The following is a 115343-nucleotide window of genomic DNA, read 5'->3' as shown; positions in this document are numbered from 1 at the left end:
CGTGGCACAAGGCGCGCCATCACAAGCGCCGGCTGATTCAACCGGCGTTCGTCGCAACGCTCGCCTCACGCGTCAAGGCCGGCGGCTATATCCACCTCGCGACGGACTGGGAGAACTACGCCGAGCAAATGCTCGAAGTGCTGTCGGCCGATCCGTCGCTCAAGAACACGGCCTCCGACTACGCGCCACGCCCCGACTACCGTCCGGTGACCAAGTTCGAACGCCGCGGTCTCAAGCTCGGTCATGGCGTGTGGGATCTGCTGTTCAAGAAGGTATAAGACCCCGCAGCTCCCGTTCACGGGCGTTCAGGTAACGCCCGTCGAGCAGACATACCCCGCTACCCATCACACACACAGCCAATCGCACCTGAGCCACGCTTGGCCGCATACACTCGGCTGAAAACGCGACCGGTCGACGCTTACCACTCGACCACGCCCGCATACGCCGTCGCGAGAATGACGCCGCCGAACGCGATCCGATACCAGGCGAACGCGCGGAAATCGTGCGACGACACGAAGCGCATGAGCCACCTTACGCAGATCAGTCCGCTGACAAAAGCCGCAATCAGTCCGATGGCGAGCACGGCCGCGGAGTCACCCGTGAGTCCTGCACGCGCCTTGAGCAATTCGTAGAGCGTTGCCGCGAACAGCAGCGGGATCGCAACGTAGAACGAGAACTCGGTTGCGACCTTGCGATCAAGGCCAAACAGCATGCCGCCGATGATCGTCGCACCAGAGCGCGATGTCCCGGGAATCAACGCGAAGCACTGTGCAACGCCCACCTTGATCGCATCGACCGCGCTCATCTGATTGAGCGAAATCACGCGCGCGCCCGACCCCACAAGATTGTCGGCCTCCCTCTGCCGCGCCACGCGGCGGTTGCGATGCTCAACCAGCAGGATCACGAGCCCGCCGACAAACAACGCAATCGCGACAGGCACTGGCGCAAACAGATGCGCCTTGATGGCCTTGCCGAACAGCAAGCCAAGCAGCCCCGCCGGTATGCAAGCGAGCACGACATTGGCGACGAACCGGCGCGCCTCGGTGTGTGACGGCAAGTCGAGCACCGTACCGATCAGCTTGCGGCGGAACTCCCAGCACACGGCGAGAATGGCGCCGAGCTGGATCACGATATCGAAAAGATTGGCCGCGTCGCCCTGCATGCCGAGCAGATTACCCACGACGATCAGATGCCCGGTGCTCGACACCGGAATAAATTCGGTCAGTCCTTCGACAACGCCGAGGATCAATGCGGTGGCCTGCTCGGGCAGCAACATGAAGTCGTCCTGTGAAGTTGAGACAAGGTTTGTGGATCGCCGGGAAGGCTTACGCACCGAACAATGCAGGGAGATGGCTTAAGCCTTGCTGAGTCGCAAGCAGGCCGCGTCGAAGCAACACGTCGCATCAAGCAACACGTCGCCTCAGGCAACAGCCAAGCTTCGCGGTCTGAGCGTCTGCACAACGCCTGCCCCGATCAATCAGCGTGGCTCGCCTGCGTGCTTCAATCACACCTGCAAGCTTCGCACGCGCAGAAAACCTACTGCGTACGCTGCACGATCTCGACCTTGATGCCGTTCTTGAGCACCGTGATCGTGCCGGGCTCGAACTGCGCCCCTGCGAACGTCAGCTGATCCGGCTTGAACGTATAGATCGGATAGTTATTGAGCAACTGCTGCGCGGCCACGGCGAGCGCGGCATCGATCTGCTGTTTGTACTGCTCGGCCGACGCGTCAAACTCACTGCGTTCAACCTGAGGATCCTTGAGCTGCACCGACAGGGTCGGCGCGTCGTAAGCCAGTTGCGTGTTCAACGTCAACGAACCGTTGACCGGCTGATTCAGGAACGGGCTCGTCAGCGCAACGTTGGCGCTGACCGCGACACGATTCGCGTCGGGCTCGAACCCGATGGCCGGGTTGGTCAGCGCGAGGTCGAACACCTGCGCGAGCGCGCGGTGATACGGAAACTTGCGCGCCACGGCGCCGTACACCTGATCACGCGAAAACGTGTAGTGGTCGGGGATGAACGGAAACATCGGCGAGGCGACGGCCAGGCGAAGCCCGGCGCCAGGCACAACGCCTGCGGCAAGCACCGCGGCCGCGCCGGTCAGCGTGCCAAGCAGGAAACGGCGGCGAGCCAGCGCGTGGTCATCATCGCTTAACTGGATTCTTCGTGGCGTCAAACTACACTCCAGACATCAGTACAGGGGAGCAGCCTACAGCAAGCGGCCTGCGGGTACGACCGGGCCGTCAAGCAATAGTTGCACCCACTGTTCCGACTGGCCATGCGCGATTTGCTACAATCTCGCCCGATCCTTCTGCGATTTCACTTCAGCCATCATCATGAACACCGAACAAGCGCGCTTCAACATGATCGAACAGCAAATCCGGCCGTGGGACGTGCTGGACCAGGATGTGCTGAACCTGTTGTCGATCGTCAAGCGCGAAAATTTCGTGCCTGCCGCCTACAAGAACCTCGCGTTCGCCGACCTCGAGATTCCGCTGCCCGCTGGCCAGAAGATGCTCCAGCCGCGCCTCGAGGCCCGCATTCTGCAGGAACTCGGCATCAAGAAGCACGAATCCGTGCTTGAAATCGGTGCCGGCTCGGGCTACATGTCCGCGCTGCTCGCACACCGCGGCCGCCACGTGCTTGCCGTCGATATCAAGCCGGAACTCGTCGCGCTGTCGCGTGAGAACGTTTCGCAAAATGGCGTGACGAACGTGGAAGTCGTCGAGGGCGATGCCGCACGCGGCTGGTCCAACGGCGCGCCGTTCGACGTGATCGTCGTTTCTGGCGGTCTGCCGGTGCTGCCGCAGGATCTGCTGGGCCAACTGAAGGTCGGTGGCCGCCTCGCTGCGTTCGTCGGCGTGCTGCCCGTTCAGAAGGCGCAGATCATCACGCGCGTCGGCGAAACCGAGTACAAGATCGACGACGTGTTCGAAACGTATGTCGAGCCGCTGATCAACGCGGTCCAGCCGCCGCAATTCAAGTTCTGACCATGCAACAGATTTCGCCGCAAGGGCTCGCCGAATGGCTGGCCGAAGCTGAAAGCAGTGCCGCACGCAAAGAGCCCGTGTTGCTCGACGTGCGCGAACCGTGGGAACTCGAACTCGCGAAGATCACCGGTTCGGTCACGATCCCGCTGCGCGAGATTCCGGCGCGCACCGGCGAGCTCGACGAAGACGCACCGATCGTCTGCATCTGCCACCACGGCGGACGCAGCGCGCAGGCCGCGATGTTCCTCGAGTCGCGCGGTTTCAAGAACGTCTACAACCTGCAAACGGGTGTCGACGGCTGGGCGCGTCAGATCGACCCGGAGATGAAGACGTATTGAGAATGGCCGGTGCACGCGGCGACGCGCGCACCGCGTTTCTCACGAATCGCTAAACAGATTCGCAAGAAGGCTTCATGCAATAAAAAAGGCGCTTCGTCGAAACGAAGCGCCTTTTTTGTTTCCCACGAGCGGACGACCCGGTCGCCTTGTCACCCGAATGCACGCGAGCCGGCGAACACTGCAGAGTGGTAACCGCAGCGCCGCCGTCACCGTATCTGCGCCAGCGCCATCCGGCATGCAGACGTCAGACACCGACGTCCGCACGCCCCGCCATCAAGCCGTTTCCTTGAGCGCCTCAGCCACCGTGCCGAACAGATGATCGATCTGCTGTTCGTCGACGATCAGCGGCGGCGAGAACGCCAGGATGTCGCCCGTGCAGCGCACGAGCACGCCCTTCTGGAAGCACTTGAGGAACACATCGAAACCGCGCGCGCCCGGCTTGCCGTCGCGTGGCTTCAGCTCGATGCCGCCGACCAGGCCCAGGTTGCGGATATCGAGCACGTGCGGCGCATCGCGCAGCGCGTGAATGGCCTTCTCGAAGTGCGGCGCCATCTTTGCCGCGCGCTCGAACAGCTTTTCGTTCTCATACACATCCATGGTCGCGACGGCCGCGGCAGCGGCAAGCGGATGGCCCGAATACGTATAGCCGTGGAAAAACTCGATGCCAGCGGCAGCGCCGTCGACGATCGCGTCGTGAATGCTTTGCTTGACCGCGACCGCACCCATCGGCACCGTGGCATTGTTCGTGCCCTTGGCCATCGTGATCAGGTCGGGCGTCACGCCGAAGAATTGCGAAGCGAACGGCGCACCGAGACGGCCCCAGCCCGTGATAACTTCGTCGAAAATCAGCAGGATGCCGTGCTTGTCGCAGATCTCGCGCAGACGCTGCAGATAACCTTGCGGCGGCACCAGCACACCCGCCGAGCCCGCGAGCGGCTCGACGATGACCGCGGCAATCGTCGACGCATCATGCAGGGCGACACGACGCTCAAGATCGTCCGCCAGATGCGCGCCCCAGGCCGGCTGGCCCTTCGAGAATGCCTGCTCCTTCAGATTGAAGGTCTGCGGCAGATGATCGACCGACGGCAGCAGCTGGCCCGAGTACGCCTTGCGGTTCGGCCCGAGGCCGCCCACCGAAATGCCGCCAAAGCCCACGCCGTGATATCCACGCTCGCGCCCGATGAACCGCGTGCGCTGGCCTTCGCCACGCGCACGGTGATACGCCAGCGCGATCTTGAGCGCCGAGTCCACCGCCTCTGAACCCGAGTTTGCAAAGAAGATCTTCTTGAGATCGCCCGGCGTGTGCGCCGCGATCCGCGTCGCAGCCTCGAACGCTTTCGGGTGCCCCATCTGGAATGTCGGCGCGAATTCCATCTGCTCGACCTGCGCCTTGACCGCCTCCACGATCTCCGTACGGCAATGGCCCGCATTCACGCACCAGAGGCCCGCCGTGCCGTCGAGAATCTCGCGGCCGTCATCCGTGCGGTAGTACATGCCTTTGGCCGAGACAAGCAGGCGCGGTGCCTCCTTGAACTGGCGGTTGTTGGTGAACGGCATCCAGAAGGCCGACAAGTCGACCGCACTACCCGCTTCGCGCATATTCATAGGGAGTCTCCTTCGATAGTCACCGTGAGTCTATTCACTGTCGACCAATACAGACAGCAGCATTTGTCGTGTTCAGCACAAAACTGTAGTGGCGTCCGTTGCATAACTGTACTGAAAGACTCGAAAGAATTCTGCGCACCACGTGCGCGCATCGTCCCTGCGACGGTGAGTTCCGCGTCGCACCATCACCGTGCAAGTACCGCACCAAGTCCGGCCCGACAGGCCACGCACGCCTCGTAGCGACTCATACCAACTTGCATACAACCCGCGCCGCTACTGCGTGACACGCGAATGGCACACCCCTTGCATTAACCGCCGCGCAAGACATCTGCATCAACGTGCGCCCGCTTCACCCAGTAACACCACCGCACACGCCACTCACCTGGACTACAAGAAGGGACGATGATGAACAGACGCAATCTTCTCAAGCTCGGCTCGCTCGCCGGTGCTGCTGCCCTCGCCGGCAAGACCCCGCTCGCGTTTGCGGCCGACAAGGAGCCGATCAAGGTCGGTGTGCTCCACTCGCTGTCGGGCACCATGGCCATCTCCGAGACGTCGCTGAAGGACACGGCACTCATGACGTTCGCCCAGATCAACGCTGCGGGCGGCGTGATGGGCCGCCCGATCGAGCCGGTCGTCGTCGACCCGGCTTCGAACTGGCCGCTGTTCGCCGAAAAGTCGCGCCAATTGCTCACGCAGGACAAGGTCGCCTGCGTGTTCGGCTGCTGGACGTCGGTGTCGCGCAAGTCGGTGCTGCCGGTGTTCGAAGAACTCAACGGCCTGCTGTTCTACCCCGTGCAGTACGAAGGCGAGGAAATGTCGCGCAACGTGTTCTACACGGGTGCAGCACCGAACCAGCAAGCCATCCCGGCGACGGAATACCTGATGAGCGCGGAAGGCGGTGGCGCCAAGCGCTTCTTCCTGCTCGGCACGGACTATGTCTATCCGCGCACGACGAACAAGATCCTGCGCGCGTTCCTGGTCTCGAAGGGCGTCAAGGAAGCCGATATTCAAGAGGTCTACACGCCGTTCGGTCATAGCGACTATCAAACCATCGTTGCCAACATCAAGACGTTCTCGCAAGGCGGCAAGACCTGCGTGATCTCGACGGTCAATGGCGACTCGAACGTGCCCTTCTACAAGGAACTCGGCAACGCGGGCCTCAAGGCCACCGACGTTCCGGTCGTCGCCTTCTCGGTTGGCGAAGAGGAACTGCGCGGCATCGACACGAAGCCGCTCGTGGGCAACCTCGCGGCATGGAACTACTTCATGTCGCTCAAGAACCCCGAGAACACGAAGTTCAAGGCGATGTTTGCCGAATGGGTCAAGAAGAACAACCTGCCCGGCGGCGACAAGCGCGTGACGAACGATCCGATGGAAGCCACCTTCGTCGGCATCCATATGTGGAAGCAGGCTGTCGAGAAGGCGCAAAGCACCGACGTCGACAAGGTTCGCACCGCGATGATCGGCCAGACGTTCGATGCACCGAGCGGCTTCAAGCTCGAGATGGACGGCAATCACCACCTGCACAAGCCCGTGATGATCGGCGAAGTGCGTGCGGACGGTCAGTTCAATGTCGTGTGGCGTACCAAGACGGCCGTGCGTGCACAGCCGTGGAGCCAGTACATCCCGGGCGACGAGAAGAAGCCTGATACGGTCGCTTCGGCCACGCCGGCTCACGTCAGCGTCGCATAACGAACGCTTCGATGGAGGATCGGGCGCGGGCCTTCAAAGGACCGCGCGCGTGGCGCAGCCTCGACTCGCGCGGGGCTGCGCGAAGCGTTCCTCGAAGCCCGTCATGACCGGAGCATTGCGCGTATCCCGTCGCCATGCTCAGGCGATACCCGGACGACGGACGATTGAAGCTTGGGAGCCGCATTCCTGAGCTGCATTTCCGAGCTGCATTTCTTAGCTGCACTACCCGCCGCACTACCGAGCGCTGACACCATGCCTCGTTTAACTTCTTCCCTGCTGAACGCACTCTCCGCGCTTGTGTTACTCACAGGCATGGCGCTGAGTCCGCTCGCCTCTGCCCTGAGCGCCGATGACGTCAAGCCGCTTGGCGGCGATGACTTCGACGCGAAGTCCGCGGCGATCGACAAACTCATTTCGAACAACGACGCGCCTTCGCTCGCCGTGCTCAAAGCACTGTCCGAAGACAGCGTGGCCGCGACCGACGCGGGCGACGTCGTCATCATGGATGGCGACGCATACAAGGACCCGGTTACGGGTCAACCCGTCAAAGCCGACAACCCCCAGCCCGTCACGCTGAACAACCTGCTGCGTGCGCGCGTCGCAGGCTCTTTGTCAGCGCTGCAGCTGAACTCACCCGACATCGAAGTTCGTCGACAAGCCATCAACGCGCTGCTCAAGGAACCGAACGAATCGTTCAAGCCGCTGATCGATGCCGCGCGCGCCAAGGAGACGGATGCCGGACTCAAGCACAAGCTCGACACGCTATGGGCGATGACAGCGCTGCACAATCCTGACGCCGCCAAACGCCTTGAAGCCGTGCAGCTCGTGGCCGCCCGTCACGATCTGGAAATGAACGAGCTGCTGTTACCGATCGTTGCGAAGAAACCCGACGGCACCTTCGCCGAACCCGATGCGCAAGTGCGCGCCGCCGCGCAGGCCGGGCTCGATGCGCTGGCGACGATCCGCATGCGCGGCCAATTGATCGGCACGGTATTCGCCGGTGTGAGCCTCGGCAGCGTGCTGTTGCTTGCCGCCCTCGGCCTCGCAATCACCTATGGCCTGATCGGCGTGATCAATATGGCGCACGGCGAATTCCTGATGATCGGCGCTTATGCAACATATGCAACGCAGACCGTTATCGCACGCTACTCGCCGTCCATGATCGACTGGTATCCGCTCTTTGCGGTGCCTGCTGCCTTTATCGCCGCCGGTGTCGTCGGCATCGCGCTCGAGCGCCTGGTGTTGCGACATCTCTACGGTCGCCCGCTTGAGACCTTGCTGACAACGTTCGGCGTCAGCCTGATCCTGATTCAAGCCGTGCGCATGCTGTTCGGTGCGCAAAACGTTCAGGTTTCGAACCCGTCGTGGATGAGCGGCGGCGTGACGATCATGCAGGACGTGATCCTGCCGTACAACCGCATCGTGATCCTGTTGTTCTCCGTCGCCGTGATTGCCATCGCATGGGCCGTGCTCAACAAGACCCGTCTGGGCCTGTTCGTGCGCGCCGTGACGCAGAACCGGCGCATGGCAGCGTGCGTCGGCGTGAAGACCGCACTGGTCGACAGCTATGCGTTCGCCTTCGGTGCAGGCATCGCCGGCCTCGGCGGCTGTGCCCTCGCGCAGATCGGCAATGTCGGCCCCGACCTGGGGCAGAACTACATCATCGACTCGTTTATGGCGGTGGTGCTCGGAGGCGTCGGTCAGCTGGCCGGCACCGTGATTGGTGCATTCGGTCTCGGCGTGATCAGCAAGCTCATCGAACCGTTCTGGGGCGCGGTGCTCGCGAAAATCGCGGTGCTCGTGCTGATCGTGCTGTTCATTCAAAAGCGGCCGCAGGGGATGTTTGCCCTGAAGGGCCGCAGTGCGGAGGTCTGATATGACAACGGTGACACAAGGCGCGGGCAACACCGCGGCGCCTGCATCGGCGTCAACCGTGACGCCGTCCGCCGGTGCCGATGCGCAGCGCCAGCCGATGATTCCCGCCAGTGGTGCTCATGGTGCGACCCCGGGCATGCCGTTTCGCCTCGCGCTGCCCGAACGGCAACCCCTGCTCGGCAAAGCCGGCTGGAGTTTGCTGATCGCGATCGTGCTCGTCGTGGGCATTGGCGTGCCGCTGCTTTCTCTGGTCGTGCCTGAGACCAGTCCGACGCATCTCTCAGCGTATTCGCTCACGCTGATCGGAAAGCTCATGTGCTACGCGATCGGGGCGATGGCGCTCGACCTCGTCTGGGGCTATTGCGGCATTCTGAGCCTCGGTCATAGCCTGTTCTTCGCGCTCGGTGGCTACGCGATGGGCATGTATCTGATGCGAGAGATCGGCCACGAGGGCAAGTACGGGAGCGACTTGCCCGACTTCATGGTGTTCCTCGACTGGCACAAGCTGCCCTGGTACTGGGAAGGCACGCAGCATTTCTGGTGGGCGCTCGCGCTCGTGATCTTCGTACCGGCCATCATCGCGTGGGTGTTTGGGTTCTTCGCGTTCCGTTCGCGCGTCAAAGGCGTGTATCTGTCGATCATTACGCAGGCCATGACATTCGCGGCGATGCTGCTGTTCTTCCGTAACGAGACGGGCTTCGGCGGCAACAACGGCTTCACGGACTTCAAGCGCATCCTGGGCGCACCGATCACGCATCCGGGCACGCGTACGACGTTGTTCCTGCTGACGTTCGCAGTGCTCGTGCTGACCTTTATCGCGGGGCGTGCGATCGTATCGTCGAAGCTCGGACGTGTGGTCACGGCGATCCGCGACGGCGAATCGCGCCTGATGTTCCTCGGCTACAGCCCGCTTGCGTACAAACTGGCGATCTGGACGTTCTCCGCAGTGTTGTGCGGCATTGCCGGCGCACTCTACGTGCCGCAAGTCGGCATCATCAATCCATCGGAAATGTCGCCGGGCAATTCGATTGAAATGGCGATCTGGGTCGCTGTCGGCGGTCGCGGCACCCTGATCGGGCCGATCATCGGCGCGTTCGCGGTCAACGGCGCAAAGAGCTTCTTTACGGCGAACTTCCCTGAGTACTGGCTGTTCTTCCTGGGCCTGATCTTTGTGCTCGTGCCACTGCTGCTGCCGCGCGGCATCATGGGCATTCCCGCGTTGCTCGCGCGCAAGCGAGGTGAACAATGACACTCAAACCGCGCGAAGACTCATTTGACGCGACGCTCGACGACGCACTGCAGGGCAGCACCGCAGCGACGCTGACTGGCCTCGGCCACGTCGTCGATCCGACAAAGATCGACACCTCGCACGGTCCGATCCTCTATCTCGAGGATGTGACCGTAAGCTTCGACGGCTTTCGTGCGCTGAACAAGCTCACGTTGTCGATCGACACCGGTGAATTGCGTTGCGTGATCGGACCCAACGGCGCCGGCAAGACGACCATGATGGACGTCATCACGGGCAAGACGAAGCTCGATACGGGTTCCGCCTTTCTCGGGCAGACCACCGACCTCACTCGACTCAGCGAACCCGAGATCGCGATGAGCGGCATCGGTCGCAAGTTTCAGAAGCCGACCGTGTTCGAGCAGCATCCTGTGTGGGAGAACCTCGAACTTGCGATGCGTCTGCCGCATGAAGACAGTCGCGGCTGGCTGTCGTCGCTGCGCGCGCGTCTGACTGGCGATGCACGTGAACGCATCGAGAACACGCTATCGCTACTGCATCTCGAATCCGAAGCCTATCGTCTTGCGGGCGAACTTTCGCATGGACAGAAGCAGCGTCTCGAGATCGGCATGCTGTTGATGCAGCGGCCTCAGTTGCTCTTGCTCGACGAGCCCGCTGCCGGCATGACGGATGACGAAACCATGCAGCTTGCCGACCTGCTCAATCGCTTGCGTGGGTCGTGTTCGATGATGGTTGTCGAGCACGATATGGAGTTCGTCGCAGCGCTCGCGGGTGAGACCGGTCGAGTCACCGTCATGGCCGAAGGAAGTGTGCTCGCCGAAGGTACGCTCGACGCAGTCAAGCGCAACGAAACGGTGATCGAGTCGTACCTCGGACGATAAGCCACGCTCGACATGAGGGTGCGTGCCCAGCGGACACTTGACGTGCCACTTGCTTATCGCACGCAGTACGATCCCGACAAGAAGGAATGTAAGACATGCTACAGATCGATGCGTTGAACCAGTACTACGGCGGCAGTCACATTCTGCGCAACGTGACGATGACCGCGCCCGACGGCAAGCTCACCGTGCTGCTCGGCCGCAACGGCGTCGGCAAGACCACGCTGTTGCGCTGCCTGATGGGCGTCGTGCCGACGAAGACCGGTCAGGTCAAATGGCGCGAGCAGGCACTGGGTGGTCTGCCGCCTTACGCACGTGTTTCGAAAGGCCTGGCCTACGTGCCACAGGGACGCGATATCTTCCCGCGCCTGACTGTCGAAGAGAACCTGATCGTCGGGGCTGCGAGCCTGCCCAAGCGCGTAAAGAGCGTGCCGGAGCGGATCTATGAGTTGTTCCCTGTGCTCAAGGACATGCGTGCGCGGCGAGGTGGTGACCTGTCGGGTGGTCAGCAACAGCAGCTGGCCATCGGCCGCGCGTTGATGAGCGATCCGCAGTTGCTGATTCTCGATGAGCCGACTGAAGGCATTCAACCTTCGATCATCCGAGACATTGGCCACACCTTGCGCCGCCTCGTCGACGAAGACGGGCTCACGGTGTTGCTCGTCGAGCAGTACTACGATTTCGCACGCGAGCTCGCCGACCAATACTGGGTCATGAGCCGCGGCGAAATCGTCGCGGGGGGTGCGGGTAGTGAGATGGACAGTGCCGGCGTGCGAGAATTGATCGCCGTGTGATGCCAAAAAGCTGAATCGGTGGTGCACTCAGTGAGGATTATTCCGACACGAACGCACCGTCATCCTGACATCTTGCTCCAACATCCTACGCGCGCAGAGCCGCGTTCTCACGCCGCCCGCGCTCCTGTCTCACATACAACCGTGCCTTAAATTTCTACGATCAGGGTCCATTTCGCGACTCTGAATTTCCATGCGCGTAACGCATTCCTTCTGAGTTTTGGGTCGCGAAGATCATTCCCTTGACGGAATATTTCGGATGACCCTAAGATGGCAACTGACGTCGAACACACAGAGGCATTTGAGCAGTGGTGGAATTCGCTCGACCACGATGCGCAAGATTCCGTCCGTTTGGTCGCGAAGCTGCTCAGAGAGTTAGGCACAAAGCTCGGCGACCCGTACTCATCGCAGATCCGCTCATCAAGGCACGGTCGAATGCGGGAACTACGCATCAAACATCGAGGGCATCCCTTCAGAGTGCTGTATGCCTTCGATCCGCGTCGCGTTGCGGTCTTGCTCTTCGGGGGAGACAAGACATCGAAAGGCGATCGATGGTATGAGAAAGCCGTTCCGGCCGCGGATAGGCTCTACGATGAACATCTCGCTGCTCTTGAAGACAAGAAAAGCGAGCGCGTAAAGTTACACAAGAGGTGATGGGAATGACTCGTAAATTTAGCGACCTCGAAGCGAAGATGAGCCCCGAGCGTTTGGCGGCGACTGACGCGCTGGCTAAGGAAATCATCGCCGAGATGAACCTAGCCAACATGCGCCAGAGTCGTGGGTTGTCTCAATCAGACATCGCTGACGCGCTCGACGTGCACCAGCCAGCCATTGCCAAGATCGAGCAGCGGTCCGACATGCATGTGTCGACGCTTCGGAATTACATCGAAGCAATGGGCGGAAAGCTTCTGCTTTATGCGCTTTTGCCGGACGGGATCACGAAGATCACCTTTGACAACCTAGCAGCGGCGGGCCGCGAGAAGGCTCGCGTCACCAATCCAAAGCCTGCCAAGCAGCGGACAAAGACCGTAACCCAATCCAAACGGTCGCCGTCGACTCGGTCGACATCCCTATGCGAGGTCGATCGACCATCAAGAGCAATCGCACACCCGAAGGCCAAAGAATAGGGCGTTTGACGATCATCTTGGACAGCTCGGCAACACGATGGCTGATGTCTCGCAAGCAGACTAGGGAGAAGAAGATGGGGCAAAAATATAGCGAGCTTCGCGCGGTGATTCCGGCCGAGCGGCGCGCCGCTGCCGAGGCAAAGGCCAAACAAATCGTAGCCGAAATACGACGCGATGAAGCAAACCATCGCATAGGAATACCTCACGTCGAATGTGACTCGACGACATTCGCGGAACAGAATCGCCCCTCACTCGCCGACTCACGTTGGCACGGGCGACTGGCTCTTGGCTTTGAGCGGCACGAGACCCGCACCACGCTCGTACACCGCAAGCACGAGGGTCCGCTGCGCGTGCAAAAGCCGCTCTATCCCGAAGGCGAGTCGGTCTGTCATACGGTGATCGTGCATCCGCCCGGCGGGGTCGCGGGGGGTGACGCACTGTCGATCGATATCGATGTAGGCGCAGGCGCGCATGCCCTGCTGACCACCCCCGGCGCAACGAAGTGGTACAAGGCAAACCAGCGACGTGCGAGTCAGGCGATCTCCATCACGCTCGGCGCCGGTGCGAAACTCGACTGGCTGCCTCAGAACAATCTGATCTTCAATCAGGCCGATGTCGCACTCGACTTCACGCTGACCGTCGCCGATGGCGCCACGGCGCTCGGCTGGGACGTCACCCAGCTCGGGCGTCAGGCGGCGGGAGAGCACTGGACTGACGCGGCCCTTCGCGCCGAATCCCGCATCGTAGGCGCCGATGGGCGTCTGCTTTGGTTCGAGCGTGCCGTGTTCGATTCGGCTTCGCCGCTCCGTGATGCGGCCCAGGCCCTCGCCGGTTATCCGGCATTTGGCACGATGTGGGCCGTGGGACCCGCCTGCACACCAGAGCTTGCCGAAACGATCGCGCCCTCACTGCCGTTCGACGATGCCGTCAAAGCCGGTGCAACATGCCTGCCGGGTAACGTAATGCTCATTCGCGTCGTCGCACATTCGATGGAAGTGCTCCAATCGACACTCATCGATTGCTGGCTCAAGCTGCGCCCCATCGTGCATGGTGTTGCCGCTCAGCCGCTGCGGATCTGGTCAACGTAGTTCGGGCGAGCGCCAGGGTCGCTCGCCCGACTGCACCACGAGCGCAACGCCTTTGGATCCTATGCCGCACTGCACGATCAATACCCGTGCAAAAACCTCAATAACATCTGCACCACAATATTGTTCTGCCCCATTCGGGTGATACGATCCCCGTTCTCCTACTTCTGCGTTGTGGTCCCGGACGATGAACCTCACGCCTCGCGAAAAAGACAAGCTGTTGATCTTCACGGCCGCCCTGCTCGCCGAACGGCGCAAGGCCCGCGGCCTCAAGCTCAATCATCCTGAAGCCGTGGCCTTTATCAGTGCCGCGCTGATGGAAGCTGCACGCGACGGCAGGACCGTCGCCGACGTCATGCATTACGGCACCACACTGCTCTCACGCGACGACGTGATGGAAGGCGTGCCCGAAATGATTCCCGACGTGCAAGTCGAGGCAACGTTCCCCGACGGCACCAAGCTCGTGACGGTCCATCACCCGATTCCCTGACGGAGCCTTCGATGATTCCCGGCGAACTGATCACCGACGACGGTGAGCATGAACTCAACGCAGGCCGCGAAACCACAACGGTAACCGTCGCGAATACAGGCGATCGCCCGGTTCAGGTCGGCTCGCATTTCCACTTTTACGAAGTGAACGCGGCGCTCGAGTTCGATCGCGAGAAAGCGCGTGGCTTTCGCCTGAACATCGCATCGGGCACCGCAGTGCGGTTCGAGCCCGGCCAGGAGCGCACCGTCGAACTCGTCGCGCTGGCGGGCGATCGTGTCGTCTACGGATTCCGCGGTCTTGTCATGGGCAAGCTCGACTAGCAGCGCGTCCCAACCCCTCCTAGGACATCCTGACCATGTCACTCAAGCTCGGCCGCCGCGCCTACGCGGAAATGTTCGGACCGACCACCGGCGACCGCCTGCGTCTCGCCGACACCGAGTTGCTGATCGAAATCGAACGCGACTTCACGATCTACGGCGAGGAGGTCAAGTTCGGCGGCGGCAAGGTGATCCGCGACGGCATGGGTCAGTCCCAGCGCACGGCAGGCGACGTGGTCGACACCGTAATCACGAATGCCGTGATCATTGATCACTGGGGCGTCGTCAAGGCTGACATTGGCCTCAAGAACGGACGCATCGCTGCGATCGGCAAGGCAGGCAACCCCGATATTCAGCCAGGCGTCACGATCCCGATCGGCGCCGCGACCGAAGTCATTGCGGGCGAAGGCAAGATCGTCACGGCAGGCGGCATCGATTCGCATATCCACTTCATCAGCCCGCAGCAGATTGACGAAGCACTCGCATCCGGTGTGACGACCATGCTTGGCGGCGGCACGGGCCCTGCAACGGGCACCAATGCGACGACCGTGACGCCGGGTCCGTGGCATCTCGAACGCATGCTTCAGGCCATTGACGGCTGGCCGATGAATATCGGACTGCTCGGCAAAGGCAACGTGAGCCAGCCGCAACCGCTCGTCGAACAGATTGCGGCGGGAGCGATCGGCCTCAAGCTTCACGAAGACTGGGGCACGACGCCCGCAGCGATCGATTGCTGCCTGTCGGTCGCCGACGACACCGACACGCAGGTCGCGATTCACACGGACACGCTCAACGAAGCAGGCTTTGTCGAAGCGACGATTGCCGCCTTCAAAGGCCGCACGATCCACACATATCACACCGAAGGCGCCGGCGGCGGACACGCGCCCGACATCATCAAGGTCGCGGGCGAATCGAACGTGTTGCCCTCGTCGACCAACCCGACGCGACCGTACACGGTCAACACGCTCGACGAACACCTCGACATGTTGATGGTCTGTCATCACCTCGATGCGTCGATCGCCGAAGACATCGCATTTGCCGAATCGCGTATTCGTCGCGAGACGATTGCGGCAGAAGACATCCTTCACGATCTCGGCGCGCTGTCGATGATCTCGTCGGACTCGCAGGCCATGGGCCGCGTCGGCGAAGTCATCATGCGCACGTGGCAGACCGCACACAAGATGAAGGTGCAGCGTGGCAGCCTCGAGGGCGATCCGTCGCGCCACGACAATGCACGCGTCAAGCGTTACGTGGCGAAGTACACGATCAATCCGGCCATCACGCATGGCATCGCGCATGAAGTCGGTTCGATCGAACCCGGCAAGTGGGCCGACCTCGTGTTCTGGGATCCGGCGTTCTTTGGCGTGAAGCCTGCGATGATCCTCAAGGGCGGCATGATCGCGATGGCGCAGATGGGCGATCCGAACGCATCAATCCCGACGCCGCAGCCCGTGCACTACCGAGAAATGTTCGCGACGCGCGGCGGCGCGCTTGGCCGGACGTCACTGACCTTTGTGTCGCAGATGGCATTCGATGCCCGAGTAGCCGATCGTTACGGTCTGGCCAAGCGTGTCGTGCCGGTCAAGAACTGCCGCAACGTGACCAAATCGGACATGATCCACAACGCGTGGCAGCCGAACATCACGGTCGACGCCGAGACCTATCAGGTCATCGCCGATGGCCAGTTGCTCACCTGCGAGCCGGCCGAGTCGCTGCCGCTCGCGCAGCGGTATTTCCTGTTTTGATGACGCCGGAGCATTTGACGTAAAAGGCGTACGATGCAGTCACCCTGAAACGGATGCTTGTGGGCTGAGCACGCTCAAGCCGCAGTCCCCAAGCGATTCCTGCACGCCTCCCGAGTGGTGACTATGCGAACCTTGAACAGACTTATTCCTCCCGGCACGCGCATCGCGAAGCCGCTGCTCGCGCGCGCCGAGGCGCTGACGCTGGCTTTTGACGAACGGCGCAAGAGCCGGTTTGCCACGAAGCTCAATTCGGGCGAAGAGGTCGGCGTCGTGCTGCCGCGCGGGACCATCCTCGCAGATGGCGATGTGCTCGTCGCCGAAGACGGCACGATGGTGGTCATCAAGGCCGCGGCGGAACCCGTGCTGCTGATCACAGGCGCATCGCCCCTCGCTCTGATGCGTGCGGCTTATCACCTTGGAAACCGGCACACCCCGGTTGAAATCGGCGATGGGTATCTGCAAATCGAGCGCGATCCGGTCCTCGCCGACATGCTGCGTCGTCTGGGCATGCGTGTTGACGCCGTTGAAGCACCGTTCGCACCCGAGGCCGGCGCGTATGGCGGCGGTCATAAGCATGGCCACGACGAGACGTTTGCTGAAGACTACGCGCTCGCACAACAAGTCTATGCAGAGCGTCATGGTCATTCGCACGCCCATGACCATAGCCACGAGCACGATCATGGGCACTCGCACGACCATGACCGCAACCATTCGCACGACCACGCGCATGCTCATGGGCACGATCACAAGCATGAGCACAGCCACGCGCATGGGCATGACCACGCTCATGACCACAAGCACGAGCACAAGCAAGCACAGGGACACGGCGACGACCATGATCATGTACATAGCCACGATCATGATCACTCGCATTCGCACGCGCACAAACACGAGCATCCGCACGACCATGACCATGAACACGGGCACAAACATGCCCACGGCCACGATCATGGCCACAGCCATGAGCATGGCGATCACAAGCACAAGCACTCGCACGATTGAAGCATGAGCACCGACACCGCAGAACTCATTGGCCTGTTGCATCTCGCATCGCCGGCGTTGCCGATCGGTGCGTTCAGCTATTCGCAAGGCCTTGAGGCGGCGGTGGAAAGCGGGCTGATCACAGACGGTCCGAGTGCGGCGGCATGGATTTCAAGTGGGATCGAACACGTCCTGGCTCACGGTGAACTCCCTTTCCTGGCTCACCAATTCCGGCGCTGGCAAACGTTCGATCCGGATGCTGCGCACGCACTGAGCGTTGCGAACGAACAGTTCCTGACGAGCCGCGAATCCTTTGAACTGCGGCAAGAAACAGAGCAGATGGGATGGTCGCTCGCGCAATTGTGTGCGTCGCTCGAATGGAGCGATGCCGAGCGCCGCACGCATCTTTCAACGATGAAGCCCGTTGCGCAGCCGACCGTTTTCGCGCTTGCCGCGCAGGCGCACAGCGCTACGTTGGAGGGCACGCTGACCGCTTATGCATTCGCCTGGGCCGAAAATCAGGTTGCCGCTGCGCTTAAAGCGGTGCCGCTCGGACAACTCGCCGGTCAACGTGCGCTCATCGCACAGCGCGAGCCGATCAAGCGTGCTGTCGCTCGAGCGATGTCGACCGATGAAGACAGCGTCGTGACCTTCGCCCCCATGCTTGGCATTTTGTCGGCACGGCATGAAAGCCAGTACTCAAGACTCTTTCGCTCATAAAGCAAACCATCATGAACGCACCCTCCGCTGCCCGTACCAAGAAACTTCCGCCGCTGCGCGTGGGCATCGGTGGCCCCGTCGGTTCCGGCAAGACGACGCTTGTCGAGATGCTCTGCAAGGTCATGCGCGACAAGTACGACCTCGTGGTCATCACCAACGATATCTACACGAAGGAAGACCAACGTCTGCTGACCGTGGCGGGCGCATTGCCGCCTGAGCGCATCATGGGTGTCGAAACCGGCGGCTGCCCGCATACGGCGATTCGCGAAGACGCGTCGATCAACCTCGAAGCCGTCGACCGCATGCTGACGCGCTTCCCGGACGCCGACATCGTCTTTATCGAATCCGGTGGCGACAACCTTGCCGCAACGTTCAGCCCCGAACTCTCCGACCTCACGATCTACGTGATCGATGTTGCCGGCGGCGAAAAGATCCCACGCAAGGGCGGCCCCGGCATCACGAAATCGGACTTGCTGCTGATCAACAAAACCGACCTTGCCCCGCTCGTCGGCGCCTCACTCGACATCATGGCCGCCGACGCCACGAAAATGCGCGGCGAACGCCCGTTCACGATGACCAACCTCAAGTCACTCGAGGGCATAAACGACGTCGTTGCGTTTATCGAGAAGAAGGGGCTGCTCGTCAGCTAACCTGCCTGCTGAGCACGACGAAGCTGACACCGCGTAGGAATTTACGCGTTCTTCCGTCGGCTCATGTAACCGAGTCTGTCGCCGGAAGGCGCAACTCCCCTTCAAAGCCCCTTGTGGCACGACTCTCGCGCGGGCCGCCCCGCCCGCTCAGGATAGCGGCTTCTCAACGCGAACCTCACTAGACTTCGCTTCGTAGTCGGGAGTGCTGAGACATCGGTGCGTTGGACGAAGAGTCCACCCGGCTTACCACCGACGAGAACACACAAAAAAAGAGCGGGCGCCGTCCGCCGACGGTCGCCCGCATGAAGTACTGCGACAACCACCCTCAGCTACATCCACCACTTCAACCTTTAAGACCCGTCGCGGCCAAGAACCCCTGCGTCACGCGGCGCTGGAAAATCAGGTACGCCATCGCGACCGGTATTCCGCCGAGCAACGCGGCGGCCATATCTGACGCATAGCGCACGCCGTATGCGTCCTGCACCTGCGTCAGCCCCACCGGCACGGTCATCATGTTCGGTGTCGTCACGATGATGAATGGCCACAGGAAGTTGTTCCATGCGCCGATAAACACCACGATGGCGACCGCATAAACGATGTTCTTCGACAGCGGCAGAAACACGCGAAACAGCACCGACCACTCGCTTGCACCATCGAGCACGGCGGCTTCCTTGAAGTCCTTCGGAATCTGATCGAAAAACTGCTTGAACACGAAGATCGCCACCGGCGAGACAACTTGCGGCAACACGATGCCCGCAAGCGTGTTCGTCAGCCCGAAGCTGTGCATCTCGCGAAACAGCGGAATCAGCAGCGCCTCGAACGGGAACATGAAGCCCACCATCGCGAGCCAGAACAAGGTGTTGCCGCCGACAAAACGCAATTGCGAAAACGCATAAGCCGCAGTCAGGCTGATCACGATCGTGATCAACGTCACGGCGATCGCCGTCACCGCGCTGTTGACGAACCACATCGGAAGATTGCCCACCGACAGGACGTGAGCGAAGGCGCCGAACACCACGGGATGCGGCAGCCACTGCAGCGGTGTGATCACTGTTTGTTCTTCGGGCCGCAGCGCAGTGCTCGCCGCCCACAACAGGGGCAGCACCCAGACCACGGCAAGCGCCAGCGTCGACAGTGTCGCGAGCACCGCCGCAAATGTCACACGTGTATTCATTGCGCTGCCCTCCTGATACGCCACCACGTCAAGCCGGTCTGTAACAACGCAAGCGCAAGCACAACGAGCAGGAACGCACAGGCAATCGCGGACGCGTAGCCCGCGTTCTGGTTTGTGAAGCCCTGCTCATACATGTACTGCAACGTGACACGCGTCGTATTGAACGGTCCGCCTCCCGTCAGAATGTAGGGCTGCGAGAAGATCTTGAACGAGGCAATCAACTGAAGCATGAACACAAGGCCAGTCGTTGGCTTGAGCTGAGGCCACGTGATGTAGCGGAATTGCTCCCAGCGGTTCGCGCCGTCGAGCCGTGCTGCTTCGTAGAGTTCGCCGGGAATGTTCTTGAGACCCGCAACGAACAGCAGCATGTTGAATCCCACCGTCCACCAGATCGTTGCAATCGCGACCGACGGCATCGCCCAGTTGACGTCATTGAGCCACGCACGCTGGCCGCCGAGCAGCGCATTGATCAGCCCGTACACCGGGTGATAGAGCCACCCGAAAATCAGCGTCATGACTGCAACGGGCAACACGTACGGCAAAAAGAAAATCGCCTGGACAATCGCACGCGTACGCGTGAGCCGGTTCACGAGCACCGCCATAAGCAGGCCAAGCGCCGTCAACGGAATGACCGTCAACAATGCGAAGTAGCCGGTCTGGATCAACGCCGACCAGAAGTCGTCGTCGGCGATGAGCTGTGCGTAGTTTGCGAGCCCGACATAGCCCTTCGTATCCGTGAGCCCGCTGTCGGTGAAGCTGAGCCGCACGGTCTGCAACGCCGGCCACAGGAAGAACAACAGATACGCGACAACGAATGGCGCGAGCATGAGCCACGCCATGCGCATCTGTCCGCGCGCGTCCACGCCGCCTTGGCGCGACCGCTTCGCCACCTGCGAAGTGCTCGGCCCAGGCGGCGTCGCCTTTGACGACGCCATCACAGGAGCTTGGTTGGGCATCTTAAGGCGCCGGACGCTTGAGCAACTTGTTCGCGTCGGAGTCGAACATCTTCATCGCCTTGTCGACCGGCAGCTGACCGTTGATCGCCGCCGGGAAATACTTGGCAGCCGCCGCTTCAAGCGGACCTGCCGCACCGCTCCACCAGCCGTCGGGGTCGTACGCAACGTGCTCGGCCGTCGTCTGTGCATAGTCCGAGTTCGGCTTGAGTTGCTTGAACTGATCCGACAGCGTCACGGGCTTGTACGCGGGAATATGGCCACCGCCGCCCCACACGATCGCGTGTTGCTCGACATAGGCCACGAACTGCAGCGCGGCCTTCACGTGATCGGCGGGAATCGGCTTGCCCTTGTTGTCGGGAATCGCGAACGCGTGCGAGTCGGCCCACACGGTTTGATTGCCGTTATAAAGCGCCGGCAGCGAAATCACGCCGTAGTCGAAACCGAGCTTCTTCGCGTTCGCATCGTCGACGAGCGTCGGCACTTCCCACACGCCGTTGATCATGAAGCCTGCCTTGCCCGCAATGAACTCCGACGTCGATGCACCGTAGTCGAGGCCCTTGGTGCCCAGACCTTGCGAGTACCAATCGACCATCGTCTGCAGCGCTTGCTGACCCGCCTTGCCGTACACCAGCGTGTTGTTGTCGACGATCTTGCCGCCCTGCTGATAGATCATCGTTTCCCACAGACGCCAGGCCGCGTTATACGAATCCTGCGACGTTTCCATCGTCACGCCCGGCACACCGGTCTTGTCCTTGACGGCCTTGAACGCGGCAGTCAGGTCAGCGAGGCTCGTGATCGGCTTGAGGTTGCCGTCCGGACCGGCGAGGCCTGCCTTTTTGATCAGGTCCTTGTTGTAGTACAGGACGAGCGCGTGCGTATCGAGCGGCACGGCGTAGAGCTTGTCCTGGTAGTGCGCCTTCGCCCAGAGGCGGTCGAAGAAGTCTGAGCCCTTGAGCGTCGAAGCATCGAACTCGGCTTGCGAGATCGGACGCAACACGCCGGTCTGCGCGAGACCCGACACACGCGACAAGTGGATGGTCACGAGATCGGGACCTTCGCCGACCGCCGATGCCGTCTTGACCTTCGTATAGAACGGCTCACCCCACTTGAGCGTCGTGGTCGTGACCTTGACGTCCTTCTGGCTGTCGTTGAAGCCGTCGACAAGTTGCTTCATCCGCGCACCGTCGCCGCCCGACAGCAGCGTCCAGAGCTGAATATCGGTTGTCGCGTGCGCGGCGCCCGCAAACATTGCGCATGCTGCGGACAGCGCAGCGGCGGCCGCGCGGACCGTACGTGATGCCTTCACCTTCATGTTGTCTCCTTCGATCCTTGGCAGGGTTCGAGTGTTATGAGTTGTATTGATGACGGGTGATGCAGACTGCTTTGTGTTGATGCTGCTATGAGAACGTCGATGCGAACGTACGGAAGGACGACCCCGAGGAAGACCCCGAGAACGTCCATGCGAACGTTCTCAGGGAAATCATTTGTGCTCCCTCGCAAGCCAGCGATCGCTATAGCCGAGCGGATTGGCCGCGAAGTCGCGTCGGGCGGCAACGGCCTCACCGACCGTGGCGCGCGCAAGGCCGGCAAGCTCGGCCTTCGGTTCGCGGTTCTCGGTCAGGAGCCCGTTCTTCTCGAGGAACGTGTCGGTCAGCTGCGTGTAGCAGAACCCCGACAGCGCGCTGCATTGATGAACGGCTTCGAGCAGCTTCGAATAACGCTCGAGCAGTTCGTCGCCCGAACGTGCAATTGAATAGCCCCAGCCCGAGCCTTCGGTGATGCACGCGATGCCGCCAAATTCGGTCAGCAGGACCGGACGTCCCGTCGCGTCGAAACCGTCCGTCAGCAGACGGCGGCGCGAAGGCCGCACCTCGGCGAGCGTGGCATCAATTGCCTCGCGCGTCGCATAGCGTTGCGCGATGACGGCCGGGTCATGGTGATAGTCGTGAATATTGACGAGATCGCCGCACGGCATTTCCCAGCCGTCGTTGCCGACCACCGGACGCGAGCCGTCCATGGCATGCGTGAGTTCGTACAGTGCCTTGACGAGTGCAACTTGCCGCGGCGAGTGCGGCAGATCCGGCACGCCCCAGGATTCGTTGATCGGTACCCAGGCCACGATGCACGGATGCGAGATATCGCGATCGATCTGCTGCTGCCATTCGTCGACGACCGTCGAGACCGTTTCGTCGCTGAAGCCGTACGCCGACGGCATCTCGCCCCATACCGCAAGACCGAGCACATCGCACCAGTAGAGCCAGCGCGGATCTTCAGCCTTCTGGTGCTTGCGCGCGCCATTGAAGCCCAGTTGTTTGGTCAGCTCGACATCGCGACGCAGGCGGTCGGAATCGGCCGTCATCAGGCCGTCGGGCCAATACCCCTGATCGAGCACCATGCGAAGCGGATACGGACGATTGTTGAGCATGAAGCGCTCGCCATCGACCCACACGCTGCGCAACGCGGTATAGCTTTGCACGCGATCGACGACCTGGCCCGACGCATCGCGAAGCTCCAGCTCCGCATCGATCAGCTGCGGATGCTCGGGGCTCCACATCCAGTCGTCGCGACCGTCGTCGATGCCATAGTCCGCAGCGATCGCATATACACGGCCGAATGCGTTGCCGTCGATGCGTGACGTGTCGTCGACGATCGTGCGGCCGTGAATCGTCATCTTCACGCGCACACTTCCACCCACCGGCGCGTCGACCAGCCGCAGATCCGCACGAATCTCCCAGCGTGCGACATCGGCCTGCCAGCGAATCTTTTCGATGCGGCTTGCCGACACGCGCTCGAGCCACACCGTGCGCCAGATGCCTGTTGTACGCGGGTACCAGATCGAGTGGGGATCGCGCTTCCAGTCCTGCTTGCCGCGCGGCTTGTTCATATCGAACGGATCGTCGTCAGCACGCACGATCACCGTAAAGCGCGTGGACTTGACGAAGCGCGTGATGTCGAACGAAAACGGCACATGACCGCCGCGATGCGAGCCCACCTCGACGCCGTCGATATAGACGCGCGCCGCGTGATCGACCGCGCCGAAATGAAGGATCAGGCGTTCTTGCGCTGCCAACGCACCGGTCGCACCAGCCGCGTTACCCGCATCGCTAGCCACCTCATTGAGATCGATCTCGCGCCGATACCAGACACGTCGATGGAAATCCGTATCGCCGATGCCCGACAGCGCCGCTTCGGGGGCGTAAGGCACCTGAATGACGCGATCGAACGTCACGCCCGACGGCTCGTCGATCTTCGCTTCGTTGTCGAACGCAAACTGCCAGGCGCCGTCGAGATTCGTCCATGCGGCACGCCGCAACTGCGGACGCGGGTAGTCCATCGCTGTGTCTCCGGTACTTTGTCGTTATTCAGGTCAGCAGCCGCGATCGATTCGATATCGATTCGGAATCGCCATGCTCGGTGCTCATCCAGGCAATCCATTGCGCGCTACGTGACATCGTCCGGCGATACTAACAATAATAGTTGCGATAAACCAATATTCTTGTGGTAGTTCCAGCAAATGGGATGACACGCCGGTTTTACCGATATGTGATGTCTTATTGCGCTGACTCCATGCCGGTGAGCCCCTTAAATCAGGCGAATCGGGGTTTTCGGCGACATCACCATGATCCCGGTATAATCGCCGCCGCGCCATGCGAGCCGGGCAAAACCGGATAGTGGACGCACATTACATCAAGCAAAGTTGTGACAAATCGCGGCGGCGCGTGGTCGACGATGCAAACGCATACGTGCGCACCGCCGCTCAAACCGCGATCATTCGCCGCCAGGCATCACAGGCATCGTCAAGGGGAAACGCATGGCTCCGGTATCGGGAAGCCGAGTATTGGTCGTGGAAGGCGAAGCCGCACTGCCGGTCGTCAAGGCATTGGCATCCGAAACACGCCAGATGATCCTGAGCCTGCTCACGCATAACGTCATGAACGTCTCCGAACTCGCGGAGATCATGAGCCAGCCCCATTCGACGATCAGTTTCAACCTGAACCAATTGCAGGCCGCCGGATTGGTGACGTTCGAGTTCGAGCCCGGCACGCGTGGCTCGCAGAAGCTCTGCGCGAAGGCGTATGACGAAGTCCATATCCGGCTGCCGGGCGCCGCGGTGGAATCCGAGGCCGATCAGGTCGTCGTGGTAACGATGCCGATCGGCAGCTATCGCTATCTCGAAGCCTCACCGACGTGCGGCATCGCTTCGGAGACGAAGATCATCGGCATGCTCGATGACCCCCGTTCGTTCTTCGAGCCCGAGCACGTCTATGCGCAGATCCTCTGGTTTCGCGAAGGCTATGTCGAGTATGCGTTTCCGAACAACCTGCCCTACGGCGCGATTGCGCGTTCGCTCGAGCTGTCGATGGAAATCTGCTCGGAAGCGCCTCAGTACGATCCGAACTGGCCGTCGGACATCACGCTATGGATCAACGATCGTGAAGTCGGCACGTGGACATCGCCGGGCGATCTCGGCGGCACATCGGGCTTGCTCACGCCGGCATGGTGGCATACGGATCAGACGACGTATGGAATGCTCAAGCGCTGGCGCGTCACCACCGAGGGCGCCATGATCGACGGTGTCGAACTGTCGGATACGACCGTCGATTCGCTCGCGCTGACGTCAGCCAATCACGTCAAGGTGAAGCTCGGCATCAAGCCCGATGCGCGTCATCGCGGCGGGCTCAATCTGTTCGGGCGCAAGTTCGGTAACTACCCGCAGGACATCGTCATGCGGATTCACTACGAGTTTCCGCACGACGCCCCAAAGGTGACGATCCGCTAGGTGACCATACGCCAGGTCACGATACGTTGAGCACGCTGAGCGTGCCGAGCGTCTAGCGCAGAAACGTATCCAGCACGGCAACGGTTCGCTGCGTCGCCCCACGATGGCGTGCGGCAAATGCGCTTGCGGCGCCGCTCATCGACACCTGTCGCGCTTCGTCCGAAAACAGACCACGCAGCGCGTCGGCAAGGGCCGCCTGATCCTGAACCTGGATCGCCGCGCCGGCCGCGAGCGCATCGGCGCTCGCCTGCGTGAAATTGAACATGTGCGGGCCAAACAGCACCGGTGTCCCCACGGCACACGCCTCGATCAGATTCTGCCCGCCGAGCGGCAGCAGACTGCCACCGATAAAGGCCGCATCGGCGGCCGCATAGTACGCGGGCAATTCGCCCATCGAATCGCCGAGCAGGACTTGCACGCGACGGCCATCTCGCGAGGCCGCGTCGAGCGAGTCGGCGCCCGCTGTCCACTGCGAGCGGCGCACGTAACTCAAGCCTTCGCGCTCAAGCAGATTGGCCACCTCGTCAAAACGCTGCGGATGCCGTGGCACGAGTACGAGCAAAGCGTCGTCGATCGCGTTCCCGCTGGCGTTTCCGCCTGGAACGCCGCTCGCAATCCGCTTCGCAGCCTCGATCAGCAATGCCTCTTCGCCGTCGCGCGTGCTCGCGGCCACCCACACGTGGGTTCGCCCAAATGCCTTGCGCCAGAAATGCCCGCGCTCGATCAGCGCATCGGGCGCCGTCATGTCGAACTTGAGATTGCCGAGCACGGCGACCTCTCGTGCGCCAAGCGCATGAAGCCGCTCGGCGTCGGACGGACTTTGCGCAAGCACGCGGGTAAAGCCGCCGAACACTTCGCGCGTCGCCCTTCCAAAGCGATCCGCGCGCTTATAGGAGCGCTGCGACATCCGCGCATTGGCGAGCACCAGCGGAATCGTATGGCGACGGCACTCATCGATCAGCGTCGGCCAGACCTCGGTTTCCATCACAATGCCAAGCGCGGGCCGCCACGCGCGCAGGAAGCGACGCACGAACCACGGGAAGTCGTACGGCAAATAGCATCGCATCACGCGGTTGCCGAACAGCGCTTCGCTGGTCGCCCGGCCGCCGGGTGTCATATGCGTGATGAGAAAACGCACTTCGGGATGGGCCGCGAGCAAGGCCTCGACCAAAGGCTGTGCCGCACGCGTCTCGCCGACCGAAACAGCGTGCAGCCAGATCAGGCGTTTGCGATCGTCAGCGGGACGGCCTTCGACCGCGCCAAAGCGCTCGCCGATATGCTCGCGATAACCGCGCTCCTTGCGCGAGCGCACATACAAGCGAATCACCGCAACGGGCGCGATCAGTAGCCATAGCGCGCGATAGATCAGTCTGAGCATCCGGGCAGGCGTGAGGTCGGGTTAGGTTCGGCAAGCGGCCGCGCCCGGCCTGCCGGCCAAAGCGCACGAAGCCCGGATCATCTCACGGCAGGAGGCACAGGGGAAAGACTGGTCTTTGCGGAGCGCGATCTGCTGCAATAACCGCCTGAGAGCCGCTCGGGCATCGTGAGAAATCACCGAAGAGCCGCCCCAGAGTCCGTCCGAGAGCGGTTTAAGAGCCGTCTCAATGGCCGCTCGACGGGCGGCCCCATCGCTCAGACGAGTGCGTGCCCCATGACCCGTTCGAGCACGGCCAGCGGCGCGCAGTCGGGCTCGACCATATCGGCCGCGGCGAGGAAAAACGTCTGTTCCATCATGAACTGGCCTGCCATCACGGCATGCGAGGTCTGGTCCGAGAAGCAGATCCACGTGCTGCCCGACGGAAACGGGATGGTCTGCTGGAACGCTTCGCGCTGGTAGGCAAGGTCGGCCTTCATCGCATCGTGCAGGTTCAGCATCAGGTGATCGTATTCGGTGCGGCGCGACTTCGTGATGCCGAGCGTGTCGAGCAGCCAGGCCGAGCCCGGCAACGCAGGCTTGATCTGCGGCACAAAGCGGCGCGCAACCGCCTCGAAGGGCTCGCCGACGCGCCAGACGCGCGGCGTACCGGCCGGGTTCACGTTGATAAACACGCGCAGAATCCGCTCGCCCCGATTCGGGCGCGACGGGAACGCATCGACATGCAGCCGGCTATCGTCCTTGCGCCACGACGTCGCGCGGGTTTCGACCTGATGCAGACGCAGGCTCGTCGGCGCGCTGCGCAGCTTGCCTTTGTACTCGGGCAGCAAGGCGTCGATGAGTTCATGCGCCTTGCGCTGAAATCGGCTGACCATCGCGTGCACGGCCGCCTGGGTCGCATCGTCGCCCTGCACGCCGACGATCGCCCCGCCGCCCGGCGCGAGACTGATGTTCTTGCGTTTCGGATCGGCAATGGCCGGATCGAACAGACGGCGCTCGGCCGGCGACACCTCGAACGCGAGCGACGGGAAAAACAGCACTTTGCCGCGCTCGAGGTCGGCACGCAGCGTCTCGCGCGGCACTTCGAGGTCCCGGGCGAGCCAGTCGTTGCCGCGCACTTCAATAATCTGTGAATCGCTCATGAATACCTGACCGAAGCGGTGTCGGAACCCCGACGAAAACGGGACGGAATCCGGACGGAAGCGGGTCGCAAGCGGTACCGGACCGCGGCGCGGTCTACAGCAGCCCGAACAGCACGAGTGCCTGCAGCACCTGATCGAGCGGCGGCGACACGCGACCGCCGAGATTGACGACGTGAGGCGACCAGAACCCGCCGGTGCGCCACGAAGTTTCGAAATTGTACAACTCGACCGTCGGCACCTTCAGCGCCGCGGCAATATGGATCACGCCGGTATCGACGCCGACCACGGCCGCCGCACCGCCGAGCAGACCCGTGACCGCCGGCAGCGAAAGCCGGGGCGGCACGAAGGCCGCCGCGCCAAATTCGCGTGCGATCCGTTCGCTCGTCTCGCGCTCGCTGTCACTGCCCCACGGCAGTACGAGCGATGCCCCGTGGCGCACGAGTGACTGTCCGAGCTTGATCCAGTGCGCTTCGGGCCATTGCTTGTCGGCGCGCGACGTGGCGTGCGCAAACACGACATACGGCAGCGGCAAATTGAGGTCGTAGCCTGCCAGCGCCGCCGCGGCTGCGCTTTGATCCAGGCCAAAGTCGATGTCCGCCGACAACGGCGCCGGCGCCGGATACCCGAGCGCAGCGGCCGCCAGCTGGCGTGAACGGTCGACCACATGCGTACGCGGCTCGATCGGCACCCGCCGGTCATAGAAAAACCGCACCGGCCACTCGAAACCCGCGCCGTCGGTCCGGTTTGCAAGACCGGTCACGGGCCCATGCGCCCAGCTTGCCGTCCACGCGGTCTTGATCAAGCCCTGGAAGTCGATGACCGTGTCGTACTGTTCCTCGACAAGGTCTCGCCTGAAACGCCGGATATCGGCCCATGTCTCCGCGCGCGTCAACGTCTTGCGCCAGCGCCGAAGCGAATAGGGAATCGCCCGCCGCACGCCACGCACGATGCGCACGAGATCGATAAAACCGTCTTCGACGAGCCAGTCGATCTGCGCATCGGGCTCATGCGCGAGGATATCGGCGACCACCGGCGTCGTATGCACGACATCGCCCAGCGAAGACACCTTGACGATCAGGATCTTGCGCGGACGGCCTGCGGGCTGCACGGGGCTGGCGGAGAAGTCGGACATGGCCACAAATGAAAAAGCGCCCGCAGTAACACACTGCGGGCGCGTCAATCTAGCGAAACTCCGTCAGAACGGCAACTGGGCGTCGGCCTTGGCGGCAAGGAACACGCGCCGGAAGTCGCTCTGAATACGGTCGAGCGCCGCATCGCTGTCGGCCTCGAAGCGGAACACCACAACCGGCGTCGTATTGGACGAACGCGCAAGACCGAAGCCGTCCGGATACTCGACGCGCAGGCCGTCGATCGTCACGACGTCGTCCGCACCTTCAAACTTCGCGGTCTTCTGAAGCTGGCCGATCAGTTCGAAGTTCTCGCCTTCGGCCAGCTTGAGCTGGAGCTCGGGCGTCGACACGGAATTCGGCAGATCGTTGAGCAGCTTGCTCGGGTCGGCCACGCGCGACAGGATCTCGAGCAGGCGTGCGCCCGTATACAGGCCATCGTCAAAGCCATACCAGCGGTCCTTGAAAAACACGTGGCCGCTCATTTCACCGGCCAGCGGCGCGCCCGTCTCACGCAGCTTGGCCTTCACGAGCGAGTGCCCGGTCTTCCACATCAGCGGCTCGCCGCCCTTCGCGCGCACCCAGGTGGCGAGGTTACGCGTGCACTTGACGTCATAAATGATCTGCGCGCCCGCGTTGCGCGAAAGCACTTCCTCGGCAAACAGCATGAGCTGGCGGTCCGGATAAATGATCTGGCCGTCCTTCGTCACAACGCCGAGCCGGTCGCCATCGCCGTCGAACGCAAAACCGATTTCGGCATCCGTTTCCTTGAGGGCGCGAATCACGTCCTGCAGGTTTTCGGGGTGGGCAGGGTCCGGATGGTGGTTCGGGAAATGGCCGTCGATGTCGCAGAACAGTTCGACGATGTCGCAGCCCAGCGCGCGGAACAGCTTGGGGGCGAGTTCGCCCGCCACGCCGTTGCCGCAATCGACCACGATCTTGAGCGGACGTGCCGGCTTGACGTCCGAGACGATGCGCTCGAGATAGGCGTCGCCGATGTCATAGGTCTGATACGAGCCCGAGCCGCTAGCGAAATCCTGGGCCACGATGCGCTTGTACAGCGCCTGAATCTGCTCACCGTAGATCGCCGCGCCGCGCAGCACCATCTTGAAGCCGTTGTAGTCGGGCGGGTTGTGGCTGCCGGTGATCACGATGCACGAGTCGACACGCCGGTTGTCGAGGCCCGTCAACGGCACGCTGGCCGCGAAATACCCGACCGGTGTCGGCACCATGCCGATATCGACAACGTCCACGCCCGCAGCCTGCAGGCCTTCGGCCAGCGCCTTCGACAATTCAGGACCCGACAGGCGTCCGTCGCGCGCGATGACAACGGCGTCACCGCCTTGAGCGCGCACTTCGCTGCCGTATGCACGGCCCAGCGAGCGCGCCACATCGGCATCGAGCGTCTTGCCGACCACACCACGAATGTCGTAAGCCTTGAAAATGGATTGAGAGATCATTGTCGTTAAGCCTGAAAAGTACGAAAGCGCACGGAGACGGATGGAGGTTGAAAGGGGGTGGGGGCAGCGGTTGGCAGAGACTCGGGCCGCTTATAATCGCAGCTTTTGTGCCTGCCCGGGGATACCCGCCCCGTAGGCAGATCCGCGGTTCTCGGGCAATCAAAGGTGCGGCCATTGTAATGCCTAAGGTAGGGCGAAAGATCAGCGAAGACGTCTCGCGCGCCATCGGCAACCTCATCTGGCTGGGTTGCGAACGGCTCACGCAGATCGGCGTCGCGATCGTCATCAGCGGCATGCTGGCCCGGTATTTCGGACCCGACGTATTCGGGAAATGGCAATACGCGAACACGTTGCTGCTCGTGCTCGTGCCCGTCACATGGGTGTGCGGCAACGAGATTCTCGTGCCGACGATCGTGCACGAACCACCCGAACGGCTCGGCACGATACTCGGCAGCGCGTTTGCGCTGCGCTTCGGCATTTCGCTTGCGATGATGCTGCTCACGTGGGTCGTGCTCGGCGCAGGCGCCGGCATGGGGCGCATCGACGCCACCGTGGCGGCCATGCTCGGCGGACTCGCGATGACCATGCTGTTTCGCGAGCCGTTCGGCGTGATCGGCTCCTGGCTGCAAAGCCGCACGCATAGCAAACCGGCCCTGCTCGCAGCGATCGCGGCCGCCATCGCCAAGATGCTGCTCGTCTGGCTGTGCGTGCGCGCGGCGATCGCCGCCGGCTGGTACGGCTGGCTCTGGGCGCTCGAGGCGGCCGCCATCGCCGCCGCGCTCGTCGTCTATTACGCGAAGCAGCATGGCGGGCGCCTCGGCTGGCACATCGAATCGGCGCTGTTTCGCCGTTTCGTCTCGGCGGGTTCGATCTTCTGGATCGGACTCATCTGCATGTATCTGTTCCTCAAACTCGATCGGCTCATGCTCGAGCGCGTCGTCAGTTACGCGGATCTCGGCCGCTATTCAGCGGCACAGCAACTCAATGAAAACTGGATCACGCTCGCGTTGATGCTGTCGCAGACGCTGGGGCCGGCCTTCGTCTATCGCGTGCACGACACGGCGAAGCTGCTGCGCAATATGGTCCGGCTGCTGGCGATGACCGCCGCACTGATGATCGGCGGCGCCATCGTGCTCGACGCGCTCGGCGGCTTCATCATCCGGCTCGTGTTCGGGCCGGGTTTCGAGGGCGCCATCGACATCTTCCGGTGGGCCGTCTGGCTCTCGCTGCCTGCGGGCATCGAAGCCATCGCGAACCTCGTCGTGCTCAAGTACCAGGCGCGCTACGTCCTGCTCGTGAAGTGGCTGCTTGCGCTCGCGGCCGCGTTCGTCGTGAATCTCGTTGCGATCCCGCGTTTCGGTGGCCACGGAGCACTGATGGGCCTTGCGGCCGGCTATCTTGTCGCCATCGCTGTCGATCTGTACTACATCCGTTTCCGCCTTATTCGATCATGACCGACGTCGCCGCCCGAACGTTCGATTCGTCCGATTCGTCCGACGCGCTCAACTCGTCTGACTCATTCGATGCATCCGGCTCGCTCGACGATGTCGCGGTGCTGATTCCGGCCTATAACTGCCAGGCCGATCTCGAACGCACGCTCGCCTCGTTTGACGAGCCGGCGCCGCTCAATGTGCTGATCGTCGACGATGGGAGCACCCCGCCCGTGGTCGTCCCCGACATGCCCGGGCTGCGCATCGATGTGCTGAGGCTAACGCCTAACGGCGGTATCGAACGCGCGTTGGCGGCAGGCGTCGAGGTTTTGGCGGCGCGCGGCGTGCGCTATATCGCGCGGATCGACGCGGGCGACTTGGCGTTTCCGAAACGCGTCGTGCGGCAGCGTGCCTGGCTCGAAGCCCATCCGCGTGTCGGGGCGCTTGGCATGCGCGCCGAAGTCATCACACCCGACGGACGCCCGTTGTTCCGCCTCGATGTGCCGACCGATCCGGCGCAGATCCGGCGCGTGCGCTTTTTGCGTTCGTGCTTCGTGCATCCGGCGATGATGCTGCGCACGCAAGCCGTCGTCGAAGCGGGCAACTATCGCGTCAAATATCGCGCGGCCGAAGATCTCGATCTGTTTTTGCGGATCATGCAGCGCTACGACTGCGCGAATCTGCCCGAGGTCGGGCTGTACTACGAGATCAACCCGGGCAGCATCAGCGCGACCAAGCGCCGCACGCAAATCCGTTCGACGCTCGCGCTGCAGCTCGCGTATTTCGAACCCGGCAACCCGTATTACTGGGCCGGGCTCGCTAAAAACCTGCTGCATCTGCTGACACCGCGTTCGTGGCTCGGGGCGCTCAAGCAGCGCGTGTATGGCAAGGCGTCCGGCAATGAAAGCACAACACGACACGACGCGTAACGACACTCCATGACTACCGATCTCCCGCTCCACGTCTGTATGGTGTCGAACACCGCGTGGTCGATCTACAACTATCGCCACGGCGTGCTTCACGCCTTGCGTGCACGCGGCGTCGCCATCACGGTGATCGCGCCGAAGGACCGCACCTTCGCGCTGCTTGAACAGATGGGCGTGCGATGCATCGATCTCGTCGTTGCTTCGAAAGGCACCAACCCGCTTGAAGATCTCAAGTTACTTGCGACACTGCGCGCGCACTACCGGTCGTTGAAGCCCGATGTCGTGTTCCATTACACGATCAAGCCGAATATCTACGGGTCGGTCGCAGCCGCACTCGCGGGTGTGAAATCGATCGCGGTGACCACGGGTCTCGGCTACGTGTTTATTCAGGAGAGCATGGCCGCACGCGTCGCCCGCCGGCTTTACCGCTTTGCGTTCCGGTTCCCGCGCGAAGTGTGGTTTCTGAACCGTGACGACCTTGACGCATTCCGCGGCGAATCACTGCTTGTGCATCCGGAACGCGCACAGTTGCTCAACGGCGAAGGCATCGATCTCACGATGTATGCGCCCGATGTTCCCGCAGCGTCCAAACCGACGATCGACTTTATCCTGATCGGCCGCCTGCTGTGGGACAAGGGCGTTGGCGAGTACGTCGAAGCCGCCCGGGCCCTGCGGGCGCGTTACCCGCATGCGCGCTTCAAACTGCTGGGCCCGGTCGGCGTCGCCAACCCGAGCGCGATCTCGCAAGCCGATATCGATGGATGGCAGCGCGAAGGCATCGTCGAATACCTCGGTGAAGCCCATGACGTGCGTCCGCATATCGCACAGGGCGACTGCGTCGTGCTGCCGTCGTATCGCGAGGGCGTGCCGCGCACGCTGCTCGAAGCCTCGTCGATGGCGCGGCCGATCGTCGCGACGGATGTGCCGGGCTGCCGCGAAGTCGTCGACGACGGCGCAACGGGCCTGTTGTGCAAGGCGCGCGACGCCGCGGACCTGACCGCCCGGCTCGCTGCCATGATCGACATGGGACCCGACGCCCGCCACGCGATGGGCGCGCGCGGACGCGAAAAAATGATCACGGAGTTCGATGAGCGTCATGTTGTCGACCGATACTTCACGACGCTGGCGCGCCTCACCGGGCGCGAATGGACTGCAGCCTGAGGACACATCGAGGGCGAGCCGACTTCTCGTTGGGACGCCACGGTGTGCGAAGGAACACCGTCATGACATCGGTCTGCTGGTAAATTAGCGAGCCAGCGGGCCCGACGACGCACACACGCGTCACCGACCGATGACGACGCTCTCACGACAGAACCACGGGGATAAGGGTATGACAGGCAAGAACAAGACGATTCTGGTGACCGGGGGTGCCGGCTATATCGGCTCGCATACCTGTGTCGAACTGCTTGGCGCAGGCTACGACGTGGTGATCGTCGATAACTTCGTCAACAGCAAACCCGAGTCCGTGCGCCGTATCGAGCGCATTTCGGGGCGCACCGTCAGTCTGCATGCGGTCGATGCGTGTGATCCGGCCGCCATGGCGAAGGTTTTCGACGCGCATCCGATCGACGCGGCGATCCATTTCGCCGCACTCAAGTCCGTCGGCGAATCCGTGGCGAAGCCGCTCGAGTACTACCGTAACAACCTCGACAGCCTGCTCGTCGTGCTCGACACGATGCGCGCACGCGGTGTCAAACATTTCGTGTTCAGCTCGTCAGCGACGGTGTACGGCAACCCGCATACCGTGCCGATCGACGAAAGCTTCCCGTTGTCGGCGACCAACCCGTACGGCCAGTCGAAGCTGATCGCCGAGCAGATTCTGCGCGACGTGCAGCTCGCCCTGCCGGACTGGAAGATCGCGACCCTGCGCTACTTCAACCCCGTCGGCGCGCACGAGAGCGGCCTGATCGGCGAAGACCCGAACGGCATCCCGAACAACCTGATGCCGTACGTCGCGCAGGTCGCGGTCGGCAAGCTGCCCAAGCTCCGCGTGTTCGGGGGCGACTACGATACCCACGACGGCACCGGCGTACGCGACTATATCCACGTCGTCGATCTGGCCCGTGGTCACCTGGCGGCGCTCGACGCCCTGTTCGAACAGGACCGCAGCGTCACGGTCAATCTCGGTACCGGCAAGGGCTACAGCGTACTCGACGCGATCCGTGCGTTCGAGGCCGCGAGCGGCCGACAAATCGCTTACGAAATCGTGGGTCGCCGGCCGGGCGATATCGCATCGTGCTACGCCAATCCGGCCGCCGCGGAGCGCGAACTCGGCTGGCGCGCCGAGTTCGGCATCGAGCGCATGTGCGCCGACCAGTGGCGCTGGCAGTCGAGCAACCCCGACGGATACCCCGCGGACGCCTGAGACGCCTGAAATTGCGCGCCGGATGGCGGTGCGGGCGCCCCGCTATAATCCGCCATCCTCCAAAAAAGCGCTGTCATGCTGAGCTTTGCCATTGCATTTATTGCCTCGCTGCTCGTCACGCTGCTGATCGTCCACTACGATCACCTGCACGAGCATCTGTCGTCCGACACCGATCTGGGGGGCGTACAGAAATTCCACGTCAACCCGGTGCCGCGGATCGGCGGCGTCGGCATCCTCGCCGGCCTCATCGTTTCGGCAGCGGAGCTGATGATCAGCTATCCGCATGTATCAGCCGGCATCTTTCTCGTCACCCTGTGCGGCATGCCTGCCTTTATCTCAGGCATGGTCGAGGACATCACCAAGCGCGTGACGCCGCTGATCCGGCTGATCTGCACAATGGCGGCGGCACTGGCGACGTATTTCGTCGTCGGCGCCGCGGTCACGCGGATCAGCGTGCCGTGGCTCGATGCGGCACTCGCCATCCCAGTCATTTCGTGCGTGATCACCGTCTTTGCGGTCGCCGCGCTTGCCAATGCGGTCAATATCATCGACGGCTTCAACGGGCTGGCCTCGATGGTCGCCATGATGATGTTCGGGTCGCTTGCGTACGTCGCATTCGAGGTCAGCGACCCGGTCGTGCTGTCGGGCTCGATGATCATGATGGGCGCGATCCTCGGTTTCTTTATCTGGAACTTCCCGGCCGGGCTGATTTTCCTCGGTGACGGCGGCGCCTATTTTGTCGGCTTTATGCTCGGCGAACTCGCGATCATGCTGGTCATGCGCAACCCCGGCGTCTCGGCGTGGTACCCCGTGCTGCTGTTCATGTACCCGATCTTCGAGACCTGCTTCTCGATCTATCGAAAGAAGTTCATCCGTGGCATTTCGCCCGGCGTGCCCGACGGCGTGCACCTTCATATGCTCGTTTACAAGCGCCTGATGCGCTGGGTCGTCGGCTCACGTGCGGCACGCGAACTGACGCGTCGCAACTCGCTGACGTCGCCGTATTTGTGGCTGCTCTGCCTGATCGCCGTCGTGCCGGCGACGCTGTTCTGGCGGCATACGCTGCACCTGTTTATTTTTGTCGTTGTATTTATCGTCGCGTACGTCTGGCTCTATATGAGCATCGTGCGGTTCCGCGTGCCACGCTGGATGGTCGTGCGCCGCGGCCGTCGCCGCCCTTAACACCGACTTCCGCGCGTGTACTACGTCCACGCTCGTTGCATTGGCTCGTTCCGTTGCGCCGCCGCAATTTCTGCTCAGATCCGCCTGACGACGTTCGCATTCGCGCTAACGATATTAGGATCAACACTAAAAGTGATTGCGCTGCAAAGATGAATTAAGGCTGGCATAGTCTGCAACCAAGGTCCGAACGCTTAGCGGATGGCACGCTGTCCGCAAAGCTGGCGGGTTGCATATACATCACGTTGTGTCGCCGTCCGCTCGGCGCATGGCGGCCAACGACAAAAGACCTAAAACATCGATGCGACAAGCAACGCGATCCCTCATCCTGGCCGGCGTGCTCAGCGCATGCGCGGGTCTGCTTCCCTCGCTTGCCCATGCCGACTCCGGCGAGTTCGGCGTCATCGTGATGGGCGGCATTGCCGATCACCACACCAGCACCTTCGATGCAGCGCTCGTCTGGGACCCGAATCTGCATTGGTGGCACATGGGGGACTGGAGCTTCTCGCTGCTCGGTGAGCTGCATGCCGCGATGATTCGCAATACCGAAGGCTCCGATCCGCGCACCCTTGGCGCATTCGGCATCACGCCGGTGTTCCGCATCGGCAAGGACACCGGTTTTTTCAGGCCGTTTTTCGAAGCGGGCGTGGGCGTACGGGTGCTCACGGGCGTGCACCTGAACGATGCCTATGACATCAGCACCGCGTTCCAGTTTGCCGATATGGCCGGTGCCGGCATGAAGTTCGGCGACCGCGGCCAGTACGAAGTCGGCTACCGCTTCCAGCATTTATCGAACGCGAGCATCAAGCGACCGAACCCCGGCATCAACTTCCATCAGATCTACGTCGGTTATATGTTCTGAGTGGGCTGCGTCGTCGCTCAAATACTCTGCACTCGCGAGCTCGCGTAGAAGAGACACACCGTTCCAGTCGGCGATGTCGATGCTGAATTTCTACGCGAACCGCGCGGGACGCAATTTGCCCAAAGCGCGACGCGACGTGCTTGAAAAAGCCCGGCGGCCACTAAGCAAGCAATTCGGTCGCGAGCCTTGAGCTGGCGATGCGTGCAAATCCTGCAAGACGCTTGAATACGCTACGGCTTACTGCGCGTCCGCTATTGCTTGCCTGACACGCCGCCCAGCACGCCGCTGGCCGGATTGCTCATCACGCCACTGGCGGGAGAGCCCAGCAGGCCGCTTGCCGCCGAGGGTCCGCCTGCGCCGTTCGCTGCCGGCATATCGTTGGATTTCCCGCAAGCTGCGATGCCGCTGACCAGTAGCAGCCCCAGGGCAAGCCACGCCGACGTCACTGCCAGCGCATTGCCCGTCACATGCGAACCACGGCGTTGCGTCATGGCACACCTCCGCCTTTGTCCGGTCGACGTCCATGCGTCGCCGCGTCTCCATCACCGTGCTCCCTTGTGCATAGGTACACCCGTTGCTGTTACCAGGGTGCAAGACCTTTATGCCTCAACCCATCACATAAACCAGGGAGATGACGATGAAGGCTACACCTTTACAACTGCGACGTGCATTGATTGCCGGGCTAACGACTTTGTCGGTCGGCGTTACGCCGCTCGCGGCGTTCGCCCAGAACACCAGCAATGACTCGACATCGGGCAACGCGATGTCGTCGACCAACAGCAGTACCACACACAAGCGGACCACGAAGAAAGCATCGCCCGCTTCGAACCACGCGACCACCACGCCAAACGACCCGAGCAATCAGGGCGTGGCCGGCGGTGGCGGTGGAGGTAATGGCGGTGGCGGCAACGGTGGCGGCACCGGCGCCGGAACGGGTGCGGGTGGCGGCGGCAATGGCGGTACGGGCGCCGGGTCCGGAGGGGGTAACGGCGGAACTGGCGGCGGCGCAGGCAGTGGTGGCGCCGGTGGCGGCGGGAAATAACCGCGCGAGATAGCGATGCAGGAGCGCGGCCGTCCTTCGGGAGGGCCGCGTTATAGCGCGTGCGCGCGCAAGTCCTTGACGATCGCACCCAGCACATTGAGATCGAACGGCTTGGCGAGCACGTCGAACCGCTCATTGGCCCGATCGAGTTCGTGCGCATAACCCGTCATCAGCACGATCCGCTGCATCGGCATTTCCTTGCGGATATGCTCGGCGAAGTCGATACCGTTCATGCTGCCCGGCATATGTATGTCCGACAGCATCAGATCGAACGCAGCGCCGATTGAGAGCAGCTTGAGCGCCTCGTCGGCATTCGGCGCATGCGTCACATCACAGTCCATCAACTCGAGCACGGCTTCCATGCCTGCCGCGACCTCGATATTGTCTTCAATGATCAGGATATGCGGATGCCCCCCGCCACTCGCCTCCGGTGCGACATCGACCGCCGGCTCGTCGGCCACCGAAGCCACCGCGCCCGTCGAACCCGGCAGATAAACGCGCACTGCCGTGCCGATGCCCATCGAACTTTCGAGCCGGACAGTGCCGCCGGACTGCCGGCAGAATGCAAGCACATGGGCGAGGCCAAGGCCTGCTCCGGTGCCTGAAGCCTTGGTCGAAAACATGGGTTCGAGCGCGCGCCGCAGCACCTCGGGTGACATGCCCCGACCGTTATCTGAAACCGACAACACCACATATCGCCCCGGCGCCAGCTCGTGCTGCCCATCGGGCAATCTGACGTTGCGCGTCGCGATCCGTAACTGTGCCTGAGACCGATCCGCCATGGCCTCACGCGCATTGATCGCGATGTTGACGACCGCGAGTTCGAGCTCGCGCGGGTCCACAAAGACCGGCCACGTATCGTCGCGCACGTCGTAGCTGATCCGCGCGGCCGGGCCGGCCGCGCTCTGGATCAGCGTATCGGCATGATGAAACCACTCCGGCAGCGCGATGTTCTCGCGATTCAAAGGTTGCTTACCCGAGATACCGAGCAGCCGCCGCGTAATGGCCTGCCCGGCGCCGATCGCGCGTTCGATCGATTCGACTTCGAGATCGATCCCGAAGAAATGCTTCTTCTTGGCCACATCGATATTCGACGACACGACCATCAGCATATTGTTGAAGTCGTGCGCGATCGTCGCCGCGAGGTTACCGAAGCCTTCCATCCGGTGTTCCTGAGCTGCCTGCCGGTCAGCGATCACATGACGTTCATAGCCGAGCCGCCAGCGATCCCATGCGCCTTCGTCGGCTTTGACCCAGCGCAGCGCGTAGAAAACCAGCCACACGATCGCTGCACTCGGAATCAGGGTGACGAGCGAGACGAGCACCATATGCACGATCCAGCCCTGAAGGATCGAGTGCTCGTCGACCGACGCGGACACGTAAAGCGGATAGTCATTAACGCGCCGGAAAGCCAGCACCCGATCGGGCTCGCCGTGGGCCGCTTCGGTATGGATCATCCCGGCAAGCGTTTCCTCCCTGAGCGCGCGAGCGAATTGCGGATCGACCGCCTGCTGAGGCGCATCGAACGGCACCGGCGGATACTGTGCAATGAGTCCGCCGTCGCGCCGGTAAAGACTCATTGTCAATGAAGCATTGTGGCCAATGAGGTCGTGATAGAAATCGACGAAGTATTCGCGCTTGAGCGCGACCGTCACGACGCCAAGAAATTGCTGCTGCGCATCCAGGCGCGCGACCGACGTCGTAAAGACTTCGTTATTGCTGACCGCGCCGCGCAAGGGCAGCGAGAAATATTTCGAAGGCCATACCCCGCGCGCACCGATAAAATCTTCGCGGCCATTGATATTGACCGGCGGCACAGGATACGCGCGGCTTGTCGCAAGCAAGGTGCCGTTGCTGTCGAAGATCGACAGCGCCGCCACCTGCGGATACGCCTCGATGAGTCTTGATAGCCAGTAATACATCTGGCGCTGGTCATGAGAAATATCCGAACCGCTTCGCGTATTGAGACCATCGAGCACGCGAGCCTGAAGCTCGGCGTTCATATCGATGATCTTGACCGCATGCTCCTGCGCGACGCGCGCGAGCCGGTCGATGCTTTCGTTGGCTTGCAGTTGCCGGCGATGCAGATCCATGCGGCCGTAAATCGCGAGATACATGAGCGGCAACACGACAGTCAGCACAAGCACGGCGATCAGCGCGCGGCGGATCTTGTAGAGATCGCGCGAAGGCGCCGCATAGTCCGTCTCGAGCGTGCGATCTGGTGCGGTCATCGAAGGTGGCGTGCGCGCGATGGTAAGTGTGCTAATGACCGGCCGCATCCTCCTGCCCGGCCGGGCCTTTCTGCTGTGAACCCACAACGGTCGCGAACTCGCCGGCCTGCCCCGTGTCGTGATCCGGGTTCTGGCCGGACACGCTCGTGCCGGATTCCCAACCACCGCCCAATGCTTTGTACAACGCGACAAGGTCCGTCGTCACCTGCATCGTACCTTGTACATATTGCAACCGCGCCTGACCCAGCTGCCGCTCTGCATCAAGCACGTTGATAAACGACACAATACCTTTTCGATAGCTATCGCGCGCGAGATCGAACGATGTTTGTTGCGCGGCCACCGTATGCCCTAAAGCATCTTGACGAGATTGATCCGTGCGGTAAACGGCAAGCGCATTATCGACATCGCGCAACGCAGTCAGCACCGCCTTGCGGTATGCCACCGCCGCTTCCTGTTGCTCGACCTTGGTCAGTCGCAGGTTAGCGACGAGTGCGCCGCCTTGGAAAATCGGCAGCGAGATACTCGGTCCGAAAGAATAAAACAGGCTCGACCAATGTGCCAGATCACGTGCGTGCGTGCCTCGCATGCCGATCTGTCCGGTCAGCGAAATGTCCGGATAGAACTGTGCGACAGCCACGCCGACCTCGGCCGTTGCTGCATGGAGTTGCGCCTCCGCCGCACGAATATCGGGGCGCCGTCGCGCGAGCGTCGATGGCATGCCAACCGGCACTTGCGGCGGGATACCAGGCAGCGCGGACGGCGTATCGAGCATCTCGTCGAGTGAGCCGGGCGCCATGCCAAGCAAATAACACAAGCCATTCAGCGCCTGTGCAATCTGCTGGTCATATTGCGGGAGTTGGGCTTGCGTCGTCGTGAGCTGTGCGTTTGCGCTTTCGACGTCGACATCACTGGTTATACCCACGCTCGCCTGACTGCGCGTCAGGTCGGCGACGCCACGCTGCTGGTCGATCAACTCCAGCGTAATCGCGTGCATGGCCTGTGCGCCTCGCAGTTGCATATAGGTCTGGGCGACTTCCGCTTCGAGCGACACCAGCGCGTCGTTGCGGTTTTCGACAGCTTGCTGCGTTTGCGCCTGCGCCGATTCGACCGAGCGGCGCACACGCCCGAACAAATCCAGTTCCCACGAAGCGTCGAAGCCGTCCTGCCAGAGGTTGATTGGCGAGGTCAGCTGATTGAGCAGGTTGTTTGCACCGCGCTCAACGGCTGGCCCCTCACCCGGCGCGATGCCGTTCACCGGTGAATTCGGCGCGCCCAGCGAGTCGACCTTGCCATAGACCCCACTGTCATCAAGGAATCCTCGAATGCCGAGTTGCTCGCGCGTATAGCTGCCAGTCGCACGGACGTTCGGAAGGCCTTGCGCGGCAGCGGACTGCACTTGCGTGCGCGCTGCCTCGATGCGCAAGACCGCTTGCTTGAGGTCGAGGTTGTCCTGTGCCGCACGATCGACCAGCGCATCGAGCACGGGATCGTGAAAACTGCGCCACCACCGGGGATCGGGGTCGGACTGTTCGACGGGGCTCGATTCCACGCGCGTCGGAGGCAAAGCCGGCTTGCCGGCTTCGAGCGACGACCCACCAGCGTGATCGGGCGTCGGCGATTTCGTGACGGTCCCAGCCGACGCAGCATGCGCGTGCTTTGACCTCGACGGCAGCGTCAGGTCGGGCGGCTGCGCAGCGGACGCTTCTTCTGGCGACGAGGCAACATGCAGGTCATGCCACGTCGCAGGCGTGTCGATTGCCGGCTTTTGATAATCGGGCCCGACTGTGCACGCGGCCAGCGCGATGAGCACACCTGACACAACGGCCCTCTTCACGACCGATATGCCATCCATCCTCAGCGGATGCGATGCATCCCGCCTGCCAGCGGACTTCAACGCCCGCACCGCACGTGCTTCGTCAAGCCGCAGCGCTTCAACGATCGATTTCATCTCAATGCCCTCCCGCCTGGCCCGATGCCTTGACCGGAGAAAACAGGAATGTGAACGGCACCACGAGCGCACAAAAAATGGCGCAATAGGCAAACACATCGGAGTACGCGAGCACCGTCGCCTGACTCACATACGTTTCGAAGAGACGTCCCGTGGCTGTCTGCATCGCGAGCGCCGGAGGTTGTCCGGTGATCTGCGTGACCGTCTGTGCCGTCTGGTGCAGCGTGTCCTGATAGTTCTGCGAGAACGGCGACAGATGCCCCGAAAGATGGGCCATGCGCGCCTGGGTGCGTTCGCGGATCGCGGCGGTCGCGACAGAAATACCGATCGATCCCGCCACGTTGCGGAACATCGTAAAGAGTGCCGATGCGTCGTTGTTGAGTTCCTTGGGAACCGTGAGATACGCAAGCGTCGTCACCGGCACAAAAAGAAAGCCGATCGCAAGGCTTTGAGAACTGCGCATACGCACGAGCGTGGCGTAATCAATATCGGGCGTGAGGGTGTGCGAGTACATCAACGCCACGCAAAGCAGCACAAACCCCATGGCGACAAGGAAGCGCGTCTGGATATGAGGCATGAGCCGGCTGATGATCGGAATTTCCATCGTGATCAGCAGCGCCCCAGGCGAGAGCACCAGCCCCGCGAGCGTCGCGGTGTACCCCAGCTGCTGCTGGGCGAGTTGGGGCACGAGCACGGCACTGCCGTAAAGGATCATGGCGAAGCTTGCGATCGCGCCGCATCCGAGTGCGAGATTCCGATCCTTGAGCACGCGCAATTCGACAACCGGGTGTCGCGTGTAAAGCAGCCACACGACCGCGCCCGCAATGCCCACGACAGCCATCACGGCGAACGACGAAATAAAGGGTGACGAAAACCAGTCGTCGTCTTCGCCGCGATCGAGCATGACCTGCAAGCAGCCGAGGCCGATCGCGATCAAAGTGATGCCGATGTAATCGATTGAAACCTTCCCCTTTTTGCGCCGCTCCCACGGTGGGTCCTCGACGAACTGCATGACAGCAATCGACGTGATGACACCGACCGGCACGTTGAGCAGAAACACCCAGCGCCACGAAAAGTTATCGGTAATCCATCCGCCCAATGTCGGCCCAAGCACTGGGGCCACCACGATCGCAACCGCGGAAATTGAAAACGCACGGCCGCGTTGCTCGGGGGGAAACGTGTCGAGAATGATCGATTGCTGATTCGGCTGAAGTCCACCGCCAAAAAACCCTTGAAGCACGCGAAAGATGATCAGTTGCCCGAGATTGGTCGAGATGCCGCAGAGGAACGAGCAAATCGTGAACGCAACAATGCAGATCAGGAAATAACGCTTGCGTCCGAGCACCTTCGCAAAGAACGCCGAGATCGGCAGCACGATCCCGTTCGCGACGAGGTACGACGTCAGCGACCACGTGGCCTCGTCATAGCTCGCCGACATCGTGCCGGCGATATGAGGCAGCGCGACATTGACGATCGTCGTATCGAGCACCTCCATAAACGCCGCGAGCGTGACAACGATCGCAATCAGCCACGGATTAGCCGCGGGCTTCCAGCTCGTATTCATATCGCGCTCACTTCAGGTAGACCTTGGGTTCGACCGACAGTCCAAGGCCTAGTGGACGGTGCGGATCGATACCGCTGTCGATGACGATCTTCACCGGCACCCGCTGGACGATCTTGACGAAGTTACCGGTCGCATTCTCGGCAGGGAACGCCGAGAAACGTGAGCCACTGCCGAGCTGAATGCTGTCGACGTGACCGTGAAGCTCGAGCTTCGAATACGCATCGACTTCGACATCAACCTTGTCGCCGATCTGCATCCGGTCGAGTTGTGATTCCTTGAAATTCGCCGTGACCCAGACGTCCGGCGTCACGATCGAAAACAACGACGTGCCTGCCTGCAGGAAGCTGCCGAGATAGACATTGCGCCGCGTGACAAAGCCATCCGACGGCGCAGTCACATTGCAATACGATAGATTGAGCTCAGCCTGTTCAAGCTGGGCCTGGGCCTGACGCACGGCTTGCTGGCGCTCCTCCAGTGTTGCCTCTGCGGTCCGGATCTGTTGCGGCACGAGGCTCGCCGTACGCGCCTGCGCTTCGGTCTGCATCAGTGATGCACGCGCGCTCGCCGCCTGCGCATCGGCCGTGTCGACGTTTTGTTGGGACGTCGCACGCTGGTCGACCGCGTGCTGCCGCTCGTAAGCCGCCTGTGCCTGTTTAAGGTTCGCCTGTGCCGAAGTGACTTGCGCCTTTGCTTGCGCATAGTTCGCCGGGTACTGAACCCGTGCAATCTGCAACTGCACCTCTGCCGCATGCTCCTGCGCCTGCGCGAGACCCAGCTGCGCTTGCGCCTGATCGACTTGCGCCTGATAGTCACGCGGATCGATCTTGACGAGGACGTCGCCCTTGTGGACGTAGACGTTGTCGTTGATATTGAGCTCGACGACATAGCCCGATACCTTCGGTGCGATCGTGATTGCATTGCCGTCGGTGTACGCGTCATCGGTCTTGACTTCGTTGCGCGTCGCGAACCACCAGATAAATGCAACGATCGCGAGCACGATCACCACGGCGATCAGGATAAAGATCGGCTTTTTGCTGCGAGGCTTTTGTTCGTCGTCGCCTTCGTCTGCGTCCTGCTTGCCGTCTTTCCCGTGCTCTTTATCGCCGCCGCTCTTTCCATCGTCGTTCTGATCGGCACTGCTCCGTTCGCTCTCGTTCTTGTTCTTGTCATTGTCGGCGGTGTCATGTCCCCGAACTGAATCATGAGCATCGTCGTGCTCATCTCGTTCGTCGTCGGGACGATGTGCGGTGTCGTCAGCCATGGTGCATTTCCAGGTGGGGACGCCGACCGTAGAAGATCGGTGGTCGCATCGGTTCAAAAGGCGGCAGGAGTTCAGCGGCAGTCGTCCTGAAATCTCTGCTGCGGCAGCGAATTTCCATGAGCAATGCGCGTTCCTATGCGCGTACCTAGCGCGTTCCTTGCAGGCACCCGCTACACGCGGCCGCCGCTGCGCGGCCTCACTGCATGGGCCGGCGTCGCGCTCGGCGGTTCAGGAACGCAGGTTGCGCGGCTAATGGGAGGACCGATGACACAAACGGGAGCCCCCAAATGGATCAGGACAAGAAAGACTCTGCTCGCGCAAACCCGACTCAGGGACAGCAAAGCGCAGCGAGCGGCCAAAGCCCCGCGAAAGAGCCGGCACACGAAACCGCGCATGCCGACCCGGGGAAAATGGCCAAGAGCTTTGCAAATACTTCCCCGGAAGGCCACCATCCGTCGGCGAAGAAAACCGAGACGCAGCGCGTTGCGCGTAGCGCATCACCGTTGCCGCCCGTAGATATCAGCCTCAAGGCCGTCGATCATCCCGATCACTTCGAAGCAGCCCGGTCCCGCATCGTGTCGGTCGACACAGCGGGCACGCAAGCTTCCGACAGCACGGTCGACACAGACGGCAAGTCACGCGAAGCCCTGCGCGAGCGCAAGCCCCGGCAGGATCATTTCGTTCATTCGAATGCGTCGCCCGACGAACACGTGCCGACTTCACCGGTGGGCTTGGGCGGCATCGACAGCCGGCTCGAAGGCCCGGGTGTGCGTATCGCGACGAAACCTGGCTGGCACGTCGTCGATCTCGGGACGACCGTGAGAACGGACATGAACGGCATGCATGCGTCGCGGCATATCCGGATCGAGCGTGACGACACTTCGGAAAAAGCGCCGCTCGCCACAGAAGACCTGACGCACAAGTAACGCATCTATCAGCGTGCGCGTTCCGGCGCCGACCCGCCTCGCGCAGGCCCATCGATCATTGATCGGCCTGCGTGCGTCGAGCGCTAGTTTGAGTATTTGACCGACAGCGCGTGATTGGACGAAGACCGTGCCGTTCGCAAGGCCATACATTCCGACGTTAGGTATAAGCTAGAGATCGCCCGCGGGCCTGCGCATCGTTCGTGATGCGCCAGCCGGACCCGCTCGTCCCGAGGATTCGACATGGCCGAAGATCTCAAGCAGGACATGGCTTCACCCGCCCGACGCAACCCGACGCGCGCGCCTGTTCGCTCCGGGCCTGCGCCGCAGCAGTTCTCCGTCGACGTCATGCTCGAGAAATACGCAAAGGGCGACGAGACGACGATTTCCGATATCTATCGCCGTGTTGCCCGTGGCGTCGCACTCGCTGAACCTGAGGCCAAACGTGCGGAGGCCGAAGCCGAGTTCATCGACAACTTCGAACGCGGCGCGCTGGGTGCGGGACGCATCATGAGCGCCGCCGGCGCGGACATCGCCGCCACATTGATCAATTGCTTTGTGCAACCCGTCGGCGATTCCATCCAGGGTGTCGACGAGAGCGGCTTGCCCGGCATCTATGTCGCCTTGCTTCAGGCCGCCGAAACCATGCGTCGTGGCGGCGGCGTCGGCTACAACTTCTCAGCGATTCGCCCCAAGGGCGCGCGCGTGCATTCGACCGGATCGTCCGCGTCGGGCCCTTGCAGCTATATCGACGTGTTCGATGCATCATGCCGCACCGTCGAAAGCGCGGGCTCGCGTCGCGGCGCGCAGATGGGCATCCTCGATTGTGATCACCCCGATCTGCTCGAATTCATTACCGCAAAGCACACGCAAGGGCGCTGGAATAACTTCAATGTGTCCGTCGCCGTCACAGATGAATTCATGCAAGCCGTCGCCGACGACGGGATCTGGCAACTCGTGCATCGTGCAGAGCCATCGCCTGCGCTCAAGGCGTCGGCCGATATTCGCCGGCGCGATGACGGCAAGTGGATTTACAAGGAACTGCGCGCCAAAGAGATCTGGGACGTGATCATGCGCTCGACCTATGACGTCGCCGAGCCGGGTGTCGTCTTCGTCTCGCATATGAACGAAGACAACAACCTGCGCGCCATTGAAACGATACGGGCTACGAATCCGTGCGGCGAGCAGCCCCTGCCCGCCTATGGCTGCTGCAACCTGGGCCCGTTGAATCTCACGCGCTTCGTCAGCGATGCGTTTGCGCAGCGGCATGGCGGCGTTCCATCGTTCGACTGGGATGGTCTGGTCAGAAGCACGCGAACGCAGGTCCGCTTTCTGGACGATGTGCTCGACGTCACGCTGTGGCCTTTACCGGAGCAGGACGCCGAAGCGCGCGCCAAGCGGCGAATCGGCGTGGGCTTTACCGGCCTCGGCGACACGCTCGTGATGCTCGGCTTGCGCTACAACAGTGACCAAGGCCGTGACTTCGCAAAACGCGTCGCACAGACCATGCGTGACGCGGCGTATTCGGCCTCGGTCGATCTGGCGCGTGAGCGCGGCGCGTTTCCGCTATTCAATGCACGCGAGTACCTGTCGCCCGGCACATTCGCGTCGCGTCTGCCCGCCGACATTCAGGACGCCATCCGCCGCGACGGCATACGTAACAGCCATCTGCTGTCGATCGCCCCGACCGGCACCGTCAGCCTCGCATTTGCGGATAACGCGTCAAACGGCATCGAGCCCGCGTTCTCATGGACCTATCAGCGAACCAAGCGCATGGCCGATGGCTCGCGCCAGAGCTTCGCCGTCGAAGACCACGCGTACCGTCTCTATCGCGAGTTGGGTGGCGACGTGAACGCCCTGCCCGATTACTTCGTCAATGCTCTCGAGATGTCGGCGCATGACCATCTCGGCATGATGGCCGCCGTGCAACCGTTCGTCGACACGTCGATTTCGAAGACGGTGAACGTGCCAGCCGACTATCCGTTCGAGGCATTCGAAGATCTGTATTTCGAAGCGTGGCGCGGTGGCCTGAAGGGTCTCGCGACCTATCGCCCGAACGCGACGCTGGGTGCCGTCTTGTCGGTCACACCCGAAGCGACGCCTAGCGACGCGCCGAGCCCCGAGGCCGACAGCGAAATCGACCCGTTGCGCATTGCCATCGAGCATCGTCCGCGCGGTGAGTTGCCGGCGATCATCGAGAAGGTCGAATACCTGACGGCAATGGGCAAGAAATCGCTCTACGTTGCCGTGTCGTTTATCGAAGTCACAGGCAGGCTCAGCGGCACGGATCTCACGATCGAGCGCCCGATCGAGTTCTTTATGCCGGCCGGCCAACGCGACGAATCGCAGCAATGGATTACCGCGACCATGCGATCGCTGTCGCTCGCGGCACGCGGAGGTTTTGTCGCACGCAACCTCCAGGATCTGCGCAAGGTGTCATGGGATCGTGGTCAGGTACGGCTCGGCGACGTCAAACGCCTCGACGGGCACCGCGTACCACGCTGGCACGATTCAGAAGTAGCCGCGCTCGCATACGCGCTCCAGCAAATCCTGTTTCGGCGCGGATTCCTCGATGAGGAAGGCGGTCAGGTGCCGTCGCGCGTCCTGGCCAAACTCCGGCACGAGCGCGAAACGGGTTTTGACCCTGGGACTGCGGAAGGTGAAGGCGAAACCAAGAGCAACGCAGAACCGAACACCGGAGACGACATGCTCAGCGCCCTCGTCGCAAAGAGCGCCGCCGGCAGCGACCCGCACACGCTCCTCCCGATGCACGGCCGCCCCTGCCCGACCTGCGGCGCCAACGCCGTCATCCGCAAAGACGGCTGCGACTTCTGCACCGCATGCGGAGAAGTCGGGGCGTGTGGGTGAAACTATGGGTGTCGGCGGGATGCGCGCAAAACCGAGATTCAACACATCGCTATTCCGCTTTCGCGTTTCTCGACCGTCTCTGCAGGCGCCGCTCCTGGAGCTTTGCGTAGGATTGTTCGCGCGTCATCGTGCCTTGAGGATTTGCCTTCAGATGCACATACGCACTTACGACTTCGGCGGCCCATCGCGCTAAGTTCACGCGTAGTGCGTCGCGCGCGGCGCACTTGTCATGCTCATCATTCATATCCGAGATGCCTCGCAGTTCAACGCCGCAAAAGGGCGATCGTACGAGAACTCGGACAATGATCGGTCGATGTAAGAGTAAAGCGGAGAAAGCGCACCCCCGACTTGATATGCGCGTACGACGAGCAAGCTCGATTCCTAACGCAAATCAGAAACTGCTGACAGGGCGAACGTAAGTCGCCTCACGTTCTCACTTCTGGCAAATCACTGCCGTCATCACGAGCGGCATGACTTCCTTGACGGTCGCGGGGCTGCCCATCTGGTGCAGGCGGTCGCTGACTTGATCCGACCCCGCCATTACGACGACGCCGTATTTCGAAGGAGCGGCAGGCGTATCGGGTGTTGTCTGGTCGCTGACCTGCTGAACGCCGCCCTGCGACGCGCTGACTTTCTGCGCGACGACACCGTCATTCGAGCCAGCCGCCGGCGTGCCGAACACGGCCTTCACCGGGAATCCCAATGCAGTCAGGTGCCGATCGGAGTGCGCGCCGTAGGCGTTGACCGTCTGGTCGGACGTCTTCATCGGCTTCGCTTCGATATCGTTGTTATTGATCAGTTGCGCGATGAATTGGTGCGGATCGGCACGACAGTCGAGACTCGCATCGAGCCCCTGCGCGCCCGCAAAATGCGAGACGAGCAATGTTGCCGCTGCCAGGCACTGCAAGGGTCGAAAGCGTTTCATCTCTACTCCTTGATACGAATCCTGTTCCACAACGTTCGGCTTCACATCCACTGCTTTGAGTCCAGCTCTTCAGATCCACCGCTTCACGACCATCTCTAAGCACGCACAGTGCCAGCCCCGTTTTTCACCGACGTGACACGGCGAGGTCTGCAGCGACGTGCGCATAGACTAGTGCACTACGCGGATTCTGGCGACCCGTTCATTCGAATCAGTTTGTTCAAAATCAAGCAATAACGCTGTACGGCGGCACACCATCGATGCGGCAAATCGATCGCGCGAAATTCACAAGCTCTTGAAAGAAAGGACGAACCCTTGCGCGAGGTGTTCGCCGCATCCCAACAGAGCGGGTCTCGGGTGTATGGAATGGCCTTTGCTGTCCACACAGGTCCCCTCCTGCTGGAGATGCGCCCCATGGCTTCGCGACATACGCTCGCTCCCGATACGCTCGACGCCGAGCGACCGGTGGAGCGATTCCTTGTCCCTGTGTCGCTCAGGGTCAATGGCGAACTCCTCGAACTCGAGCTTGAACCCTGGACCACGCTTCTCGACCTCATTAGAGAACGCCTCCACCTGACGGGAACCAAAAAGGGTTGCGATCACGGTCAATGCGGCGCGTGCACGGTGCTGATCGACGGCAAACGCGCTAACGCGTGTCTGGCCCTCGCCGTGATCCATGACGGCGCGTCGATCGTCACGGTCGAAGGACTCGCGTCGCTGCGTCCGGATGACAACACCTCGGCCGCACTAACAGGCCCCATATCGGGTTCCACCACCGGCTCGATCGCAAGTCCGACATCAGGCGAGAAGTCATCACCGCAAAGCCGCAACGACGACGCACTTCACCCTATCCAGCAGGCCTTTATCGACCACGACGCCTTTCAGTGCGGTTACTGCACGCCCGGCCAGCTGTGCTCGGCAGCCGGCCTGCTCGCGGAAGGCCATGTACGCAGTAAGTCGGACATCCGCGAACAGATGAGCGGCAATATCTGCCGCTGCGGCGCTTATACCCAGATCGTCGACGCCATCGCGGAAGTGGCAGGCGTCGATCATGTGAACGATGGCGAGAAGCGTGTCCGTGCATCAGGCCCCTCCTCCCGCGACGCCACCCCAGGCAGAGGTCTAGGCGGCGATACATCCTCCGACACACCCGCTCCGGGAGCACGCCGATGAATCGCTTCTCCTACGTGCGCCCCGAGAGCCTGCCCGACGCCGTGCTGCGCGCGCAGCGCGTGCACTCCGCCCAATTCATTGCGGGCGGCACCAACCTTGTCGATCTGATCAAAGAGAATGTCGCGCGCCCGTCGGCGCTGATCGACCTCAATCGCCTGCCGCTGCGCACGATCGAACTCACGAGCGCACAAGGCCTGAAGATCGGCGCGCTCGTCAGCAATAGCGACGTCGCCTACGACGAGCAGATCCGCACGCGCTATCCCCTGCTCAGCGAAGCCATTCTTGCCGGTGCATCCGCGCAGGTCCGCAATATGGCGACCGTCGGCGGCAATCTGCTTCAGCGTACGCGCTGCTCGTACTTCTACGACACCGCGACCGCGTGCAACAAGCGCGAGCCCGGAACAGGATGCGGCGCGCTCAACGGCGTGAACCGCATGCACGCAATCCTCGGCGCCAGTGACGAGTGCATCGCCGTACATCCGTCCGACATGTGCGTCGCGCTCGCCGCACTCGATGCCATCGTTCACGTACGTGGCACCTACGGCGATCGCGCGTTGCCGATGTCGATCTTTCATCGGTTGCCGGGCTCGACGCCACATATCGACACCGAACTCGAACACGACGAAATCATCACCGCAGTCGAATTGCCCGAGCATGGCTTCGCGAAGCATCACGCCTATATCAAGGTCCGCGACCGCACCTCGTTTGCGTTTGCCCTCGTGTCCGTCGCACTCGGAATTGAACTCGACGTCGATACGGTTATCGATGTGCGCTGTGCGCTCGGCGGCGTCGCTCACAAACCGTGGCGCAATCACGACCTCGAAAACCAGCTCAAGGGCCAGCCGCTTACCACGCAGAAAGTACGCAAATTCGCGGGCGCGATGATGGCCGACGCACGAGGCAGGCGCGGCAATGCCTTCAAGATCGAACTCGCGACACGCGTCATCGTGCGTGCGTTCGAAGAGGCCACCCAACGCACCTTCGAGGGCTAGACCATGAGCTCCCTCTTTCAGAAGGCCGTCGACAAGGCACGGACGTGGAAGCCGCTGCGCCATGGCAACCGTCCTGCACCTGCAGCGCTCGGCGAGCCGGTCAAGCGGGTCGACGGCATCCTCAAGGTCACGGGCCAGGCGCACTATGCGTCCGACTACGATGCGCCGGACCTCGTCTATGGCTTTATCGTGAGCAGCACGATTGCGACGGGCCGCATCATCGAGATCGACGCATCCGCAGCGCTTCAATTGCCCGGCGTGCGCGCCGTGCTCACGCATCAGAACCGTCCGGACATGCCGCTGCATGACGCCGCGTACAAGGATCAGGTCGCACCGGGCGGCATGCCGTTTCGCCCGCTGTGGGACGACCGCATCTGGTATAGCGGACAGCCCGTTGCGCTCGTCGTAGCGGACCATATCGAACTCGCCCAACACGCGGCGTCGCTCGTTCGCGTGCGCTATGAGCCGACCGCGCACGAGACACAACTCGATGCCGTGCTCGACGACCACTATCCGCCCTCGACCGAGAAAGGCGGCTTCGAGCCGCCGCCCAAACCGCGTGGCAACGCCGACGGTGCGTTCCGCGGCTCAGAGGTATCGATCGACGTCGAGTACAGCGTGCCCGCCGCGTATCACAACCCGATGGAGCTTCAGGGCTGCACGGTCATACCCGCGGAAGACGGTTCGCTGACCGTCTACGAGAAGACCCAGGGCGTGCTCAACACGCGCCAGTACCTGATGAAGGTCTTCGGCCTGCCCGCCGACAAGATCAAGATCGTGTCGACCTTCGTCGGCGGCGCGTTCGGCAACGCCTTGCGGCCGCACTACTACCTGCCGCTGGCGGTGATGGCCGCACAGGACCTGTGCCGCCCGGTACGCATCACGCTCACGCGCGCGCAGATGTTCAGCTTCGTGCATCGTCCCGAGTCGATCCAGCGACTACGCCTCGGTGCCTCAAAGGATGGCCACCTCAGCGCCATCATTCACGAGGCCGTGCAGAGCGTGTCGCGTTACGAGGACTACTGCGACGTAGTGGTCAACTGGGCCGGCCAGCTCTATCAATGCGACAACGTGCGCCTCGAATTCAATGTCGCGAAGATCGATACCGCGACGCCCGGCGATATGCGCGCGCCCGGCGCGAGTCAGGGCCTGTTCGCCCTCGAATCGGCCATGGACGAACTCGCCTACAAGCTTCGCCTCGATCCGCTCGAGTTTCGCCTGCTCAACTACACCGAGCGCGACGCCAACAAGGATCTGCCGTTCTCGAGCAAGGCGCTGCGCGAATGCTTCAGGGAAGGCGCCGAGCGGTTTGGCTGGCGCCAGCGTCGAATCGAACCGAGGTCGCGCCGTGAAGGACGCGAATGGGTGGGCTGGGGCATCGCCACGGGCGCGTGGGACGCGATGCAAGGCCCTGCCAGCGCACGCGTGATTCTGCATGCCGATGGCACCGTCGACGTATCGAGCGCGACCGCCGATATCGGCACCGGCACCTATACCGTGATGACGCAGATTGCGTCGGCCGCGCTGGCCATTCCGATGGACCGCATCAGCTTCGCGCTCGGCGATTCGACGCTGCCGAAATCACCGCTCGAAGGCGGCTCATGGACCGTGACGTCAGTCGGCGGCGCGGTCCACAAAGTCTGCACGCAGGCACGCGAAGCGCTTGCGGCATTGCTGCATGAACATGGCGGCAACGGCTTCCGCAACGTCGACGCAAGCGAGCTGACGTTCGACGGATCGCGCATCGAGATGCCCAACGGGGCCGCCGACAATATCGATCTGTCCGACTTGTTCAATCGCGCAGGCATCGAGCGCCTCGAGTGCGTGGCGACGAATCAGCCCAACGAGCGCCAGAAACAGTTTTCGATGGGCACCCACTCCGCGGTGTTCGCGGAGGTCCGTGTCGACGAAGCATTCGGCACCGTGCGCGTCACGCGTGTCGTAAGCGCGGTGGCGGCCGGCAGGATCATCAATCCACGCACGGCCGGCAGCCAGGTCAAGGGCGCGGTCGTGATGGGTATCGGCATGGCCCTGCACGAGCAGGCGCAATACGACCCCGACCTCGGCCGCCTGATGAACCACAACCTCGCCGACTATCACGTGCCCGTCAACGCCGATATCGGCGAGATCGATGTCATGTTCGTTCATGAACTCGACGATGTCGTCAGCGAACTCGGCGCGAAAGGCGTCGCTGAGATCGGCATCGTCGGCGTCGCGGCCGCCGTGGCGAACGCCGTGTTCCATGCGACCGGCGTCCGCGTGCGCGATCTGCCGATCACACCCGACAAAGTCTTCACTCGTTTTCCCGACCCCGCTATCGGCGTCGGCCATGCAGGAACGGCACGCGCGCCCTAGCCAAGGAGCCTGACCCATGCGTTTGTTCCATTTTCACCGTGAAGGACGCCCGCACGATCGCGAACGCGAGACGCGCAACGGCGCCGCTATACGCAAGCTCGAGCACTTCGTGCTCGCGCCCAGGAGCTGGGTGCCCAACAACGCGCGCCTGCCCGTCATGCTTTATCACCAGGCACTCCCTGAACGCGACGATCTCGGCACAACGTTCGATGCCCTGTTCGAAGCGAACGGGTGGCCCGTGCAATGGCACGACTCGGTGTTCGACTATCACCACTACCACTCGACCGCGCACGAAGTCCTGGGCGTGATCTCGGGCGAGGCCGAAATCATTCTCGGCGGGCCGAATGGCCGCGTCATCTACGTACATCCGGGTGATGTCCTTGTGCTGCCTGCAGGCACCGGTCATTGCCGCCTGTCGTCGACGCCCGCGTTTCGCGTCGTCGGCGCCTACCCGCCCGGTCAGAAGTTCGATATCCGCCGCGAAGCGCCGACCGAAGCCGATCTCGTCGCCATCGCGCGCCTGCCGTTCCCCGATAGCGATCCGGTGACCGGACAAGTCGGCGAGCTCACGAAGCTGTGGACTCGCCCGAGTTAGCCCACCGATGCAGCTGCGGACGAAGCTGATGACGAAGCTGCCGGTGAAGCGCTAGCGACTGTTCAAAACACGCCGGGGATCACGCGGTAACGCACCGATGCTTTGTACTGCACGTACTGCGGATCCTCGGACAGCAGCCCTTCCTCTTTGACGATACGGCCCGCTTGCAACGAGAACTGTATGCCGTAGACCAACAGATTCTGCACGCCGAAGTTGCTGAGCAGAAAGCCGAGGTCCGACAACAGATAACCCAGATACATCGGATGCCGGATAAACCGGTACGCGCCGCGCGACACCACGCCCCGGTTCGCTGGGAGGATCCCGAACGAGCGGCGCAGCGACAGCTTCGCAAACATCTGCCACGCAATACCGGTGATCTGCAACGCCGCACCAACGAACTCAGGAATCACCCTGACACCCGGTACAAGCTGCACGGCGAGAAAGTAGTACGTGCCACCGACCGAGAGCACCATCGCCAGCGCATGCCAGTCGCGCTTGCGCGGCACGCGCGCAACGAGCGACAGGCCCACAGTCAGGCATTCCGCCACGACAATCAACAGCAGCGTGATGCGCGACGGGTCGGCGCGCCAGTGAAGCCATGCACTGTAGCCAAACACGGCCAGCAAGCCCGCCGTCGAGGCGCGAACCATGACTTCAAGCGCAAGACGCGACAACGTCAACGGGGACTCGGCGGCGCGCGGCTCATTGATATTGGCGTTGATATCGACATCGCCGTTGATATTGCCAATGCCATTACCAGGGCCCGCACTATGGGACGAACCGGTGATGACCGGTGTCAGGGACGACGTATCGAACATACCCACCTCTACTCAAAATCCCTTCACGGAGACGCATTCAACTTCTTCAACGCACTGAGCTTCTTGAATGCACTCAAACTCTTCAAAGCAATCGACGCCCCTACTTGGTAATCCGCAAAATCTGCGAAGCAATCTGCGAGAAACACGGTTTCAGATCAGCCGTCGTTGCCGCATAGCAGTAGACACCGACGGGTTCGCTCGGCTTATAGCAATCGGAATCCGCCGTGTTCGCCATGCACTTGAGCACGTTCGCACCCGGTTCGTTATCCGGCCCGGTTGCCTGCGTCAGATACGGCCCATAGCCCAGCGTAAAGACGTACGTGCCCTCGAGGCGCGCTTGCTCAGCCATCCCTTCGAGCAGGTTGCGTGATGCACGATTGACGTTCGCTTGCGTCGGCGTACCGTTCGGCACAGCGCGCGGCGACGTCACTGGCCAGATCGGCAGTGTCTGATCGGTCGCGTTGTGCGCGTTGTACCAGCGCGGCATGGCCGTCACGACATTCGACACCGTGTTGCTGTAGCACCCCGACATCTGCGTCTGCTGCGCATTGATCGTATAGAGGCCGCTCGCAATCGAGCCCCAGTTGCCCGAGGTGTCCGGGCTGCTGACCGTGCCCGCCGTCTTGCCGCACGCAGTGTTGACCGCCGGAAACAGGCCCGAAAAACTATTCGGCGCGCCATCGGAGAAGAACACGATCACACGCAGGCTCGACGGCTGCGTGATCACCGTATCGAGCTGATTGCGCGCATTCCACATCGCCTCGACCGAATTCGTGCTGCCCGAGAAGCTATAAGCATTGATGTCCTTTGTCATCGTCGTGCGGTCGAAGCCGCGCGTATTGCCGTTGAACGGCACATCGACAATGGTCCCGTAGGCGAAGTGCATCAAAGCAACGCGGTCGTTCGTAACATCGAAGTTGCTCAGGAAATTGACGGCACTGGAACGGACCGCCGCCGGTACGCCGGACGAATTCAGCGAGCCCGTCGTGTCGATCACGAAGGACATGTCGAGATCCTTGCGAACCGCTTCAGAGGACGTGCTGACATTCAGGATCTTGAAGCCGAACATCTGCATGAACGTCGGCGCAACGGAAGCCGTTGCCGCAATATCGATCGTGACGGTGCCGTTGTTGAAGACGATCGACGGATTCGACAGTGACGCCGTCGAGCCGAGAAACCCTGTCGGGTAGTTCGCCGCAAAGAACGCCGTCGCAGCCTGCGTGGCATTCGCGACCTGCTGCGATTGCGTGTTGCCGCGCGTGACGGCCTGGCCCGCCGCGATCGCCGCTCCATCGGCCGCCGCATCGAGACGCGTGCGGATCATATAGCCCATGCCCGAATCGATCGCGAGGCCCAGCACGCCGAGCAATGCCATCAGCGACACCACCACAATGATGCTGACCGATCCCCGCTGCCTTTGTATGGATGTCTTTTTCATGGCTTCCCCGATCGCCGTCCTGGTCTCAATCTTGGTCTTGGTATGCGTCAGAAAACCGTCATCGCATACAAATTCGACGACAGTGAAGGCGTCGTGACCCCTCTTCCGAGGGCCATCGGCGCAATCAGCTGCGGCTGCGAATAGAAGGCTTCGACGACGTAGGCAATCTGCCCGTCCGACAACTGCCCCTTGAGCGTCTGAACAGCCGGTGAATTGGTACCCGCGCTCGGAATGCCATTGCAGGCACCGGAGCCGTCCGTGGCCCAACTCGTCCCGCCGCCACCGCAATTCCACAGGCCGCTCGACGGGTGATATCCGCCGTTGTTCCAGCGCCATTGCCCGATCACGATGCCCGTGCAGTTGTTGCCGTTCGCATCGCAGTTGTTATTGCCCATGATCTCGGTGATATAGATCATGCCGTTCGACGTCATGTTGAGCGGCGGCGTGGTCGCGGTCAGCGAGTTCATGATCGTCTGCATCGGAAACACCGTCGATGCGCGCGACGCGAGGTTCGCACCTTCGCGGCTCACGTTGATCAGAATCATCTGCGCCTGGATATTGCGCGCGACGTCATAGATCGGCAGCGACAGCCCGAGCAGCAACGGCGTCAGCAGCGCAAGCTCGACGCTGACAACGCCCGACGAGCGGCGCCGCGGTGAACCCGCAAGACGCCGGGCACGTTGCAAGGAAGCGAGTGAAGTGATGGGTGCGCGCATATCAGAACCCCTCGTTGCGCATCGTCGCCGCGACGCTGAAGCTGTACGTCCCGTTCGCGAACAACGGCTTGATAAACGGTGTCAGCAACGGCCACGTACAGTTCAACTGCAGCACGACGATATCGCCGGGGTTGCCGAACATGCTCGTGGAGTACGACCCCGATGACGCGTAGTTCTGCGTCGCGCCATTGACCGTGATGACGTACGACGGAGAGACCATGTTGTAGAGCCCCATCGAGCTGTTCTTGATCTCCTGCACGATGGCGAGATAACGCTGTTGACTCGCCGTGTTCGGATCGAGATTGCTCTGCCCCGTCACCGCGTAGCGCGCACCTTCGCGCACCGCGTATTGCATCGTGAGATTGACCCAGAACAACACACCGAAGTCGACGATCACGAACAGCATGAACAGCAACACCGGCGCGATCAGCGCGAACTCGACAGCGCTCGTGCCGCGCATGCGACTGCGCAGAGTTCTGCGTGGCCTGGCCGGCTTGATCGTGCGTTTCATGGCGCTCTCCCCAATTCAGCGTCCGCGCTCATCGCCGCGTTGACGATGCCGTCCGACGACGTACCGCCCCGTGCGTTCGTATTGCGTTGCGACCGCAGCGGCCAGACAAGGGCGTCGAGCACGGTGGCCGGCTCCCGTCCATCGTCGAGCCCCGTGACCGGCCATTCGTTTGCTTCAGGCAGGCGCATCGTGCCGCCGAGCCAATCCCAGAGCGGAAGGAACTGCGTAAAGTTTTTGTCGAAATACGCCGCGTCACGCGCGTGATGAAGCCGGTGATATTGCGGGCTATTCACCCACGCGCCGAAACGCCCAAGCTCTACACGCAGGTTCAAGTGCGCGAAGTAGTTGACGAGCAGGAACGGCAAGCCGACGACACCGAGAATCCAGAGATCTACCTTGAACAGGATTGCCGCAACCGGATAGAGGCAGCACACCTTGATCACCGCGTCGAGCCAGTGATGACGCAACGTTACCGTCACGTTGAACGTGCTCGCACTGTGATGCAGCGAGTGCAGGCGCCAGAGAAACGGTACGGTGTGTTGCAGCCGGTGGTACGCATATTCGAGCAGATCGATCGTGACGAACATCACGACGACCGACAACACGGCCCACGCGCCGTGCGACGGCAATTCGATCAGGCCACCGCCACAGGTCTGCACGATGGCCATGGCAATGACAGTCGTCAGCGGGCGCACCACGTGGTCGACCACGCTCGCGGCAACCGAATACGCGAGGCCCCATCGCGTCGCCTGGCGAGATGGGTTCGCATCGAGACGATGCGTGCGTTCGACCAGTGCGCCGACAGTCAGCATCACGATCACAACAGCGTACGTCGACAACCAGCTCTGGAGATGGTCGGCGAACGATGCGGCAAGACCCGATGCAAACATGGACACGCTCCTTGGTTCGTTGATTGCGTTGCGATCAGTGACTCGGTTGCTCAGCGATTCGGTTGCTCAGCGACTCAATGACTCGGTAACTCAGTGACTCGGTAGCTCGGTGACTCAGTTGCTCAGCGACGTGACGACCGGAAACAGCTGACGCACGATCTGAATCGCCGCCGGCCCGATCAGCACGGCGATCAGCGTCGGAAAGATGCAGAACATCAGCGGGAACAACAACTTCAAGGCGATCTTTGCGGCCTTCTCTTCGGCGCGCAGCCGGCGCTTGGTACGCAGGTTGTCGATAAACACGCGCAGCGAGTCGCCCACGCTCGTGCCGAAGCGATCTGCCTGGATCAGCATTGCGGCGAGCGTGTCGATGTCTTCCACGCCCGTGCGCAGCGAGAGATTACGCAACGCTTTTTCGCGACCGGCACCGGCGCGCAACTCGAGCAGCACCAGCTCGAACTCTTCCTTGAGCGCCGTGCTGCGCACGCCCAGTTCTTCAGTCACGCGCAACATCGCCGCGTCGAGCCCCAGCCCGGCCTCGACGCAGACCGTCATCAGATCGAGTGCATCGGGCAAGTCTTCGAACAGCGCACGCTGACGCGTCTCGATCATCCGGGCAAGCACGACGTTGGGCAGATAGAAACCCAGCGCCGACGACGACAGCAGCAGAAACAAGAGGTAGATGCGATGCGCCGCGTCGATGCTCGACCCCACGGCAATCAGCGCCACAGTCGGCAACACGAGTGCGAGCACGGACTTGGCCGCAAAGAAATACGCAGGCGCTGACGGCTGACGCAGCCCGGCGTTCATAAAGCGCCGGCGCAAGGCCGAATGATCGAGATCGTCTTTCGGCAGCGAGAGCTTGCCCACACGTTCGGACACGCGTGTCATCCGTTCGAGCCACGGACTGTCAGCGTTGCGCTCGATACCGTCCGTCGTTCTCGCCGGCGAAATGCCTTCGATGCGGCGACGCAGCGGATCCGGCCGCAACAGCGTCATCGCCTTGAGCGACGCGCAAAACACGACCACGAACATCAAGGCCAGCATCGCGATTTGTTGGGTATTCATGATGTCCCCGAGTGTCCGTGGGTCCGAAAATCCGAAAGTCCGATGATCCGTATTTTCGCTGGTCCAAAAGTGCGAATGTCTAAGTTTCCGAGTTGCCAGGCTTCTGAATGTCCAGCTTGTGGTCCACCCACCGTCGTTCAGACGTGAATACGAATGATCTTGCGCATCCACACCACGCCGAAGGCCATCGACACCATCCCGCCGAGCGCAATGGCCTGTCCCGTCGGATCATCGAAAAACACATCGGTGAAGTGAGGATTGATCAGCGAGAGCACGCCCACCACGACGAACGGCAACAAACCGAGAATCCACGCGGACAAGCGGCCCTCGGCCGAGAGCACGCGGATCTTGCCGAGCAGCTTGAGCCGCTCGCGGATGATCAAGCTGATGTTGCCGAGGATCTCGGCAAGGTTGCCGCCGGCCTCACGCTGGATCAGCACGGCAATCACGAAGTAACGCAGGTCGTCGACCGGCACGCGGCTGACCATATTGAGCAGCGCGTCGTTCATCGACACGCCATAGCTGATCTCGTCGTAAGCGAGACGGAATTCGCCACCCAGCGGATTGGGCAGTTCGTCGGCCACCATGCCGATCGACTCAGGGAACGCGTGCCCTGCCCGCAGTGCGCGCGCGATCAGGTCGGCCGCTTCAGGCAGCTGACGCTCGAGATGCAGAATGCGTTTGGCGCGGCGACGCCGCACATAGAGCATCGGCAATGCGCCAGCGACGATCACCACCGCAGTCGCCACGAAGCCCGGCAGATGCAGCGAAAACGCGATCAGCCAGCCGATCCCTGCAGCGAACGCCATCGAGCTGACGAGCCGCCCGACCGACCAACCCACACCGGACTGCAACAGATGCCGGTCGACCGCATTGACACGCGGCATCATCGCGAGCACTTGCGTGAGCCACGGCGAATTGCTGAGCATGCGGCCCTTGAGGATCGACAATTGCTCGGCGCTGACCGAGCCGCTCGCGCTCATCGCGCGCACGCGTTCTTCGACGCGCTTCGTCGCGCGGCCGTGCTTGTTGTTCCAAAGCAGGTAGAGCGCCTCGAGCATCAGCACAACAGCGAGAAAACCCAACACCGCGAAACACAGAAAGGTCGTATCCATGGCGGGCTCCCTCAGACCTCGTGACGTTGCGCGGGGTCGAACACCTGGTCGGGCAGCGCCACGCCAAACGCCGTCAGCCGGTCGCAGAACTTGGGCCGTACACCCGTTGCGCAGAAGTGCCCCTTGACCGCGCCGTCTTCACCGAGCCCGGTTCGCTTGAACGTGAAGATCTCCTGCATATTGATGATGTCGCCTTCCATGCCGGTGATCTCTTGCACGCTCATGATCTTGCGGCGACCATCCGTCAGCCGTGACGCCTGAATCACCACCGTGATCGCCGATGCGATCTGGTGGCGCATCGCCTTGATCGGCATCGACAGGCCGGCCATGCCGACCATGTTTTCGAGCCGCGCGAGCGCGTCGCGCGGCGTGTTCGCGTGCAGCGTCGCGAGCGAGCCTTCATGGCCCGTGTTCATCGCGTGCAGCATGTCGAGCGCTTCGGCGCCGCGCACTTCGCCGAGGATGATGCGATCGGGGCGCATCCGCAGCGCATTGCGCACCAGTGAGCGCTGCGAGATTTCGCCGTTACCTTCGATATTGGGTGGGCGCGTTTCGAGCCGCAGCACGTGCTCCTGGCGCATCTGGAGTTCGGCCGCATCTTCGATCGTGACGATGCGCTCATCGCCCGGGATAAAGCCCGACAGCAGATTGAGCAGCGTCGTCTTGCCGCTGCCCGTGCCACCCGACACGAGCACATTGAGCTTGGCCTTGATCAGCGCCTCGAAGAACTGCGCCATCACCGGCGTAAAGCTCTCATTGGCGACCATATCGGTCACCGTCAGCGGATTCACCGCAAAGCGCCGGATCGACACCAACGGACCATCGATCGCCGACGGCGGGATGATCGCGTTGACGCGTGAACCATCGGGGAGACGTGCATCGACCATCGGCGTCGATTCATCGATGCGGCGACCCACGCGAGACACGATGCGCTCGATGATCTTCATCAGGTGCGCGTCGTCGTAGAACGTCACGTCGGTGTGCTCGAGCTTGCCGCGCCGCTCGACGTACACGTGTTGCGACGTGTTGACGAGAATGTCGGAGATCGTCGGGTCCTTCAGCAGCGGTTCGAGCGGGCCGAGGCCGATCATTTCGTCCTGCACGTCCTGAACGAGTCGACGACGTTCGGCCTCGTTCATCGGCACGCTCTCTTCATCGAGAATGCGCTCGACGAGCTGGGCAAGTTCGCGGCGCACTTGCTCGGGCGACAGTCGTTGCAGCTTGTCGAGTTCGACGCGATCGATAATCGACTGATGGACCGTCATCTTGAGCTTCTGATAAGCGCGGCGGGCATGACGTTCTTCCGCGCTGATCGTGGGCGTCGAAGACAGCGGGACGACAACGGCCGATACCGAGGCGCCCGATGTGTTTGCGTCGGTCGTACGCTTCAACGGCGTCGCTACGTCAGCCGCCGCCGCTTCGCTTCTGAAAAGTCTTTCGCGCAATGACATGGTCGTCTCCGCCGCTGCTTAATATCGTGATGGATGCTCAGTGTTCGGTCTTCATCTGCGGCGCCGCGCCCGTCTTGTTCGCAAAGATGCGGCGCAGGATGCTCTGCGCGTTCGCGACCGGCGCGGGGAACACTGACTCGACGAGCTTTTCGATGCCTTGTGCGAGTGCACTGGTCTTCGCGACGTCACGCAGTGCCACGCCCTGGTTCAGCGCGGCCGCCACGCTCTTGTCGTCACGCGGCAACGAATGCACGGCGCGTACGCCGAGCGTTTCTTCGATCATGGCCACGCTGACCTGCGCACTCTTGTCGTACTGGTTGGCGATGACACGTACCTTGCCCGTGGCATAACCGAGTGCACCGAAGAGGTCGAGCATGCGACGCGCCGTATGCAGATACAGCACGTTCTGGCGCACCACCATGCAGATCGCATCGCTCTGATCGAGCGCCTGGATCGACAGCGGGCTGACGCTTTGCCCGATATCGACCACGACGGCGTCGTAACGCGTACGCACGAGTTCGAGAATCCGTTCGAGGTGCGCGGCACGCAGCTCGCCGGCTTTGACCGGATCGCCCGCGCCCGCGAGCACATCGAGCATCGGATTCACGTGCATCACACACGCATCGAAGAACGCCGGATCGAGCCGGTCGATCTGCGCACTCAAATCGAACAAGGTGGCCGACGGCAGCTTGTCGGCGATATAGAGACCGGCATCAGCGAACTGCTGATTGAGGTCGATCAGCAGCACGCGTTTGTCGCGCAGCTGCGTCAGCGTGTGCGCGAAGTTGACCGCGACAAACGTCGTGCCGCTACCGCCCTTGCACGAGGTGAACGAAACCACGCGGCCCGCGCGCCGCGTGCTCGACGCCTTGCGACCGGCAACATGCGCGAGCTCTTCAGCGAACTCGGCCTTGTCGAGCGGCCAGCTCAGCATATGGCGCACACCTGCTCGCATTGCACCCATCAACAAATCGTTGGACTGCGACGCCGTGATCAACATGCAATTCAGGCGCGGATGGTGCGAGATCGCATCCTCGATGCCCGCGAGGTCGCTGGCATCGAGCCGCGTATCGTCGACGATCAACAGATCGGCATGGCGGATATCGTCCGCATGCGAGCGCAATTGCTTCGCGGCGCCGGCAACGGTGCGCAGCTCATGCGAGATGCCGCTCTCCGAGATCAACGCAGCAATGCGCTTCGCGTGATCGTCGGTCGATGAAATCAGAAGAATGTTGATCATGTTGGTCTCCGCATCGCTACGTCGCGTATCCGCTCAATTCGATCCCGATGAACCGACTCCGACCGTGAAGAGGTTCACGTGCGGCGGCGGCGCGTCGAAGGACTTGCCGTAGTTCTCGATCGCATAACCCGCGGCTTCACCGTCGAGGCCCACGACCGGGTTGTCATTCATCGACGCATCCGGGTTCGCCGTCTGCATCGTGCGCATCGCCGTCACGGCGTTGCCGAAGTTCGCATCCCATTGCGGCGTTGACGTCAGGCAACCACCGAGCGAGAGCAGCGTGGCCAGGCCCGTCACACACAGCATCGAGCGAATCAGTACGCGGATCGTTTTCATCTCAGTCTCCTTGTGTGCGCGTGCCATCGACAATCGGCGATCGACCGTCGGCGGCGCGCGACGCAGGTATCAGCTTCAGGTTGGGATCAGGCTCGTTTCACTTCTGATTCGACGCGAGCACCGGAGTGGCGGTCGACTGCATCTCGCCCGGCATCGGGACAACGCGCGGCGGCAAGGCCGTCGACGGACCCAGAACAGACTCCGAGGTCGACGGCATGTCGTCCGGCGTCGGCACGATCCGCGGCGGCGGCAGGGTTGTCGCAGAACCCGAGACCGCCGCCTGCGTCGCGGGGGAAGCGGACGCGTTCGGAGAGGCCGGTGCTTTGGGGGAAGCAGGCTGGTTGGAGGACGCCGGCGCGGTAGGCGCGGCCGGTACAGCAGGTGCAGCAGGCATGCCGGCAGGCGGCACAACGCGCTTCGTGCCTTCCATATTTCCCGTGGCGAGCACGTTGGCTTCGTTGACGTCGCCGAAGCTGTCGGTCGGCATCGGATAGTTCGGCGGCAGCGGCCGCGCGATGCGCGGTGTCACGACGAACACGAGTTCCGTCTTGTCCGACTGGAAGTTGTTGCTGCGGAACAGCGCGCCGAGCACGGGCAGTTCGCCTGCGCCGGGCAGTGCCTTGAGCGTGCCCGTCACGTTGTTCTTGATGAGCCCGCCAATCGCAAAGCTCTGACCGTCGTACAGCTGGATCGTCGTCGATGCACGGCGCGTGGTGATCAACGGCAGGATCGACATACCGTCGACCGTGCCCGTGGTCACCGCAACACCGGTCGGCGACAGTTCAGAGACTTCCGGCGCGACCTTGAGATTGATACGGCCGCCTTCGAGCACCGTCGGCGTGAACGTGAGTCCGACACCAAAGGTCTCTTCCTGCAGGATGATCGTCTGACCCGAGCCGACATTCGTTTGCGGCACCGGGATAAACACCTTGCCGCCCGCCAGGAAGCTCGCTTCCTGGCCGCTGATCGCCATCAGGTTCGGTTCAGCGAGGATCTTGACGAGCTGATCGCCCTTCTGCGCATCGATATTGACGGACAGGGGCCGGTTGTTCGCCTTGGACGCGCCGATCGCGGCCATGCCGCCCGATACGAAATCGGCCAGCAGCCCGAAGCTCCACGAGCCGATCGAGCCCTGCAGGTTCGTTTGCACGCCGAGCTGGTCGATCAGCGTCTTCGAGACTTCCGCGACCTTGACCTCGAGCATGACCTGCTGAGGTGCCGCAACGCGCAGCATATTGATCAGGTGCTCGTTCTTGACCGCACCCGACGGTCCTGACGATACCTGCGAGAACGACACCTGCATCGACGTCACGCCTTGCGGTGCGTTGGATCCGCCCGCCGCGACCGGCGAGTTCGGCCGTTGCGCGAAGGCGCGTGCGAGTTGCAGGACACGTTCAAGCTTGGCCGAGTCGGCAACCGAGCCCGTCAACACGAGGTTGTCCGCCGCAGCGCGGACATGGATGTCCTTTTCTTCGGGCATCAGCACGTTGAGCGCGTTTTGCAGGCCGGCGGGGTCAGCACCGACGTTGACGTCGATGATGCTGCACGAGCCGCTGCGACCTTGCACGATCATGTTCGTCGTGCCGACATCGAGTCCGAGCAGATACAGCGTCTGCTGCGAGACGAGCATCGCCTGAAGAATCATCGGATTGCCGACCGTGCGTGCACGGACAGGCTCGGGCACGTTGACGAGCGCCGACTTGCCCACCGGCACGTCGACCGCCTGGTGATCCGCGATTGCGCCGATGCAGTTCGGGCCCTTGGCCGCTGCCGGTGCCTGTGCTGCGTTCGGGGCGCCCGCGCCGTTGCCGTTATGCGCGCCGCCGTTGGCGGCCAGCGTGAACGTCGCACCCGAGGGGATCGGCATCGGCTGGCCATTCGCGTTTGCCGCTGCCACCACTTCAGCGTTCGCAATCGACAGCGTCGACAGCAGCACGCCGATCAGGCCGCATGCCGCGGCTTGCGCAATGCGCGTCCGGGTCGGCGCTGCCGCACTGCGTTCACGCCGCGAAGGCGCGCGTTGGCTCGTTCTGACGTTCATGTCTTCACCCCGTATGGATGCTGCTCTGGCGATGCGCTCGTGCAGGTTGGTGGCGTTCTAGCGCTTCGCCGTGCTATTGGTCGTTGTTGCTGTTGGTCGTTGTGTCTGTGCTGCTTTATGGGTGCTGCTAGCTCTCTGCCGATGTCTCTTTGCTGCTACGTTGGCGTCGCTCTGCGCGCGCCGCTGTATCTGTGCCTCTTCCCATCACGCTTCACGCGTACCGCGATGTCTTGGTTCGCGGTTGCGTCGTCGTGGCAACGTCGTGTTTCAGTTCCGTGCGCCCGACGATCCCTTTCGCTTAGAAGCACTCTTTCTTCGTATCCGGGCCGTTGATCACATCGATGCAGTTCGACGGTGCGCGGGCCGCGACGTGTTGCACGACCTTGACGACCTTCGGTGCCGGGATCGCAGCGACCGGTGCCGGTGCAACAGGCAGCTTGAGCAAGGTGTCTTTTGTCGCACCGGCCGTGGCCGTCGCTTGCGGATCGACCTGATTGCGCAAGACGAGCGAGAGCGTGCCGATGCTGCGTGCCAAGTCGATTTTCTCGGCCTGGTCGGGCGTGACTTCGAGCGTGACCGCGTCGACCACCTTCGGCTTCGTTTCATCGCGGCCGACTTCCTGGGCGACGGCGAGCACGAGGATCTTCTCGAGCACGATCTTTGAAATGTTCTGGTCCTTGTCGCGTTGCGCGACCTGCGCGGCATCTTTCTGCGTGTTGACGATGATGTCGACGTAGTTGCCGGGCAGCGCGAAGCCCGCAACACCGATCACGTCGTTCACACGCACCGTGATCGCACGCTTGCCTTCGCCGATCACCGCGGACAAGCCGCCGAGCGTGCCGATCGGCGAGAGCTTGGCTTCGACGACCGGCTCACCGGTAAGGAGGGTTTCCTTGAGCACGCGGCCATCGACTTTCTGCACTTCGTTGAACGACCCAGGCGGCACGCTGTTCGACGGCCAGTCGACCACCTTGAGATAAGTCTGGGAGACGCGTTGTCCGAGATTGATATCCGACGATGCAACGACAACCTTCGTCGTCGAGCTCGAGGCCTGCGAGATCATCCAGCGCGAGCCGAACATCACCGCGGCCAGCCCGGCGGCTGTGGCAATCAACAGCATGAATATGGCCCGTGCGTTTTTCATCTTGGTCCCCTGCTCGATCGATCGATTTATGCGTTTGCGAAGAGCACGAAGACCGTGCCCAACGCAATCGCAACCCCGTATGGCAGCGTGCCCACTGCATTGGCCGCGACCTTCTGTTGTGCGTTGTGTTGTTGTGTGTCCTGCTCTGCTGCGTGCTGCTCTGCTGCGTGCGGCGTCATCAGAATCGATGCCGCGCCATGCAGCCCCCGGCGTGTTTCGCGCTTCGCCACCATCACGCCCAGTGACCAGACCCCGCCGATCACCGCGGTTGCGAGCACGATTTCAAATGCCCCCTGCGCCCCACAAAGCGCCCCGACCACCCCCATCAGCTTCACGTCCCCCGCACCCAGGAGCCGCAGCATGTAGCCCGGCAACATCAGTGCACCGCCGACGAGACAGCCGCCGAGCGCAAACGCCAGACCTTCAAGCGGACCGTGCACGAACCACTGAACGGGCAGCGCCATCGCAAGTCCGGCCACGACGAGCCAGTTCGGGATGCGACGCGCATGCAGATCCCACACCGACGCCAACGCGATCACCACGAGCACGCAGGGGCCAACAGGGAAAGGGATGCCGTTCATGAGTGACTCCGTTTGATCAGCGCTCAGTCAGCGTTTTTGTCAGCGTTCGGATCGTGGGTCGTAAGTCCTGCGTCCTGGTTCGTAAGAAGCGAATCGCGTGTGATGGGCTTTGCGCGAGACCCTCGACTTCCCTGCCTCCGCTTCCGAGGGCGGAGGCAGGGAAGCGGTCGGGTCTGCGCTCAGCTCAATTCGCGATCGTTTCGCGAGCCGTTCGCTCAGGCCGCCGCAGCCGGCGTGGCGCTCACCAGCCGGCCCGCGACCGCGTTGAACATCGCGGCCAGATCGGTACCGACCAGCCCTACGGCCGTGATGATTGCGCAGGCAAGCAGCCCTGCGAGCAGGCCGTATTCGATTGCCGCAACACCGTCTTCTTGCTTGAGGAACTGCTGAATAGTCGTCTTCATGCTTGGCCCCGTAAGGTATGGGTTGGTCTTTATTTGCGTCAGGGCACTCCGAGTGACCCTGCTACGCGATCCGCCTTTCGGCGGTGATCGACAACGCTGTCATGCAGTCCGGCTTGTGGAAGCGGATGGCCCGACCTTGCCCTGGGACATCCGCACCACTTTGTTTTGGTACTGCACTTGGCCCCGCCGCTCTCCCCGTAACCGCATTGGTTTTGCCCCGACCGCGATCACGAAGCTGGTTGTTGCCGTTCGTCCGGGTTTCGGTCGGACAGCAACGAATTCGCTGTGACCGACCTATTGCAACGGCTATGCCATGAGGGCCAAAAGCCTTGCCTGACAAGGCGCTGACTTTTTCGATCGCCGATTTGAATGGTGCAAAGCGGTATCACTGTTGCATCGCCGTTACACCCAGTTACACCTGTAACGACTCGATTTTTTGACATCGCGCGCAACAAAAAACTATGAAAACGCCTTCAAGAATCCATGCAAAATATCGTCTAAGCCGCATGCCGTATGGCTGACGGTCGAAATTTCCGAATCTTCATAGGAAAATGATCTGCGACGTTTTGGAACATTGGCCGATGTGTCGCAGAAGTGAGAATGGCGCAAACCCTTCAAATCGCCTGTCGCCCCGTGTGGCATGCCGATCAGCGATGCGGGATGCGCATTCATTTGTCTGATATTTACGCTGTGTGTGGAAAGTAACGATTACCTAGGGGCTACCCGAGGTTTTATTTGAAAAGCTTGTCTCCAGTTACACTTTTGATTAATGTGCATTTACATGCACCGTAGAGAGTGCAATGTTCAAAGCATTTCTTTGAATCCTTGTTTGTAAAGGGACCGTAACAAACGCTGAAACCGAAGACCGTCATGTGAAACGTGATAACCCGCTCACAAAAGACGATGTCTCGAATGCGTTTAAAACGCGAAGCTCGATGAGGCCAACGTTGTGCCTCGCGCGTACGGTGTTTTTTCCCCCGAAGACAGATCCAAGCGCTCAATTGAAGAGGCGCGAGCCGCGAGGGCCCACCTCGGAAGCGTGGACTCGTTGCATGGCTCACTACTATTGACGCCACAGCTGGATGCTGCCCGGCGGCTTGCAAGGAGCCGCGGGTGGCGGGAGTGATCGGGGTATTTATGACCAAAACCGACAATACGCAAGACACGGTGCGAACCGTGCTCTGGGTTTCAGCCGACAAGGATGTGCGGCAGGCCGAAGGCTTGACCGAAGCCGGCTGGCGCGTCGTGCACGCGAGCACGACCGCGACCGCCGAGCGGACACTGGCCGACCGCGACATTCGCGTGGGGCTCGTCGAAGTGTCGCAGGACTGCACCTCGCAGGACCTCGCTGCGCTTGCGGCCCATATGACGCGGTCCGAAACCGTCTGGATCGCGATGATCTCGTCGGGTCAGATCGACGATGAGCTGGTGAGCCGTTTCATCCTCGACTACTGCTTCGACTTCGTGACCAAGCCCTGCCCTGTGGAGCGCCTGAGCTTCGCGCTGGGTCATGCGCACGGTCTGTCGCGTCTCAAACGCGCGACAGTGACGCCCGATGCATCGCTCGGACGGCACGCAATGATTGGTCAATGTGACGCGATGCAGCAGCTGTATCGCCGCATCGATCGTTGCGCGACGAACGATGCGTCCGTGTTTATCGCGGGCGAATCGGGGACCGGCAAGGAACTCACTGCGCGGGCCGTGCACGATCGCTCCAAGCGCGTGGGTCAGCCGTTCGTCGCGATCAATTGCGCGGCCATTCCCCCTTCCTTGCTGCAGGCCGAATTGTTCGGTCATGAGAAAGGCGCCTTCACCGGCGCGCTTCAACGCAAGGTCGGCCGTATCGAATCCGCACATGGCGGCACGTTGTTTCTCGACGAGATCGGCGACTTGCCCCATGAATGCCAGGCTGTGCTCTTGCGCTTCCTGCAGGAAGGCACGATCGAGCGGCTCGGCGGCAATGAATCGATCAAGGTCGATGTGCGCGTGATCTCCGCGACACACGTCGATCTCGATGACGGCGTGACGCAGGGGAAATTCCGGGCGGACTTGTATCACCGGCTCTGCGTGTTGCGACTGACCGAACCGCCGTTGCGCGACCGCGGCAGCGACATCAAGCTGCTCGCCGATCACGCGCTGCGCATGTACAAGCAGGATGGCCACCGCAAGATTCGCGGGTTTTCGGCTGACGCTTCGGTCGCGATGATGAACTACGCGTGGCCCGGCAATGTGCGTGAGCTGATCAATCGCGTGCGGCGCGCGGTGGTTATGGCCGAAGATCGCGTGCTGACAGCGGATGATCTCGGGCTGACTGCGGGGTTTGAAACGCATATCGAGACCCTGGCTGAGATTCGTAGCCGGGCCGAACGTGCGGCCGTTGCGGATGCGCTCAAACGCAACGCGTACAACCTTACGGATGCCGCCGCCGAACTCGGTGTGTCGCGCGCGACGCTTTATCGGCTGATCGCGGCCAACGGGCTTCAGTCGGAAATCAACAGCGTGCCGCAGCATAGAGAGGCTGCGGTCAAGGTTTGATGGTGGCTTTGGCTTGAGCCCCAACCTCCTTTCGAAATGATTGCAGCCGGTCGCTTCCGGGGGAGCGGCTGGTTGTGATCAGTCTTTCTCCCTCTCCCGTCCGCTCTGAATCCATTCGCCTCGAGCCCGCGTATCTGGGATATCGACGGAGCTGACACGCGCGCGTCGCAACAGTTTTGAAACTGAAGCGCACAATGCGGGTCAGCGATGTCGATCGTCGACTCACGGACTCCTGAGCCGTTTGTGCGCAGGACATCCAACTCAATGCGGCCCTGCGGCCGCGTATTCACCAGGAGATGCAAGATGAATTCGAAACTCACCCGTCAGGCTCTGGTTGCTGCTGCACTCGCTGGAATTTCCGTCGCCGGCATGGGCGTGGCTCAAGCAGCGGATACGGAAGCATGCTTTGGCATCGCCAAGGCCGGCCAGAACGACTGCGCGAGCAAGACGGGCGTGCACGGTTGTGCCGGCCAGTCGAAGGTCGACAACGACAAGAGCGATTTCAAGAACGTACCGAAGGGCACGTGCGAAAAGATGGGCGGCAAGCTGGGGGCTTGAGGTCGGCCGTCTCCTCAATCTTTAATGAGGTTCCGATGCCCTCGAACTCCGATCGTGCACGAGCGCCTTCCGGCGTCGGCATCGGACTCCGTCATTCGCACTATCGCGAGTTTCTATCAGCCGTGCCTGCGACCGACTGGGTCGAAGTGCATAGCGAGAATTACTTTGGTGATGGCGGATACGACCTGCACGTGCTCGAGACCGTGCGGCGCGATCTGCCGGTGAGCCTGCATGGTGTGGGCCTGGGTTTGGGTTCTCCGACGCCGATCGATCCCATGCATCTCGACAAGCTGGCTCGTCTCGCGACGCGTATCGAGCCAGCGGTCGTATCGGAACATCTGTGCTGGGGCGCTGTACCCGATGGTCATCTCAACGATCTTTTGCCGATGCCCCTGACCGACGGCGCGCTCGACTGGCTCGAGGCCCGCGTGAACACTCTGCAGGACCGACTCAAGAGACCGATTCTCCTTGAAAATGTATCGACATATGTTCGCTTTCGGGATGATCAGTATGGCGAGACCGCTTTTCTCGCTGAGCTGGCGAAGCGCACCGGCTGCGGTGTGCTGCTCGATGTGAACAATCTGTTCGTCAACGAATGCAACCATGGTGAGAACGCAATCGCGGCCATGGAGGCGATGCCGCGCGAGTATGTCGGCGAGATCCACCTCGCCGGACATCGTGTGACTGAGGTCGCGGTGATCGACGATCATGGCTCACGGGTCGCGCCTGCTGTTTGGGATCTCTACGAACATGCGGTTCGCCGGTTTGGCGCGGTACCGACGTTGATCGAGTGGGACACCGACGTACCTTCTCTTGATGTGTTGCTCGATGAAGCGCGGCTCGCGAAGAGCAGGCGCGAACGTGCGATGCTCGCTGCGCTCGAGCAGGTTGGCCGTGCGGAGGTGAGTCATGTCGGGGCGGAGTGATGCGTTGCCTGCCTTGCCTGAGTTGGCTGCATTGCCTGGCTCGCCCGAGTTTGCCGCGTCGTCCGCGTTGGCTGCGTCGCCTGAGTTAGCTGCGTCTACCGCGCCGTCCGCGTTGCAAATCGAGTTTGCGGCAGCGTTGCTCGATTCGTCGCGCACGTCGGCGTTGATGGAGAAGCTTGCGCGAGCAGACGACGGACTACACCGCACGCCAGAAGCGAGCCCTTATCACGACTTGACGGCTGACTCGTGCAACCGCGCCGACGAATCCGTGATGGATCCATCGCTTTCGAAACTGATCGATCGCGTCGGCCTCTATCGCGGCAACGTCCACGCGCATCGCCGGGCAGCATTGGCCAACGCCTACCCGGTCTTGTTGTCGCTGGTCGGCGATGCGTATTTCGACGCACTCTCTCGTGCATATGGTCTCGCGCATCCGTCGCAAAGCGGTGACCTCAATCGGTTCGGCGATGCGCTACCGGCGTTTATCGCGACTTACGAGAGCGACACAAAATATACGTACTTCGCCGATATGGCACGGCTCGAATGGGCCGCGCATCAAGCGCACTATGCGCAGGACGTGAAGCCCTTCACGACGGAGGAGTGGGCGCGCGTGGGCGGCGGTTTGCTTGACGAGCGCGTAGCAATCCATCCCGCGTGCTGCGCGATCGAATCGCCATTTGCGATCGGTGACATCTGGCGCGCCCATCAGCCCGGCGGCATCTTTCCAGCATCAATCGCCGCACCCTCGTATGCGCTCGTCGTGCGTCCCGCATGGCGTGCGACCGTGCTGAACCAGTCGGAAGCCGCGCATTGCGCCTTTGTGGCTCTTCAAGGCGGCCGCACGTTGAATGAAGCGCTTGATATTGCGTTCGCTGTCGATGAGTCGTTCGACTTCTCCAGGCAATGGAGCGTGTGGACTCAGGCGCTGGTAGTTGTGGGTGTGCGAAAGAAGGTCGTATCGACATTGCCTATAGCTACACCAGAACGGAGTTCGCGCACCTGACCTAACCGGTCGACGAAACGACACTTGAGTCCTTCTTCTTGCGTCTGATCAGCGAGCGTGTGAGGAAAGCGTAAATTGGCTCCTCGAATGAACGATGAATGAGCAACGCAATGGCGATAGCGATGATAACAAACGCCGCTCTGAGCGCTTCTCCGCCGACTGCAGTGGCAGCCACAAACTGAAGATGCAAAAAGAGAGTACCGACCAGACCAAGAGTCAATGCGTGGGTCATGTAAAGCGCATATGATGCGTCACCCAGCGTGACAAGAGGTTTGGAGGCAATTACTGTCGATGAGGATCGGTCGTTATTTCGATCGCGGTTTGCAATAAAAAATATGAATGCGAGCGATCCGGGCAATCCAACAAAATCGAGCCAACTTGCGGATGTGATTCCCGCGACTCGATATGCAATCAGAATCGGGGCAATATAACCCACAATCAATGGAAGCGCGACTCCGATCCGAATATTTCGTTCTTTCGTGAGAATGAATATTCTCGCCACGAGCGCACCGCAAAGGTACTCGGGCAATCTAGCGATCGGAGAAAAAATCAAAAAGTCTTCGCCCAACGTTCGGCTTCCAATCACCTTCAACGCAGCATAAAACAACACCAAGAACACCAACCATTGGGTGCAGCGTCGAATATTAATCGATTGGATGAGTGGAAGAGCGAACGGCGATATCACGTAGAAGAGCATTTCGCACGATAGGCTCCAACTTACCCCGTTCCAGCTTTGGCGGATCTCAGGAGTGTTATATGCCCACGACTGGAGCAAGAGAGCCGAGAGCACGATTGAAGACCGGGGTCCCGCATAACCAGCAAGCGAAGCACCGATTAGCTTAAAAGCGACAAGCGCAGCGACGAGCGTCAATATGGCGAGTGGATAAATTCTAGAAAAGCGCCGCACAATAAATTCAAACGGCTTCCGTGGAACGGCATTCCAACTCCACTGCATGACAAAACCAGAAAGACAAAAGAAAAACGGCACCGCAAGGAAACCTAGCTCGGCAACAAAGGCTGTGACTCGGAAATGTGGCCACGCGGGGAGTGAATGATCAATGGCCACGATTAAGGCTGCAATTCCTCGGGCCCCTGTCAGTCCAGGCAGTATCTTTTGACGCATTTGGCTTCGTCCTTTGCGGGACCAAAATTTTACCCCATTCGGAATGCCGACCTCGCGGTGTCAGCGAAACGCGCATCGTCAGCACCTGAACGCCTTCCCGAATCGGAGGAATCGTATCCCCTTCGGCACGCCTATGCGGAAATACGGATTTGACACAGTGGGCGCGGCGTATCGAATCGACGCTCGAAGAACATAACCTGGGCTGCCACTTCGGTGTGTTCGGCGTGAAGCTACATCCCGGCCTGATGTCATACGCGCCACATTCGGCGGCAACTTGGGGCTGGCGCGATGGATGTACGGGCCAGCCTTAACGCCGGGTCGCGATACGACGTGACTGCTTGCCCACTTTTCTACTGGGGAGATGGGTTCGAGCGCGGCGGGCGCCGCACCAACATCCGTCGCGTTTGCGTGCGACGCGACATTGCGATATGTCGGCAATTGCGAGTCAGGGCGCATTGGCGACTCCCGCCAGTACTCGCGCGCCCAAAAGTTCAAGCACTCGCGGCGCTAGCCGGGTGAGATGAACTCGCCGACGCCCCTACCGCTTGCACGCTCGTCAACGTCGGGCTTGCGGCGGGCGCATACTCCTCGACCCACTTGCGCAAATCGCGGCGCACCTCATCGTCGGAAGGAATCCGATGCTGCATCAGCCACGGCAGCAGCTCCTCGAGCAAGCCAGGTGACGCTTCCCGGGCGCGTGCAACACGCAGCTTCGCGTGGTGTGTCGGGCGCGTCGTCTCTTCGTCGGCCAGCAACTCCTCATAGAGCTTTTCGCCCGGACGAAGGCCCGAATAGACGATCTTGATCTGGTCGTCACGGAAGCCATAAAGACGAATCAGGTCGCGCGCCAGATCCGCGATGCGGACCGGCTGCCCCATGTCGAGCAGAAAAATCTCGCCGCCCTCGCCCATGCTCGAAGCCTGCAGCACAAGCTGAGCGGCCTCGGGAATCGTCATGAAGAAACGCGTGATTTCCGGGTGCGTGACCGTCACGGGGCCACCGCGCGCAATCTGCTGCTGGAACTTCGGGATCACACTGCCTGCGCTACCAAGCACGTTACCGAACCGCACGGTTTCGAAGCGCGTGTGCTCGCTGGTCTGCTGGAGCGCCTGCAGCGCCATCTCGGCCAGGCGCTTCGACGCGCCCATGACGTTCGTCGGATTGACGGCCTTGTCCGTCGAGATCATCACGAAACTCGGCACTTTGAAGCGCATCGCGGCCCGGGCAACGCGATAGGTGCCGAGCACGTTGTTGCGAATCGCTTGCCATGCGTTGACCTCTTCCATCAACGGCACGTGCTTGTAGGCGGCCGCGTGATAAACAATATGCGGGGCGTAGCGCTGGAACGTCTGATCGAGCAGCAGCGAGTCCTTGACGTCCCCGATCACCGGCACCACGCCGATATTCGGAAATTTTTCGTGCAGCTCTTCGACGAGCTTGTAAATCGCGTACTCGGAAATTTCGTAGGCGATCAGCTGTGCCGGGTTAAACCGCAGAATCTGGCGGCACAGCTCCGAACCGATCGACCCGCCAGCGCCCGTGACCATGACGATGCGGCCACGCAGCAGATGCTCGACGTGCGGCGTGTCGATCGTCACGGCATCGCGGCCAAGCAGGTCTTCGAGATCGATCTGGCGCACGCGGGTCAGAAACGGCTGGCCTTGCGTGAGCGGTGTGAGCGCTGGCAGCACCATCGACTTGACCCCAGCGCGCACGCATAGGGTGGCAACCCGTCTGTGCGATTCGACGGTGGCTCCTGGCATTGCGATGATCACGTTTTCAATCTTGCGGGCTTCCGCGATCTTCTTCAGGTCCTGGATCCGGCCCAGCACTTTGTAGCCGTGAATCTCACGGCCCTGCTTGGCTGCATCGTCGTCAAGCAAGCCAACGAGTCGCCATTCGGGCGAGCGGCGCAATTCGCGCGCAAGGCTCGCGCCTTCGTCGCCGGCACCGATGACGAGAACCGGCTTGCCTTGGGCTACGAGGCCGCCGTATCGGTAGAACTCCTTGGTGGCGCGGTACATGCCCCGTGCGCCGCCCATCACAAGGAACAACAGTATCGGGCCAACGATCAGCACCGAACGAGGAATGGCAGGAAACGGCTGAAGCATCGCAGAGACGACCGTGGCGACGATCGCACCGGCCAGTACCGCCTTCGCGATGCGCATCAGATCCGGCAGGCTGGCAAACACCCACATGCCTCGGTACAGGCCGAACACGCGGAACATGATCGCGTAGAGCGGCGTGATCCAGAGCGCGGCATGCAAGCCACCGTGCAGGAATATGTCGGGAGGCAAACCGTTGAAGCGAATGCAATAGGCCGCCACCCAGGTCAGAAATACGGCGGCGATGTCGAAGCCAAACGCCGCGAATGAGAGCACCCGCGCGTTGAAACAGATTTGTTTGAGAGTAGGCATAGTCAGGCAGTCTCTTAGTACGCCGGCTTACGATGCCAGCGGCGATCGACGGTCCAACCCCAAAGCGCAAGAATCATTAACCAAGCGGCCAAGACAACGAGAGGCCAAAAACCCGACAACGTCGCCGAGGCCAAAGCAAGTGCGATGCCGCACACCATGGCTGCATACCACTTCAACACCACCGGTGTGTGGGCACCCTGCATCCCGATCATGCGCTGATAGTAATGCTGCCGATGCGCTTCCCAAAACTTTTCGCGCCTTACCAGCCGTTTCAGCAGCGTCACGGATGCGTCGAGGATAAACGGCGAGAACACGAACGCGGGAAACCAATACGGCCATGCTTGTGAGCACCAGCCCCAGTAACCCATTCCGCCGGCGAGAAACCCCAGCGGAATCGAACCGGCGTCGCCGAGAAATACTTTCGCATTCGGGAAGTTGAAAACCAGAAATCCTGCCGCTGCGGACGCAATGACGGCGGCGGCAAGGCTCAGGTCCGCATGCAACGCGCCCGCCATCAACGCATAAGCTGCGAACCCGATCACCGCCATTCCGCCGGCCAACCCGTTCGCTCCGTCCATGAAGTTGTAAAGGTTGCTGATCCAGACCAATACGACAACCATCGGGATTGCAAGCCACCATCCGTACGGAGGCGGCGATATTGCGACCAGTGCGATCGCGCAAAAGAGATGCCCCGCAAATCGATAGCGCGCCGATAATCCGCGGCGATCGTCGACCTGAGAAAGCAAACCCAGCAGCGCGGCGAGTACAGCCAATGGCCACAATGGCTGCGCAATCAGAAGAATCAGGACTACGACCACAGGCGTGACTGCCCAGCCCCCGACCCGCGGTGTCGGACGCGTGTGAAGCGAACGCGCGTTCGGAATATCCATGGCCAGCTTCCACGCCGCGCCCGTCCGAAGCAGAAGTCCAAGGATCAAAACACTGGCGGCGAAGGCCACGAAAATCGTCGCCAGTACGGTGTTTGTAAAGCTCAAGGGTGAAACAACAGGTAGCTTGGGGGAGTCAGAACGATACCACGCGGCGGCATGTTCGAACCCTTTTCGCGCTGCGCCTGTCGAGTCTGAGCGATCACCGCCGTCGGTTGAGTGACGCGAACGCAAACAGCAGTTCAACGGATCCGATGAAAGAAGGACTGTGCATTCAATCGCTCGTGGGATGTCTCGCAGCGCGCCCGAAAGATGCCTGTCGACAGCCCACGCAGCGAAACTCGCGCAGATGACAGACGTGTCAGTTAACCAGCAAGATTAAATGCAAATACGAATCGTTCTTAAATAATCGCAAAAATCAAGCATCCTTTATGTCGAAAGAATCCGGAAAGAGGCGTTCAATAGGGAATATCCGTTATATACAGCAGAAAATACATCAAAAGCGGGGCTAGTTACTCAGATAAATTAAACATGCTTAGCGCATTTTTCCCTCACGCGCTACGAGAAAATATAGTTCGCTGTTAACTGCCGTAATGCGTTTACATGACAAGTCGATTACAAGGCACGATAATTCGTGCGAGCATGCTTATGTTTAGTTTCCGAAAGGAAACGTAGTCTCGAACACCGCAACAAGTAGGAGGATCGACGCGTGAGCGTGCAAAAGTCCGGAAGTATCGAACGCACAGCCATGGTTAGCGGGGCACCCCGCAATATCCACGCACCGACACCCAGCGCCTGGGCCGCCCCAGTCCTCTGGTTGACCGGATTGTCTGGTGCAGGAAAGTCGACGCTCGCCACGGCAACGAGCCGCCTGCTCGATCTCCGGGGCATTCGAACCATCGTGATCGACGGCGATGCACTTCGAAGCGGTTTGAGTTCGGATCTAGGATTTTCGGCCGAAGATCGCGCAGAAAGCGTACGCCGCGCGTCTGAAGTTGCGGCATTGTGTTCGAGAGCTGGCATCACGGCTTTCGTCGCGCTGGTTTCTCCGTTTGAAGCCGATCGCTCAAGAGCGAGAGCCGCGATTGGCTCGCATTTTCATGAAGTGTTCGTGAACACTGATTTTAAAACCTGTCGGGCACGCGATCCGAAAGGCTTATATCGGCTCGCTGAAGAAGGGAAAATCAAGAATTTTACGGGGTTAGATTCGCCCTATGAGGCGCCGAAACACCCGGAACTCGTCATCGACACGATGGCTCACGAGCAGGAAGCATGCATCCTCCAGCTCGCGAGTTACACCATGAATGTCTGCCTGAGCATCCCTTTTCAGAATCTTCCAGCAGCGCACGCCTGACGCGGCTCGCCTCATGACACGCCGCGCGTGCGATACCACTCCACCGTGCGCGCCAGCGTGGCTTCAATCGACGATGGCGGCACCCAGCCGAGCTGACGCTCGAGCTTCTCTACATCGAGCCGCAAGGGGTCGACCAGGCGCCTGATCGTTTCCGACTTCCCCGTCACGCTGCCAATCATCCTTAACACCGGCACAGGCACCGGTATCAGGTTCGCGCGGCGGTGCATCGCGCCGGCGATCAATCGGACGAGTTGCGAGACCGAGACATCCCTTGCGTCGGAGACGTGAAAAATCTCGCCTGCGGCGGCTGGATGGTCGGCGCACGCCACGACGGCCGACACCAGGTTGTCGATCGATACCAGGCTCCGCGGCGCATCAGCCTTCCCGAGCGGCAATGGCCATCCTTTAGCGACCACCCCCATCAAGCTGAGGAAATTCGCCCCGACACCGGGCCCATATACGAGCGGCGGGCGAACAATGACGACCTCCAGCCCCGTGCGCTGTCCGAGCGCGAGCAGTGCAACTTCCGCTTCGCGCTTGGACTGACCGTACGGATCGACCGGCCGCGGCTCATCCGTCTCGCGAAGCGGCCTGCCCGGGTCGCTGTCCTCGCCGAGTGCCTTGATGCTGCTGACATAGACGAACCGTCGCGCGCCCGCGCGAACGCCAGCCTCGGCAAGCCTCAACGCCGCGTCAACATTGACTGCCCGAAACGCCGCCAGCGGATCGGCCGCCGTGTCGTGCATCACGTGCACGCGGGCGGCGAGATGAATGATGCAATCCGGGCGAAACCCTTGGGGCCACGCCGTGGCGATATGCGCGAAGTCCTCACCCGCTTCAATCACGTCGAAGCCGCCGGAGGCACCCCTCGCCTTCCGTACCAGCCCGACAACACGCCCGCCTTGCCGTTCGAGCGCCGGCACCAATTCCCTGCCCACAAACCCCGTCGCGCCTGATACCAGATACGTCTTCATCCCTTGCCCTTCTGTCGTTTCTTCATAGCTGTGTTGTCCGCCGTACATAGCTTACGAGGCAATTCCTTTAGCCTGCATGCATGAGTGGTGACGCTGTCACACATCTGGACTACGCGTGCGTGGAATGTCGTTTCTGGCGACGTCGGCGCCGGTATTCGTCGAATCGACACGAGGTCAGAACATGCATGCGATCGAAACGTCTGCCGGTCAGACACCGAAGCTCGTCCCCGTCATCATTTGCGGCGGTGCGGGCACCCGGTTGTGGCCGGTTTCCCGTGAAGCCTTTCCGAAGCCGCTGATGCGGCTCGATGACGGACAAAGCCTGCTCCAGAAAACCTTTCTGCGCGCATGCCGCCTTCCGGGCGTCAGCGAAGTCATGGTCGTGACGAACCGTGAAACGTATTTTCTCGCAAAAGACGATCTTCGCGAAACCGGCGTTGAAGATGTGTCGCTGGGCTTCGTGCTCGAACCGATCGCTCGGAACACCGCTCCCGCCATCGGCGCTGCAGCCATCGCCGTCTGCGAACGTCATGGCGACGACGCCCTGATGCTCGTGATGCCGGCCGATCATTTGATCAACGACCTCGACGCGTTCGAAGCGGCCGTCGTGTGCGCCACGCAAGCCGCACAAGCGGGCCGCATCGTGACATTCGGCATTCAGCCGACGCGCCCCGAAACGGGATACGGATACATCGAAATCGACGCGCCGCTGTCGAGCGCCGACATTCACCCCGTTTCGCGTTTCGTCGAAAAGCCTTCGGCTGATATTGCCGAGATGTACGTGCATGGACGCAAGCACCTCTGGAACGCCGGCATGTTCTGCTTCCGCCCGACCGTCATGCTCGATGAACTCAGCGAGCATGCGCCGGGTGTTGCAGGCCCGACCCTTCAGGCCATCGCACGCGCGGCCAAGGCGCAATCGGAAGACGGCTATTCGATCGAACTCGAACAACAGTCGTTCAAGCACGCGGAAAACGTGTCGATCGACTATGCGGTGATGGAGCGTTCGTCGAATGTCGTCGTCGTGCCGTGCAACATCGGATGGAGCGACATCGGCTCGTGGCAGGCGATCAGCGAACTGACCAAGCCCGACACGTCGGGCAATCGCGTGCAGGGCGCCGTCTCGCTGCATGACGTCGAGAACTGCTTTATCCGCGGCGAAACACGCATGATCGGCGCGCTTGGCGTGCACGACCTCATCATCGTCGATACGCCCGATGCGTTGCTTGTTGCGAGTCGCGATCGCGCCGAAGACGTCAAGAAGATCGTTGCGCGTCTCAAGACGGACGGTCACCAGTCCTGCAAGCTGCATCGCACTGTGCATCGTCCGTGGGGCACGTACACCGTGCTTGAAGAAGGCGAACGCTTCAAGATGAAGCGCATCGTCGTCAAGCCCGGCGCATCGCTGTCGCTGCAGATGCATCACCACCGCAGCGAGCACTGGATCGTTGTCAGCGGATGCGCAGAAGCCGTATGCGGCGATCGCGTGATTCCGCTTCAGCCGAACGAGTCGACGTATATCCCCGCAGGCGAGAAGCACCGCCTGACCAACCCTGGCGTACTTGATCTCGTGCTGATCGAAGTGCAATGCGGCGAGTACCTCGGTGAAGACGACATCGTGCGCTTCCAGGACATTTACGGCCGTCTGCCGGAAGTGGCTCAGAAAAAACAGCCGGCCGAGCAACCCGCATAGGACAGACGCGTCGCATCAGACGACGCGCTTTCGATACGTTTAAACAACCATACGATTTACGGACCAACGCGAGGCCTTATGGCTACCAAAAGCTGCTTGATTACCGGCGTCACCGGGCAAGACGGTGCATATCTTGCCCAGTTGCTGCTCTCCAAGGGTTACCAGGTCTACGGTGCATTTCGCCGCACGAGCTCGGTCGACTTCTGGCGAGTGGAGTCACTGGGCATCGCGCAGCATCCGGACTTCCATCTGGTCGAGCACGATCTGACTGATCTCGGTTCGTCGATTCGTCTGCTGCAAAAGACGCAGCCGGACGAGATCTACAATCTCGCGGCGCAGAGCTTTGTCGGCGTATCGTTCGACCAGCCTGCGACGACCGCACAGATCACCGGCATCGGCGCGCTGAATCTTCTCGAAGCGATCCGCATCGTCAATCGCGACATCCGGTTTTATCAGGCGTCGACGTCGGAAATGTTCGGCAAGGTCCAGGCCGTGCCGCAAACCGAGACGACCAACTTCTATCCGCGCAGCCCCTACGGCGTCGCGAAGCTGTTCGCGCACTGGACGACGATCAACTATCGCGAGTCGTACGGGATCTTCGCGTCGAGCGGGATTCTGTTCAACCATGAGTCGCCGCTGCGCGGACTTGAGTTCGTGACGCGCAAGATCACGGACGCCGTTGCACGCATCCGTTCGGGCTCGCTTGACACGCTCGAACTGGGCAACCTCGATGCGTCACGCGACTGGGGCTATGCACGCGAATACGTCGAAGGCATGTGGCGCATGCTGCAGGCCGACGAGCCCGATACGTTCGTGCTCGCGACGAATCAGACCCGAAGTGTGCGTGACTTTGTGACGCTTGCATTCCGTGCGGTCGACGTCGAGGTCGAATGGAAGGGTTCAGCCGAAAACGAAATCGGACTCGATGCTGCGACCGGCAATACGATCGTGCGCGTCAATCCGAAGTTCTATCGACCCGCGGAAGTGGATCTGCTGATTGGCGACTACGACAAGGCGCGGCGCGTACTGGGCTGGGAGCCGAAGACCACGCTCGACGAACTGTGCCGCATGATGGTCGAAGCGGACCTCAAGCGGCACAAGGTCGATCGGCTGGTCGCCGTCTGAGGGGGCTGCGATGAAAGTCCTGCTTACCGGTTCTCGGGGCTTCACGGGCCCGTATGTGCGTGCGGTGCTGGAGGCGGCCGGGCACACGGTGATCGGCGCGGTGCTCGAGAATGCGATGACCGCACCGCTGGACGCCAACGAGGTCGCACTCGACGTGGTCGACCGCGAAGCTTGCCGTCGCGTGATCGATGCGCACCGGCCCGACGTCATCCTGCATCTCGCGGGCGTGGCGTTCGCGGCGGAAAAGAACATTGAGCCGTATTACCTCGTCAACGTTCTGGGCACGGAGAATCTGCTGCGTGCCTGCATCGAGGTCGGGCATGTGCCGCACAAGATCGTGCTTGTCAGCAGCTCGATGGTGTACGGCACGCCTGCGCAGGGACAGAGCGAAATCGACGAAGACGCGCCGCTCAAGCCGGCCAATCACTACGCCATCAGCAAGGTGGCGATGGAATTCACGGCGCGCACGTATTTCGACCGTTTGCCGATCCTCGTCGTCCGCCCGTTCAATTACATCGGCCGCGGGCAGGCGATCAACTTCGTCACTGCCAAAATCGTCGATCACTTCGCGCGGCGCGCACCCCGGATCGAACTGGGCAACCTCGACGTGGAGCGCGACTTCTCCGATGTCCGCGATGTGGCTCAAGCCTACCTCGGGCTAGTCGAAAGCGAAGCGAAGTCCGTGGTCGTCAATATCTGCTCGGGACGCGCGTATCCGCTGCAATACGTCCTTGACACCCTGCGTGCGGTGACCGGGCATCCGATCGAGGTCACGGTCAATCCAGCGTTTGTGCGGGCCAATGATCCGCGGCTGGTACGCGGTTCGACGCTGCGACTCGACGCGCTGATTGGGGCGCGCGCATTGCGTGACTTTGACGACACGCTGGAATGGATGATCGGCGTTGACGTGCCGAGCATGTTCAAATTGCCGGTGCCGGTCGCGGTGGCTTGACGCCACCAACCACAGACCGATCGCCTTATCTTACCGTGTCGGGTGGAAGTGGCACTCCCACAGTCCCGCTTCCACATCGATCCCCACGGTATCCGCTTGCCCCCTGCGACGCATGTAATAATCCCCAGCTTCCCGCAACTGCGTAGGCACGAATTGCACAATTCGTCGTCGCAGACCGTCGCCCACGGATGTGAAGCCCGTCATGAAAAAAGTCGCCATCGTTCAATCCAACTACATCCCGTGGAAGGGATACTTCGACATGATCGCGGCGGTCGACGAATTCATTCTGTATGACGACATGCAGTACACGCGGCGCGATTGGCGAAACCGCAATCAGATCAAGACGCCGCAGGGCGTTCAATGGCTGACTGTTCCCGTGCTCGTCAAAGGCAAATACCATCAGACGATCCGCGAGACACTGATCGACGGCACGGACTGGGCGGCCGCTCACTGGAAAACGATTGAACAGAACTACAAGCGCGCCGCTCATTTCAACGAAGTCGCGCAATGGCTTCGCCCGCTTTATCTGGAACACGAATACACGTCGATCTCCGAGCTGAATCGGACGTTCATCGAGCACATCTGCAGCTATCTGGGCATCACGACCCGAATCACAAATTCGTGGGACTACACCCTCATCGAGGGCAAGTCGGAGCGGCTGGCCGACCTCTGCGCGCAGGCCGGCGGCGCGATCTATGTATCAGGGCCCGCCGCCAAAGACTATATCGACGACGCCGTTTTCAGTGAACGAGACATTCAGGTCAGCTGGTTCGATTACGCGGGCTACCCGGACTATCCGCAGCTGTGGGGCGACTTCGTTCACGGCGTATCCATCGTCGACCTTCTATTCAACTGCGGAGCCGAATCTGCGCGCTCGATGCGCTGCATCCCGGAGTGAATCCGAAGCGTCCAGTCCGGCGCGATAGTCGATCAAGAAACATTTTCGTCATATGATCTCGGTTCCGAATCCGACGCGAGACAATGATGCATATCGCATCGAAGAATTCCATCGGTGTCAATATATTCAATACTGGCGGCGCGACGACTCGCACAAGGTCGCTTTTCTCCATGACTACGGGCTCCATGAGTTCACGGTCCTCGTAAGGAAAGATCCATGAAAGACAAGCTCGTGATCTTTGGCATCGGCGAAATCGGGCAAGTTGCGCACTACTACTTCGAGCGGCAAACGAGCCAAAAGGTCGCGGCCTTCACCGTGGACGCGCCATTCGTCAACGCTGAGTCTTTTTGCGGTCTTCCGCTTATCGCTTTCGAGGACGTGACCCGGCTGTATCCGCCCGAGGAATACGACATGTTCGTGGCGATTGGCTATTCGAAACTCAATGCATTGCGCCGGGAAAAATTCGAGGCAGCGAAAGCACTCGGCTATACACTGACATCGTTTGTCAGCCCGCACGCGACGGTGCTGAACGACGGCCGCATCGGCGAGAATTGCTTCATTTTCGAAGACAACACCATCCAGCCGTTCGCGACGATCGGCGACGACGTGACGCTCTGGAGCGGCAACCACATCGGGCATCACAGCACGATCGGTGCGCACACCTTTATCGCCTCACACGCCGTAATCTCCGGTGGCGTCAAGATCGGTGAGCAATGTTTCATTGGCGTCAACGCGACCTTGCGCAATCACATCTCCATCGGCCACCGTTGCGTGATTGGCGCGGGAGCACTGATCTTAAGTGACGCAGAAGCCGAAGGCGTCTATCTGGGCACCGAAACGGAACGATCTCGCGTCCCCAGTTCACGACTCCGAAAGATATGAAACACCATTGGGAAAAACTCGGGCCGCTATTCCGTGTCCCTGACGACGGCCTTCATCCGTTGCTGCTGACGCATGCGGCGAATCCCTTGCCCGTGCATTTGCACGACGACGTCTACCGAGTATTTTTCAGCGGCAGGGACAAGAACAATCGCTCGTCCGTCGGCGCAGTCGATGTCGACATCGTCCGGCGTGTCATCGAGAACGTGCTCACGGAACCCCTGTTTGCATATGGTGCTCTCGGCAGCTATTACGCGGATGGCGTCAGCATCGGCAACGTGTACGAGGCCGACGGCGCCCGCTTCATCGGATTCATGGGGTGGCAAACTCCGCCGGGTCAACATTGGCGAGGCGACATCGGGCGAATCCGATTGACCGACAACTGGCGTCTCGAACCCGCCGATGAGACGCCCCTGATGACGTCTGACTCCACCGACCCGGTCAGCCTCTCGTATCCTTGGGTCATGCGCGCTGCGAATGGCGAATACCAGATGTGGTACGGCTCAACGCTCTCATGGGACAGCCCGAACGGGGAAATGATCCATGTGATAAAGCACGCCACATCGACGGATGGGCACAAGTGGCAACGCCACGGTCTGGCCGTACCCTACGAGCTTGGCAAAGCACAGGCCTTCTCTCGTCCAACGGTCGCGGCAAACGACGACGGCTCACTGGATATGTGGTTCTCGTACCGCAGCGGTACGGGGGAGCGTTATCGCATCGGCTACGCGCACAGCGCTGACGGCAAGCACTGGGTACTCGACCTCGCAAATGCCGGGATCGGCGTATCGCCCGACGGATGGGACAGTGAAATGATCGAATATCCGTACGTGTTCGATCATGATGGTCAGCGCTATATGCTCTATAACGGAAACGCCTTTGGTAAGTCCGGGTTCGGACTTGCCCGACTCGTTCGCCACAGTTCTTCATAACTCCGGCTCGTCCGCTACGTCACATCCGCTATGAATGCGAAATCCAAGCCCGTCGGTCAACGCATCGCGTTCAATCGACCTCACATGACCGGGAAGGAGCTGTTTTACATCGCTGAGTCGCATTTCAACGGCTCGCTTGCAGGCGACGGCCCCTTCACCAAGCGCTGTCACGAATGGCTTGAAAAGCGCACGGGTGCACACAAAGCACTGCTCACGCATTCGTGTACCGCGGCGCTCGAAATGATGGCTCTTCTGCTGGACATTTCGCCAGGCGATGAAGTCATCATGCCGTCGTACACCTTCGTCTCGACCGCCAATGCGTTCGTGCTTCGCGGCGGTGTGCCCGTCTTCGTCGACATCCGGCCGGACACGCTCAATCTCGACGAAAAGCTCATCGAAGCGGCCATTACACCTAGGACCCGAGCCATCGTCCCGGTTCACTATGCTGGGGTGGGCTGTGAGATGGACACCATCATGTCCATTGCCGAACGCCACGGCCTGCGAGTGGTTGAAGACGCTGCACAAGGCGTGACAGCAACGTATCGCGGCCGCGCGTTGGGCTCGATCGGACATCTCGGCGCATACAGCTTTCACGAGACGAAGAATGTCATTTCCGGTGAAGGCGGCGCGCTGCTCGTCAACGACAGTGAACTCGCGTCACGTGCGGAAATCATTCGGGAGAAGGGTACGGACCGCAGCCGGTTCTTCCGAGGACAGGTAGACAAATACACATGGCAAGAGGTCGGGTCATCCTTCCTTCCCGGTGAACTCATCGCAGCATTCTTGTGGGCGCAACTAGAAGAAGCGGACAAGATCACGCGGGAGCGCCTCGCGCACTGGAACTATTACCACGAGCAACTTGCCGATCTCGAGGAACAGGGATTTCTCCGTCGACCCATTATTCCGGATACCTGCGGACACAATGGACACATGTACTACGTATTGCTCAATGAATCGGTAGACCGGCAAAACGTGCTCGACGCATTCCTGAAGAACGAAATCGTGTCGGTGTTCCACTACGTCCCGTTGCACTCGTCACCCGCGGGGCAGCGCTATGGACGCCCCCATGGCTCGCTCGATGTGACCGAGAACCTGTCAGAGCGGCTCGTTCGTCTCCCGTTATGGGTCGGTCTCGACCGAAGCGACCAGGATCGTGTGATCGACATCCTGGTCAAAGCCGCCCGCCAACTCTGAGATTTGTGATTGAGCTGGCGTAGCGGGAGACCAGATGACATTGGCACTACGCGCTGGCTCGTCGCACATTGATACGTGCGATGCAACACGGGATGCGCCGCGAGTCCGTCAGCGTCTGTAGACAAAACGCGATCTGAGCCAGTGAATCACGCGCCTCGGCAGAATAGCCAGCGCAATCGGGATCGCTATGTCCAGAGCGTGCGAACGCGCCAAAGCGGCGTAGAACCTCGAAAGCGTCTTGTCACCCGCGTTGATCTTTTCGGTGACGACATTGGTTTCATTGAAGTACGAACGGATTCCCAGAAACCTCTCGATTGAGCTCAAAAGCGCGACGGGGCTTTCCTCGACATCCGAGAAACGGAGTTTCAGCAGCTTGTCTCCGAAGATCGTTTCAACCTCGGCAATATATCGCTGCTGATCGTATTCGTTGGCGTCAAAGATGATAGTGCGATGTTTGGCGACGGGGATTCTGAACACCCCCGTGCTGGCCATCTGATCGGCCGTGTTGTCGTACTTGGCAATCTGTTTTCGCATACTCCCCAGCCACGAGTCAGGCTCGCGCTCGAGGAAAATGACCTTATCGTGCCGCCGTGCAATTTCGGCAAGTGCTTCCCGGTCGAAGTAGTACAACGGGCTGATGTCTATTTTGAATCTACGCGACGTGTCCTTGAAGAGACGACGATATTTGTCATCGCTCATGTCGAGCAAGTAGCGGTTGATCTCCTTGATCTCGGATACACAGACATCGGGATGGGCCTTGATATTCTCGTAAAGCCACGTGGTACCGCCACGCGGCATGCCGATCACAACAACGATATCGTGCAACATTTGTTTCATTCAAATCGATCTTTAGTGAGCAAAACACAAACAAACGCTCGGTTTCGAGCCCGGAACACACCGACACTGACCCTCGATTTGCCGACGCACCGTTTCAGGCCGGCATTCTCGCAATGGGTCATGCCCAGCCAGCACAGACATGCTCAGCCGTGAGTGTGCTGCTCGTTTGAACCACGAGTCAGTGGTGCATCGGATTCGCGCCGAGCAACAGCAAGATAGGTTTTCGCCGCCTCACGAAGTTGAGGAAGCATGAAGGCCCAGAGCAGATATAGAAGCGCAAATGGGCGAATGTACGCCCCCAAGCTGAGCGAAGCGATGTAGTCGCTCCTTCGCCCGATCAAATAGCCCCACGCCCGCTCGATGTGCGACGGTCCGACGGGGAAGTCCAGCGGGGTAACAAGAATAAACAGACATACAAGCATACCCTCGAAACGCCCGCGGCCCACAAGCACAGCCGCCACAGGGAATGCGAGAATCAACGCGTACCCTCCGATGCTGTCAGTCAGCATCATGAGCGACACGAGGGAAACGAATGAAATCTCTTCCCAGCTAATCTGATCGCGATCCCGCGCCAGCAGCAACAGAGATACTCCGACTAGTGCGAGTGAAATCCATCGCAGGGAATACACGCCAAGACTCCCCAGCGAAAACAGGAGGGGAGACAGACGGCCAACCCACGGACTATTGTCGATAGCCTTGACCCATGCAGAAAATGAGGTCGCGTACCACATTTTCTCAAAGTAACTCGTTGACGCACCGGTCGAAAATCCAGCCATATTTTCGAACAGCATTGAATAGTGTACGTCAGGCAGGGCTATCGACGAAATCCAGTTGATCGCGAGTGCCATCATCACGCTTAGTGCGAGATAGTCGAAACGGCGCTTGAGGAAAGGGGCGAGCCACAGAACGACCAGATATTGCTTGAGATTGATCGCAAGCGCGAGCAGCAAGGCCCCCTTCCAGTCACGGCCCGACAACTCGGAAAGCCCGAGGCACAGAAACACGATGACGATGTAATTGCCACGTTCGACGGCAAACAGGGCCGGGGCCGCTAAGGCAAATACGAATGTCAACACCGGGACACGCCACCACCGGCGTGGCCATGTTTCGTCGAGCTTGCGGGTCACGACCAGAGCACAAACCCATGCCCCCGCAAGATAAGCAGCAACGATCCATCCGATTGAGTCGGAAGCACAAGTGCGAATTCCGACGGAAGACAATTGCGAGACACACCTGGCGGGCGTCATGGCCGCACCCAGCACGAACGTAAAGATGGGATAGATTGAATGCCAGACATCGTAGCGTCCGGCATGGACCGCCCAATAGTTCGTGTTAAAAAAGTCCATGAAGGTGTCGTACGGGTCGTAAAACACCGGGACCGGAAATCGCCCGCTGCGCAGGAACAGGAAAATCCCATACGCCAGCATGATGATCTGCGAAACGACCAGAAGGGTCACCAAGCGGGACAGCCGGCGACGATGTAGTAGCGCGTTCGACATCAATTCAACGTTTTGAACATTTTCACGAAAAATAGCGCATATCGGCTATCAATAAATAACCACGATATCACGCGCTATTACCACACGTGCTCGCGCAGCACGCGAATCGTGATGCGATGTGCTCGGCTGGGCGACGCGTGCGCTCATAACACCCGCCAGCCAAACCGCGCGTAGAAACGCATCGCCGAGGCCACGAACATCTTGATGTGCGCGCGGCCTTTGCGCGCGGCACCACCGCCCGAATGCACGATACGCACCTCGGGAACGTAAGCGATGCGCGCGACCTCGCGAACACGCAGGCTTAGATCATAGTCCTCGAAATACAAAAAGTAGCGTCGATCGAACCCACCGACCTGCAGCAACGGGGCAGTCCGAAAAAACATGAAGCACCCGCTCACGATTTGCGGTTCAAGAGTTTCGAGACTCGGGTCGATCAATTCCCCGTCACTGCCAATCTTGTCGCGGAGTTCGTAACGGGCCAAACGGCCCCGAAATAGTCCACGCAACCGTTGCGGCAAGAACCCGCGGACGAATAGCGTGAGCATCGATGGAAACTGCCGGCACAGATATTCGACTTCTCCGCTGTCGTTACGCACGCGTGGTGCAAGCAATCCGAATGCCGGATGCTTGTCGAGAAAGGTAAGTGCGCGTTCGATCGCGTCCGGTCCGACTTCGACATCGGGATTGAGGACCAAATGGTAGTCGCCGTCCGCGTAAGGAAGTGCCAGATTGTGGCCCGCACCGTAGCCGACGTTGCCATGTCCACGCAGCGCAATGACTTCGACTTGCTGGCATTCAGTGAGTACGCGATACAAGTCGGCGTCCAAATCATCCCCATTGTCGATCAGGATCACGCGAAGCCGCTCGGCTCCCCTGCCGCCGCAGATGCGCACACACGCCGCCACGAGACTCCTGAAAGTACGCTCGAGCAACGCGCGGTCAGGTCGGTACGTGACCACGCTGACCGTCAGCCGTCGAGCACTTTGCGTGTTTGGAGCGTCTGTTGTCACAGGTTCAATGGCCTTTCAAAACTGTGCATTATGCCTACGTTTTTTGCGCCGCTCCTCCATTGCGGCAAGCGCGTGTATCTCTTACCGAGCGATCCGTGGTTCGGTACGTCGCAAACTATGGATCAGTCATGGATAGGCGGCTGGGGCGTGCATAATACGCTCACTTCCCATGCTATAAATGCGCCACGACTGAAACACGTGCGACCGATTTACGATGACTCACAACGCTTACTACGGCTCCATGGCGCCGGAGCAGCTCGCCGACCGTGCAAGCGAGCATGCTGAAGAAGTGACGACGCTCGGGTATTCGATCCTGCCCAATGTCGTCGCAGCGACAGAACTCGACACATGGCGCGAGCGCATCGATTCGACGTACGCCGCTCAGGAAGCTGAATTCGGCGGTCGCGCTGCTCTCGAAACGATCGGGGAAGCGGACATGTGCCGTGCGCCCCTTCTCTACGACCCGTCGTTCGTGCAGCTTGCAAATCACCCTCGAGTACTCGAGGTGGTGCGCTGCCTGATTGGCGACTGGGTCATCCTCAATCTTCAGAACGCAATCATCAACCGCCCCGATCTGCGCCACCATCAAAGCCAGTGGCATCGAGACCTTCCATATCAGGAATGGGTCATCTCTCGCCCGCTGGCAATTGGCGCGCTCTTCGCCATCGACTCGTTCGATCGCGAAACCGGCGGCACACTGGTTCTGCCATCGACACATCGCCAGCCGAAGATTCCATCGCAATCGTATCTGAGCCGGCACGCGGTCCAGCTCGACGCCCCGGCGGGATCCGTCATTTTGTTCGACGCAATGACGTTCCACCGCGCGGGCACGAATGTGTCGGAGCGCGTGCGTCGAGGCGTCAACCACCTCTACACAGTGCCCATTCTGAAGCAACAGTACGACTTCCCGCGGGCGCTAGGCGACGCGTTCACCGACGACCCCGCGCTGAAACAGCTGCTCGGCTATACGTCCGCAGTCCCGGTGACGGCGCTCGGCTGGAGGCAGGACCGTCAAAAGCGGTTGCTTGCCCGGAAAGGAGCTTCGCAATGACGGTCAGCGCCGACGATATGAAGCGGCCCGACATCAGTGTCGTCGTTGCATCCTACAACTGCCTCGATTGCCTCGAGGCCTTGTGCACCCGCGTCGAGCGCGTGCTGACTCCGCTTGTCGGCTCGTTCGAGATTGTCCTTGTCGATGATCGCAGCCCGGACAATTCATGGCCGTTGATCGAGACACTGTCGCAACGGTTTCCGCAGGTTCGTGGCGTCCGGCTAAGCCGAAATTTCGGACAGCACATCGCCATTACCGCGGGCATTGCGCACGCGCGAGGCGATCGCGTCGTACTCATGGATTGCGATCTGCAGGATCCTCCGGAAATGATCACGGACCTGATCAAGGAGATGGACAAAGGCTACGATCTCATACTTGCGCGCCGTGTCGAGCGCACGCATTCTGCGTTCCGCAAGGTCGGAGCGAAGCTCTACTTCTCTCTGATGAGCAAGCTGACAGGCACACGCATCGACGGCAGCTACAGTACGCTGAGCATTCTGAGCCGACGCGTCGCGGATGCATTTCTCGAGTTCCCGGAACGCGACCGTCACTATCTGTTCATCCTGCGCTGGCTCGGATTCAACGCCGGCACGATCGAATATGCGCATGCGGAGCGGCACGCGGGTGAGAGCGCCTACACCATTCGGCATCTGTTCAAGCACGCGCTCGACGGGATGTTTTTCCAGACAAGCGTGTTTCTGAACTGGATCGTACAGGCGGGCCTCTTCTTTACGCTGGCGAGCGTGTTGCTGGGGTGCTATTTCATTTATCGGTACCTGGCCGCGTCAGCGTTGCCGGGATGGACCAGCCTTGCCGTCGCGATCCTGTTCTCGACCGGGCTGATTCTTGCCAGCGTCGGTGCCGTCGGGCTCTATGTCTCCCGGATCTTCGAGGCCGCGAAGGGGCGCCCGCTCTATGTGGTCGACCGAGAGTGTGGCTGCCATCAACTCACTGAATGACGCTTATCCCATGAACGCACTTCCGCCCGGCACACTACTGCAACTCATGTATGTCAAGGAGCGCCTGCGCCACATCAAACCGGGCTGTTTCGTCGAGATCGGCCCGGGCGCAGGCGATCTGTCCAATTTATTGCTCGAACTGGGATGGCAAGGCACGGCGTTCGACCTTGAGGCCGCAACCATCAAGAAGCTGCAATCCCGCTTTTCAACGGAGATCGCGCAAGGGCGCTACCGGCCGGTGCTCGGCGACTGGCTTCAGACCGGCTCCGATATGACGGCCGACCTTGTCGTGTCATGCATGGTCATCGAGCATCTGGACGATGAAGGCGAACAGGCGTTCGTCGAACGCGCGCGGTCGACGCTCATGAGTGGCGGCCGCATGATTACTCTCGTGCCGGCTTCGCCCGCGCATTGGGGCATCGAAGACGAAATTGCGGGCCATTTTCGCCGCTACACCGCTGATTCAGCGCAAAGCCTCCTGGCGAAAGCCGGATGGACGATCGATCACATCGCGGGCCTCACCTTTCCGGTGTCCAATCTGCTTTTTCCTGTGTCGAACTGGCTGGTCAGACGTAGTGAAGCCAACAAGCTCACCTTGAGCATGACCGAGCGAACCAAGCAGTCCGGAAATCGCGACGTGCCGATGAAAACGCACTTTCCGAACCTCCTGGGTCTCGTGCTGAATCCTGTGGTGCTCTATCCGATGCATTTGCTACAAAGGCTTTTCAGCCGGTCAGACCGAGCGATGGTGCTCTACGTCGAAGCACACCCCGATAGTGTCCGCTAAAGGTTGAAAACCACCATGCCCGCGACCATCAGGCAATCGCACAGGAAATTCCTGAGCGAGATCCGACGGTCGAACAGCAAGCGCGCCGAATACATCGTGACCAGGTAAGTGAGCGCCAGCACGACCACGTAGTACGACGCCGGATGCGATACGAGATAGAGATACGAGCATGCGCTGACGCCAACGAATATGGCGTATCCCACGGCCTGAAGGAGCGCGAACTGCAACCGGCCGTGAGTCTTCATCCGGTCGACGGATAGTTTCAGCGCGATGTTACCCAGACTGTTGGCAACGGGAATGAAGATGTAGAACGCGTCGGTGGCGGTCATCATGAGCGGTCGTCCTGGTGCAGGTAGATCGCGAGCGAAATCATGCAGGCGCCGACCACCGCCCAGATGCTCACGGATTCCCGCAGGAAAGCGACGGCTAGCGCCAGCAGCACTACCGGGTTCAACGCCGTATAGGCATAGATGCGCGACAGCCGTCCGCGTCTGAGCGCGATGTTCCACGAAATGACGCGGAATACGATGAACGATCCCGCGATCGCGTACACCGGAATCTGCGCGACGCAGAAAGCCTTGCCGCACTGTTGCGCGCCGGCCTTGAGCAGCACGATGGTCAGGCTCTGGCTCAATACGCTGACGAGCGCCCAGATACCGGGTCGGTGCGTGGCGGACAAAATAAAACGGCGCAGTGACTGAGCCATGGTCTTACTTCCCGGTCAAATCCAGGCAGCACAAATCGCCATGCTGGTGCGAGAACGGCAGTCGTGCATCGTTCATCATGGAGCAACGAGCGAGCGTGAATCGGGCTGATGTGCCCTCTAGCACTTGGGCGCTGGTTCGATGCGTCAGAGTGCCCATCAGGTAAATATACGTAATCGCGTAAACCTCCTGGGTGCGCTTAAATGCCTCGTAAGTCATGTCATCGACCACCGCACCGCCTTTTTTCGGATCGATGTGACACTCGGCTTCGAGGGCGCGTACGTCGCCTTCGAGATGAGCGGGGTCGTGGTTGACCGACACCGAGGGTCCTTCATAACCCGGCGAGACTGACGTGCCTTCAAACGCAGTCGCGAACCACGTCGCGTTAGCGAAAATCGATGCTACCGCACACACGGTCACGACAGACGCCATCCCTATGCGGATCCAGCTCCAGGGTCGAGGAATGTTCAACCGCGACAGGCTGACGGCGACCACGAACGATGCCACGAAGTTAAGAAAAAACGTGCGGTAAAAGTTGTGAAGTGGATCATAGACAAACAGAAAAAGGATCGGCGCTGCGATCGCGGCCAACGCGATTTCATGTCGGACGAGACAGTGATGCAGCGTGCTGGTTAGGGAGCGCCCACGCAGTCGGAACATCCCGGCGAAAAACACACCGGCGCCAATGATGGTGATCAGTACAAGCATGAGCGCATTGAACGACAAGGCGACGGCGATAAGATCGTTCAGCCCGTCCAGCCACTTCTGTTGGGAGGACGACTCGACAACGACAGGCGGGAGGTAATGGATGGCGTAGTCCTTCGCGTAGAAGAATGTTTGCAGGTACTCGGCATAACTTGACGCCAGATACCTCCAGACCGATGCAGCTCCCAGCGGCGCTTTGCTGTAGGTCATATCGCGCCAGAATTTCTCGATCTCCGGATGGCCGGTGCACGACGGAGCTTGAAATGCGAAGGCGGTCCAAATCACGATCCCCGCATATACCAATACAATCGGGATCGGCAGCCAACGCGGTGCAATGGGCTGAATAAGTCGGTAGATCAAAAGCGCCGTCAGCGGTATAAACAACACGCCCTGCACGTGGACCGACAACGAGAAAACGCCACTGAAGGCCAGAAGACACGCAATACCCAAACGGATCGCAATCGGAAGACTCGCACGCTCCAGTACAGCCAGAGCGACGAAGCAGATCAGCACATTCAGTTCAGCAGCAAATTCGTGTCGCGCGAGTATCAGACCGGATCCAGCCACGCCCACAAGCGCTCCAAGCATGAAAAAGGCGCTCGATACGCGATACCTGCGCAACGCGTAGACAATGGCAAATGCGAACGATCCCAGTACGACTCCAGCGGGAAGTATCCGCATCCCCTGCGGCGTCAGGTCCGTCGAAGCCCATGAAAGAAGCCACGCAGACGGCACGAACAACAGCGGAGTAGTCCGCACCGTGTCCGGGCACATCGCTCTGTACAGCCCATAGGCGATGCCATGGTCCTGAATGAATCGACCGCGTGAGATTTTCAGGGCGATTTCATCGGGGTAGATCGGCAACTGATGCCAGACCCACAGCCCGACCACGGCCACAATCGCTACCAACAGAGCGCACAGCAACGGAATCGTTTGTCGAGTAGCTGAGGCGGGCGTCAATTTCATTGTTCTACGATCCACACAGTCATTGGGACAACCTTTGGTGCGACGCAAGCGGGTGGAAGGCTCGACTCCGAACCAGGCGGCGTGATTATCGCCGAGATGCGTGTTTCGGCGAAATGCCGTACCTCCCCACGCCGCATCGCACCTTCGGTCAAATTCGCGCATCTCCACCCGTAACGCGTAAAATGCACGGTCGGCACAGATTCGCACGCGCGCGATGCCGATGATTTCCCGACCTAACGATCGAATTTCGCGCCTCGCTCACTCTTCATGCTCGCTTCGATAACACGCGCCGCGCGGTCCGACATCATGATGATCGTCGCCCAGCGAGGCTGGCAGGCCGCGTCGGGTCTCATGACTGTCGCCCTCGTCGCACACTTCCTGTCTCCAGTCCAGCAAGGCTGGTATTACAGCTTCCTGAGCCTCGCAGCGATCTATACGTTGTTCGACCTCGGTCTTTCGATCGTCATCATTCAGCTCACAGCCCACCTGTTCGTGTCTACGCAGTGGCTTTCGAAGGGCCACACGAGCGGCGAATCCCGTCACCAGTTCCATGCACTGCTGAGGCTGTCCGCGCGGATCTATCTTGCTCTTGCAATCGCATTCCTCATTCTGCTGTTCCCGGCGGGCTTGGTTTTCTTCCTTCATCACGGTTCGGCCGACGCGGTGCCGCTGAATACCTGGGTGCCAGCGTGGTCGGTCTTGTGCGCAGCGACTGCAACGGGCATCCTCGCGCTGCCGTTCATCGCTGTCATCGAAGGCAGCGGGCGCGTTCGCGAGGCGTATCAGGTGCGGCTTGCGCAAGGCGTCGTCGGCGCCCTTGGCGCATGGGTCGCCATCGCATGCGGAAAGGGATTGTGGGCGCCTGCCCTGCCGGCGATCGCCGCACCTGTCATCGCCGCGGCGTGGATCGCGTGGCGGCGCCCGGGCCTCATCACTGCCGTGCGCCATGCGACCGAAGGTGCGCATATCAGCTGGCGCAATGAAATCTGGCCGTTGCAGTGGCGTATTGGCCTGAGCTGGCTGTCGGGCTATCTGTTGACCCAGATTTACACGCCGCTGCTGTTCCATACGCAGGGCGCCGTCGTCGCTGGTCAGATGGGGCTGTCGCTGACCATCGCGAACATGCTCGGCCTGCTCGCGCAGTCGTGGATGGCGCGCCGTATTCCGGCCATGGCGCAGGCTGCAAGCCGTCGCGACTGGCCGCGCCTCGATGCGTTGTTCAAGCACGATTTCCGCACATCGACGCTCGCCTTTATCGCGGGCGCGCTCGTCCTGTGCGGCATGCGGTTTCTGCTCGACCGCACCGCATATGCCACACGCGTGCTTCCGTTCTGGCCATTTGCAGGACTGCTCGGCGTAGCGCTGCTCAACAACGTCATCGGCATGCTCGCGGCGCAACTGCGCTCCTTCCGCCGTGAACCGCTCGTGTGGGTCGCTGTGGCCGGCGCCTGCCTCACGGTACCGATCTCCGCATGGGCCGCGCAGCGCTACTCGGCCGAAGGCGTCGTCGTAGCATTGCTACTGGTACAGACGGTGTTTATCCTGCCCGTCTCGACCTTCGTATGGCGCCGCTGCAATCAACTTTGGAGGCTACCATCCTGAATTCCGCTTCACCGCTGCTGACGATTGCCATCCCGACCTGGCAACGCGCGAGCTTCCTCGAAATCACCCTCGAGCAATTGCGTCTCGAGCTCCATCGCCTGCCGGCGGTGCGTCAGTCCCTCGTCGAAATCGTCGTTTCCGACAATGCGAGCGAAGACAACACCGCTGCGGTCGTCGCGCGCGAAGACGCGGCGGGGCTCAAGATCCGGTATATCTGCAACGCCGAAAACATCGGCTCGGATGCCAACATCGCACAGTGCTTCAATGTCGCGGCGGGTCACTACGTTCAGATCCTCGGCGACGACGACCTCTTCGTCGACGGTGCACTGGAACGCCTGCTCGATGCACTCGAGCGTGACGAATGGGGTGTGGTTTGCATGCGCCCGTACGGATTCGAGCACGACTTCCGGCGCGAATATCCAGGCGGTAAGGGCAACGATCGGGCGTACGACCACGTGGACGCATTCCTGCCCGCGATCGGGCCGCTGCTGACGCTGATCTCATCATGCGTGATCAACAAGCGCCTGCTCCCCGGCGCCGATGCAATGAATTTCCGCGGCGGAAACCTCGTGCAGGTTCATCTGGCGTTGCGCGCGGCGCTCGCGGCACGCGTCAACCTGGTGATGAACCGCTATCTGATCGCGTGCAAGCGCAACAACTCGGGAGGCTACGATTTCTCGCAGGTGTTCGTGACGAACCTGGGCGCGATTCTCGACGGCTACCGACGCGACGGACTCGGCGCCCAGGCCATCGAACGTTACGAGCAGCGGATGATGTTCGCCTACTACCCGTTCTACCTGTTCAGGCAGCGCCTCGCCAACGCTGGCGACGTCCGGGCAACTGCCCGGCGTTTCAGCGAGCGGCTCGGCGACCGCGGACTCTACCGCTGGTGGCTCGCACCGATTCTTGTGTGGCCTCGCCCGCTTGCGCTGGTCTGGGGAGGCCTCGCCACGCTGATCGGTCGAGCCGTGAGCGGCGACCTGCGCCGCGGCATCGCGTTCGCATGGAACCGCGCGAGGCGCTGACGGGGTTTAGCGGGCGCCGCGCGGACGCGAGCTGAAGACCCAGGCGACACCGATCACGAGTCCGATAAGCACGGCCAATGCAAGCATCATTGCCGGCTTCGGAAACACGGGCTCTTCGGTCACATCAGCAGGGAAAATGACGATCGTCGGAGTCGTGACGGCAAAAGCAGCGGCCTGATCATCCAGCGACTGAAGGCCGCGAGAGGAGGCATTACCCTCCGCATGGGGTTCACCCGAGCTGGTTTGCACCGACGGAGAAAGCACAGCGCTCCGCCCTCCCGTGTTCGCCGCCAGTTGATGGAACTTCTCGAGTATCCCTTGCGTGAACGATGCTTGCATGCTCGAATGCTGCGCAATCATGTCGTTGGCAATCCGGTTCAAAATCAGCAACGCCTGCGCACGATCAGGCCAGCGCAACGTCATCTGAAACGCGTTGTCGTCGATCGATTGCACACGGATTGCGCTTCGCAACCTGTCCACCTGACGATCAGTGCCGGGAAGGTTCAGTTCCTTCAGCGTCGCGCGCAGCACGTGCGCGTTGCGCATACGCGCCGCGACGGCCGGCACAGATTCAATGGGGTTCCCGGTCGATGCGTTGCCTACTCTCAGCGCAATAGACCCTTCGTACTCTGGAGCAAAAACGGCGAGAAATATGCCCATGATCACGACACATGCCATGATCGAGCCCAGCAACACACGCCATCCGCCGGCGATACGCCGCACAAAGTCTTCGATATACAAATTAAACTCCCCCGGAATCAGAAATTGATTCTCTCTTTTTCAACCACGATTGGCCGCTTCTGCACGTAGGTATGAATCGAGCCGATATATTCGCCGAGCACGCCGATAAAGATGAACATCATGCCGAACAGGAGCATGACGAGAATGGCGAATGGCGCAAGTCCGAGTGGCACGTCACGCCAATGCAGCAGCTTGTACACGAAGAAACCAATCGCCGACACGAAGCTCAGAAACGCTAGCACGAAGCCGAACATCGACGCAATCCGCAACGGAAGCTTCGAGTGGCTGATGATGCCGAGCATCGCCATGTCGTAGAGCGTGTAGAAGTTGTTCTTCGACACCCCGCGAATCCGGCGCGGCTGCGTGAACGGAATCGTCTTGATCTCGTAGCCCAGCTCGCAGATCAGGCCGCGCAGATACGGATAGGGATCCTGGATCTCTCGCAGATGATCAAGCACGATCCGGTCGTAGAGTCCGAAGCCCGTCGAATCGGCGAGCAACGAAATATCTGAAATCCCGTCGAGAAACCGGTAATAGCCCTTTCGGATCTGGTGCATCAGCGTAGCACCCGCGCTAACCGGCTTGGTCGCCATGACGAGCTTGAAGCCCTGCTCCCAGTAGTGAACGAACTCGGGAATCTTTTCAGGCGGGTCCTGGAGATCGGACGCGAGATAGATCGTCGCGACACCCGTCGACTGCAGGATGCCGTAGTACGGCGAACGGATATGCCCAAAATTACGTGCGTTGACGATAACCTTTACCGAAGGATCGTTTGCAGCAAGCACCTTGAGCTTCTCGACGGTCGTATCGACCGAATGATTATCGATAAACAGGAATTCGAAGTCGTATCGTTCACGCAGCGGCGCGATGGCGGCCTGAACGCGTGCGTACAGCTCGTCGACATTGCTCTCTTCGTTGTAGCAAGGCGTGACGATACTCAGAAGTGGGCGGAGCGACATGTCCTCTTTCTCGCTTTCAGACAACGTGATTCATGAACGGCGAGAGAAGGTCCGCGCGCAAAACGATCGATGTGTTTCGCGGCGGCCCCTTTCGTCCGGCTTAGAGCGACTCGTTGAACAGTTCGATGATCATATTCTCTTCGAATTCCTCTCTCGAAAGAAACGGCGAGAGGTCTTCGAGAGGCGGCGAGATGATGCGGCCATCCGGCAGTTGCTTCGAGGACAGCTTCGGTGCAAACGGCTGATGTTCGTCGATCATCACTTCGCACACAGCAGGGCCGTCAGTCTCCATCGTGCGGCGAAGCGCATCGGTAATACCTTCGTGCGTCGCGACACGGATAAACGGCAGGTCGAACGCGGCGCTGACCTTGGCGAAGTCCGGGAAGCTGACGCCGCTCTTGGGGCCCGCACCGACTTCAACACCCTTGAAGAAGTTGCGATGCGTCTGGAAGATCGACGAATAGCCGCTGTTGTTCAGGATGATGATCTTGACCGGCAGGTGGTTGCCCGCGATCGTCTGCAGCTCCTGCAGATTCATCATGATGCTGCCGTCGCCCGCCAGGCAGACGACCGGCCGATCGCCTGCGGCCTTGCACGCGCCGATCGCGGCCGGCAGGTCGTAGCCCATCGATGCGCAGCCCGAATTCGTCCACAGGCGCTGGCCTTCCTTCAGGTGCGCCGTCTGGAAGCTGACCACGCACGCGGACCCGTTGCCCGTCACGACAATCTGGTCTTCGCCGAGTTCGGCGAACAGCTTGTCCATGAACACGTACGGATTGATCTGCGCGTTGTCGTGATACTCGGGCAGCACGACCGGGAAGCGGCGCTGACGTTCCTGGCACCACTCGAGCCACTGGGTCTGCTCGGCGCACGGTCCCGCGTAGGGCCGCGCAAGCAACGCAGGCACCAGGTCGGTCAGGTTGCCGAGCACGGGCATGTCCGCCTTGACGGTCGGCTTCTGCAGCTCGTACGGATCGATGTCAACCCAGATCTTGTAGGCTTCGCGCGCAAACGTCGTCCAGTTGTAGCTGACCTGGCGAATGTTAAGGCGGCTGCCGAGAATGATCAGCAAGTCAGCGTTCTGCACGACGAAATTGCCTGCCCGGTCACCGATCGTCCCCGGCCGGCCGACGAAATGCGAATTCGTGTTCGGCACGGCGTCGTGCGCATTCCAACCGGTCACCACCGGCACGCCGAGCTTGTCGATCAGCTTGATGAACTCGGCATGCTTGCCGCTCAAGCGAACACCACCGCCCGCAAACACGACCGGACGCTTGGCGTTCGCGAGCTTGGCCAGGATCGCATCGCACGTCGCGTCGAGATCCGTGTGCTTCCACGGCTCGTCGAGTTCGGCCGGATCAAAGCCCTTGAGCGTAGCCGGATCGATTTGCGCCGCCTGAACGTTCAACGGAATGTCGAGCCACACCGGGCCCGGACGTCCCGACGTTGCAAGATACAGAGCCTTCTCGAGGTGATAGCGAATCGTTTCCGGGTCGGTCACCATTTCGCAGTACTTCGTCACCGGGCGCACGAGCTGCTCGATGTCGAGCTCCTGGTCGCCGTACTGACGCAGCGGCAGGCCCGTGCTGCGCACCGTGGTTTCGTACTTGACCTGGCCGGAGATCACGACCATGCCGATCGAATCGACGTAGGCGCCATACACGCCCGTGATTGCATTCGTGCCGCCGGGACCCGATGTCACGTTCACGACCGCTAGCCGGTTCGTGAGGCGGTAGTACGCCTCCGCGCCCATCGCGCACGCCTGCTCGTGATGGTTGAAGATGCATTCGATGTCCGGATGCGTTCCGAGCGAATGATTCAGGTGCATTGCGCCGCCGCCCGTGACCATGAACACATGGCGAATGCCATGGGCGGTGATGGTCTGCGCTACGTAGTCAGAGAGCTTCATGTTTTTTATGTCCTTCCGTTCCATCCATTGAACAACGCGGTCCTCACGATCGCATCATCCAGCGATATCGACCTTTTGACGTTCAGGTCATGCATGACTGCAGAGATGTCCGGCACATACCGTCCCGGGTTCCAACCCGTATCGGCAGCGCCAAGCACCTTGAATTCTCCATTGCCGACCAGCGCCGCAACGCGCTCGGCGAGTCCGGCGACCGACACCGACTCTTCGGATCCGACGTTATAGACGCTGCCGGCCGCCGCCCCGGTCAACATGCGCCAGAGCCATGCCGTCAGATCCGACGTGTACAGATACGAACGGCACGGCAGGCCGTTACCGTTGACGACGACGGCTTTTCCATCCATCGCGTCGCGCAGGAAATTGCCGGCGGCAAAGTGGGTGCCGAGCGGCAGAAACGGTCCGAGTAGCGCGAAGATGCGCGCGGTGATCACGCTCACGCCGCACTGCTTCGCGTAGATGGCGCAGAGCATCTCCGCCGCGCGCTTGGCTTCCGCGTAAGTGTTACGCGCATCGTTGCACTTGGGGCCGCCCGTCCAGGTCTCGGACACATGGGACATCTCCCATGGCTGTTGTCCGTAGACCGCGCCCGAACTCAGGAACAACATGCGCGCCTTGTGATGCTCGGCAAAATCAAGCGCCCGGCGCGTGCCGTTGACGACGGTATCGAACATCTGGCGTGGGTTGTGCTCGTTGAGCGCCGCGCTCGCGTCGGTGGCCGCGTGAATCAGGAAGTCGTAGCGGCCTTCGCCGAACCCGAAGGTCGAAACGTCGCCCGCGACATAGTCGAACCCGACATGCGCCGCCAGATGGGGGGCTTTGTTCGCAAAGGCTTCGGGGTCGCGCGTCAGCACGGTCGCCCGTGCGCCGAGTCCGAGGCGCTCGTTCGCGTAACGCAGCGACTCGAGCAGCCACCGGCCGATAAAGCCCGTGCCGCCCGTCACGAAAATCCGGGCGCCGCGCAACGCGTCCCATGCCGGCCCGGCAGCCGCACAGATCTCTGCGAGATCGGTGTCAATTGACCAGTCCTGCGACGTCAGCGCAGTCGTTGTACCGCTTCGTTCCATAACCAGGTTTCGCGTCCTCAGGCAACGTTGCTTGCAACGGCAGTGTCGATGCCAAGCTGGCTGAACACGGCTTCATACGACGCGCGCAAAGCGGCACGGGTGTCGTCGTTGCGTGCAATCGAAACGAGTTCGAGCTCGCCGTCGCGAACCGGCACCACGACGCGATAGAACTCGGTGTTGTGCTTCTTGTCGTTGTCGAACTTCTGCAGCACGGCGGTCAGGTCGACCTTCGGCCAGCGCACGCCGCTCTCGACGACGATATCGGTCATCGCAGAGACATGGCGTCCGAGCGCCTCTGCGTGCGACGCGCCCGTCTGCGTGAGACGTGCGCCGCGCTTCGCGAAGTCGATCGCGACGAGCATGCCGAGGCCAACCGCCACGCCATGCGACACACCAAACTGCGTTGCAGCTTCAAGCGCATGACCGAACGTGTGGCCATAGTTGAGCAGCAGACGCTCCTTGCGGTCGAACTCGTCGATTTCGATAAACCACTTCTTCGTAATCAACGAACGCGTCAGCAGACGTTGCGCCGTCTCCGGCGGCAACGGCCACGCGGGACCTTCCGCCAGGTAGTCCGCGAACGACTGCGCGCCGCGGGCATAGCAAATCTTGACCGCTTCATTGAGACCGCCGATCACCTGCTCGGCATCGAGCGAACGAATGAAATCGATATCGATCACGACTTCGACGGGCGGATAGAAATTGCCGACGAGGTTCTTGTACCCGAGCACGTTGATCGACGATTTGCCGCCGATACACGAATCCGCCATGCCGAGCAGCGTGGTCGGCATATAGGTCCAGCTCAGGCCGCGCATGTAGACGGACGCCGCGAACGTCGCGATGTCCTGAAGCACACCGCCCCCGATCGAGACGATATGCGTCGAACGGTTCGCGCCGAGTTCGCGCAGCTTGAGGATGACCTCGGGCATGGCCTCGAGCGATTTGCGGCTCTCGTTGGCTTCGATGAGCACGCGCCGCGCCGCGGCCTCAGGCAGAAGATGAGCAAGCCGCTCATCGACGAGATAAATCGCGTCGCGATGCGCGTCGACGACGTTCGCAAGCAAACCGCGGCCGATCCGGACCGCATAACTGCCCGACGAAGACACGATGTCAAAGGATTCTTGCACGTGAAAACCCCTTATCAGCCGAAACAAATTGACCCGTGATGCCCGTATTGGCCGGAGAACACAAAAAGCCCACGAGGTTGGTCACGTCTTCGAGCGCAGGCAATGTGCCGAGCGGTGTCATGCCTTCGAGCCGCGCGATCTGCTCCGCGCTCAGATTGGCACGCGTCATCGGCGTATCGAGTGCGCCCGGCAGCACGGCGTTGACCAGGTAGCCCGACGGCCCCAGATCGACCGCCAGGGACTGCACGAGCCCCTGCAGTGCCGCCTTGGTTACACAGTAGGAAAGCTTGTTCTGCCGGGCAATGTTTTGCCAGATCGAACTGATGATGCACAAACGCGCACGCGCAGCCAGCTGTTCGCGCGCGAGCAGCGCCTGCAGGCTCGTCATGACATACGTCACGTTGGCAGCATACATCTCCTGGTGCGCGGCGAGGTCGAACGTGCGAATACTGTCGCTGCAGTTCGCGCCCTGCGACCAGACAGCGGCATCGAGCGGGGCATCGAGTTCAGGCAGTTCGCCCTCTCCATCCCATGTCACACAGTGCACGTTCGGCAATGCGGGACCCCGGCCCGAGCGGCTGATCGCGATCACGGTGTCGCCGCGTGCGGCAAACGACTCGACGATCGCGCTGCCGATGGCCCCCGATGCGCCGAACACGGCGACTCGCTGTAATGCTGTCATGATGGCCCGTCGAATGATGCGTTTTGATGCGGCCCGGTGAATGAACCAGCCCGGTGAGCCTGCCAAAGCTCACCGGGCTGGTCACCAGGCAGATTAACCCGGCTGAAGACTCAGACGGTCTTACTGGGCGCCGTTGAGCACCTTCCAGCGGCTTTCGAGCATGTCAATGCGCTTGTTGTCTTCGGCTTCGATCGTGCCGTAGTAGTCGCGCTTGTTCAGCAGCCACAGCAATTCGAAATGGACTGCTTCGAGCAGACCCTTTTCAATCGTCGGAACCGTTGCGGCTTCCGCAGCGAAAATCACCTTGCGCGTTTCAAAACGGTTCAGGTGCACAGCAGCAATGCGCTTGAGCGCCGGGACTGCGTCGATCGACACGCCGCCGCCGACCACGAGTTCAAGGTTCTTCGCCTTGCAGACTTCGGCGGTCTTCAGCACGTATTCGGTCACCGGATCCGTGTTGATCGCATCACGCGACCAGCCATGCGAACCCGAGAAGTCGACGCGGCCAAACACGATGCCGCTGCAGCCGTGGGGCTGCCGTGCGATGTCAGCCATTTCGTCCAGCGTCTTGAACGTCTGGAGCGTTTCAAGGTTAAACAGGAATTGCGTATCTTCCTGCTCTTCCGCCGTATAGATCTTGTTCTTTGCCTCAATGAACTTCGACAACGCATACGGCGTTTCCACCATCGGCGCGATGATGTATTCGACACCGATCTGCTTGCTTTCGATCAGGTCGCGAATGGCCTCGCAACCACCGATTTTCAGGCCGAACTTCAGATCCGCACGACGCACGAGCTCGACCAGGCGCAGCAGCTCGTCGACACGCGTACCTTCGGCTTCGAACTCTGCCTTGACAGCGACGCAGCCAAACTCCTGCTTCAGTCGCTTCAGAATATCCAGCATCTTGCGTTCACGAGCATTCATCGTATTTTTCCCAATAAAAATAATGACAAGTCGAGCGATTCGACGCGCCCGGTTTAATACCCCGTCCCAAGCCAGTCACACATCCGGAGCGTACGCATTGCGCTCCGAGTCGTCGGCGTGACGTTTTCTGAAGGTGAACCGCGCATGCCCCACATACGAAATGGCCACAGAGGCGACGAGCACAGCACCCTGAGCCACCCAATATGGAATATGCAAGCCATTCACCAACAACCACAAGCAGGCGATCGAGAAGGCAGCACTGCCTCCATATACCACATAGCACCGCGCGTATTCTTTAATCCAATTACCGTGCGTTTTAAAGACGACAAGTTTATACGTCGCAAACGACATTGTAATGCAAATAACATTCACAATGATACCGATAATTACGATATGCAAATGCGCTGAAAGCACATGGTAAAGGCCGAGGGACACGAAATAGGCAAATGCCGCATTCCACCCACCGACCAGTAGATACCTTAATCGCCTGTCTTCCACAAAATCAACTTTATTGATTAAAAGTTCACGCCAAAGAACGTCTCAATCTTGCTCGCGACAAAGTCGAGTTCGGTTTCAGACAGTCCCGGATACACGCCAATCCAGAACGTGTTGTTCATCACGATATCCGTGTTGGTCAACTCGCCGCTCACTCGATAGTTGCGACCTTGCATGTACGGCTGACGCACCAGATTGCCTGCGAACAACAGACGCGTGCCAATCTTGCTCTGATCGAGATATTCGAGCAAATCGACGCGGCGCACATCCGAAGTCTCCCGGATCGTGATCGGGAAACCAAACCACGACGGATCCGAATTCGGTGTCGCTTGCGGCAGGATCAGGAATTCGGTGCAGCTCTGGAGACGCTCCGTCAGATACTTGAAATTGCGCCGGCGGGCCGCGACGAACTCATCGATGCGATCGAGCTGGGCGAGGCCGCATGCCGCCTGCATGTCGGTGATCTTCAGGTTGTAGCCGAGGTGCGAGTACGTGTACTTGTGGTCGTAGCCGTGCGGCAGATTGCCGAGCTGCCAGTCGAAGCGCTTGCCGCAGGTGTTGTCCTTGCCCGGCGCGCAATAGCAGTCACGGCCCCAGTCACGGAACGATTCCGCGATTTGCTTGAGCTCGTGGTTGTTCGTGAACACCGCGCCGCCTTCACCCATCGTGATGTGGTGAGCCGGATAAAAGCTCAGCGTGCCGATGTCACCGAAGGTGCCCACGAGCTGGCCGTTATACGTGCCGCCGAGTGCATCGCAGCAATCTTCGATGAGCCACAGGTTGTACTTCTTGCACAGCGCGACAATGACTTCGAGGTTGTACGGATTGCCCAGCGTATGCGCGAGCATGATCGCCTTGGTCTTGTCCGAAATCGCTGCCTCGATCTTCGTCGCGTCGATGTTGTACGTGCCGAGTTCGACGTCGACGAACACGGGCACCGCGCCGAATTGCAGAATCGGGTTCACGGTCGTCGGGAAACCGGCCGCGACGCCGATCACTTCGTCACCCGGCTTGATCGCGCGATCGCCGAGTCTGGAAGACGTCAGTGTCGAGAACGCGACGAGATTTGCGGACGAGCCCGAATTCACCGTGATCAGGTAATTCACGCCGATAAAGCGCGCGAGGCGCTTTTCGAATTCGTCGTTGAAGCGCCCGGTCGTGAGCCAGCCGTCGAGCGACGCCTCGACCATCAGCTTCAGCTCGGCGGCGCCGAGCACTTTGCCCGACGGCGGCACGGTCATGGCGCCGGGCATAAACGGCTGCGGTGCCAGGGCGATCGCCGCATATTCCTCGACGAGGGTGGCGATCTGCTCGCGCAAGGCTTTGGTCTTGGAGTTTTCCATAATCAATCTCTGCTCAATCGGATTGGGGGGCGTTTGTTATCGTCAGTTTCGACTCTCGCCGGCGGAAACAGCCGTCGGCGGTGGCCCGTCTGGATTAGTGGGAAGGGGCGATCACGCTGAGATCCTGGTACGTCCGGATCTGATCGAGCGTCACCTCACGGCATGCCTCGCCTGCGGCACAGCGGCGGGTCCAGTCGACGATCATCCCGAGCGCATCGTGCAGGCGCAACGCCGGCTGCCATTTAAGCGCGTTACGCGCCTTGGAAATATCGAGTTTCAGGAATGTCGCCTCGTGCGGGTGGTCTGCGCCATCGACCTGCCAGTGCGCGTCCTCGCCCCACATCTGCGACAGCGCTTCGACAATCCAGCGCACCGGCCGTGCATCTTCGTCGTAAGGGCCAAAATTCCAACCCTCAGCAAATTGCATACCGTGATCGTGCAGCGCTTCGGCGAGCATCAGATACCCGCGCACGGGCTCGAGCACGTGTTGCCACGGACGAATCGAATTGGGATTGCGGATATTCACTGGCCGCGACGCAGAAAACGCCGCAATGATGTCCGGAATCAGGCGATCGCTGGCCCAGTCTCCCCCGCCGATGACGTTGCCCGCGCGCGCGGACGCGAGCGCGACGCCATGCGTGCCGTAGGCCTCGGTGCCGAAAAACGACGAGCGATACGCGGCCGTGACCAGTTCCGAACAGCCTTTGCTGCTGCTGTACGGGTCATGCCCGCCCATCGCCTCATTTTCGCGATAGCCCCAGTTCCACTCGCGGTTTTCGTAGCACTTGTCGGTCGTGACGTTCACGACGGCGCGCACCGACGAGGTCTGGCGCACGGCCTCGAGCATATGCACCGTACCCATCACGTTCGTTGCGTACGTTTCGACGGGGTTGGTATAGCTGTAGCGCACGAGCGGCTGGGCGGCCATGTGAATCACGATATCGGGCTTCGCTTCGACCATGGCGCGGCGCAGCGCATCGGCATCGCGCACGTCACCGATGATCGATCGCATCGCATCGCCGACACGCGCAAGCTCGAACAGACTAGGCTGCGTGGGTGGGGCGAGCGCGTAGCCCGTCAGGTCGGCACCGAGCGACTGAAGCCACAACGACATCCAGCTGCCCTTGAAACCCGTGTGCCCCGTGAGGAACACGCGCTTGCCACGCCAGAAAGAAGGACTCATTCCCAGACCTTCCAGGGCGCCTTCTTCGCCGCCCACAAATCTTCGAGATGGTTCTTGTCACGCAGCGTGTCCATCGGCTGCCAGAAGCCCGAATGTTCGTACACTTGCAACTGATCGGAGCTCGCGAGCTTCTCGAGCGGCTGACGCTCCCAGAGTGTCTCGTCACCGTCGACGAGATCGAGCACGCGCGGCGACAGCACGAAAAAGCCGCCATTGATCCAGCCCGCCTCGCCGGCCGGCTTCTCGACGAAGCTGCGCACGGCCGTCCCGTCGATCGAGAGCGCGCCAAAACGGCCCGGAGGCTGCGTCGCCGTCATCGTCGCAAGCCGCCCATGCGACTTGTGGAACGCGATCGTCTTCGTGATATCGATATTGCCTACGCCGTCGCCGTAGGTCATGCAGAAGTCTTCCGAACCGAGGTACGGTGCAACGCGCTTGAGGCGCCCGCCGGTCTGCGTCGCGTCGCCGGTATCGACGAGCGTGACACGCCAGGGCTCAGCTTTGCGCTGATGCACCTCCATCGTGTTCTGGCTCATGTCGAAGGTCACATCGGAGAGGTGTAGGAAGTAGTTCGCGAAGTACTCTTTGATGACGTAGCCCTTGTAGCCACAGCAAATAACGAAGTCATTCACGCCATGGGCTGAATAGATCTTCATGATGTGCCACAAGATCGGACGTCCACCGATTTCGACCATCGGCTTAGGCTTGACTGCGGTTTCTTCGCTGATACGTGTTCCCAACCCGCCTGCAAGAATGACGGCCTTCATATGCCAGATAGATTCCTCGTGAGGCCTCGCGAGGCTAAACATATCCTGGCAAGGCTCCTGCGTAAAAAAGACGGCAAACTATACGAACAATCGCGCAATTCCGATTAAATAGCGCGCTCAGCGAAATCGAATAGTGGCCTGACAGATTCATTTTCATTGCCTAACGCATCACGGGAGCGTTTGGCAATAAACGCGCATTCTAACTCAAGGTCCTTGAAGAAAGACACCATCACACCGTGACACGTTGCCAAAGAATCGCAAGTGTGAGCGCAAGGCTCCGTGAGGGTTTAGAGCGCGTCTTTCATTCGCCCCCGGACGGCCAATGTTACATTTGCTTACCCATTGCCGGACATGACGGCGTGCGAGAGCCACCGTGAATGCACAGGCTCCCCGAAGTACGCGAGTGAAGCACAAGAGAAGGTGACCGCCCGCTTCACGCGAGCGGATCGCCGAGCTGCGGGCGGGTATGCGGGGCGCGCGTTACGCGCGTGCGAGATCGTCGAATACGAGCCTCAGTGCCGCGGCCCAGTCGAGACGGGAGAGTCCGAACCTGTGCTCAAACTTCGCGTTGTCGAGCACCGAGAACGCGGGGCGACGCGCCGGCGTCGGATACGCCTCGGTGCCCACGGGCAGCACGTCGTTGACCTTGATATCGAACACGCCGCTTTGCCGCGCGAGCGAAACGATCTCGCTCGCAAACCCATACCAGGTCGTCGTCCCGCGCGCGGTCAGATGAAACAGGCCCGACTCGAACGCATCCTGCCTGCGCTCTTTCAAGGCCAGCGCGATCGCGTGCGCGCTGAGGTCCGCGATCATGCGCGCAGAAGTCGGCGCGCCCTGCTGATCGTTGACCACGCTCATGCTTTCACGCTCGGATGCGAGCCGCAGAATCGTACGCATGAAATTCCGGCCGCGCGTCGAGTACACCCACGATGTCCGGAACACGAGCCAGTCGGCCGCTGATGCAGCGACAGCGCGCTCGCCTTCGAGCTTTGTCGCGCCGTATGCATTGCATGGCGCGACCGGATCGGTTTCGAGGTAAGCACGCAGCCCGTTGCCGTCGAACACATAGTCCGTCGAATAGTGGACGAACAGCGCGCCGAGTTGCTTCGCGAGTGCCGCGAGAAGCTGCACCGACTCCGCGTTCACGCGCCTCGCGACCTCGGTTTCCTTCTCGGCAAGATCCACCGCGGTATAGGCGGCGGCATTCACGATGACTGCCGGGCGCAGCGCGGTCACGAAAGGCGCCAGCGTCTCGGGACGCGACAGGTCAAGCTGGCTCCGGTCGACCGCGTGAACATGGCCCAACGGTGCCAGTGCCCGTTGCAATTCCCATCCGAGCTGCCCGTTGCGCCCCGTGACCAGGATGTTCACGCGTACACCTCGGCGTTCGAAAACAATTGACCCGCCGCATCCTTGGCTGCGACGGTCGGCGTGCCGTCGAGCGGCCACTCGATCGCAAGATCAGGATCGTTCCAGACGATGCTCCGCTCGTGCGCCGGATACCAGTAGTCGGTCGTCTTGTACAGAAACTCGGCACTTTCGGACACCACGAGAAAGCCGTGGGCGAAACCGGGCGGCACCCAAAGCTGACGCTTGTTCTCGGCCGACAACCGAATGCCTTCCCACTTGCCGAAGTTCGGCGAGCTACGACGGATATCGACGACGACATCGAACACCTCGCCCGCCACGACGCGCACGAGCTTGCCCTGTGCGTGCTCGATCTGATAGTGGAGCCCGCGCAATACGCCTTTGGCCGAGCGCGAGTGATTGTCCTGAACGAACGGCGTATCCACGCCGGTCAGTTGCGCGAACTCGCGCGCGTTGAAACTTTCGTAGAAGAAGCCGCGAGCGTCGCCAAATACCTGCGGCTCGATCAGCTTGATCTCCGGCAGCGAGGTCTCAAGAACTTGGATGGTCATGCGCGCGTATCCGCAAGTAGCGTTTGAAGGTATCGACCGTAGGCATTCTTCGACAGCGGCGCGGCGAGCGCGGCGAGCTGTTCCCGGGTGATCCAGCGCTTGCGAAGCGCCACCTCTTCCGGACACGCAACCATCAGCCCCTGGCGCTTCTGGAGCGTGGCGATGAACGATGACGCCTCGATCAGCGAGTCATGCGTCCCCGTATCGAGCCATGCATAGCCCCGGCCCATGACCTCGACGTTGAGCTGCCCGGCCTTCAGGTAATGCATGTTGACGTCGGTAATTTCGAGCTCACCACGCGCCGATGGCCGGATGCCGGCCGCGATGTCGCAGACCTGCTTGTCGTAGAAGTACAGGCCTGTCACCGCGTAATGCGAGCGCGGCCGGGCGGGCTTTTCCTCGATCGACAATGCCTGGCCCCGATCGTCGAATTCGACGACGCCATAACGCTCCGGGTCCTGGACGTGATACGCAAATACGGTCGCGCCGCTATCCGTCGCGTTTGCGCGTTCAAGCTGCCTTGCGAGGTCGTGACCATAGAAAATGTTGTCGCCGAGCACGAGTGCCGCAGGATCGTTCCCGACAAACTCGCGGCCAATCACGAACGCCTGGGCGAGTCCATCCGGCGACGGCTGGACTGCATACCGGATATGGATGCCCCACTGCGATCCGTCGCCAAGCAGGCTCGAGAAGCGCGGCGTGTCTTCCGGCGTCGAAATCACCAGCACATCGCGAATGCCCGCAAGCATCAGCGTCGACAGCGGATAGTAGATCATCGGCTTGTCGTAGACCGGCAGCAATTGCTTCGAGACGCCGAGCGTGATGGGGTACAGCCTCGTCCCCGATCCACCGGCGAGAATAATGCCTTTGCGCGCCATCGCGGCGTTTCCTTAGTGACGTTGCGAGTAATTCGTTTCGACCCACGTACGATATTCGCCCGTGGTCACGCCCTGAACCCAGTCCTGATTCGCCAGGTACCACTGCACCGTCTTGCGCAGACCCGTTTCGAACGTTTCGGCAGGACGCCAGCCGAGCTCGCGCTCGATCTTGCGCGCGTCGATCGCATAGCGCCGGTCATGACCCGGACGATCGGGAACGAACTTGATCTGATCGCGATACGAGCCACCTGCCTTAGGCTTGAGCTCGTCAAGCAGATCGCACAGCAGGCCAACGACGTCGACATTGGCCATTTCGTTCCAGCCGCCAACGTTGTAGGTCTCGCCGACGCGCCCGGCGGACAGCACGGTCCGGATCGCGGAACAGTGGTCGGTCACGTAAAGCCAGTCGCGTACATTGCGTCCGTCGCCATAGATCGGCAGCGGCTTGCCTTCGATGGCATGCTGGATCATGAGCGGAATCAGCTTCTCCGGGAAATGGTGCGGACCATAATTGTTCGAACAATTCGTCGTGAGCACCGGCAGGCCGTACGTGTGGTGGTATGCGCGCACCAGATGATCCGACCCGGCCTTCGACGCGGAATACGGGCTATTCGGCGCGTAGGCCGTGGTCTCGGAAAACGGCGCATCCGCAGCTTCGAGCGAGCCGAAGACCTCGTCGGTCGACACATGCAGGAAGCGGAACGCGAGGCGCGCCTCTTCATCGAGCCCGTTCCAGTACGCCCTGACGGCCTCGAGCAGCGTGAAGGTACCGACGACATTGGTCTGGACGAATTCCGCCGGCCCGTGAATCGAACGGTCTACATGGCTTTCGGCGGCGAAATGCACGACTGCACGCGGCTTGTACTGGGCCAGCACGCTGGCCATGGCCGCGGCATCGCCGATATCGGCGCGCACGAACACGTGGCGCGTATCGTGCGACAGCGACTTCAGCGTCGTCAGATTGCCCGCGTACGTGAGCTTGTCCACATTGACGATGCCCTCGTCATGTTCGCGAAACCAATCCAGCACAAAATTCGAACCGATGAAACCGGCCCCGCCCGTTACGAGAATCATAGACTTCCTTGTTAAACCAGCGCTGACATCCGCCGGCGAGGGGAATTATTATAGAGGCGCAAATCCGCCCGCGGCAGACAGATTCGGCTTCCGGCCGGCGAGTCGGCCGTGTCCCGCTGTTCGCAAGACGGATCAATGACCCACCATTCATGAGTTCCACCCCCCGTTCCTCCTGGCCCGTGGCGATCGGCGACCTGCAAGGTTGCCACGGCGCATTCGAGCGTTTGCTCGCGAAGATCGACATGGCCGAAACGTCTTCGATCTGGCTCACAGGCGATCTCGTGAATCGCGGACCCGCGTCGCTCGAGACGCTGCGTTCGATCATCGCGCTGGGCGACACGGCCAAAGTCGTCCTGGGCAACCATGACCTGCATCTGCTGGCGATCGCTGCCGGCGCGCATACGCAAAAGAAGGGCGACACGCTTGACGCTATTCTCGAAGCACCCGATTTCGACGATCTGATCGACTGGCTTCGCCACCAGCCGCTCGCGCACTACGACAACGGGTTTCTCATGGTGCACGCGGGTGTACTACCCGACTGGACCGTCGAGAAGACGCTCGAACTCGCGGCTGAGGTCGAAGCGCAACTCAGAGGGCCCTCGTGGAAGTCATTTCTGCTTAGGCTCTGGGGTAACGAGCCGGCGACCTGGGAAGAGTCGCTTCGCGGCGACGACCGTACGCGCGTCGTCGTCAATGCGCTGACGCGCCTGCGCTTCTGCAGCGC

104 protein-coding genes and 2 pseudogenes (2 of these 106 cut by a window edge) are annotated in these 115343 nt (G+C 61.0%); 50 read left to right on the top strand and 56 right to left on the bottom strand.

The annotated features are described in order from the left end of the window. Positions 1-278, top strand: the final stretch of a protein-coding gene (trmB, locus tag ACMFWR_RS05450; RefSeq protein ID WP_413193992.1) for a tRNA (guanosine(46)-N7)-methyltransferase TrmB. 520 nt of this gene lie to the left of the window's left edge; 278 of the gene's 798 nt are visible here — the last part of the coding sequence; its start codon lies beyond the left edge, outside the window; its stop codon occupies positions 276-278. A 140-nt stretch (positions 279-418) separates the two neighbouring features. On the opposite strand, the gene ACMFWR_RS05445 is transcribed toward trmB, so the two are convergent. Together ACMFWR_RS05445 and ACMFWR_RS05440 are read right to left on the bottom strand one after the other, a co-directional pair. After that, positions 419-1276: an undecaprenyl-diphosphate phosphatase gene (locus tag ACMFWR_RS05445; RefSeq protein ID WP_413193991.1), complete on the bottom strand. Its 858-nt coding sequence runs from the start codon at positions 1274-1276 to the stop codon at positions 419-421. Positions 1277-1536: 260 nt separating this feature from the next. Continuing rightward, entirely contained in the window at positions 1537-2178 is a 642-nt protein-coding gene (locus ACMFWR_RS05440) for a DUF1439 domain-containing protein (RefSeq protein WP_413193990.1), read from the bottom strand. A 160-nt stretch (positions 2179-2338) separates the two neighbouring features. Here ACMFWR_RS05440 and ACMFWR_RS05435 point away from each other — a divergent pair, with 160 nt between their 5' ends. Both ACMFWR_RS05435 and ACMFWR_RS05430 read left to right on the top strand, forming a co-directional pair. Beyond that, a complete protein-coding gene (locus ACMFWR_RS05435; RefSeq protein WP_413193989.1) occupies positions 2339-2992 on the top strand; it encodes a protein-L-isoaspartate O-methyltransferase family protein in 654 nt (217 codons plus the stop codon). A gap of 2 nt (positions 2993-2994) precedes the next feature. Next, positions 2995-3330: a rhodanese-like domain-containing protein gene (locus ACMFWR_RS05430; RefSeq protein ID WP_413193988.1), complete on the top strand. Its 336-nt coding sequence runs from the start codon at positions 2995-2997 to the stop codon at positions 3328-3330. A gap of 273 nt (positions 3331-3603) precedes the next feature. Here the strand turns inward: ACMFWR_RS05430 and ACMFWR_RS05425 are convergent, their stop codons facing one another. Continuing rightward, positions 3604-4929, bottom strand: coding sequence for an aspartate aminotransferase family protein (locus ACMFWR_RS05425; protein ID WP_413194791.1), 1326 nt, complete (start codon positions 4927-4929; stop codon positions 3604-3606). Positions 4930-5340: 411 nt separating this feature from the next. On the opposite strand from ACMFWR_RS05425, the gene urtA reads away from it, so the two are divergent. From urtA to ureG, 14 genes and pseudogenes are all read left to right on the top strand, one after another. Next, positions 5341-6630 (top strand): urea ABC transporter substrate-binding protein, encoded by a 1290-nt coding sequence (urtA, locus tag ACMFWR_RS05420; RefSeq protein ID WP_413194790.1) that lies wholly within the window; start codon positions 5341-5343, stop codon positions 6628-6630. Between the two features lie 252 nt (positions 6631-6882). Then, the gene (gene urtB / locus ACMFWR_RS05415; RefSeq protein WP_413193987.1) at positions 6883-8505 is read left to right on the top strand and encodes an urea ABC transporter permease subunit UrtB; all 1623 of its coding nucleotides are present in this window, start codon (positions 6883-6885) and stop codon (positions 8503-8505) included. Position 8506: 1 nt separating this feature from the next. Further along, the gene (urtC, locus tag ACMFWR_RS05410; RefSeq protein ID WP_413193986.1) at positions 8507-9754 is read left to right on the top strand and encodes an urea ABC transporter permease subunit UrtC; all 1248 of its coding nucleotides are present in this window, start codon (positions 8507-8509) and stop codon (positions 9752-9754) included. 77 nt (positions 9755-9831) lie between these two features. Then, a pseudogene (urtD, locus tag ACMFWR_RS05405) lies at positions 9832-10632 on the top strand (urea ABC transporter ATP-binding protein UrtD); the annotation flags it as partial. Between the two features lie 95 nt (positions 10633-10727). Further along, on the top strand, positions 10728-11423 hold the full coding sequence (urtE, locus tag ACMFWR_RS05400; protein WP_413193985.1) for an urea ABC transporter ATP-binding subunit UrtE: 696 nt from the start codon (positions 10728-10730) through the stop codon (positions 11421-11423). 267 nt (positions 11424-11690) lie between these two features. Then, on the top strand, positions 11691-12074 hold the full coding sequence (locus tag ACMFWR_RS05395; RefSeq protein ID WP_413193984.1) for a type II toxin-antitoxin system RelE/ParE family toxin: 384 nt from the start codon (positions 11691-11693) through the stop codon (positions 12072-12074). A 5-nt stretch (positions 12075-12079) separates the two neighbouring features. Then, positions 12080-12547, top strand: coding sequence for a helix-turn-helix domain-containing protein (locus ACMFWR_RS05390; protein ID WP_413193983.1), 468 nt, complete (start codon positions 12080-12082; stop codon positions 12545-12547). Between the two features lie 74 nt (positions 12548-12621). Further along, complete coding sequence (locus ACMFWR_RS05385) at positions 12622-13635, top strand: urease accessory protein UreD (RefSeq protein ID WP_413193982.1); 1014 nt, start codon at positions 12622-12624, stop codon at positions 13633-13635. A 184-nt stretch (positions 13636-13819) separates the two neighbouring features. Further along, the gene (locus tag ACMFWR_RS05380) at positions 13820-14122 is read left to right on the top strand and encodes an urease subunit gamma (protein ID WP_413193981.1); all 303 of its coding nucleotides are present in this window, start codon (positions 13820-13822) and stop codon (positions 14120-14122) included. 11 nt (positions 14123-14133) lie between these two features. After that, entirely contained in the window at positions 14134-14442 is a 309-nt protein-coding gene (locus tag ACMFWR_RS05375) for an urease subunit beta (RefSeq protein ID WP_413193980.1), read from the top strand. A 35-nt stretch (positions 14443-14477) separates the two neighbouring features. Beyond that, entirely contained in the window at positions 14478-16184 is a 1707-nt protein-coding gene (gene ureC / locus ACMFWR_RS05370; protein ID WP_413193979.1) for an urease subunit alpha, read from the top strand. Between the two features lie 123 nt (positions 16185-16307). Continuing rightward, positions 16308-17186 (top strand): urease accessory protein UreE, encoded by an 879-nt coding sequence (gene ureE / locus ACMFWR_RS05365; protein ID WP_413193978.1) that lies wholly within the window; start codon positions 16308-16310, stop codon positions 17184-17186. Between the two features lie 3 nt (positions 17187-17189). Beyond that, positions 17190-17885, top strand: a complete 696-nt coding sequence (locus ACMFWR_RS05360; RefSeq protein WP_413193977.1) for an urease accessory protein UreF — start codon at positions 17190-17192, stop codon at positions 17883-17885. A gap of 11 nt (positions 17886-17896) precedes the next feature. Further along, the gene (gene ureG, locus ACMFWR_RS05355; protein ID WP_413193976.1) at positions 17897-18535 is read left to right on the top strand and encodes an urease accessory protein UreG; all 639 of its coding nucleotides are present in this window, start codon (positions 17897-17899) and stop codon (positions 18533-18535) included. Between the two features lie 343 nt (positions 18536-18878). Here ureG and ACMFWR_RS05350 read toward each other — a convergent pair whose 3' ends face one another. The 4 genes from ACMFWR_RS05350 to ACMFWR_RS05335 form a co-directional block, all read right to left on the bottom strand. Beyond that, entirely contained in the window at positions 18879-19709 is an 831-nt protein-coding gene (locus tag ACMFWR_RS05350; RefSeq protein ID WP_413193975.1) for a carbohydrate ABC transporter permease, read from the bottom strand. Further along, positions 19706-20665, bottom strand: coding sequence for a carbohydrate ABC transporter permease (locus ACMFWR_RS05345; protein ID WP_413193974.1), 960 nt, complete (start codon positions 20663-20665; stop codon positions 19706-19708). The genes ACMFWR_RS05350 and ACMFWR_RS05345 overlap by 4 nt, the downstream gene beginning before the upstream one ends. Position 20666: 1 nt before the next feature. Next, the gene (locus ACMFWR_RS05340; RefSeq protein WP_413193973.1) at positions 20667-21977 is read right to left on the bottom strand and encodes an ABC transporter substrate-binding protein; all 1311 of its coding nucleotides are present in this window, start codon (positions 21975-21977) and stop codon (positions 20667-20669) included. 168 nt (positions 21978-22145) lie between these two features. Further along, complete coding sequence (locus ACMFWR_RS05335; RefSeq protein WP_413193972.1) at positions 22146-23999, bottom strand: glycoside hydrolase family 2 protein; 1854 nt, start codon at positions 23997-23999, stop codon at positions 22146-22148. Positions 24000-24476: 477 nt separating this feature from the next. Here ACMFWR_RS05335 and ACMFWR_RS05330 point away from each other — a divergent pair, with 477 nt between their 5' ends. Next, complete coding sequence (locus ACMFWR_RS05330; protein ID WP_413193971.1) at positions 24477-25445, top strand: ArsR/SmtB family transcription factor; 969 nt, start codon at positions 24477-24479, stop codon at positions 25443-25445. 52 nt (positions 25446-25497) lie between these two features. On the opposite strand, the gene waaA is transcribed toward ACMFWR_RS05330, so the two are convergent. The 4 genes from waaA to ACMFWR_RS05310 all read right to left on the bottom strand — a co-directional run bounded on the left by waaA (position 25498) and on the right by ACMFWR_RS05310 (position 30549). Then, positions 25498-26823: a lipid IV(A) 3-deoxy-D-manno-octulosonic acid transferase gene (gene waaA, locus ACMFWR_RS05325; protein ID WP_413193970.1), complete on the bottom strand. Its 1326-nt coding sequence runs from the start codon at positions 26821-26823 to the stop codon at positions 25498-25500. A gap of 254 nt (positions 26824-27077) precedes the next feature. Next, positions 27078-27962, bottom strand: a complete 885-nt coding sequence (locus tag ACMFWR_RS05320) for a Kdo hydroxylase family protein (RefSeq protein ID WP_413193969.1) — start codon at positions 27960-27962, stop codon at positions 27078-27080. 94 nt (positions 27963-28056) lie between these two features. Beyond that, positions 28057-29094 (bottom strand): lipopolysaccharide heptosyltransferase I, encoded by a 1038-nt coding sequence (gene waaC, locus ACMFWR_RS05315; RefSeq protein ID WP_413193968.1) that lies wholly within the window; start codon positions 29092-29094, stop codon positions 28057-28059. Between the two features lie 63 nt (positions 29095-29157). Further along, positions 29158-30549: a phosphomannomutase/phosphoglucomutase gene (locus ACMFWR_RS05310; RefSeq protein ID WP_413193967.1), complete on the bottom strand. Its 1392-nt coding sequence runs from the start codon at positions 30547-30549 to the stop codon at positions 29158-29160. Between the two features lie 179 nt (positions 30550-30728). On the opposite strand from ACMFWR_RS05310, the gene ACMFWR_RS05305 reads away from it, so the two are divergent. The 7 genes and pseudogenes from ACMFWR_RS05305 to ACMFWR_RS05275 form a co-directional block, all read left to right on the top strand. Beyond that, complete coding sequence (locus ACMFWR_RS05305; protein WP_413193966.1) at positions 30729-32003, top strand: lipopolysaccharide biosynthesis protein; 1275 nt, start codon at positions 30729-30731, stop codon at positions 32001-32003. Further along, positions 32000-32908, top strand: coding sequence for a glycosyltransferase (locus tag ACMFWR_RS05300; protein WP_413193965.1), 909 nt, complete (start codon positions 32000-32002; stop codon positions 32906-32908). Before ACMFWR_RS05305 ends, ACMFWR_RS05300 begins: the two co-directional genes overlap by 4 nt. A 9-nt stretch (positions 32909-32917) precedes the next feature. Continuing rightward, positions 32918-34066, top strand: a complete 1149-nt coding sequence (locus ACMFWR_RS05295) for a glycosyltransferase family 4 protein (protein ID WP_413193964.1) — start codon at positions 32918-32920, stop codon at positions 34064-34066. A 169-nt stretch (positions 34067-34235) separates the two neighbouring features. Then, positions 34236-35270, top strand: a complete 1035-nt coding sequence (gene galE / locus ACMFWR_RS05290) for a UDP-glucose 4-epimerase GalE (protein ID WP_413193963.1) — start codon at positions 34236-34238, stop codon at positions 35268-35270. A 75-nt stretch (positions 35271-35345) separates the two neighbouring features. Further along, entirely contained in the window at positions 35346-36452 is a 1107-nt protein-coding gene (locus tag ACMFWR_RS05285; protein ID WP_413193962.1) for an MraY family glycosyltransferase, read from the top strand. Positions 36453-36750: 298 nt separating this feature from the next. Then, entirely contained in the window at positions 36751-37311 is a 561-nt protein-coding gene (locus ACMFWR_RS05280; RefSeq protein WP_413193961.1) for an acyloxyacyl hydrolase, read from the top strand. Beyond that, positions 37310-37501, top strand: a pseudogene (locus ACMFWR_RS05275) (DUF3175 domain-containing protein); the annotation flags it as partial. The gene ACMFWR_RS05280 and the pseudogene ACMFWR_RS05275, both read left to right, overlap by 2 nt. A gap of 61 nt (positions 37502-37562) precedes the next feature. Here the strand turns inward: ACMFWR_RS05275 and ACMFWR_RS05270 are convergent. Beyond that, positions 37563-37802: a hypothetical protein gene (locus ACMFWR_RS05270; RefSeq protein ID WP_413193960.1), complete on the bottom strand. Its 240-nt coding sequence runs from the start codon at positions 37800-37802 to the stop codon at positions 37563-37565. A gap of 146 nt (positions 37803-37948) precedes the next feature. Here ACMFWR_RS05270 and ACMFWR_RS05265 point away from each other — a divergent pair, with 146 nt between their 5' ends. Next, positions 37949-38353, top strand: a complete 405-nt coding sequence (locus tag ACMFWR_RS05265; RefSeq protein WP_413193959.1) for a hypothetical protein — start codon at positions 37949-37951, stop codon at positions 38351-38353. 50 nt (positions 38354-38403) lie between these two features. Here ACMFWR_RS05265 and ACMFWR_RS05260 read toward each other — a convergent pair whose 3' ends face one another. The 4 genes from ACMFWR_RS05260 to ACMFWR_RS05245 form a co-directional block, all read right to left on the bottom strand. Further along, the gene (locus ACMFWR_RS05260) at positions 38404-40584 is read right to left on the bottom strand and encodes a response regulator (RefSeq protein WP_413193958.1); all 2181 of its coding nucleotides are present in this window, start codon (positions 40582-40584) and stop codon (positions 38404-38406) included. A gap of 31 nt (positions 40585-40615) precedes the next feature. Beyond that, on the bottom strand, positions 40616-42436 hold the full coding sequence (locus tag ACMFWR_RS05255; protein WP_413194789.1) for an efflux transporter outer membrane subunit: 1821 nt from the start codon (positions 42434-42436) through the stop codon (positions 40616-40618). A gap of 97 nt (positions 42437-42533) precedes the next feature. Next, on the bottom strand, positions 42534-44096 hold the full coding sequence (locus ACMFWR_RS05250) for a DHA2 family efflux MFS transporter permease subunit (protein ID WP_413193957.1): 1563 nt from the start codon (positions 44094-44096) through the stop codon (positions 42534-42536). A gap of 7 nt (positions 44097-44103) precedes the next feature. Further along, positions 44104-45357 (bottom strand): efflux RND transporter periplasmic adaptor subunit, encoded by a 1254-nt coding sequence (locus tag ACMFWR_RS05245; RefSeq protein ID WP_413193956.1) that lies wholly within the window; start codon positions 45355-45357, stop codon positions 44104-44106. Positions 45358-45644: 287 nt separating this feature from the next. Between ACMFWR_RS05245 and ACMFWR_RS05240 the strand changes: the two genes are divergently transcribed. Beyond that, the gene (locus tag ACMFWR_RS05240) at positions 45645-46283 is read left to right on the top strand and encodes a DUF3005 domain-containing protein (RefSeq protein ID WP_413193955.1); all 639 of its coding nucleotides are present in this window, start codon (positions 45645-45647) and stop codon (positions 46281-46283) included. Between the two features lie 240 nt (positions 46284-46523). Then, complete coding sequence (locus ACMFWR_RS05235) at positions 46524-49148, top strand: adenosylcobalamin-dependent ribonucleoside-diphosphate reductase (RefSeq protein WP_413193954.1); 2625 nt, start codon at positions 46524-46526, stop codon at positions 49146-49148. Positions 49149-49581: 433 nt separating this feature from the next. Here ACMFWR_RS05235 and ACMFWR_RS05230 read toward each other — a convergent pair whose 3' ends face one another. Beyond that, positions 49582-50073, bottom strand: a complete 492-nt coding sequence (locus ACMFWR_RS05230) for a hypothetical protein (protein WP_413193953.1) — start codon at positions 50071-50073, stop codon at positions 49582-49584. 402 nt (positions 50074-50475) lie between these two features. On the opposite strand from ACMFWR_RS05230, the gene ACMFWR_RS05225 reads away from it, so the two are divergent. Genes ACMFWR_RS05225 through ACMFWR_RS05210 form a run of 4 tightly spaced genes read left to right on the top strand, consistent with a single transcriptional unit; the run spans position 50476 to position 55185 of the window. After that, positions 50476-51243: a (2Fe-2S)-binding protein gene (locus ACMFWR_RS05225; protein WP_413194788.1), complete on the top strand. Its 768-nt coding sequence runs from the start codon at positions 50476-50478 to the stop codon at positions 51241-51243. After that, on the top strand, positions 51240-52235 hold the full coding sequence (locus ACMFWR_RS05220) for an FAD binding domain-containing protein (RefSeq protein ID WP_413193952.1): 996 nt from the start codon (positions 51240-51242) through the stop codon (positions 52233-52235). Before ACMFWR_RS05225 ends, ACMFWR_RS05220 begins: the two co-directional genes overlap by 4 nt. 3 nt (positions 52236-52238) lie before the next feature. After that, a complete protein-coding gene (locus tag ACMFWR_RS05215) occupies positions 52239-54590 on the top strand; it encodes a xanthine dehydrogenase family protein molybdopterin-binding subunit (RefSeq protein WP_413193951.1) in 2352 nt (783 codons plus the stop codon). 16 nt (positions 54591-54606) lie between these two features. Continuing rightward, the gene (locus ACMFWR_RS05210) at positions 54607-55185 is read left to right on the top strand and encodes a cupin domain-containing protein (protein WP_413193950.1); all 579 of its coding nucleotides are present in this window, start codon (positions 54607-54609) and stop codon (positions 55183-55185) included. Positions 55186-55247: 62 nt separating this feature from the next. Here ACMFWR_RS05210 and ACMFWR_RS05205 read toward each other — a convergent pair whose 3' ends face one another. The 14 genes from ACMFWR_RS05205 to ACMFWR_RS05140 form a co-directional block, all read right to left on the bottom strand. Next, positions 55248-56003 carry a methyltransferase family protein gene (locus ACMFWR_RS05205; protein WP_413193949.1) on the bottom strand — a complete coding sequence of 252 codons (756 nt, stop codon included), beginning with the start codon at positions 56001-56003 and terminating at the stop codon, positions 55248-55250. 100 nt (positions 56004-56103) lie between these two features. Beyond that, positions 56104-57441, bottom strand: coding sequence for a vWA domain-containing protein (locus ACMFWR_RS05200; protein WP_413193948.1), 1338 nt, complete (start codon positions 57439-57441; stop codon positions 56104-56106). A 47-nt stretch (positions 57442-57488) separates the two neighbouring features. After that, positions 57489-58157 (bottom strand): TadE/TadG family type IV pilus assembly protein, encoded by a 669-nt coding sequence (locus ACMFWR_RS05195; RefSeq protein ID WP_413193947.1) that lies wholly within the window; start codon positions 58155-58157, stop codon positions 57489-57491. 1 nt (position 58158) lies between these two features. Beyond that, positions 58159-58668, bottom strand: coding sequence for a TadE/TadG family type IV pilus assembly protein (locus ACMFWR_RS05190; RefSeq protein ID WP_413193946.1), 510 nt, complete (start codon positions 58666-58668; stop codon positions 58159-58161). Next, positions 58665-59558 (bottom strand): sterol desaturase family protein, encoded by an 894-nt coding sequence (locus tag ACMFWR_RS05185; protein WP_413193945.1) that lies wholly within the window; start codon positions 59556-59558, stop codon positions 58665-58667. Before ACMFWR_RS05185 ends, ACMFWR_RS05190 begins: the two co-directional genes overlap by 4 nt. Positions 59559-59672: 114 nt before the next feature. Beyond that, entirely contained in the window at positions 59673-60626 is a 954-nt protein-coding gene (locus ACMFWR_RS05180; RefSeq protein WP_413193944.1) for a type II secretion system F family protein, read from the bottom strand. 137 nt (positions 60627-60763) lie between these two features. Next, positions 60764-61741, bottom strand: coding sequence for a type II secretion system F family protein (locus ACMFWR_RS05175; protein WP_413193943.1), 978 nt, complete (start codon positions 61739-61741; stop codon positions 60764-60766). Positions 61742-61752: 11 nt separating this feature from the next. Beyond that, complete coding sequence (locus ACMFWR_RS05170) at positions 61753-63192, bottom strand: ATPase, T2SS/T4P/T4SS family (RefSeq protein ID WP_413193942.1); 1440 nt, start codon at positions 63190-63192, stop codon at positions 61753-61755. Positions 63193-63229: 37 nt separating this feature from the next. After that, complete coding sequence (locus tag ACMFWR_RS05165; protein WP_413193941.1) at positions 63230-64432, bottom strand: AAA family ATPase; 1203 nt, start codon at positions 64430-64432, stop codon at positions 63230-63232. A 33-nt stretch (positions 64433-64465) separates the two neighbouring features. Next, positions 64466-64768 carry a hypothetical protein gene (locus ACMFWR_RS05160; RefSeq protein WP_413193940.1) on the bottom strand — a complete coding sequence of 101 codons (303 nt, stop codon included), beginning with the start codon at positions 64766-64768 and terminating at the stop codon, positions 64466-64468. Positions 64769-64865: 97 nt separating this feature from the next. After that, positions 64866-66809, bottom strand: a complete 1944-nt coding sequence (locus ACMFWR_RS05155; RefSeq protein WP_413193939.1) for a pilus assembly protein N-terminal domain-containing protein — start codon at positions 66807-66809, stop codon at positions 64866-64868. Positions 66810-67107: 298 nt separating this feature from the next. Further along, a complete protein-coding gene (gene cpaB / locus ACMFWR_RS05150) occupies positions 67108-67953 on the bottom strand; it encodes a Flp pilus assembly protein CpaB (RefSeq protein WP_413193938.1) in 846 nt (281 codons plus the stop codon). A 26-nt stretch (positions 67954-67979) separates the two neighbouring features. Further along, positions 67980-68534: a prepilin peptidase gene (locus ACMFWR_RS05145; RefSeq protein WP_413193937.1), complete on the bottom strand. Its 555-nt coding sequence runs from the start codon at positions 68532-68534 to the stop codon at positions 67980-67982. A gap of 215 nt (positions 68535-68749) precedes the next feature. Beyond that, complete coding sequence (locus tag ACMFWR_RS05140; RefSeq protein ID WP_413193936.1) at positions 68750-68938, bottom strand: Flp family type IVb pilin; 189 nt, start codon at positions 68936-68938, stop codon at positions 68750-68752. Positions 68939-70075: 1137 nt separating this feature from the next. Here ACMFWR_RS05140 and ACMFWR_RS05135 point away from each other — a divergent pair. The 4 genes from ACMFWR_RS05135 (at position 70076) to ACMFWR_RS05120 (ending at position 73960) form a co-directional block, all read left to right on the top strand. Beyond that, positions 70076-71473, top strand: a complete 1398-nt coding sequence (locus ACMFWR_RS05135) for a sigma-54-dependent transcriptional regulator (protein ID WP_413193935.1) — start codon at positions 70076-70078, stop codon at positions 71471-71473. 303 nt (positions 71474-71776) lie between these two features. Continuing rightward, the gene (locus ACMFWR_RS05130) at positions 71777-72031 is read left to right on the top strand and encodes a DUF2282 domain-containing protein (protein ID WP_413193934.1); all 255 of its coding nucleotides are present in this window, start codon (positions 71777-71779) and stop codon (positions 72029-72031) included. A gap of 35 nt (positions 72032-72066) precedes the next feature. Beyond that, positions 72067-72957 carry a DUF692 domain-containing protein gene (locus ACMFWR_RS05125; protein WP_413193933.1) on the top strand — a complete coding sequence of 297 codons (891 nt, stop codon included), beginning with the start codon at positions 72067-72069 and terminating at the stop codon, positions 72955-72957. After that, the gene (locus ACMFWR_RS05120) at positions 72941-73960 is read left to right on the top strand and encodes a putative DNA-binding domain-containing protein (protein WP_413193932.1); all 1020 of its coding nucleotides are present in this window, start codon (positions 72941-72943) and stop codon (positions 73958-73960) included. Before ACMFWR_RS05125 ends, ACMFWR_RS05120 begins: the two co-directional genes overlap by 17 nt. A 1-nt stretch (position 73961) precedes the next feature. Here the strand turns inward: ACMFWR_RS05120 and ACMFWR_RS05115 are convergent, their stop codons facing one another. From ACMFWR_RS05115 to ACMFWR_RS05105, 3 genes are all read right to left on the bottom strand, one after another. Beyond that, on the bottom strand, positions 73962-75083 hold the full coding sequence (locus ACMFWR_RS05115; RefSeq protein WP_413193931.1) for an acyltransferase family protein: 1122 nt from the start codon (positions 75081-75083) through the stop codon (positions 73962-73964). Between the two features lie 491 nt (positions 75084-75574). Further along, complete coding sequence (locus ACMFWR_RS05110; RefSeq protein WP_413193930.1) at positions 75575-77500, bottom strand: polysaccharide biosynthesis protein; 1926 nt, start codon at positions 77498-77500, stop codon at positions 75575-75577. A 14-nt stretch (positions 77501-77514) separates the two neighbouring features. Beyond that, positions 77515-78390 carry an MraY family glycosyltransferase gene (locus ACMFWR_RS05105; RefSeq protein WP_413193929.1) on the bottom strand — a complete coding sequence of 292 codons (876 nt, stop codon included), beginning with the start codon at positions 78388-78390 and terminating at the stop codon, positions 77515-77517. A gap of 706 nt (positions 78391-79096) precedes the next feature. Between ACMFWR_RS05105 and cysC the strand changes: the two genes are divergently transcribed. Then, positions 79097-79741 (top strand): adenylyl-sulfate kinase, encoded by a 645-nt coding sequence (cysC, locus tag ACMFWR_RS05100; protein ID WP_413193928.1) that lies wholly within the window; start codon positions 79097-79099, stop codon positions 79739-79741. Positions 79742-79752: 11 nt separating this feature from the next. Here the strand turns inward: cysC and ACMFWR_RS05095 are convergent, their stop codons facing one another. Next, the gene (locus tag ACMFWR_RS05095; RefSeq protein WP_413193927.1) at positions 79753-80715 is read right to left on the bottom strand and encodes an NAD-dependent epimerase/dehydratase family protein; all 963 of its coding nucleotides are present in this window, start codon (positions 80713-80715) and stop codon (positions 79753-79755) included. Between the two features lie 181 nt (positions 80716-80896). Between ACMFWR_RS05095 and ACMFWR_RS05090 the strand changes: the two genes are divergently transcribed. The 7 genes from ACMFWR_RS05090 (at position 80897) to rffA (ending at position 88388) form a co-directional block, all read left to right on the top strand. Further along, positions 80897-82408: a mannose-1-phosphate guanylyltransferase/mannose-6-phosphate isomerase gene (locus ACMFWR_RS05090; protein ID WP_413193926.1), complete on the top strand. Its 1512-nt coding sequence runs from the start codon at positions 80897-80899 to the stop codon at positions 82406-82408. 78 nt (positions 82409-82486) lie between these two features. Then, positions 82487-83533, top strand: coding sequence for a GDP-mannose 4,6-dehydratase (gene gmd / locus ACMFWR_RS05085; RefSeq protein WP_413193925.1), 1047 nt, complete (start codon positions 82487-82489; stop codon positions 83531-83533). Between the two features lie 10 nt (positions 83534-83543). Continuing rightward, a complete protein-coding gene (locus ACMFWR_RS05080; protein WP_413193924.1) occupies positions 83544-84485 on the top strand; it encodes an NAD-dependent epimerase/dehydratase family protein in 942 nt (313 codons plus the stop codon). 202 nt (positions 84486-84687) lie between these two features. Beyond that, positions 84688-85383: a WbqC family protein gene (locus ACMFWR_RS05075; protein ID WP_413193923.1), complete on the top strand. Its 696-nt coding sequence runs from the start codon at positions 84688-84690 to the stop codon at positions 85381-85383. Between the two features lie 216 nt (positions 85384-85599). Continuing rightward, entirely contained in the window at positions 85600-86265 is a 666-nt protein-coding gene (locus ACMFWR_RS05070; RefSeq protein ID WP_413193922.1) for an acetyltransferase, read from the top strand. Next, the gene (locus tag ACMFWR_RS05065) at positions 86262-87194 is read left to right on the top strand and encodes a hypothetical protein (protein WP_413193921.1); all 933 of its coding nucleotides are present in this window, start codon (positions 86262-86264) and stop codon (positions 87192-87194) included. The genes ACMFWR_RS05070 and ACMFWR_RS05065 overlap by 4 nt, the downstream gene beginning before the upstream one ends. Before the next feature lie 84 nt (positions 87195-87278). Next, positions 87279-88388, top strand: a complete 1110-nt coding sequence (rffA, locus tag ACMFWR_RS05060; protein WP_413193920.1) for a dTDP-4-amino-4,6-dideoxygalactose transaminase — start codon at positions 87279-87281, stop codon at positions 88386-88388. A 108-nt stretch (positions 88389-88496) separates the two neighbouring features. Here rffA and ACMFWR_RS05055 read toward each other — a convergent pair whose 3' ends face one another. The 3 genes from ACMFWR_RS05055 to ACMFWR_RS05045 all read right to left on the bottom strand — a co-directional run bounded on the left by ACMFWR_RS05055 (position 88497) and on the right by ACMFWR_RS05045 (position 91683). Beyond that, on the bottom strand, positions 88497-89225 hold the full coding sequence (locus ACMFWR_RS05055) for a sulfotransferase family protein (protein WP_413193919.1): 729 nt from the start codon (positions 89223-89225) through the stop codon (positions 88497-88499). Positions 89226-89368: 143 nt separating this feature from the next. After that, on the bottom strand, positions 89369-90682 hold the full coding sequence (locus ACMFWR_RS05050) for a glycosyltransferase 87 family protein (protein WP_413194787.1): 1314 nt from the start codon (positions 90680-90682) through the stop codon (positions 89369-89371). Positions 90683-90867: 185 nt separating this feature from the next. After that, positions 90868-91683: a glycosyltransferase family 2 protein gene (locus tag ACMFWR_RS05045; protein WP_413193918.1), complete on the bottom strand. Its 816-nt coding sequence runs from the start codon at positions 91681-91683 to the stop codon at positions 90868-90870. A gap of 265 nt (positions 91684-91948) precedes the next feature. Here ACMFWR_RS05045 and ACMFWR_RS05040 point away from each other — a divergent pair, with 265 nt between their 5' ends. Genes ACMFWR_RS05040 through ACMFWR_RS05030 form a run of 3 tightly spaced genes read left to right on the top strand, consistent with a single transcriptional unit; the run spans position 91949 to position 94531 of the window. After that, complete coding sequence (locus ACMFWR_RS05040; RefSeq protein ID WP_413193917.1) at positions 91949-92785, top strand: phytanoyl-CoA dioxygenase family protein; 837 nt, start codon at positions 91949-91951, stop codon at positions 92783-92785. Next, on the top strand, positions 92782-93744 hold the full coding sequence (locus ACMFWR_RS05035; RefSeq protein WP_413193916.1) for a glycosyltransferase family 2 protein: 963 nt from the start codon (positions 92782-92784) through the stop codon (positions 93742-93744). The genes ACMFWR_RS05040 and ACMFWR_RS05035 overlap by 4 nt, the downstream gene beginning before the upstream one ends. 10 nt (positions 93745-93754) lie before the next feature. After that, positions 93755-94531 carry an SAM-dependent methyltransferase gene (locus ACMFWR_RS05030; protein WP_413193915.1) on the top strand — a complete coding sequence of 259 codons (777 nt, stop codon included), beginning with the start codon at positions 93755-93757 and terminating at the stop codon, positions 94529-94531. Here ACMFWR_RS05030 and ACMFWR_RS05025 read toward each other — a convergent pair. From ACMFWR_RS05025 to ACMFWR_RS05015, 3 genes are read right to left on the bottom strand one after another with little or no spacing between them, the layout of a single operon-like run. Further along, positions 94528-94863, bottom strand: a complete 336-nt coding sequence (locus ACMFWR_RS05025; protein ID WP_413193914.1) for a hypothetical protein — start codon at positions 94861-94863, stop codon at positions 94528-94530. The two genes, ACMFWR_RS05030 and ACMFWR_RS05025, sit on opposite strands and share 4 nt — an antisense overlap. Beyond that, on the bottom strand, positions 94860-95237 hold the full coding sequence (locus tag ACMFWR_RS05020) for an EamA family transporter (protein ID WP_413193913.1): 378 nt from the start codon (positions 95235-95237) through the stop codon (positions 94860-94862). Before ACMFWR_RS05020 ends, ACMFWR_RS05025 begins: the two co-directional genes overlap by 4 nt. Positions 95238-95241: 4 nt before the next feature. Continuing rightward, the gene (locus tag ACMFWR_RS05015; protein ID WP_413193912.1) at positions 95242-96906 is read right to left on the bottom strand and encodes a hypothetical protein; all 1665 of its coding nucleotides are present in this window, start codon (positions 96904-96906) and stop codon (positions 95242-95244) included. A gap of 267 nt (positions 96907-97173) precedes the next feature. On the opposite strand from ACMFWR_RS05015, the gene ACMFWR_RS05010 reads away from it, so the two are divergent. Together ACMFWR_RS05010 and ACMFWR_RS05005 are read left to right on the top strand one after the other, a co-directional pair. Next, on the top strand, positions 97174-98508 hold the full coding sequence (locus ACMFWR_RS05010; protein WP_413193911.1) for a hypothetical protein: 1335 nt from the start codon (positions 97174-97176) through the stop codon (positions 98506-98508). After that, positions 98490-99533, top strand: coding sequence for a glycosyltransferase family 2 protein (locus ACMFWR_RS05005; RefSeq protein ID WP_413193910.1), 1044 nt, complete (start codon positions 98490-98492; stop codon positions 99531-99533). Before ACMFWR_RS05010 ends, ACMFWR_RS05005 begins: the two co-directional genes overlap by 19 nt. A 6-nt stretch (positions 99534-99539) precedes the next feature. On the opposite strand, the gene ACMFWR_RS05000 is transcribed toward ACMFWR_RS05005, so the two are convergent. The 15 genes from ACMFWR_RS05000 to rfbB form a co-directional block, all read right to left on the bottom strand. Beyond that, positions 99540-100274 carry a hypothetical protein gene (locus tag ACMFWR_RS05000; RefSeq protein WP_413193909.1) on the bottom strand — a complete coding sequence of 245 codons (735 nt, stop codon included), beginning with the start codon at positions 100272-100274 and terminating at the stop codon, positions 99540-99542. Positions 100275-100291: 17 nt separating this feature from the next. Continuing rightward, positions 100292-101233 carry a glycosyltransferase family 2 protein gene (locus ACMFWR_RS04995; RefSeq protein WP_413193908.1) on the bottom strand — a complete coding sequence of 314 codons (942 nt, stop codon included), beginning with the start codon at positions 101231-101233 and terminating at the stop codon, positions 100292-100294. A gap of 100 nt (positions 101234-101333) precedes the next feature. Continuing rightward, positions 101334-103142 (bottom strand): thiamine pyrophosphate-binding protein, encoded by a 1809-nt coding sequence (locus ACMFWR_RS04990; RefSeq protein WP_413193907.1) that lies wholly within the window; start codon positions 103140-103142, stop codon positions 101334-101336. Positions 103143-103147: 5 nt separating this feature from the next. Then, positions 103148-104224, bottom strand: a complete 1077-nt coding sequence (locus tag ACMFWR_RS04985; protein WP_413193906.1) for an NAD-dependent epimerase/dehydratase family protein — start codon at positions 104222-104224, stop codon at positions 103148-103150. 17 nt (positions 104225-104241) lie between these two features. Then, positions 104242-105351, bottom strand: a complete 1110-nt coding sequence (locus tag ACMFWR_RS04980) for a 3-dehydroquinate synthase family protein (RefSeq protein WP_413193905.1) — start codon at positions 105349-105351, stop codon at positions 104242-104244. Beyond that, complete coding sequence (locus tag ACMFWR_RS04975) at positions 105335-106033, bottom strand: SDR family NAD(P)-dependent oxidoreductase (RefSeq protein ID WP_413193904.1); 699 nt, start codon at positions 106031-106033, stop codon at positions 105335-105337. The genes ACMFWR_RS04980 and ACMFWR_RS04975 overlap by 17 nt, the downstream gene beginning before the upstream one ends. A 120-nt stretch (positions 106034-106153) precedes the next feature. Next, positions 106154-106957: an aldolase/citrate lyase family protein gene (locus tag ACMFWR_RS04970; RefSeq protein WP_413193903.1), complete on the bottom strand. Its 804-nt coding sequence runs from the start codon at positions 106955-106957 to the stop codon at positions 106154-106156. 75 nt (positions 106958-107032) lie between these two features. After that, on the bottom strand, positions 107033-107392 hold the full coding sequence (locus tag ACMFWR_RS04965; protein WP_413194786.1) for a GtrA family protein: 360 nt from the start codon (positions 107390-107392) through the stop codon (positions 107033-107035). A gap of 80 nt (positions 107393-107472) precedes the next feature. Then, entirely contained in the window at positions 107473-108795 is a 1323-nt protein-coding gene (gene rfbH / locus ACMFWR_RS04960) for a lipopolysaccharide biosynthesis protein RfbH (protein ID WP_413193902.1), read from the bottom strand. 94 nt (positions 108796-108889) lie between these two features. Next, positions 108890-109978, bottom strand: coding sequence for a CDP-glucose 4,6-dehydratase (gene rfbG, locus ACMFWR_RS04955; RefSeq protein ID WP_413193901.1), 1089 nt, complete (start codon positions 109976-109978; stop codon positions 108890-108892). Beyond that, positions 109975-110745 carry a glucose-1-phosphate cytidylyltransferase gene (gene rfbF, locus ACMFWR_RS04950; protein ID WP_413193900.1) on the bottom strand — a complete coding sequence of 257 codons (771 nt, stop codon included), beginning with the start codon at positions 110743-110745 and terminating at the stop codon, positions 109975-109977. Before rfbF ends, rfbG begins: the two co-directional genes overlap by 4 nt. A 480-nt stretch (positions 110746-111225) precedes the next feature. Then, the gene (rfbD, locus tag ACMFWR_RS04945) at positions 111226-112119 is read right to left on the bottom strand and encodes a dTDP-4-dehydrorhamnose reductase (protein WP_413193899.1); all 894 of its coding nucleotides are present in this window, start codon (positions 112117-112119) and stop codon (positions 111226-111228) included. After that, positions 112116-112667 (bottom strand): dTDP-4-dehydrorhamnose 3,5-epimerase, encoded by a 552-nt coding sequence (rfbC, locus tag ACMFWR_RS04940; RefSeq protein WP_413193898.1) that lies wholly within the window; start codon positions 112665-112667, stop codon positions 112116-112118. The genes rfbD and rfbC overlap by 4 nt, the downstream gene beginning before the upstream one ends. Continuing rightward, positions 112664-113545 (bottom strand): glucose-1-phosphate thymidylyltransferase RfbA, encoded by an 882-nt coding sequence (rfbA, locus tag ACMFWR_RS04935; protein ID WP_413193897.1) that lies wholly within the window; start codon positions 113543-113545, stop codon positions 112664-112666. The genes rfbC and rfbA overlap by 4 nt, the downstream gene beginning before the upstream one ends. Positions 113546-113557: 12 nt before the next feature. Further along, complete coding sequence (gene rfbB, locus ACMFWR_RS04930) at positions 113558-114619, bottom strand: dTDP-glucose 4,6-dehydratase (protein WP_413193896.1); 1062 nt, start codon at positions 114617-114619, stop codon at positions 113558-113560. A gap of 149 nt (positions 114620-114768) precedes the next feature. Here rfbB and ACMFWR_RS04925 point away from each other — a divergent pair, with 149 nt between their 5' ends. Next, a protein-coding gene (locus tag ACMFWR_RS04925) for a symmetrical bis(5'-nucleosyl)-tetraphosphatase (protein WP_413193895.1) crosses the window boundary here: on the top strand, positions 114769-115343 show its 5' portion. The gene runs 265 nt beyond the window's last position; the window shows 575 of its 840 coding nt (coding positions 1-575); it begins with the start codon at positions 114769-114771; its stop codon lies beyond the right edge, outside the window.

Source organism: Pararobbsia alpina (assembly GCF_965118125.1).
Classification (GTDB): domain Bacteria; phylum Pseudomonadota; class Gammaproteobacteria; order Burkholderiales; family Burkholderiaceae; genus Pararobbsia; species Pararobbsia alpina_A.
Note: the sequence above shows the minus strand (reverse complement) of the source record. Positions and strands in the feature narration are given on the sequence as shown.

What these genes read in the sequence shown, in the direction of transcription:
- ACMFWR_RS05445 (WP_413193991.1), bottom strand. Translation starts at nt 1,276, where the DNA reads ATGTTGCTGCCCGAGCAGGCCACCGCATTGATCCTCGGCGTTGTCGAA.
- ACMFWR_RS05435 (WP_413193989.1), top strand. Translation starts at nt 2,339, where the DNA reads ATGAACACCGAACAAGCGCGCTTCAACATGATCGAACAGCAAATCCGG.
- ACMFWR_RS05430 (WP_413193988.1), top strand. Translation starts at nt 2,995, where the DNA reads ATGCAACAGATTTCGCCGCAAGGGCTCGCCGAATGGCTGGCCGAAGCT.
- ACMFWR_RS05425 (WP_413194791.1), bottom strand. Translation starts at nt 4,929, where the DNA reads ATGCGCGAAGCGGGTAGTGCGGTCGACTTGTCGGCCTTCTGGATGCCG.
- urtA (WP_413194790.1), top strand. Translation starts at nt 5,341, where the DNA reads ATGAACAGACGCAATCTTCTCAAGCTCGGCTCGCTCGCCGGTGCTGCT.
- urtB (WP_413193987.1), top strand. Translation starts at nt 6,883, where the DNA reads ATGCCTCGTTTAACTTCTTCCCTGCTGAACGCACTCTCCGCGCTTGTG.
- urtC (WP_413193986.1), top strand. Translation starts at nt 8,507, where the DNA reads ATGACAACGGTGACACAAGGCGCGGGCAACACCGCGGCGCCTGCATCG.
- urtE (WP_413193985.1), top strand. Translation starts at nt 10,728, where the DNA reads ATGCTACAGATCGATGCGTTGAACCAGTACTACGGCGGCAGTCACATT.
- ACMFWR_RS05395 (WP_413193984.1), top strand. Translation starts at nt 11,691, where the DNA reads ATGGCAACTGACGTCGAACACACAGAGGCATTTGAGCAGTGGTGGAAT.
- ACMFWR_RS05390 (WP_413193983.1), top strand. Translation starts at nt 12,080, where the DNA reads ATGACTCGTAAATTTAGCGACCTCGAAGCGAAGATGAGCCCCGAGCGT.
- ACMFWR_RS05385 (WP_413193982.1), top strand. Translation starts at nt 12,622, where the DNA reads ATGGGGCAAAAATATAGCGAGCTTCGCGCGGTGATTCCGGCCGAGCGG.
- ACMFWR_RS05380 (WP_413193981.1), top strand. Translation starts at nt 13,820, where the DNA reads ATGAACCTCACGCCTCGCGAAAAAGACAAGCTGTTGATCTTCACGGCC.
- ACMFWR_RS05375 (WP_413193980.1), top strand. Translation starts at nt 14,134, where the DNA reads ATGATTCCCGGCGAACTGATCACCGACGACGGTGAGCATGAACTCAAC.
- ureC (WP_413193979.1), top strand. Translation starts at nt 14,478, where the DNA reads ATGTCACTCAAGCTCGGCCGCCGCGCCTACGCGGAAATGTTCGGACCG.
- ureE (WP_413193978.1), top strand. Translation starts at nt 16,308, where the DNA reads ATGCGAACCTTGAACAGACTTATTCCTCCCGGCACGCGCATCGCGAAG.
- ACMFWR_RS05360 (WP_413193977.1), top strand. Translation starts at nt 17,190, where the DNA reads ATGAGCACCGACACCGCAGAACTCATTGGCCTGTTGCATCTCGCATCG.
- ureG (WP_413193976.1), top strand. Translation starts at nt 17,897, where the DNA reads ATGAACGCACCCTCCGCTGCCCGTACCAAGAAACTTCCGCCGCTGCGC.
- ACMFWR_RS05350 (WP_413193975.1), bottom strand. Translation starts at nt 19,709, where the DNA reads ATGAATACACGTGTGACATTTGCGGCGGTGCTCGCGACACTGTCGACG.
- ACMFWR_RS05345 (WP_413193974.1), bottom strand. Translation starts at nt 20,665, where the DNA reads ATGCCCAACCAAGCTCCTGTGATGGCGTCGTCAAAGGCGACGCCGCCT.
- ACMFWR_RS05340 (WP_413193973.1), bottom strand. Translation starts at nt 21,977, where the DNA reads ATGAAGGTGAAGGCATCACGTACGGTCCGCGCGGCCGCCGCTGCGCTG.
- ACMFWR_RS05335 (WP_413193972.1), bottom strand. Translation starts at nt 23,999, where the DNA reads ATGGACTACCCGCGTCCGCAGTTGCGGCGTGCCGCATGGACGAATCTC.
- ACMFWR_RS05330 (WP_413193971.1), top strand. Translation starts at nt 24,477, where the DNA reads ATGGCTCCGGTATCGGGAAGCCGAGTATTGGTCGTGGAAGGCGAAGCC.
- waaA (WP_413193970.1), bottom strand. Translation starts at nt 26,823, where the DNA reads ATGCTCAGACTGATCTATCGCGCGCTATGGCTACTGATCGCGCCCGTT.
- ACMFWR_RS05320 (WP_413193969.1), bottom strand. Translation starts at nt 27,962, where the DNA reads ATGAGCGATTCACAGATTATTGAAGTGCGCGGCAACGACTGGCTCGCC.
- waaC (WP_413193968.1), bottom strand. Translation starts at nt 29,094, where the DNA reads ATGTCCGACTTCTCCGCCAGCCCCGTGCAGCCCGCAGGCCGTCCGCGC.
- ACMFWR_RS05310 (WP_413193967.1), bottom strand. Translation starts at nt 30,549, where the DNA reads ATGATCTCTCAATCCATTTTCAAGGCTTACGACATTCGTGGTGTGGTC.
- ACMFWR_RS05305 (WP_413193966.1), top strand. Translation starts at nt 30,729, where the DNA reads ATGCCTAAGGTAGGGCGAAAGATCAGCGAAGACGTCTCGCGCGCCATC.
- ACMFWR_RS05300 (WP_413193965.1), top strand. Translation starts at nt 32,000, where the DNA reads ATGACCGACGTCGCCGCCCGAACGTTCGATTCGTCCGATTCGTCCGAC.
- ACMFWR_RS05295 (WP_413193964.1), top strand. Translation starts at nt 32,918, where the DNA reads ATGACTACCGATCTCCCGCTCCACGTCTGTATGGTGTCGAACACCGCG.
- galE (WP_413193963.1), top strand. Translation starts at nt 34,236, where the DNA reads ATGACAGGCAAGAACAAGACGATTCTGGTGACCGGGGGTGCCGGCTAT.
- ACMFWR_RS05285 (WP_413193962.1), top strand. Translation starts at nt 35,346, where the DNA reads ATGCTGAGCTTTGCCATTGCATTTATTGCCTCGCTGCTCGTCACGCTG.
- ACMFWR_RS05280 (WP_413193961.1), top strand. Translation starts at nt 36,751, where the DNA reads ATGCGACAAGCAACGCGATCCCTCATCCTGGCCGGCGTGCTCAGCGCA.
- ACMFWR_RS05270 (WP_413193960.1), bottom strand. Translation starts at nt 37,802, where the DNA reads ATGACGCAACGCCGTGGTTCGCATGTGACGGGCAATGCGCTGGCAGTG.
- ACMFWR_RS05265 (WP_413193959.1), top strand. Translation starts at nt 37,949, where the DNA reads ATGAAGGCTACACCTTTACAACTGCGACGTGCATTGATTGCCGGGCTA.
- ACMFWR_RS05260 (WP_413193958.1), bottom strand. Translation starts at nt 40,584, where the DNA reads ATGACCGCACCAGATCGCACGCTCGAGACGGACTATGCGGCGCCTTCG.
- ACMFWR_RS05255 (WP_413194789.1), bottom strand. Translation starts at nt 42,436, where the DNA reads ATGGATGGCATATCGGTCGTGAAGAGGGCCGTTGTGTCAGGTGTGCTC.
- ACMFWR_RS05250 (WP_413193957.1), bottom strand. Translation starts at nt 44,096, where the DNA reads ATGAATACGAGCTGGAAGCCCGCGGCTAATCCGTGGCTGATTGCGATC.
- ACMFWR_RS05245 (WP_413193956.1), bottom strand. Translation starts at nt 45,357, where the DNA reads ATGGCTGACGACACCGCACATCGTCCCGACGACGAACGAGATGAGCAC.
- ACMFWR_RS05240 (WP_413193955.1), top strand. Translation starts at nt 45,645, where the DNA reads ATGGATCAGGACAAGAAAGACTCTGCTCGCGCAAACCCGACTCAGGGA.
- ACMFWR_RS05235 (WP_413193954.1), top strand. Translation starts at nt 46,524, where the DNA reads ATGGCCGAAGATCTCAAGCAGGACATGGCTTCACCCGCCCGACGCAAC.
- ACMFWR_RS05230 (WP_413193953.1), bottom strand. Translation starts at nt 50,073, where the DNA reads ATGAAACGCTTTCGACCCTTGCAGTGCCTGGCAGCGGCAACATTGCTC.
- ACMFWR_RS05225 (WP_413194788.1), top strand. Translation starts at nt 50,476, where the DNA reads ATGCGCCCCATGGCTTCGCGACATACGCTCGCTCCCGATACGCTCGAC.
- ACMFWR_RS05220 (WP_413193952.1), top strand. Translation starts at nt 51,240, where the DNA reads ATGAATCGCTTCTCCTACGTGCGCCCCGAGAGCCTGCCCGACGCCGTG.
- ACMFWR_RS05215 (WP_413193951.1), top strand. Translation starts at nt 52,239, where the DNA reads ATGAGCTCCCTCTTTCAGAAGGCCGTCGACAAGGCACGGACGTGGAAG.
- ACMFWR_RS05210 (WP_413193950.1), top strand. Translation starts at nt 54,607, where the DNA reads ATGCGTTTGTTCCATTTTCACCGTGAAGGACGCCCGCACGATCGCGAA.
- ACMFWR_RS05205 (WP_413193949.1), bottom strand. Translation starts at nt 56,003, where the DNA reads ATGTTCGATACGTCGTCCCTGACACCGGTCATCACCGGTTCGTCCCAT.
- ACMFWR_RS05200 (WP_413193948.1), bottom strand. Translation starts at nt 57,441, where the DNA reads ATGAAAAAGACATCCATACAAAGGCAGCGGGGATCGGTCAGCATCATT.
- ACMFWR_RS05195 (WP_413193947.1), bottom strand. Translation starts at nt 58,157, where the DNA reads ATGCGCGCACCCATCACTTCACTCGCTTCCTTGCAACGTGCCCGGCGT.
- ACMFWR_RS05190 (WP_413193946.1), bottom strand. Translation starts at nt 58,668, where the DNA reads ATGAAACGCACGATCAAGCCGGCCAGGCCACGCAGAACTCTGCGCAGT.
- ACMFWR_RS05185 (WP_413193945.1), bottom strand. Translation starts at nt 59,558, where the DNA reads ATGTTTGCATCGGGTCTTGCCGCATCGTTCGCCGACCATCTCCAGAGC.
- ACMFWR_RS05180 (WP_413193944.1), bottom strand. Translation starts at nt 60,626, where the DNA reads ATGAATACCCAACAAATCGCGATGCTGGCCTTGATGTTCGTGGTCGTG.
- ACMFWR_RS05175 (WP_413193943.1), bottom strand. Translation starts at nt 61,741, where the DNA reads ATGGATACGACCTTTCTGTGTTTCGCGGTGTTGGGTTTTCTCGCTGTT.
- ACMFWR_RS05170 (WP_413193942.1), bottom strand. Translation starts at nt 63,192, where the DNA reads ATGTCATTGCGCGAAAGACTTTTCAGAAGCGAAGCGGCGGCGGCTGAC.
- ACMFWR_RS05165 (WP_413193941.1), bottom strand. Translation starts at nt 64,432, where the DNA reads ATGATCAACATTCTTCTGATTTCATCGACCGACGATCACGCGAAGCGC.
- ACMFWR_RS05160 (WP_413193940.1), bottom strand. Translation starts at nt 64,768, where the DNA reads ATGAAAACGATCCGCGTACTGATTCGCTCGATGCTGTGTGTGACGGGC.
- ACMFWR_RS05155 (WP_413193939.1), bottom strand. Translation starts at nt 66,809, where the DNA reads ATGAACGTCAGAACGAGCCAACGCGCGCCTTCGCGGCGTGAACGCAGT.
- cpaB (WP_413193938.1), bottom strand. Translation starts at nt 67,953, where the DNA reads ATGAAAAACGCACGGGCCATATTCATGCTGTTGATTGCCACAGCCGCC.
- ACMFWR_RS05145 (WP_413193937.1), bottom strand. Translation starts at nt 68,534, where the DNA reads ATGAACGGCATCCCTTTCCCTGTTGGCCCCTGCGTGCTCGTGGTGATC.
- ACMFWR_RS05140 (WP_413193936.1), bottom strand. Translation starts at nt 68,938, where the DNA reads ATGAAGACGACTATTCAGCAGTTCCTCAAGCAAGAAGACGGTGTTGCG.
- ACMFWR_RS05135 (WP_413193935.1), top strand. Translation starts at nt 70,076, where the DNA reads ATGACCAAAACCGACAATACGCAAGACACGGTGCGAACCGTGCTCTGG.
- ACMFWR_RS05130 (WP_413193934.1), top strand. Translation starts at nt 71,777, where the DNA reads ATGAATTCGAAACTCACCCGTCAGGCTCTGGTTGCTGCTGCACTCGCT.
- ACMFWR_RS05125 (WP_413193933.1), top strand. Translation starts at nt 72,067, where the DNA reads ATGCCCTCGAACTCCGATCGTGCACGAGCGCCTTCCGGCGTCGGCATC.
- ACMFWR_RS05120 (WP_413193932.1), top strand. Translation starts at nt 72,941, where the DNA reads ATGTCGGGGCGGAGTGATGCGTTGCCTGCCTTGCCTGAGTTGGCTGCA.
- ACMFWR_RS05115 (WP_413193931.1), bottom strand. Translation starts at nt 75,083, where the DNA reads ATGCGTCAAAAGATACTGCCTGGACTGACAGGGGCCCGAGGAATTGCA.
- ACMFWR_RS05110 (WP_413193930.1), bottom strand. Translation starts at nt 77,500, where the DNA reads ATGCCTACTCTCAAACAAATCTGTTTCAACGCGCGGGTGCTCTCATTC.
- ACMFWR_RS05105 (WP_413193929.1), bottom strand. Translation starts at nt 78,390, where the DNA reads ATGGATATTCCGAACGCGCGTTCGCTTCACACGCGTCCGACACCGCGG.
- ACMFWR_RS05095 (WP_413193927.1), bottom strand. Translation starts at nt 80,715, where the DNA reads ATGAAGACGTATCTGGTATCAGGCGCGACGGGGTTTGTGGGCAGGGAA.
- ACMFWR_RS05090 (WP_413193926.1), top strand. Translation starts at nt 80,897, where the DNA reads ATGCATGCGATCGAAACGTCTGCCGGTCAGACACCGAAGCTCGTCCCC.
- gmd (WP_413193925.1), top strand. Translation starts at nt 82,487, where the DNA reads ATGGCTACCAAAAGCTGCTTGATTACCGGCGTCACCGGGCAAGACGGT.
- ACMFWR_RS05080 (WP_413193924.1), top strand. Translation starts at nt 83,544, where the DNA reads ATGAAAGTCCTGCTTACCGGTTCTCGGGGCTTCACGGGCCCGTATGTG.
- ACMFWR_RS05075 (WP_413193923.1), top strand. Translation starts at nt 84,688, where the DNA reads ATGAAAAAAGTCGCCATCGTTCAATCCAACTACATCCCGTGGAAGGGA.
- ACMFWR_RS05070 (WP_413193922.1), top strand. Translation starts at nt 85,600, where the DNA reads ATGAAAGACAAGCTCGTGATCTTTGGCATCGGCGAAATCGGGCAAGTT.
- ACMFWR_RS05065 (WP_413193921.1), top strand. Translation starts at nt 86,262, where the DNA reads ATGAAACACCATTGGGAAAAACTCGGGCCGCTATTCCGTGTCCCTGAC.
- rffA (WP_413193920.1), top strand. Translation starts at nt 87,279, where the DNA reads ATGACCGGGAAGGAGCTGTTTTACATCGCTGAGTCGCATTTCAACGGC.
- ACMFWR_RS05055 (WP_413193919.1), bottom strand. Translation starts at nt 89,225, where the DNA reads ATGAAACAAATGTTGCACGATATCGTTGTTGTGATCGGCATGCCGCGT.
- ACMFWR_RS05040 (WP_413193917.1), top strand. Translation starts at nt 91,949, where the DNA reads ATGACTCACAACGCTTACTACGGCTCCATGGCGCCGGAGCAGCTCGCC.
- ACMFWR_RS05035 (WP_413193916.1), top strand. Translation starts at nt 92,782, where the DNA reads ATGACGGTCAGCGCCGACGATATGAAGCGGCCCGACATCAGTGTCGTC.
- ACMFWR_RS05030 (WP_413193915.1), top strand. Translation starts at nt 93,755, where the DNA reads ATGAACGCACTTCCGCCCGGCACACTACTGCAACTCATGTATGTCAAG.
- ACMFWR_RS05025 (WP_413193914.1), bottom strand. Translation starts at nt 94,863, where the DNA reads ATGATGACCGCCACCGACGCGTTCTACATCTTCATTCCCGTTGCCAAC.
- ACMFWR_RS05020 (WP_413193913.1), bottom strand. Translation starts at nt 95,237, where the DNA reads ATGGCTCAGTCACTGCGCCGTTTTATTTTGTCCGCCACGCACCGACCC.
- ACMFWR_RS05015 (WP_413193912.1), bottom strand. Translation starts at nt 96,906, where the DNA reads ATGAAATTGACGCCCGCCTCAGCTACTCGACAAACGATTCCGTTGCTG.
- ACMFWR_RS05010 (WP_413193911.1), top strand. Translation starts at nt 97,174, where the DNA reads ATGCTCGCTTCGATAACACGCGCCGCGCGGTCCGACATCATGATGATC.
- ACMFWR_RS04995 (WP_413193908.1), bottom strand. Translation starts at nt 101,233, where the DNA reads ATGTCGCTCCGCCCACTTCTGAGTATCGTCACGCCTTGCTACAACGAA.
- ACMFWR_RS04990 (WP_413193907.1), bottom strand. Translation starts at nt 103,142, where the DNA reads ATGAAGCTCTCTGACTACGTAGCGCAGACCATCACCGCCCATGGCATT.
- ACMFWR_RS04985 (WP_413193906.1), bottom strand. Translation starts at nt 104,224, where the DNA reads ATGGAACGAAGCGGTACAACGACTGCGCTGACGTCGCAGGACTGGTCA.
- ACMFWR_RS04975 (WP_413193904.1), bottom strand. Translation starts at nt 106,033, where the DNA reads ATGACAGCATTACAGCGAGTCGCCGTGTTCGGCGCATCGGGGGCCATC.
- ACMFWR_RS04970 (WP_413193903.1), bottom strand. Translation starts at nt 106,957, where the DNA reads ATGAATGCTCGTGAACGCAAGATGCTGGATATTCTGAAGCGACTGAAG.
- rfbH (WP_413193902.1), bottom strand. Translation starts at nt 108,795, where the DNA reads ATGGAAAACTCCAAGACCAAAGCCTTGCGCGAGCAGATCGCCACCCTC.
- rfbG (WP_413193901.1), bottom strand. Translation starts at nt 109,978, where the DNA reads ATGAGTCCTTCTTTCTGGCGTGGCAAGCGCGTGTTCCTCACGGGGCAC.
- rfbF (WP_413193900.1), bottom strand. Translation starts at nt 110,745, where the DNA reads ATGAAGGCCGTCATTCTTGCAGGCGGGTTGGGAACACGTATCAGCGAA.
- rfbC (WP_413193898.1), bottom strand. Translation starts at nt 112,667, where the DNA reads ATGACCATCCAAGTTCTTGAGACCTCGCTGCCGGAGATCAAGCTGATC.
- rfbA (WP_413193897.1), bottom strand. Translation starts at nt 113,545, where the DNA reads ATGGCGCGCAAAGGCATTATTCTCGCCGGTGGATCGGGGACGAGGCTG.
- rfbB (WP_413193896.1), bottom strand. Translation starts at nt 114,619, where the DNA reads ATGATTCTCGTAACGGGCGGGGCCGGTTTCATCGGTTCGAATTTTGTG.